This is a genomic window from Nitrospira sp., assembly GCA_030653545.1.
Lineage (GTDB): Bacteria > Nitrospirota > Nitrospiria > Nitrospirales > Nitrospiraceae > Nitrospira_D.
Window position 1 is genome coordinate 1 of sequence record JAURZE010000025.1, and the last position, 113,340, is coordinate 113,340.

General features: G+C 58.7%; 116 protein-coding genes. 75 read left to right on the forward strand and 41 right to left on the reverse strand.

Features of this window, described 5'->3' with window-relative positions; all coding sequences use genetic code 11:
• Positions 1-137: 137 nt before the first annotated feature.
• Positions 138-872 carry a response regulator gene (locus Q7U39_11680; GenBank protein MDO9118610.1) on the reverse strand — a complete coding sequence of 245 codons (735 nt, stop codon included), beginning with the start codon at positions 870-872 and terminating at the stop codon, positions 138-140.
• 742 nt (positions 873-1,614) lie between these two features.
• Between Q7U39_11680 and Q7U39_11685 the strand changes: the two genes are divergently transcribed.
• The 5 genes from Q7U39_11685 (at position 1,615) to Q7U39_11705 (ending at position 4,344) form a co-directional block, all read left to right on the forward strand.
• Complete coding sequence (locus Q7U39_11685; GenBank protein MDO9118611.1) at positions 1,615-1,968, forward strand: hypothetical protein; 354 nt, start codon at positions 1,615-1,617, stop codon at positions 1,966-1,968.
• A gap of 170 nt (positions 1,969-2,138) precedes the next feature.
• On the forward strand, positions 2,139-2,684 hold the full coding sequence (locus Q7U39_11690; protein MDO9118612.1) for a hypothetical protein: 546 nt from the start codon (positions 2,139-2,141) through the stop codon (positions 2,682-2,684).
• Positions 2,685-2,752: 68 nt separating this feature from the next.
• On the forward strand, positions 2,753-3,304 hold the full coding sequence (locus Q7U39_11695; GenBank protein MDO9118613.1) for a lipocalin family protein: 552 nt from the start codon (positions 2,753-2,755) through the stop codon (positions 3,302-3,304).
• Positions 3,305-3,500: 196 nt separating this feature from the next.
• Positions 3,501-3,866, forward strand: coding sequence for a hypothetical protein (locus tag Q7U39_11700; protein ID MDO9118614.1), 366 nt, complete (start codon positions 3,501-3,503; stop codon positions 3,864-3,866).
• A gap of 190 nt (positions 3,867-4,056) precedes the next feature.
• Positions 4,057-4,344 (forward strand): hypothetical protein, encoded by a 288-nt coding sequence (locus tag Q7U39_11705; GenBank protein ID MDO9118615.1) that lies wholly within the window; start codon positions 4,057-4,059, stop codon positions 4,342-4,344.
• Positions 4,345-4,554: 210 nt separating this feature from the next.
• Here the strand turns inward: Q7U39_11705 and Q7U39_11710 are convergent, their stop codons facing one another.
• From Q7U39_11710 to Q7U39_11750, 9 genes are all read right to left on the reverse strand, one after another.
• The gene (locus tag Q7U39_11710) at positions 4,555-6,660 is read right to left on the reverse strand and encodes an amylo-alpha-1,6-glucosidase (protein MDO9118616.1); all 2,106 of its coding nucleotides are present in this window, start codon (positions 6,658-6,660) and stop codon (positions 4,555-4,557) included.
• A 32-nt stretch (positions 6,661-6,692) separates the two neighbouring features.
• Positions 6,693-9,371: a glucosidase gene (locus Q7U39_11715; protein ID MDO9118617.1), complete on the reverse strand. Its 2,679-nt coding sequence runs from the start codon at positions 9,369-9,371 to the stop codon at positions 6,693-6,695.
• A gap of 122 nt (positions 9,372-9,493) precedes the next feature.
• On the reverse strand, positions 9,494-9,841 hold the full coding sequence (locus Q7U39_11720; protein MDO9118618.1) for a PilZ domain-containing protein: 348 nt from the start codon (positions 9,839-9,841) through the stop codon (positions 9,494-9,496).
• Positions 9,842-9,932: 91 nt separating this feature from the next.
• Positions 9,933-11,492 carry a secretin N-terminal domain-containing protein gene (locus tag Q7U39_11725; protein ID MDO9118619.1) on the reverse strand — a complete coding sequence of 520 codons (1,560 nt, stop codon included), beginning with the start codon at positions 11,490-11,492 and terminating at the stop codon, positions 9,933-9,935.
• A gap of 199 nt (positions 11,493-11,691) precedes the next feature.
• Positions 11,692-12,432 (reverse strand): hypothetical protein, encoded by a 741-nt coding sequence (locus Q7U39_11730; protein MDO9118620.1) that lies wholly within the window; start codon positions 12,430-12,432, stop codon positions 11,692-11,694.
• A gap of 588 nt (positions 12,433-13,020) precedes the next feature.
• Positions 13,021-13,281 carry a hypothetical protein gene (locus Q7U39_11735; protein MDO9118621.1) on the reverse strand — a complete coding sequence of 87 codons (261 nt, stop codon included), beginning with the start codon at positions 13,279-13,281 and terminating at the stop codon, positions 13,021-13,023.
• Between the two features lie 257 nt (positions 13,282-13,538).
• Positions 13,539-14,507: a diguanylate cyclase gene (locus tag Q7U39_11740; GenBank protein MDO9118622.1), complete on the reverse strand. Its 969-nt coding sequence runs from the start codon at positions 14,505-14,507 to the stop codon at positions 13,539-13,541.
• Positions 14,504-15,340 (reverse strand): HDOD domain-containing protein, encoded by an 837-nt coding sequence (locus Q7U39_11745; protein MDO9118623.1) that lies wholly within the window; start codon positions 15,338-15,340, stop codon positions 14,504-14,506. The genes Q7U39_11740 and Q7U39_11745 overlap by 4 nt, the downstream gene beginning before the upstream one ends.
• Positions 15,337-15,672 (reverse strand): hypothetical protein, encoded by a 336-nt coding sequence (locus Q7U39_11750; protein MDO9118624.1) that lies wholly within the window; start codon positions 15,670-15,672, stop codon positions 15,337-15,339. The genes Q7U39_11745 and Q7U39_11750 overlap by 4 nt, the downstream gene beginning before the upstream one ends.
• A 487-nt stretch (positions 15,673-16,159) precedes the next feature.
• Between Q7U39_11750 and Q7U39_11755 the strand changes: the two genes are divergently transcribed.
• From Q7U39_11755 to Q7U39_11870, 24 genes are all read left to right on the forward strand, one after another.
• Positions 16,160-21,091 (forward strand): hypothetical protein, encoded by a 4,932-nt coding sequence (locus Q7U39_11755; protein ID MDO9118625.1) that lies wholly within the window; start codon positions 16,160-16,162, stop codon positions 21,089-21,091.
• A gap of 228 nt (positions 21,092-21,319) precedes the next feature.
• Positions 21,320-21,931 carry an RNA polymerase sigma factor gene (locus Q7U39_11760; protein ID MDO9118626.1) on the forward strand — a complete coding sequence of 204 codons (612 nt, stop codon included), beginning with the start codon at positions 21,320-21,322 and terminating at the stop codon, positions 21,929-21,931.
• Positions 21,928-22,281 carry a hypothetical protein gene (locus tag Q7U39_11765; protein ID MDO9118627.1) on the forward strand — a complete coding sequence of 118 codons (354 nt, stop codon included), beginning with the start codon at positions 21,928-21,930 and terminating at the stop codon, positions 22,279-22,281. Before Q7U39_11760 ends, Q7U39_11765 begins: the two co-directional genes overlap by 4 nt.
• Positions 22,265-22,600 carry a hypothetical protein gene (locus tag Q7U39_11770; GenBank protein ID MDO9118628.1) on the forward strand — a complete coding sequence of 112 codons (336 nt, stop codon included), beginning with the start codon at positions 22,265-22,267 and terminating at the stop codon, positions 22,598-22,600. The genes Q7U39_11765 and Q7U39_11770 overlap by 17 nt, the downstream gene beginning before the upstream one ends.
• Positions 22,597-23,127, forward strand: a complete 531-nt coding sequence (locus Q7U39_11775) for a DUF3106 domain-containing protein (protein ID MDO9118629.1) — start codon at positions 22,597-22,599, stop codon at positions 23,125-23,127. Before Q7U39_11770 ends, Q7U39_11775 begins: the two co-directional genes overlap by 4 nt.
• 113 nt (positions 23,128-23,240) lie before the next feature.
• A complete protein-coding gene (locus Q7U39_11780; GenBank protein MDO9118630.1) occupies positions 23,241-23,924 on the forward strand; it encodes a TIGR00266 family protein in 684 nt (227 codons plus the stop codon).
• Between the two features lie 176 nt (positions 23,925-24,100).
• Positions 24,101-25,246, forward strand: coding sequence for a M48 family metallopeptidase (locus Q7U39_11785; GenBank protein MDO9118631.1), 1,146 nt, complete (start codon positions 24,101-24,103; stop codon positions 25,244-25,246).
• The gene (locus Q7U39_11790) at positions 25,243-25,773 is read left to right on the forward strand and encodes a metallophosphoesterase family protein (protein ID MDO9118632.1); all 531 of its coding nucleotides are present in this window, start codon (positions 25,243-25,245) and stop codon (positions 25,771-25,773) included. The genes Q7U39_11785 and Q7U39_11790 overlap by 4 nt, the downstream gene beginning before the upstream one ends.
• Before the next feature lie 188 nt (positions 25,774-25,961).
• Entirely contained in the window at positions 25,962-26,474 is a 513-nt protein-coding gene (locus tag Q7U39_11795; GenBank protein ID MDO9118633.1) for a DUF3015 domain-containing protein, read from the forward strand.
• 248 nt (positions 26,475-26,722) lie between these two features.
• On the forward strand, positions 26,723-28,438 hold the full coding sequence (locus Q7U39_11800; GenBank protein ID MDO9118634.1) for a DUF4105 domain-containing protein: 1,716 nt from the start codon (positions 26,723-26,725) through the stop codon (positions 28,436-28,438).
• A 216-nt stretch (positions 28,439-28,654) separates the two neighbouring features.
• Positions 28,655-28,981 carry a TRL domain-containing protein gene (locus Q7U39_11805; protein MDO9118635.1) on the forward strand — a complete coding sequence of 109 codons (327 nt, stop codon included), beginning with the start codon at positions 28,655-28,657 and terminating at the stop codon, positions 28,979-28,981.
• A 161-nt stretch (positions 28,982-29,142) separates the two neighbouring features.
• The gene (locus tag Q7U39_11810) at positions 29,143-29,739 is read left to right on the forward strand and encodes an outer membrane beta-barrel protein (GenBank protein MDO9118636.1); all 597 of its coding nucleotides are present in this window, start codon (positions 29,143-29,145) and stop codon (positions 29,737-29,739) included.
• A 283-nt stretch (positions 29,740-30,022) separates the two neighbouring features.
• Positions 30,023-30,826, forward strand: a complete 804-nt coding sequence (locus Q7U39_11815; protein ID MDO9118637.1) for a class I SAM-dependent methyltransferase — start codon at positions 30,023-30,025, stop codon at positions 30,824-30,826.
• Positions 30,823-31,095 carry a phosphopantetheine-binding protein gene (locus tag Q7U39_11820; GenBank protein MDO9118638.1) on the forward strand — a complete coding sequence of 91 codons (273 nt, stop codon included), beginning with the start codon at positions 30,823-30,825 and terminating at the stop codon, positions 31,093-31,095. Before Q7U39_11815 ends, Q7U39_11820 begins: the two co-directional genes overlap by 4 nt.
• Positions 31,096-31,108: 13 nt before the next feature.
• Complete coding sequence (locus Q7U39_11825; GenBank protein ID MDO9118639.1) at positions 31,109-32,455, forward strand: AMP-binding protein; 1,347 nt, start codon at positions 31,109-31,111, stop codon at positions 32,453-32,455.
• On the forward strand, positions 32,445-32,771 hold the full coding sequence (locus Q7U39_11830) for a hypothetical protein (protein MDO9118640.1): 327 nt from the start codon (positions 32,445-32,447) through the stop codon (positions 32,769-32,771). The genes Q7U39_11825 and Q7U39_11830 overlap by 11 nt, the downstream gene beginning before the upstream one ends.
• Positions 32,768-33,664, forward strand: coding sequence for a hypothetical protein (locus Q7U39_11835; GenBank protein MDO9118641.1), 897 nt, complete (start codon positions 32,768-32,770; stop codon positions 33,662-33,664). The genes Q7U39_11830 and Q7U39_11835 overlap by 4 nt, the downstream gene beginning before the upstream one ends.
• The gene (locus Q7U39_11840) at positions 33,639-34,253 is read left to right on the forward strand and encodes a LolA-related protein (protein MDO9118642.1); all 615 of its coding nucleotides are present in this window, start codon (positions 33,639-33,641) and stop codon (positions 34,251-34,253) included. The genes Q7U39_11835 and Q7U39_11840 overlap by 26 nt, the downstream gene beginning before the upstream one ends.
• Entirely contained in the window at positions 34,250-36,571 is a 2,322-nt protein-coding gene (locus Q7U39_11845) for an MMPL family transporter (protein ID MDO9118643.1), read from the forward strand. Before Q7U39_11840 ends, Q7U39_11845 begins: the two co-directional genes overlap by 4 nt.
• A gap of 119 nt (positions 36,572-36,690) precedes the next feature.
• Entirely contained in the window at positions 36,691-37,902 is a 1,212-nt protein-coding gene (locus tag Q7U39_11850; GenBank protein MDO9118644.1) for a beta-ketoacyl-[acyl-carrier-protein] synthase family protein, read from the forward strand.
• The gene (locus tag Q7U39_11855) at positions 37,902-38,702 is read left to right on the forward strand and encodes a beta-ketoacyl synthase chain length factor (protein ID MDO9118645.1); all 801 of its coding nucleotides are present in this window, start codon (positions 37,902-37,904) and stop codon (positions 38,700-38,702) included. Before Q7U39_11850 ends, Q7U39_11855 begins: the two co-directional genes overlap by 1 nt.
• Before the next feature lie 41 nt (positions 38,703-38,743).
• Positions 38,744-39,130: a hypothetical protein gene (locus tag Q7U39_11860; GenBank protein ID MDO9118646.1), complete on the forward strand. Its 387-nt coding sequence runs from the start codon at positions 38,744-38,746 to the stop codon at positions 39,128-39,130.
• Positions 39,127-39,855: a 3-oxoacyl-ACP reductase FabG gene (gene fabG, locus Q7U39_11865; GenBank protein ID MDO9118647.1), complete on the forward strand. Its 729-nt coding sequence runs from the start codon at positions 39,127-39,129 to the stop codon at positions 39,853-39,855. The genes Q7U39_11860 and fabG overlap by 4 nt, the downstream gene beginning before the upstream one ends.
• Before the next feature lie 202 nt (positions 39,856-40,057).
• Positions 40,058-40,879, forward strand: a complete 822-nt coding sequence (locus Q7U39_11870; protein ID MDO9118648.1) for a glycosyltransferase family 2 protein — start codon at positions 40,058-40,060, stop codon at positions 40,877-40,879.
• 55 nt (positions 40,880-40,934) lie between these two features.
• Here the strand turns inward: Q7U39_11870 and Q7U39_11875 are convergent, their stop codons facing one another.
• The 4 genes from Q7U39_11875 to Q7U39_11890 form a co-directional block, all read right to left on the reverse strand.
• Positions 40,935-41,345: a hypothetical protein gene (locus tag Q7U39_11875; protein ID MDO9118649.1), complete on the reverse strand. Its 411-nt coding sequence runs from the start codon at positions 41,343-41,345 to the stop codon at positions 40,935-40,937.
• An 18-nt stretch (positions 41,346-41,363) separates the two neighbouring features.
• Positions 41,364-42,314, reverse strand: a complete 951-nt coding sequence (locus Q7U39_11880; GenBank protein ID MDO9118650.1) for a polysaccharide deacetylase family protein — start codon at positions 42,312-42,314, stop codon at positions 41,364-41,366.
• A gap of 73 nt (positions 42,315-42,387) precedes the next feature.
• Positions 42,388-43,434 carry a hypothetical protein gene (locus Q7U39_11885; GenBank protein ID MDO9118651.1) on the reverse strand — a complete coding sequence of 349 codons (1,047 nt, stop codon included), beginning with the start codon at positions 43,432-43,434 and terminating at the stop codon, positions 42,388-42,390.
• A 16-nt stretch (positions 43,435-43,450) separates the two neighbouring features.
• The gene (locus Q7U39_11890; GenBank protein ID MDO9118652.1) at positions 43,451-44,815 is read right to left on the reverse strand and encodes an NAD(P)/FAD-dependent oxidoreductase; all 1,365 of its coding nucleotides are present in this window, start codon (positions 44,813-44,815) and stop codon (positions 43,451-43,453) included.
• Positions 44,816-45,123: 308 nt separating this feature from the next.
• On the opposite strand from Q7U39_11890, the gene Q7U39_11895 reads away from it, so the two are divergent.
• The 5 genes from Q7U39_11895 to Q7U39_11915 all read left to right on the forward strand — a co-directional run bounded on the left by Q7U39_11895 (position 45,124) and on the right by Q7U39_11915 (position 49,886).
• On the forward strand, positions 45,124-45,828 hold the full coding sequence (locus tag Q7U39_11895) for a hypothetical protein (GenBank protein MDO9118653.1): 705 nt from the start codon (positions 45,124-45,126) through the stop codon (positions 45,826-45,828).
• A gap of 123 nt (positions 45,829-45,951) precedes the next feature.
• Entirely contained in the window at positions 45,952-46,623 is a 672-nt protein-coding gene (locus tag Q7U39_11900) for an alpha/beta hydrolase (protein MDO9118654.1), read from the forward strand.
• A gap of 119 nt (positions 46,624-46,742) precedes the next feature.
• The gene (locus tag Q7U39_11905; GenBank protein ID MDO9118655.1) at positions 46,743-47,654 is read left to right on the forward strand and encodes a VacJ family lipoprotein; all 912 of its coding nucleotides are present in this window, start codon (positions 46,743-46,745) and stop codon (positions 47,652-47,654) included.
• A 149-nt stretch (positions 47,655-47,803) separates the two neighbouring features.
• Positions 47,804-48,511, forward strand: coding sequence for a CBS domain-containing protein (locus tag Q7U39_11910; GenBank protein MDO9118656.1), 708 nt, complete (start codon positions 47,804-47,806; stop codon positions 48,509-48,511).
• A gap of 298 nt (positions 48,512-48,809) precedes the next feature.
• Positions 48,810-49,886 (forward strand): FecR domain-containing protein, encoded by a 1,077-nt coding sequence (locus tag Q7U39_11915; GenBank protein ID MDO9118657.1) that lies wholly within the window; start codon positions 48,810-48,812, stop codon positions 49,884-49,886.
• A 25-nt stretch (positions 49,887-49,911) separates the two neighbouring features.
• Here Q7U39_11915 and Q7U39_11920 read toward each other — a convergent pair whose 3' ends face one another.
• The 3 genes from Q7U39_11920 to tdh form a co-directional block, all read right to left on the reverse strand.
• The gene (locus tag Q7U39_11920) at positions 49,912-51,981 is read right to left on the reverse strand and encodes an adenylate/guanylate cyclase domain-containing protein (protein MDO9118658.1); all 2,070 of its coding nucleotides are present in this window, start codon (positions 51,979-51,981) and stop codon (positions 49,912-49,914) included.
• 62 nt (positions 51,982-52,043) lie between these two features.
• Positions 52,044-53,231: a glycine C-acetyltransferase gene (locus Q7U39_11925; GenBank protein ID MDO9118659.1), complete on the reverse strand. Its 1,188-nt coding sequence runs from the start codon at positions 53,229-53,231 to the stop codon at positions 52,044-52,046.
• Between the two features lie 7 nt (positions 53,232-53,238).
• Positions 53,239-54,273: an L-threonine 3-dehydrogenase gene (gene tdh, locus Q7U39_11930; GenBank protein MDO9118660.1), complete on the reverse strand. Its 1,035-nt coding sequence runs from the start codon at positions 54,271-54,273 to the stop codon at positions 53,239-53,241.
• A 90-nt stretch (positions 54,274-54,363) separates the two neighbouring features.
• On the opposite strand from tdh, the gene Q7U39_11935 reads away from it, so the two are divergent.
• From Q7U39_11935 to Q7U39_11965, 7 genes are all read left to right on the forward strand, one after another.
• Positions 54,364-55,359, forward strand: coding sequence for an energy transducer TonB (locus Q7U39_11935; protein ID MDO9118661.1), 996 nt, complete (start codon positions 54,364-54,366; stop codon positions 55,357-55,359).
• A 53-nt stretch (positions 55,360-55,412) separates the two neighbouring features.
• The gene (locus Q7U39_11940; protein ID MDO9118662.1) at positions 55,413-56,024 is read left to right on the forward strand and encodes a YceI family protein; all 612 of its coding nucleotides are present in this window, start codon (positions 55,413-55,415) and stop codon (positions 56,022-56,024) included.
• An 85-nt stretch (positions 56,025-56,109) separates the two neighbouring features.
• A complete protein-coding gene (locus Q7U39_11945) occupies positions 56,110-57,108 on the forward strand; it encodes a zinc-dependent alcohol dehydrogenase family protein (GenBank protein ID MDO9118663.1) in 999 nt (332 codons plus the stop codon).
• A gap of 51 nt (positions 57,109-57,159) precedes the next feature.
• Positions 57,160-57,750, forward strand: a complete 591-nt coding sequence (locus tag Q7U39_11950; protein MDO9118664.1) for a hypothetical protein — start codon at positions 57,160-57,162, stop codon at positions 57,748-57,750.
• A gap of 19 nt (positions 57,751-57,769) precedes the next feature.
• Positions 57,770-58,711 carry an SUMF1/EgtB/PvdO family nonheme iron enzyme gene (locus Q7U39_11955; GenBank protein MDO9118665.1) on the forward strand — a complete coding sequence of 314 codons (942 nt, stop codon included), beginning with the start codon at positions 57,770-57,772 and terminating at the stop codon, positions 58,709-58,711.
• A gap of 104 nt (positions 58,712-58,815) precedes the next feature.
• Positions 58,816-59,037: a type II toxin-antitoxin system HicB family antitoxin gene (locus tag Q7U39_11960; protein ID MDO9118666.1), complete on the forward strand. Its 222-nt coding sequence runs from the start codon at positions 58,816-58,818 to the stop codon at positions 59,035-59,037.
• A 65-nt stretch (positions 59,038-59,102) separates the two neighbouring features.
• Complete coding sequence (locus Q7U39_11965) at positions 59,103-59,318, forward strand: hypothetical protein (protein ID MDO9118667.1); 216 nt, start codon at positions 59,103-59,105, stop codon at positions 59,316-59,318.
• 276 nt (positions 59,319-59,594) lie between these two features.
• Here the strand turns inward: Q7U39_11965 and Q7U39_11970 are convergent, their stop codons facing one another.
• From Q7U39_11970 to Q7U39_11990, 5 genes are all read right to left on the reverse strand, one after another.
• Positions 59,595-60,596: a hypothetical protein gene (locus tag Q7U39_11970; GenBank protein MDO9118668.1), complete on the reverse strand. Its 1,002-nt coding sequence runs from the start codon at positions 60,594-60,596 to the stop codon at positions 59,595-59,597.
• Positions 60,597-60,711: 115 nt separating this feature from the next.
• A complete protein-coding gene (locus tag Q7U39_11975) occupies positions 60,712-60,969 on the reverse strand; it encodes a hypothetical protein (protein ID MDO9118669.1) in 258 nt (85 codons plus the stop codon).
• Between the two features lie 117 nt (positions 60,970-61,086).
• Entirely contained in the window at positions 61,087-61,296 is a 210-nt protein-coding gene (locus Q7U39_11980) for a type II toxin-antitoxin system HicB family antitoxin (protein ID MDO9118670.1), read from the reverse strand.
• Between the two features lie 361 nt (positions 61,297-61,657).
• On the reverse strand, positions 61,658-64,312 hold the full coding sequence (polA, locus tag Q7U39_11985) for a DNA polymerase I (protein ID MDO9118671.1): 2,655 nt from the start codon (positions 64,310-64,312) through the stop codon (positions 61,658-61,660).
• 13 nt (positions 64,313-64,325) lie between these two features.
• A complete protein-coding gene (locus Q7U39_11990; GenBank protein MDO9118672.1) occupies positions 64,326-64,757 on the reverse strand; it encodes a PGPGW domain-containing protein in 432 nt (143 codons plus the stop codon).
• A gap of 118 nt (positions 64,758-64,875) precedes the next feature.
• On the opposite strand from Q7U39_11990, the gene Q7U39_11995 reads away from it, so the two are divergent.
• Both Q7U39_11995 and Q7U39_12000 read left to right on the forward strand, forming a co-directional pair.
• Entirely contained in the window at positions 64,876-65,232 is a 357-nt protein-coding gene (locus Q7U39_11995) for a hypothetical protein (GenBank protein ID MDO9118673.1), read from the forward strand.
• Between the two features lie 7 nt (positions 65,233-65,239).
• Positions 65,240-65,659 carry a hypothetical protein gene (locus tag Q7U39_12000; protein MDO9118674.1) on the forward strand — a complete coding sequence of 140 codons (420 nt, stop codon included), beginning with the start codon at positions 65,240-65,242 and terminating at the stop codon, positions 65,657-65,659.
• Between the two features lie 56 nt (positions 65,660-65,715).
• On the opposite strand, the gene nth is transcribed toward Q7U39_12000, so the two are convergent.
• The 5 genes from nth to Q7U39_12025 all read right to left on the reverse strand — a co-directional run bounded on the left by nth (position 65,716) and on the right by Q7U39_12025 (position 69,069).
• Positions 65,716-66,375 (reverse strand): endonuclease III, encoded by a 660-nt coding sequence (gene nth / locus Q7U39_12005; GenBank protein MDO9118675.1) that lies wholly within the window; start codon positions 66,373-66,375, stop codon positions 65,716-65,718.
• A gap of 63 nt (positions 66,376-66,438) precedes the next feature.
• On the reverse strand, positions 66,439-66,633 hold the full coding sequence (gene rpsU / locus Q7U39_12010; protein MDO9118676.1) for a 30S ribosomal protein S21: 195 nt from the start codon (positions 66,631-66,633) through the stop codon (positions 66,439-66,441).
• 50 nt (positions 66,634-66,683) lie between these two features.
• Positions 66,684-68,177 carry a glutamate formimidoyltransferase gene (gene ftcD, locus Q7U39_12015; GenBank protein ID MDO9118677.1) on the reverse strand — a complete coding sequence of 498 codons (1,494 nt, stop codon included), beginning with the start codon at positions 68,175-68,177 and terminating at the stop codon, positions 66,684-66,686.
• 92 nt (positions 68,178-68,269) lie between these two features.
• Complete coding sequence (locus Q7U39_12020; protein MDO9118678.1) at positions 68,270-68,512, reverse strand: sulfurtransferase TusA family protein; 243 nt, start codon at positions 68,510-68,512, stop codon at positions 68,270-68,272.
• A 26-nt stretch (positions 68,513-68,538) separates the two neighbouring features.
• A complete protein-coding gene (locus Q7U39_12025) occupies positions 68,539-69,069 on the reverse strand; it encodes a DsrE/DsrF/DrsH-like family protein (GenBank protein MDO9118679.1) in 531 nt (176 codons plus the stop codon).
• Between the two features lie 168 nt (positions 69,070-69,237).
• Between Q7U39_12025 and Q7U39_12030 the strand changes: the two genes are divergently transcribed.
• On the forward strand, positions 69,238-70,326 hold the full coding sequence (locus Q7U39_12030) for an aromatic ring-hydroxylating dioxygenase subunit alpha (protein MDO9118680.1): 1,089 nt from the start codon (positions 69,238-69,240) through the stop codon (positions 70,324-70,326).
• Positions 70,314-70,985, forward strand: a complete 672-nt coding sequence (locus Q7U39_12035; protein MDO9118681.1) for a S16 family serine protease — start codon at positions 70,314-70,316, stop codon at positions 70,983-70,985. Before Q7U39_12030 ends, Q7U39_12035 begins: the two co-directional genes overlap by 13 nt.
• Here Q7U39_12035 and Q7U39_12040 read toward each other — a convergent pair.
• Positions 70,982-72,994 carry a cation:proton antiporter gene (locus Q7U39_12040; GenBank protein MDO9118682.1) on the reverse strand — a complete coding sequence of 671 codons (2,013 nt, stop codon included), beginning with the start codon at positions 72,992-72,994 and terminating at the stop codon, positions 70,982-70,984. The two genes, Q7U39_12035 and Q7U39_12040, sit on opposite strands and share 4 nt — an antisense overlap.
• Positions 72,995-73,184: 190 nt before the next feature.
• Here Q7U39_12040 and Q7U39_12045 point away from each other — a divergent pair, with 190 nt between their 5' ends.
• Together Q7U39_12045 and Q7U39_12050 are read left to right on the forward strand one after the other, a co-directional pair.
• A complete protein-coding gene (locus Q7U39_12045) occupies positions 73,185-73,865 on the forward strand; it encodes an HAD family phosphatase (GenBank protein MDO9118683.1) in 681 nt (226 codons plus the stop codon).
• A 187-nt stretch (positions 73,866-74,052) separates the two neighbouring features.
• A complete protein-coding gene (locus tag Q7U39_12050; protein ID MDO9118684.1) occupies positions 74,053-74,604 on the forward strand; it encodes a hypothetical protein in 552 nt (183 codons plus the stop codon).
• A gap of 12 nt (positions 74,605-74,616) precedes the next feature.
• Here Q7U39_12050 and Q7U39_12055 read toward each other — a convergent pair whose 3' ends face one another.
• From Q7U39_12055 to Q7U39_12070, 4 genes are read right to left on the reverse strand one after another with little or no spacing between them, the layout of a single operon-like run.
• Entirely contained in the window at positions 74,617-75,009 is a 393-nt protein-coding gene (locus Q7U39_12055) for a nuclear transport factor 2 family protein (GenBank protein MDO9118685.1), read from the reverse strand.
• A gap of 47 nt (positions 75,010-75,056) precedes the next feature.
• A complete protein-coding gene (locus Q7U39_12060; GenBank protein ID MDO9118686.1) occupies positions 75,057-76,079 on the reverse strand; it encodes an NAD-dependent epimerase in 1,023 nt (340 codons plus the stop codon).
• Positions 76,080-76,118: 39 nt separating this feature from the next.
• Positions 76,119-77,750 carry an MBL fold metallo-hydrolase gene (locus Q7U39_12065; protein ID MDO9118687.1) on the reverse strand — a complete coding sequence of 544 codons (1,632 nt, stop codon included), beginning with the start codon at positions 77,748-77,750 and terminating at the stop codon, positions 76,119-76,121.
• Positions 77,751-77,753: 3 nt separating this feature from the next.
• On the reverse strand, positions 77,754-78,191 hold the full coding sequence (locus Q7U39_12070; GenBank protein MDO9118688.1) for a VOC family protein: 438 nt from the start codon (positions 78,189-78,191) through the stop codon (positions 77,754-77,756).
• A gap of 154 nt (positions 78,192-78,345) precedes the next feature.
• Between Q7U39_12070 and Q7U39_12075 the strand changes: the two genes are divergently transcribed.
• The 3 genes from Q7U39_12075 to Q7U39_12085 all read left to right on the forward strand — a co-directional run bounded on the left by Q7U39_12075 (position 78,346) and on the right by Q7U39_12085 (position 81,075).
• Positions 78,346-79,176 carry an SUMF1/EgtB/PvdO family nonheme iron enzyme gene (locus tag Q7U39_12075; GenBank protein ID MDO9118689.1) on the forward strand — a complete coding sequence of 277 codons (831 nt, stop codon included), beginning with the start codon at positions 78,346-78,348 and terminating at the stop codon, positions 79,174-79,176.
• An 8-nt stretch (positions 79,177-79,184) separates the two neighbouring features.
• The gene (locus Q7U39_12080) at positions 79,185-80,024 is read left to right on the forward strand and encodes a uroporphyrinogen-III synthase (protein ID MDO9118690.1); all 840 of its coding nucleotides are present in this window, start codon (positions 79,185-79,187) and stop codon (positions 80,022-80,024) included.
• A 184-nt stretch (positions 80,025-80,208) separates the two neighbouring features.
• On the forward strand, positions 80,209-81,075 hold the full coding sequence (locus tag Q7U39_12085; GenBank protein MDO9118691.1) for a hypothetical protein: 867 nt from the start codon (positions 80,209-80,211) through the stop codon (positions 81,073-81,075).
• Here Q7U39_12085 and Q7U39_12090 read toward each other — a convergent pair.
• The 3 genes from Q7U39_12090 to Q7U39_12100 are packed head-to-tail and all read right to left on the reverse strand — an operon-like array spanning position 81,072 to position 84,047.
• Positions 81,072-82,349, reverse strand: coding sequence for a hypothetical protein (locus Q7U39_12090; GenBank protein MDO9118692.1), 1,278 nt, complete (start codon positions 82,347-82,349; stop codon positions 81,072-81,074). The genes Q7U39_12085 and Q7U39_12090 overlap by 4 nt on opposite strands.
• A gap of 51 nt (positions 82,350-82,400) precedes the next feature.
• Positions 82,401-82,967 carry a hypothetical protein gene (locus Q7U39_12095; protein MDO9118693.1) on the reverse strand — a complete coding sequence of 189 codons (567 nt, stop codon included), beginning with the start codon at positions 82,965-82,967 and terminating at the stop codon, positions 82,401-82,403.
• Positions 82,968-82,970: 3 nt separating this feature from the next.
• Positions 82,971-84,047 carry a hypothetical protein gene (locus Q7U39_12100; protein ID MDO9118694.1) on the reverse strand — a complete coding sequence of 359 codons (1,077 nt, stop codon included), beginning with the start codon at positions 84,045-84,047 and terminating at the stop codon, positions 82,971-82,973.
• Positions 84,048-84,443: 396 nt separating this feature from the next.
• Here Q7U39_12100 and Q7U39_12105 point away from each other — a divergent pair, with 396 nt between their 5' ends.
• The 7 genes from Q7U39_12105 to Q7U39_12135 all read left to right on the forward strand — a co-directional run bounded on the left by Q7U39_12105 (position 84,444) and on the right by Q7U39_12135 (position 91,288).
• Positions 84,444-85,466, forward strand: coding sequence for an alkaline phosphatase family protein (locus Q7U39_12105; GenBank protein ID MDO9118695.1), 1,023 nt, complete (start codon positions 84,444-84,446; stop codon positions 85,464-85,466).
• 59 nt (positions 85,467-85,525) lie between these two features.
• On the forward strand, positions 85,526-85,930 hold the full coding sequence (locus Q7U39_12110) for a hypothetical protein (protein ID MDO9118696.1): 405 nt from the start codon (positions 85,526-85,528) through the stop codon (positions 85,928-85,930).
• Positions 85,931-85,935: 5 nt separating this feature from the next.
• The gene (locus Q7U39_12115; protein ID MDO9118697.1) at positions 85,936-87,300 is read left to right on the forward strand and encodes a HEAT repeat domain-containing protein; all 1,365 of its coding nucleotides are present in this window, start codon (positions 85,936-85,938) and stop codon (positions 87,298-87,300) included.
• A 126-nt stretch (positions 87,301-87,426) separates the two neighbouring features.
• Positions 87,427-88,497: a HEAT repeat domain-containing protein gene (locus tag Q7U39_12120; GenBank protein ID MDO9118698.1), complete on the forward strand. Its 1,071-nt coding sequence runs from the start codon at positions 87,427-87,429 to the stop codon at positions 88,495-88,497.
• A gap of 187 nt (positions 88,498-88,684) precedes the next feature.
• Positions 88,685-89,785: a HEAT repeat domain-containing protein gene (locus Q7U39_12125; GenBank protein ID MDO9118699.1), complete on the forward strand. Its 1,101-nt coding sequence runs from the start codon at positions 88,685-88,687 to the stop codon at positions 89,783-89,785.
• Positions 89,778-90,542 carry a HEAT repeat domain-containing protein gene (locus tag Q7U39_12130; GenBank protein ID MDO9118700.1) on the forward strand — a complete coding sequence of 255 codons (765 nt, stop codon included), beginning with the start codon at positions 89,778-89,780 and terminating at the stop codon, positions 90,540-90,542. The genes Q7U39_12125 and Q7U39_12130 overlap by 8 nt, the downstream gene beginning before the upstream one ends.
• A gap of 38 nt (positions 90,543-90,580) precedes the next feature.
• Positions 90,581-91,288: a HEAT repeat domain-containing protein gene (locus Q7U39_12135; protein MDO9118701.1), complete on the forward strand. Its 708-nt coding sequence runs from the start codon at positions 90,581-90,583 to the stop codon at positions 91,286-91,288.
• 18 nt (positions 91,289-91,306) lie between these two features.
• Here the strand turns inward: Q7U39_12135 and Q7U39_12140 are convergent, their stop codons facing one another.
• Positions 91,307-92,629, reverse strand: coding sequence for a UDP-glucose/GDP-mannose dehydrogenase family protein (locus Q7U39_12140; GenBank protein ID MDO9118702.1), 1,323 nt, complete (start codon positions 92,627-92,629; stop codon positions 91,307-91,309).
• Positions 92,630-92,810: 181 nt separating this feature from the next.
• Between Q7U39_12140 and Q7U39_12145 the strand changes: the two genes are divergently transcribed.
• From Q7U39_12145 to Q7U39_12155, 3 genes are all read left to right on the forward strand, one after another.
• Complete coding sequence (locus Q7U39_12145; protein ID MDO9118703.1) at positions 92,811-93,215, forward strand: CBS domain-containing protein; 405 nt, start codon at positions 92,811-92,813, stop codon at positions 93,213-93,215.
• Between the two features lie 58 nt (positions 93,216-93,273).
• Positions 93,274-94,821, forward strand: coding sequence for a fused MFS/spermidine synthase (locus Q7U39_12150; GenBank protein ID MDO9118704.1), 1,548 nt, complete (start codon positions 93,274-93,276; stop codon positions 94,819-94,821).
• A gap of 276 nt (positions 94,822-95,097) precedes the next feature.
• Positions 95,098-95,574, forward strand: a complete 477-nt coding sequence (locus tag Q7U39_12155; protein ID MDO9118705.1) for a hypothetical protein — start codon at positions 95,098-95,100, stop codon at positions 95,572-95,574.
• Positions 95,575-95,680: 106 nt separating this feature from the next.
• On the opposite strand, the gene Q7U39_12160 is transcribed toward Q7U39_12155, so the two are convergent.
• Complete coding sequence (locus Q7U39_12160) at positions 95,681-96,013, reverse strand: hypothetical protein (GenBank protein MDO9118706.1); 333 nt, start codon at positions 96,011-96,013, stop codon at positions 95,681-95,683.
• 206 nt (positions 96,014-96,219) lie between these two features.
• Positions 96,220-96,567, reverse strand: coding sequence for a 4Fe-4S dicluster domain-containing protein (locus Q7U39_12165; GenBank protein ID MDO9118707.1), 348 nt, complete (start codon positions 96,565-96,567; stop codon positions 96,220-96,222).
• 219 nt (positions 96,568-96,786) lie between these two features.
• Between Q7U39_12165 and Q7U39_12170 the strand changes: the two genes are divergently transcribed.
• The 15 genes from Q7U39_12170 (at position 96,787) to Q7U39_12240 (ending at position 110,435) form a co-directional block, all read left to right on the forward strand.
• A complete protein-coding gene (locus Q7U39_12170; GenBank protein ID MDO9118708.1) occupies positions 96,787-97,287 on the forward strand; it encodes a DUF192 domain-containing protein in 501 nt (166 codons plus the stop codon).
• 52 nt (positions 97,288-97,339) lie between these two features.
• Entirely contained in the window at positions 97,340-97,657 is a 318-nt protein-coding gene (locus tag Q7U39_12175; protein MDO9118709.1) for a Rieske 2Fe-2S domain-containing protein, read from the forward strand.
• A 47-nt stretch (positions 97,658-97,704) separates the two neighbouring features.
• The gene (locus Q7U39_12180) at positions 97,705-98,049 is read left to right on the forward strand and encodes a protease inhibitor I42 family protein (GenBank protein ID MDO9118710.1); all 345 of its coding nucleotides are present in this window, start codon (positions 97,705-97,707) and stop codon (positions 98,047-98,049) included.
• Positions 98,049-98,909, forward strand: coding sequence for a D-amino-acid transaminase (dat, locus tag Q7U39_12185; GenBank protein ID MDO9118711.1), 861 nt, complete (start codon positions 98,049-98,051; stop codon positions 98,907-98,909). Before Q7U39_12180 ends, dat begins: the two co-directional genes overlap by 1 nt.
• 93 nt (positions 98,910-99,002) lie before the next feature.
• Positions 99,003-99,494 (forward strand): ribosome maturation factor RimP, encoded by a 492-nt coding sequence (gene rimP / locus Q7U39_12190; protein MDO9118712.1) that lies wholly within the window; start codon positions 99,003-99,005, stop codon positions 99,492-99,494.
• Between the two features lie 53 nt (positions 99,495-99,547).
• Positions 99,548-100,699, forward strand: coding sequence for a transcription termination factor NusA (gene nusA / locus Q7U39_12195; protein ID MDO9118713.1), 1,152 nt, complete (start codon positions 99,548-99,550; stop codon positions 100,697-100,699).
• 24 nt (positions 100,700-100,723) lie between these two features.
• Positions 100,724-103,306, forward strand: a complete 2,583-nt coding sequence (infB, locus tag Q7U39_12200) for a translation initiation factor IF-2 (GenBank protein MDO9118714.1) — start codon at positions 100,724-100,726, stop codon at positions 103,304-103,306.
• A 34-nt stretch (positions 103,307-103,340) separates the two neighbouring features.
• Complete coding sequence (locus tag Q7U39_12205; GenBank protein ID MDO9118715.1) at positions 103,341-103,622, forward strand: DUF503 domain-containing protein; 282 nt, start codon at positions 103,341-103,343, stop codon at positions 103,620-103,622.
• A gap of 62 nt (positions 103,623-103,684) precedes the next feature.
• Positions 103,685-104,110, forward strand: a complete 426-nt coding sequence (gene rbfA / locus Q7U39_12210) for a 30S ribosome-binding factor RbfA (protein ID MDO9118716.1) — start codon at positions 103,685-103,687, stop codon at positions 104,108-104,110.
• Positions 104,110-105,054 carry a tRNA pseudouridine(55) synthase TruB gene (gene truB / locus Q7U39_12215; protein MDO9118717.1) on the forward strand — a complete coding sequence of 315 codons (945 nt, stop codon included), beginning with the start codon at positions 104,110-104,112 and terminating at the stop codon, positions 105,052-105,054. The genes rbfA and truB overlap by 1 nt, the downstream gene beginning before the upstream one ends.
• Positions 105,055-105,075: 21 nt before the next feature.
• Positions 105,076-105,345 carry a 30S ribosomal protein S15 gene (gene rpsO, locus Q7U39_12220; protein ID MDO9118718.1) on the forward strand — a complete coding sequence of 90 codons (270 nt, stop codon included), beginning with the start codon at positions 105,076-105,078 and terminating at the stop codon, positions 105,343-105,345.
• 145 nt (positions 105,346-105,490) lie between these two features.
• Complete coding sequence (gene pnp, locus Q7U39_12225) at positions 105,491-107,605, forward strand: polyribonucleotide nucleotidyltransferase (protein ID MDO9118719.1); 2,115 nt, start codon at positions 105,491-105,493, stop codon at positions 107,603-107,605.
• A gap of 5 nt (positions 107,606-107,610) precedes the next feature.
• On the forward strand, positions 107,611-108,861 hold the full coding sequence (locus tag Q7U39_12230) for a pitrilysin family protein (protein ID MDO9118720.1): 1,251 nt from the start codon (positions 107,611-107,613) through the stop codon (positions 108,859-108,861).
• Between the two features lie 339 nt (positions 108,862-109,200).
• Complete coding sequence (locus Q7U39_12235; protein ID MDO9118721.1) at positions 109,201-109,710, forward strand: hypothetical protein; 510 nt, start codon at positions 109,201-109,203, stop codon at positions 109,708-109,710.
• A 50-nt stretch (positions 109,711-109,760) separates the two neighbouring features.
• A complete protein-coding gene (locus Q7U39_12240) occupies positions 109,761-110,435 on the forward strand; it encodes a hypothetical protein (GenBank protein ID MDO9118722.1) in 675 nt (224 codons plus the stop codon).
• Between the two features lie 204 nt (positions 110,436-110,639).
• On the opposite strand, the gene Q7U39_12245 is transcribed toward Q7U39_12240, so the two are convergent.
• Genes Q7U39_12245 through Q7U39_12255 form a run of 3 tightly spaced genes read right to left on the reverse strand, consistent with a single transcriptional unit; the run spans position 110,640 to position 112,588 of the window.
• Positions 110,640-111,344, reverse strand: a complete 705-nt coding sequence (locus Q7U39_12245) for an MCP four helix bundle domain-containing protein (protein ID MDO9118723.1) — start codon at positions 111,342-111,344, stop codon at positions 110,640-110,642.
• Positions 111,345-111,385: 41 nt separating this feature from the next.
• Complete coding sequence (locus tag Q7U39_12250) at positions 111,386-112,006, reverse strand: hypothetical protein (GenBank protein MDO9118724.1); 621 nt, start codon at positions 112,004-112,006, stop codon at positions 111,386-111,388.
• Positions 112,007-112,057: 51 nt separating this feature from the next.
• Positions 112,058-112,588 carry an OmpA family protein gene (locus Q7U39_12255; GenBank protein ID MDO9118725.1) on the reverse strand — a complete coding sequence of 177 codons (531 nt, stop codon included), beginning with the start codon at positions 112,586-112,588 and terminating at the stop codon, positions 112,058-112,060.
• Positions 112,589-113,340 lie beyond the last annotated feature (752 nt).

Below are 113,340 nucleotides of genomic sequence, written 5' to 3' on the forward strand. Positions count from 1 at the left end.
GTGCCGGAGTTGGTTGCGGCGATCGACGAGTTCATTCGGCTCAATAACAAGAACCCCAAGCCGTTCGTGTGGACCAAAACCGTCGACGACATTCTGAAGAAGATCAAGCATTGTAAAGCCATGATTGAGACACCACACTAGAGAGAGTTGTCCTGTTGCAACTTGGCCAGCCTGGAGATGATCTGGGTGAGTCGCTCGGCCACTTTCGGCGGAGGCGCCCCAAAGTCCACCCCAAATTCAGAGCCCTTCACCCATTGCACAGTGGCGCGATCAACGAGCAACGGCTCCGGATCTCCCGGCACAAACATGTGCAGGGTGAGGACCATCCCGACAGAGACCGGTGCATTCCCCGTCATGTGGCTCCCGCTCAGCGATAGGTCATTGATGATTCCTTCACCGGCAATCCCGGTCCCCTGGTACCGGACCGGCACCGATCGCTCGAACCGTTGATGCTTTCGCGTGACCGGCTCGGCCATGCGATCTTTCTTCTCTTTCGCCCCCGCGGGCTGACCGAGCACGCCTCGAATGGTCGCGATTAATGCATCTACCTTCACTGGCTTGTGGAGGAATGCCGCTGCGCCATACTCCCTTGCCTTCTGTTCCGCCACCTCGGGGGCTCGCGCCGTCACTACAATAACCGGAATGGCCGACAGGAGCCGGTTATTCTTCAGACGCTCGAGGACGACAAACCCATCTCCCCCCGGCAGTCCAAGATCCAATAGAATGACGTCAGGCTGGTGTTTTCGGGCCTCGCTCAGGGCCTGAATCCCGTCAGCCGCCCATATCGGTTGATAGCGATGAGTGAGGAGCATCGAGCTGAGTAACGTCCAGCTCTCGAGCGCATCCTCGACGATAAGAATTTTTGCTTCCACGCGAGCTTCCTCCTGTGAGTCGTCTACTCCGTCATAACGGCGCGTGGAGACCACACCTCACGCATTCGTGGCAGTATGATCCGTCGCGGCCTGTTGACTGCTGGATTGAACCGAGACGGACTAGGAAAAGGGAGGCGGTCGAGAAGTCAGCGATACGACGGCAAAGTTATTGGGCGGTGTGAGCGGAACTGAATCGACGGCAGGCCGCTGATGCTTTGCGTGGCCCGAAAGTAGAATGAGATTTGCGACTTGGCCATCATGCAAGAGGAGTGCGGAGGTATCTTCAGAGGAGTTGACCTCCTCCCCATCCAACAAGGTCGGTTGATGCAGCGGCGAGGCGGAGGATTCTTCGCAGATGGCGATATCGAGCAAGTAGGGCACGACACAGAGGACGAGCAGGCACAATCCGAAGGACGTCAGCCTACCGCCTCGAGAAAATGATCGCCATCGCAGCATTGGGGCATTGTAGCAGGCAGTGCCGACATAAGATAAGGTTCATTGGGTCCTAGCCGTAATACTTACTCACGACCGAGTAGGCCGGTCGAAGTTCGACCTTGAGGCGGAGCAGGTAGGGCCGGTCACTCGCCGCCCGCACGATCTGAGAAAATCGAAGAGGGTGTACTGTACAATGATACCTTCTTCGATCAGACCTCGATCAATGACAGGAATCCAGACGAGCTATTACTCCGTAGGGGGTGATAAGATATTTAGATGATTGAATGGTTTAAACAAGGAGGTCGTGATGCAAGTGTTTGAACGTATCGGATTCATGGGACTGAGTATTGCGTTGGTGGGTGCACTCACTGGAATGCCGGTCTTTGCGGCAGATGCCCCAATCGAGGACGGGTCGAAGATCGTGATCTCGTCTCCGAAGGACGGGGACAAGGTCAGCGACAGCTTCGAGCTGAAGTATGAATTGACCAAGGGGTCCGAGGCCGCCCATGCCCACGTGTATTTGGACAATCAATATCAGAAGGGTTTCCCCGGATCGTTCAAGGGGTTGACCAAAGGCAAGCACCAGATCACCGTAACCGGCGCGAACAAGGATCACAAACTTGTCTCGGCTACCCAGACCATCACCGTCGAAGTGCAGTAACACTACAGTCAGCCAACATCACTGCCGCCAGGGCCTCTTTTATAAAAGGCCCTGGTGCGCGCCCATTCCTGATAGCCCTGTTCCTTCTCCCAGTTGACTCTTCTCTCGCCAGAACGTAGCTTTTCCCCGATTCAGCCGCATATAGCTTGTTCATGGGACAGAGAGTGGATATGGATTGGCTTTGGTTGATCGGGTTTCTCGTGCTGTTCGCGGCTTGTGGGGCTGCGTACTATGTGTGGCAGGTGGTCGCGGCGCACACTCGGGACGACTTCCGCGCGCAGCAGCCCATGCTCCGGGTCACCAATATGTCTGCGATGACCGCGGGGAGTATACTCACCCTCATTCCGCAGCTCGAAAATGTCGGGCGCGGGGTCGCGTACGATTGCGTCTTGCATCTCGGCGGGTGGGAGGGCAGCTTTTCGGTGAAGAAAGTCTATCCCCAGGGTCCGCGCTACCAGAAGCACGCGGCTTCGCTCGTGTTGGGGCCGGATACTCCGCTACGGGTGAAACCGCAGAGCCATGGCTATCTTCGATTGAGTTATCGGGATCGGTGGGGACTCAAGTATGATTGTTGGTACCCGGTCACTCAATCTCCCAACACGACACCGCCGCTCTACAATGTGCAGATCGATTTGGAGCATCCGGACGTCAACGAGCCGACTCCCTCGTTCTGGGAGATGCGGACACTCCTGCGAAATAGTACGCCTCCGGAGTGAGACTGTTCTCGGCGATGGTCCAGGAGTTGTGGGGGGCTCTCACTGAGAAGTTTAAACAGGAGCCAGCTGTGAAATCTTTCGCACTCGCGGGCATGACTGCCATCTACATGGTGTTGTCGGCCTGCGCCGGCATGCAGTCTATAGCGCCGCTTCCGACGGCGTCGTCCGTGGATCTCGCCCGCTATGCAGGAACATGGTACGAGATTGCGCGGCTGCCGATGTGGTTTCAACGGCATTGCGTCGATTCCAAAGCGATCTACACGAGTCGCTCTGACGGCGCGGTCGGGGTTCATAACGAATGTGTGACTGAGAGCGGCGGGCTCGACCAGATCGACGGTGTGGCGACGGTGGTCGATCCGAAGACCAACGCGCGGTTGACGGTGGTCTTTGACAACTTCTTTGCGCGATTGTTCGGCTCATCCCGCGAAGGAAACTATTGGATTATCGATCTCGATCCCGACTATCGCACCTCCGTGGTGGGCACGCCGGATCGGCGTTTTCTCTGGATTCTCTCGCGTACGCCTCACATAGATGATGCGACGTACCAACGGTTGGTCGAACGGGCCAGGCAGCTTGGCTTTCCCGTATCGGACCTGATTCTCGCCAAGCGCCCATTGTGAGCCGGTTTGTGCCTGCTTGACTCCGTCTTTTCGGGGAGCGATGCTGAAAGTGTCCCGGAGGTGTCGTATGAGACCGGGGTAGCCTTCTCACCGCTGTTCACGTATCCCTTCTTCTTGTCCGCTTCCATGCGCCCTGCTGGTTCCATACCCGCGAGGGCGTTTTTGTATCTCCCACCACTATCAAGGAGGTTGCACCATGAAGACCTCACGAATTGTTGTGGCCGCATCCGCGGTCCTGCTGTTGGCCATCTCGCCGGCTTTCGCCAATCCCGATATGCTGCCGAAGCATCCCGGCTATCCGATGGGTAACGCGATGGATCCAGTCAAAGGACAGTCTCTCGCGAACGACCCCGGTCAGACCAATGCGACGGGGGCAGCGTCGCTGGCGAACGCTGCGGTGTTCGATGACAGCCACTCCAAGCAGAGCTTATCGATCAATCACGATAATCAGCGGATTTTGGAGAAGCCCGGCGCCGGGGTGCTGCCCAGAGTACAGGGGCCCAACATCACGATTGAACCGCCGGTGAAAGAGGCGACGAAAGTGACCGCCACGCCGCAATAGGTGCGTGACGTCGCGTGGCCGGACTGTGGATGGCGCGCTATCTCGGTCCGGCCACGGCTATGCGGACTCCGTTGATCGAACGGGCCCCGGTGGCGTTCTTCTGAAAAAACCGGCTTGTTCTTCCCTCGTCGTCGCAGTAGGATGGCGCGGCTATTTCGTCGTGTTCTATTTATGTTGAGGAGGTATTGTTATGTCAGATCGTTCACTGGGCCTGCGCGGCGTGATCACATTGGTTGGACTGCTCCTTGGCGGCTGTGCGAGCGACGGCGCAATGGGAACATCGGGAACATCCGGGAGCGGGTCGTCTTCCGGTAGCGGTGCGACGTTCGGCACAACGAAGAACATCGACCGTATCGCCACCGGTTCGGTGGAAGACAACTTGGATGCCTGTATGGCACGCATTCCCAAAGATGCATCCGCCGGTCAGCGGATGTTGGCGGAGGAAAGCTGCCGCCGCGATCAAGCCAATCGCCGCTAGAACTTTGTGTTGTCGTAAGGCGGCGCGGGCAGGCGCGTCGCCTTACGGCAGGTCCCCGCCAGTCGTTCACCCTTCTCTCGCATTCTGAGTATGACCGTAGGGTCGGAAAGCTGCCGCTGTAGGCAGCCGCCCAAAGACGGGCTGTCGCACGTGCCTACACGAAACTGTGGATTCGATGAAAGATACGCACAGCAATAGTTGGCATTGAGCTTATGTAGCCTGACGGGTTGATCGGGCTTTCGTGCGCGGTTTCTTCGGCGCCTTGGTCGAACGGTTTGTCTTCGGGGCGACGGGTGGGGGCGAAACGTGTCGTTGCCGGATGGTGTTCGGTTTCATTGGGGTTTGAAGAATTCTCACAGAGGTTCCAAGATCTTCGATCAGCGCGCGCAAAGGCTCCGCAACCGACCAGGCCTGGGCAAAACATCCGCGTGGCTGATGCGGAGTCTCGGCATCAAAAATCTCGGAGACTTGTCCGAGACAGCCCTCGCCGAGATGAGCTTCGAGGCCATTCAAAAATCCTCTCGCTGCTGATCGTGATTTAGCATTCCGCCCGAAACTCTTGATCCAGGCCGTCACCAGCGGCCCGAGGAGAAACGGCCAGACCGTGCCTTGATGATAGGCGCTGTCTCGTTCCAGCACGCCTCCTTCATAACGGGGACGATAGCGCGGATCGTCCGGTGACAAGGTGCGAAGTCCGACCGGAGTGAGGAGTTGTTTCTTCACGAGCCGGAGAACGTGTTGCGCACGATCGCGCGGGACCAGGTCCTTGCCCAGGGAGATGGCGTAGAGTTGATTGGGCCTGAGGGAGGTGTCGTTGCCTTCCGGTCCGTCGATGACGTCATACAGGTAGCCGCCTTGTTCGTACCAGAAGCGCTGCTGAAATGTGGCTATGGCTCGTTGCCGGTCAGCCCGGCATTGATCGGCGTACGATGCCTCGCCGAACAGGCGGGCGAGGGTTTCTCCGACACGCAAGGCATGCACCCACAAGGCTTGAATCTCTACCGGTTTGCCATGCCGCGGCGTGACGACCCAGTCACCGATCTTGGCATCCATCCAGGTCAACTGGGTACCGGGAGCTCCCCCGGTGATCAAGCCGTCTTCGTCCATTCGAATCCCGTAACGTGTGCCGCGCCGATAGCCATCGAGAATCTGTTTAATGGCAGGCCAGGCCGTGTCGCGAACACGGGCGTCGTCCCGGGACGTAGCGAAGTAGCGATCAATGGCATGGATGAACCACAGTGAGGCGTCGATCGTATTGTACTCCGGCTGTTCGCCGGCGTCGGGAAAGCGATTCGGGATCATGCCTTCTGAGATATGGGCGGCGAACGCGGCGATGATCTGCCAGGCGACCTCCAATCGACCGGTCGCGAGGCAGAGTCCCGGCAACGAGATAAAGGTATCCCGCCCCCAGTCGGTGAACCAGGGATAGCCGGCGATCACCGTCTGCCGATCGCCTCGTTCGGACAGATAGGCGTCCGTGGCACGCCAGAGTGTGCCAGCCAGAAGATCGGCGGTCGGGGCAGCTTGCGTGAGCCGGGTCCGACGCGCCCGCTCACGCTTGGTGAGGGCAGGGACATCGAGCCCGTCGAAGGCTTCGCTGGTGAAGGTCAAGGTCTCGGTAGATCCCGGTGTGAGGTTGAACGTGAACTCTCCCGGCGACCACCAATCTTCTGCATGGTCGAGTCCGCGTTGTTGCTCGACGGAGAACTCAACCTGGCGATACCATTCTGGGGCATGGCGATACTCGCCGGAATGAAGCGCTCGTATAGGAGGGAGATCGGTATAGGGCTGCCAGGTGACGATCCCTGCTTCGAGCGAAGATTCCGTCAAAAGCCTTCCATTCTCGTGATGCGTCGCGTGGTAGTCGCGCCCGCTGAGCTTCGGCCTTACGCGGAGAATCGCTCGCTGCTTTTTCTTGCCAAGCAATCTCCAGCGAACGATGACGAGATCACGTCCATGGACCGTGAAGATCTCACGTTGGACTGTTGTGCTGCGGCACTCGAATGTCCAGGTTGGCCAGGGATCGGCAGTAAACCCTGTACAGAACTGATAGCCGGACGGATGGACAGCATCAGGATAGCAATTGGTGGAGAGCGGGAAGGATTGTCCGTCGAGATCGAGCCATTCTTCTATCTGATTCACCAGCACGAACCGTTCGCTCGGCGGCTTGCGCGCAGTCAATAAGAGCGCATGATATCGGCGAGTGTTGGCTCCCGCGACGGTGCCGGAGGAGAATCCTCCACGCCCATTCGTTTCGAGCCATTCGAGGCTGAGTGCGCGGTCCAGGTTCTGGCAATCTTGGGCGTTGATGTTCACAGCTGGCTCCTTGTTGTCAGCGCTCAGCTTCTTCATTCTCCCGACTGCTGGATCAATTTCGCGACCAATCCCGTCCATCCCGTCTGGTGGCTTGCGCCGATGCCGGCGCCGTTGTCGCCATGAAAATATTCATAGAAGGGCACGTGATTCTTCCAGTGCGGGTCGTCGTTGAATCGCGATGTTCCGCCGAACACCGGCCTTTTCCCGGAGGCATCTTCCAAGAAAATGTGGGTGAGCCGTCGGGACACTTCTGCCGCCACTTGCCAGAGTGTGGCCTGATGGCCGGAACCGGTCGGGTACTCCACCTTGTACTGATCGCCGAGGAAATAATGAAACTTCTGCAGCGATTCAATCAGGAGATAATTGACCGGGAACCAGATCGGTCCGCGCCAGTTGGAGTTACCGCCGAACAGTCCGGTGCTTGACTCAGCCGGCTCGTAGTCCACTCGGTGCTCATGACCCATCACGTGAAGAATATAGGGGTGGGCCTTGTGATAGCGCGAGAGCGCACGGATACCGTAGGGCGAGAGAAACTCCTCTTCGTTGAGCATGTAGCCGAGCACGGAACGTAATCGATCGCGGTTGACGAGCGAGAGAAAACGCCGGACGCCACCGTCATATGATTGAGTTTCGAGATGCTGCGCAAAGTCCGGCCGGTTTTCGATAAACCACTGCATGCGATGCTTGAAGCGCGGGAGGCTGTCGATCAATTCCGAGTCGAGCGTCTCGACTGCGAAGAGCGGAATCAGCCCGACCATGGAACGGACCTTCATGTGTCTCGTCTCACCGTTCGGCAGATGCAGCACGTCGTAAAAGAATCCGTCTTCACGATCCCAGAGTTCGATCTTTTCCCCGCCGATGTTGTTCATGGCCCGGCAGATATAGACAAAGTGTTCGAAGAATTTGCTGGCCACGTCTTCGTAGGCGCGGTTGTCCCGGGCGAGCTCCAAGGCCATGGTCAGCATGTTTAAGCAATACATGCCCATCCAGCTGGTGGCATCCGATTGCTCGATATGGCCGCCGGTCGGCAGCGGGGCGCTGCGATCGAATACGCCGATATTGTCGAGCCCCAGGAACCCGCCTTGGAAGATGTTCTTCCCGTCGGCATCTTTGCGATTGACCCACCAGGTGAAGTTCAGCAGCAGCTTGTGAAAGCAGCGCTCCAAGAAACGCCGGTCGCCGGCGCCGTGGCGTTTCTTGTCGATCTTGTAGACCCGCCAGGCAGCCCAGGCATGAACGGGTGGATTCACGTCGCCCAGGGCCCACTCGTAGGCCGGAATCTGTCCGTTGGGATGCATGTACCATTCACGCAACATCAGCACGAGTTGTTCTTTGGCAAAGGTCGGGTCGACGAGCGCGAGCGGGATGCAATGGAAGGCCAGATCCCACGCGGCATACCAGGGATACTCCCACTTGTCCGGCATCGAGATCACGTCGGCGTTGTAGAGATGTGTCCAGTCGGCGTTGCGGCCCCCGAGACGCGCGCGGGGAGGTTCTGGCATACCGGGGTCGCCTTTGAGCCAGCGATTGACCTCATAATGATAGAACTGTTTACTCCAGAGCAGACCGGCGAACGCCTGGCGCTGCACCTGGCGAGCATCCTCTGAGAGCGTGGCCGGCGCGAGGCTGTCGTAGAACTCATTGGCTTCTCGAAGGCGTGCGGTAAACACCGCATCGAATTCTTGCGCGGAGAATTCCGGAATCCGTTCTTCATTCGTGAATCGCAAGCGGATCGTTTTGGTCGTGCCGGGTTCCAGCCTACACGCATAGCGGGCGGCGGCCTTCGTGCCGACCTGATCCGGATTGACGGCATCTTTCTCTCCCGCCACCACATAGTCATGGAAGCCGTCTTTCACGTACTTGGCGCCATCTTGGTCGCCATAGAGACGCCGGGTATTCGTTTCGTTCTCCGTGAAAAGTAGCGTCGGCTGCCCCTCGCAGAGCAATCGTCGTTGGCCGTAGTGGTCGTGATTCGTCTCGATCACGCTCATGCGGTTGGCTGGCTCCCCCTGTCTCAGTCTCGGGCGCCGGATGTCCGATCCCCAAGACCAGGTGTTGCGAAACCATATTGTCGGCAGCACGGTGAGCTCTGCCGCTTCAGGGCCTCGATTGACGATCTGGATCCTGATGCAGAGATCTTCCGAGGTCGCCTTGGCATATTCCACGAATACGTCGAAGTAGCGATTGTCGTCAAAGACCCCGCTGTCGACCAGCTCAAATTCGGGGTCCTGGCGTTTTCTCAGGCGATTCTCTTCCACGAGCCGGGCATAGGGAAAAGCTGCCTGCGGATACTTGTAGAGGTATTTCATGTAGGAATGCGTCGGCGTGGAATCGAGATAGAAGTAGTACTCTTTGACGTCTTCACCGTGGTTGCCTTCATTGCCGGTGAGGCCGAAGAGGCGCTCCTTCAAAATGGGATCGTGTCCGTTCCAGAGGGCGACGGCGAAACAGATCATCTGGTGGCGATCGCAGATGCCGGCGAGCCCGTCCTCATTCCAGCGGTAGGCCCGTGATCTGGCCTGATCGTGCGGGAAGGCTTCCCACGCAGTGCCGTGCGGACTGTAGTCTTCGCGTACGGTGCCCCAGGCTCGTTCACTCAAATACGGGCCCCAGCGTTTCCAATGGCGTTGACGCTGGGCGTCTTCATCAAGGCGTTGCTGCTCAGCGAGGAGCGGGGGGGGGACGGGAGGAGGCTGACGAGGAGAGGCCATACGACTCCTTCGGTAGAAACGGTATGGAACTAGAGTCAGCCGGATCGGAAAAGTCTTACAGCAGCCTAGTCCTGGATGCCACTGGCCGTCAATCGAAGCCGGTACATGAATGCGATGATGGCTCAGGCGAGCGCGGGACGGCCAAGGGAGCGGAGGAAGCGGGTCCAGATGACCTGGTCGAGTTGCTGATGGGCGCGTATGGGAAGGCGGATAAATTCAACGCCGAACACATAGCCCCTCACCCAGCGAATCTTAGCGAGATCAATCGCCAGAGAGGGTGACTGATCAGGCATCAAGACATTGAGCCGCACATAGCTGCCGGAGAGGACGGTGCGATCGCACGAGATCGCGCAACCGGAGGCGGACAGGTCCGTCAACATGCCTTCGCCTACAAAAGGAGCCCCGCCAAATACGACGGGGTAGGTGACGGGAAAGCGATCGGTGGAGCGGGTCTGGAGAACGTGAGCCATGTGCTGCCCTGTGTGATCCACGACAGGGTAGCTGGTTGATGCATTGGAATACTACCCCTCAGAGGAGGGGCCAGGGAGCGCGCGCTGCCGGTTAGGGGGTCTTGTGAGCAGGCTCGACAGGGTTGGGCGCAGGTTGCTCGAGACGCTCGATGACGTCTTGCTTTAAACGCGTGGGTTCTTCGATCCGGTTATCGCGTTGAATGATCGTGAGTTCTTTCGCTTTCCGTTGGCTCAACTCGGCGATATCGCTTTCGTCGCGGATCAGGTGCGGGGTAAGGAAGACAAGGAGATTGAGTTTCTCGGTTTGCTTACTCTGAAACCGGAAGAGCCAACCTAGCCACGGAATGTCTCCGAAGAACGGCACCTTGCGTTCACTGAGGGTGATGTTGTCTCGAACGAGTCCTCCCACCACGATGGTTTGGTTGTCTCTCGCGATGGTGGTGGTTTCCATCGAGCGCTTGGTGGTGGTAGGGCCGACCGGGATGGATGCCGTGCCTGACCCGATCGTCTGGGCCACGTTCTCGGCGATGGCGGTGATTTCCTGCTTGAGCTCCAGGCGGATCAGATCATCTTCCAGCACTTGCGGGGTCAATTCCAGTGTGACGCCGACGTCTTTCCGCTCGATGGTCACCAACGTACCCCCGGTGATGCCCTGAGCCTGTCCGGTCGGGAAAGGACGATTTTCACCGACGACGATTTTGGCCTTCTGGTTATCGGCGGCTAAGACCTGAGGCGTCGAAAGAATGTTTGTGTCGGTGAGGCTCATCAGGAGATTCAGAAACGCCCGGATGTTGACGGTGTTGAGAACGGTAACGGAGCCACCTGAGGCCACGCCGCTGATGGTTTGGGCGATGGCCGCCAGGTCTTCGGGGGCGCGATTGAGCCCTGCGATCCCTTGCACAGCACCTGATTTGCCGGCGCCGAGGACCTGCAAGGGATCGGTCCCGATCTGCCGGAGACGATCGACCTGCACTTCCAGGATTACGGCCTCAACAAAGACCTGTTTCCTGCGGGTGTCCAAATCGCGAATGACCGATTGGATCCGGCTATAGGCCGATTTTGTGGCACTGACTACGATGGAATTGGTGGCTTTGTCGGCGAATACTTGCACGGGAGCTTCGAATTCTGTCAGGGGACGCAGGGGTGGCCTGGCACCGGGGGCTGTTTGCGCGACCGTTTGGGAGCGAGCGACGAGGTTGGTCAGGACCGCCGCCAGGTCGGTCGCATTCGCATGTTTGAGTTTGTACACATACACACCCCGTTCAGGAGGGAGTTCTCCCATCGGCACAATCTGATAGACGCTGCCTTTGGGAACGACGGCAATCCGGCTGACTTCCAGTGCGGCCACAAACATGCTGTAGGCCTGGTCCGGCGTGACTTTGGTGGGCGAGAACACGGAGATCTTTCCGCCCAGCTTCTTGATCGCCTCATCGAGGACGAAATTCTTGCCGGTCAATTCACTGATGAAGCGAACAAATACAGGAATCTCGACTTCGTTGAAGTCGAGGGTGATTTTATTGGAAGCAGACGCGGCGGTTTCCGCATGGCTTACCGGGGGAAGCGGCCAAGCAGAGAGGACCACTGCCACCACAAGCCAAGCATATTTTGAGGGAATGCGCCGGCGCGCATTCGGCAATCGGTCGGTCAGCACGCAGCCTCAATAAGATAGTGAGTCGATGGAATGGAGGATCCCTTTGACATGCAAGCTATCACACGAAGGCGGGTGAGACAACCGGAGCGGGTGTTTTGAGAGTCGAGCCCCTCGGTAAAATTGAGGGTTGCATGGTGCAATGATCTCCGGCCCTGCGAGGGAATCTCTTGTGCGGCTCGTGATGTGAGGAGCGTAAACCTCAGTGAGGCCCGCTTTCTCCGTCGGTGAAGGTGGCCGGCACCATAGGGGCTTTCATTCCATTGCGAAACTCATCCGGCTGATGTTCAGGGTTCATCCTTGTGGGTGAGGGGCAAAGTTTCCCGCGTGCCGCGCTCATGGCCAACGATTTCCCGAAATTTTCAGCCACGGCATGTTTGAGCAAGAGCCAGAGATCATCATCGAGGTCGTTGTATCCTTCGATGAGTGTAAGGAGTTCAGCTAAGGGATGGCGGCCTTGAGCCAGTGTGGTGACATCGGGGTGGAGTTCAGGGCCGGCGTGGTCGTGAATAGCTTCACGCAAGGCGCGTGATTTTGCTTGGCATTCGCTGAGGGGCGCGAAGTCCGGTTGGTCGCGATGCACGAGTGACAGCAGTCGATCGAGTACGGTCAACGCTCGCATGCGCGCTTTCTCCTGTTGCGCGCGTTTGCGTTGGGCTTCTGCGGCCACTTGCAGCAGGGCCTCAAGTTCCTTCATCGACCCGATTTCTTCTGCGGCGGCGTTCGAGGTTTCCGACATCATTCCGACGAGTTCGATTGCCCGGGCCCTGAGGTCGGTGAAGTTCCGGCGAGAGGCGGTGATCTCTTCGATTAAACTCTCGGACGGGAGCACGCCGGTGGTCCTGACTTGCTCGGCCACTTCCGAGAGCCGTTGCCCCAGTTGCTCAAAGTTTTTTGTGACGAGAGAAAAATCCTGCAGGAGATCGGTGTGTGATGTGTCCATGGACATCCTCCCTCGGGTAAATGGTCAATCAGGTAAGACGCTGCGCTGTTCGGCATTCCTCATGTCGGAGTCCACGCGTACCAGCGCGGACTGACGGGATTACCTGATCATAGTCGTGCCGAAGAGCCAAGAATTGCGAACCAAGTGTCCGAATAAGAACAACGGAGGGATCAAATGGGAGATTGAGCCAATCGGCTGAGTGACTCAATCTGTTGGAGCGATCAGACATGCATGTGTGCCATGTGAAGGTGAAGTGCACACGACTATCCATGATGAAGCCGAGCCATCATTGTCTATATGCGCCGGTCAGTCAATACATCTCTTTGATTATTATGGCTCTATCGTACATTCCCAAACGACCCTAGATATGAAATGCATCGAGTTTGGAGCGGATATGAGTTCGTTCCCGTTTCAGGAGAGAGCGTCTACCGCGATTAGTAGGGGAGGTGAATGAGTGAGAGGGGTCATTCGGGCAATCAGGGTAAACCTCCACGAACGAGTGGCACGAAACCTGCGATCTCGTGCTCGCAAGAAAACTCATGACCAGATGGTGTCCGTCGATGGAATGCGCTCATGGAATGCCTGGAATCACCCGATAGATAGAGGAACGTGGGAAATACGAAGGCATAAATCATGGACTCTCAGCGGCTTCAAACAAAAGTTCAGGCGTTTGCCCATCGGCTTCTTGAGGAAGCCAATGGCGACCCTGTTCGAGCGCTCGGACTTTTGGTCCTGGTGCTGGAAGATTCTGAGCTTGAGTCGGCAGATCATGCCCATCGGCTGGTTGCGGAAGTTCGTAAGGTTCTCCTTCCTCAAGACTTTTCCGAAGTCGGTCAGCCGGTTCAGCACCTTGCCGGACCTCCATCCTGGGAAGGCGTTCAGCACTGTCTGCGTTGCGGAAAAGTATTGTGTAAGAGCACAACGGATCAAGAAGGCGGGACGACCTATCCGTCCGGATACGTTTATGAGGTAGGTCCGAGATTTACCATAGAGGATTGTGACGATTTCGAGCCCTGCCAGTAAGGCGTAGAGTTACCCGCCCCTCACCATTGCCACGACCCTGCCGATATTGTAGGACGGTCGGATGCCGTCCTGCCAGACTTGGGTTAGGCCGCCTCATCCTTCGCGTTGGGTTCGGCTCCACGCTGGTCCTTTACAAACACGCTTCCCTTGTGGGCTTTTGCGAGTTTTTTCAGCTCGGAGGCAATCTTGCTGACATCGCCGGGGTGATCGATCGCGCGGTGGCTGTTTGTCACGACCGCAATCGATAAGCTCATCATGGGAAATTGTTCGTGATTCCCTTTCCGGTCGACGGAATCGATGTAGCCTTGCAGCCGGTCGTCGCGATCGTAAAAATCAGGAATCACCAGGTCAAACCGTTTAATCACGGTTTCACAAATCGCGTCGATATGATCGGGGTGGCTCATAAAGACAAAGTCATCACCGCCCACATGGCCGACGAACCCTTCTACTCCGGCAAGCTCACCGACGACCGTCGTGAGAATGCGACAGGCCACTACCAGCACCTCATCACCACGGCCGTATCCATACCGGTCATTGAACGACTTGAAATTGTCGACATCAAGGTACGCCAATGCGAAGGGATTCCCGCTCTCAATGCGGGCGGTCGTTTCGAACAGGATGCTGGTGTTGCCGGGAAGCCGGGTGAGCGGATTGGCGTCCAGTGACCGGGTCAGCCGGCTCAAGCAGAGGCGCACCCGATGGACGATTTCGTCCGGGCGATAGGGGAGGCAGACATAGTCATCGACGTCGACGCTGCCCCAGTCGACATCATTGAGGCGGATGTCGCGAATCAGCACGATCAACGGCAGTCGTCCGAGAAAGGGATCGTTCTTCAGATGCCTGGTGAGAGATTCTACCGACCGGCCGCTCGTCCCCTCAGCTGCCAGGATGACATGGGGGGGATTGTGTACAAGCTCGTGCAACGCGATGGTAGTCAGATCTCCGCCAACCACCTGAAAGCCGGCTTTCGTGAGGAGGCCGGAAAGGATGGCAATTTCGCCAGGATCGTTGTGAAGAATCAGGACACGCTGGGCGGCAGTAGACTTCGTCATAGATAGTCGTCGATCGCAAGGAATTCTTCTGAGGCTCTGGAGACGCACCCTGCCAGCGATTCCGTATCGAGCCCAACCAAATCCCATGCCTGCCTGGAGAGGGGCGGAACCCATTCGTCGCCGGGGTTTCCGCAGGCCATGCCTTTGACAAGCACATCCGCGACGTGCACGACGGCTGTTTGCAGCTGGGCATCCTGTGCCGCTCCCGGTTGGTGGTGGAAGAGAATCGGTTCTCGGAGCGTGGCCGGCAGGTGCCATGCGTTGGCCAGCCAGCCGCCGACATCGGCGTGAGACACCTCGTACAGATCCTGTTCGACGTGCATCATCGGGCGATCGCCGGATGGATTGGCGGCCCTAATCTTTTTCCCCACATCCGGCCATTTCACATACAGAATGACTTTGCCGATGTCATGAAGCAATCCCGCGACAAAGACTTCTTCGACATTTTTCATCTCCAACCGTTTACCCAGGAGTTGCGCGGTAATCGCGACACCCAATGAATGCCGCCAGAGCTGACCAAGTCCGGCATCTTTCATGATGTCATGCGCAGTCGCACAGAGGGTCAACCCTTTGACAACGTTCAGCCCCAACACGACGACGGCGTGGGGAACCGACGCGATGCGAGAGGGGAATCCGTAAAAGGGTGAATTGGCCAGTCGCAATACCTTTGCCGCGAGGACCTGATCTTTCTCGATCAAGGAGCCGATCTCTTCTGCGGACACGTTCGGCCGTCCGATCATGGAGGCGAGCTTTTGCACCACGTGCGGCAAAGTCGGCAAGTCACCAAGTTGCTCAATGCGGTTTCGAAAGTCGGTCGCCGCTGATGGACTCATGACGCAGAGGCCCCTTTCTCGAGATCGGCGGTTCCATGGGTACTGTGAAGATGTTCTCGCAGAGCTGTGAGAATGGTCTGTTGAAGCGGGTCCTGGCATACGTGTCGAAATCGATGCTCCAACTCGACTTCCAACTCAGCTAGCGTTTTGCCTCCGGCCGATCCAGCCTCGCCCTCAACAAAGACGGACGGAAGGTCCAGCTTCTTAAACCGTGCGATCATCACGTCATCCAGGACCGCCCCTTCAGCAACCACAGGTAATCCGGCTGAGTTGGTGACCGGCTTCGCGAGGACCATTCCCGGCAACAGTTCGGTCAATATCACTCGTTTCATCAGAAGATTCTCCGCGTCCCTGCATCGTCAAAACACTCCTGTCCTTCCAGGGCAAGGAAGCAAGAGAGAGGAGTGAGACACATCCACTCCGTGCCTCTCTTATCGGAGCTTTTGCTCCATTTCTGAAGGTTTGCGCTGCTTCTGTTCTATTGACACTTGGGTGGAGACGACGTGAGGACGACACTCAGCGCATGATTTGATGATGGATCAGGTGTGGGGTAGTCACAGTGACCGGTCTTAGCAGAATTCCGCAGTTCCGTTCAAAAATGGTAAGTCGATCGAGAGCCGTCGATGGAGAGGTTTGGCAAGTTGTCAGTAATTCAACGGGTTGCACATAGGGCCTTAGGGCGTAGAGAGGGCACCTAGCTTGCAGTCTCGTGGGCGGTTTGACCCTTATATGCGGAATGATCACCGAGTATCTACGATTGGTACAAATCAGCCATCGGTGCGGCTTATAACCTTGTTGTGATCTGCTAGAGTTACTATCGTGCGTGCTGATAAGAAAACTCCACTCAAAGCCGACAAGAAGATTGCGTCCCGTAGTCACAAGCGGGGCGTGATCGGGTATAGCAAGAAGTCCGCTCTTCTCGAAGACGCCATTACCCAAATGAACGCGGGGAAGTATGGGCGGTCGTCAGCCGCGCTGAAAGAATTGCTGGCGCTCGATCCGGCGAATATGGAGGCGCGCCGGCTGTTCGCCACGCTTCATCTTCGATTGGGGAGCCTGCTCCCGGCGAGGCAGGCCTTCGAATCACTGGCGAACGAGGCGCTTGAACGGCAAGACTACTGGCTTGCTGAATCGTTACTCCGCGAGTATCTCGCAGCCGGTCCCCGGTGTGTGCCATTCATTGAAAAACTGGGGTCGGTATACCAGGAAAAGGGAGATGCGCTCGCCGCGTCCGAAGAGTTTGCCAAGGCCATCGACATTCTTATCGAAGATCCGGACCCTGACCGTCCTGCCTTACCTACTGAGCTGTATGCCAAGATTCGGGAGCTAGCCCCGGCTAGTTCTCCTGCATTCCGTCTCGCATCACTCTTCGACGCGCAGACAGGAGAGTTAATTGCTCGCGCGGCGGTTGCGCCGAGCTCGAATCCTGAGGAGGTGCTAGCCCCGCCTGTGACGATGGAACCATCGGAGTCCACAACATCGAATCAATCGACCGCGATGTCTGATCCGGTTTCCGGCGTCATGCCGTGGGATGATCTCCCAGCGGGTACTTCGGTATTGCCAGCCCAGAGCTTCCAGCCTGAGAGCCCAGATCAGGTCGCTTCATCGACAGCTGAGTTGCCCGCAGCATCGGAGGCTTCTTCACTTGCGGACGAGTCATTCGCTCTGCGGGACGGTTTCATTGATGAGGTTCCGGCAGAGCTGAGCGTCAGTCCATCTTCCCAAGGTTCGAGCAGTGACAGTTCAGCCCCGATTGCCCATCAAGGCGCAGCGTCCACCGGATTTTCGCGCACGCATGAGGAGATGCCTGCTACGACTACTGCGTCGCCGGGTTCGGAGTGGGGCGCGGCTTCTCTCCCGATATCGCAAGCTTCATGGAACACGGATTCGAATGAGGCAACGAGCGTGGCTGATGCGGTGCAGCCTCCTCAATCGGATGTGTCCATTACGTTGCCGAGTCCTACCTCGGATGCTTTTCTCGCTCCTCTGCCCTGGGAGCAGGTTCAGGAAGCCACGGTTGCGATTTCTCAACCGGACGGGGAATCCCTCTCGGCGGGTTTCCAGGGGGTAGAGTCCGCCTCCTCGGTCTCACCGGAAATCGCACCAATCGAGGTCGGGTCTTCTGATGAGTCAGGGGAGAAGCAAAAAGAAGAGTCTTCACTACTGGCTGGGACGGGGACAACCCTCTCGTTAGCCACAACAGAAGAATGCTCACCGGATGTGGCTTGGTCGGCACCGGATGTGGTGGCTACTGAGCCGTCAAGTTCTTACTCGCCTTCACCAGAGCCATCGCAGACGATTTCTGCCTCGGGGGAACCGCAGTCAGATGTGCTGGCTGAATCTGTGCCGTTGCCCATGCCATGGGAACAGATACAGGAATCGCCGGTCAGTATTGAGGGGTTCACTCAGGAGTCCATCGCTCTGGCCGGAACGACACCGGATCCACTCTCGACTCAACTCCAGGAAGCTGTTCCTCCTGTAGTCGGCGATCAGGTTATATCTGCGGCTATCGCGAGTTCTCCCGAGCCTGGCGGTCTGGAGTCGCGCGACGCGTCCTTCCTGCTGGACGATGTGCGGTCTTCGCCGGAGAGTCTCGCTGCTTACGAGCCGAGCCCGAAGACGAAGATCGGTGAGTTTTCGTGGGCCTCAATTTTCAATAGTGCTTGGAAGTTTGGCTCGTCGTCTCCGGCCCCGCACGATTCCCTCCAGCATTCTTCGCCGGTTGAACCGCCTGAGGTTGCAGAATCGGCCATATCCCAAGAGGCCGTGGGTACTCCTGTCCTGCACGAGGAACAGACGCCAGCTGTCTCCCCGGGTGCGATGTCGGAATCGATGCCGTTGTCTGGGGATCAGATTCAGGATGCGCCGACTACGATCCCGTTCACTGATAGTGCCCTGAGCACATCAGGGGAGTTTCTGGAGGAGTGTACTGTTGCGGCCGTCGAGCTTCCCGAAGAAGTCGTCGCTCTGGAAGTGCCAGCGGTGGTTCCGGTCATTCAGGATGAACAAGCGGATGTGGTCGCCTCCGAGGAGACGTCAGAAGTAATGCCAGCGTCTGCCAGCTTGGCAGAGCCGGCGGTCTCGTCCATGCCTTGGGATCAGGCCGAGGATACACCTGCACCGATTTCATCCGTTGACAGTGCCATGGGTTTAGCCGTGGAGCCGCTGGTGGAGTCACCAGCGATGCCGGTTGAGTCCATTAGCATGCTTGACGACGCAGCCGTTTACGATGCTCCGCAAGTCGTGCCTCCAGTCGAAGCGCCAGCAGTATCGACAGCTGTTGTGATCGAGGAATCTCGGTCTCTCGAGGTTGTTCAAGTTGAGTCGGCAGAGGTTGCGTTTCGCTTCAAGGATTCCAATCGCGCCGGAGCGGAGCCGACGGCAATCAGTGAGAGTCTCCAGGCACAACCTCAGGCGTTACCAGATGAAAAGCTGATCGACTCACAACCAGCTGCGAGTTCGTCACTGGCCGATGACCGTTTACCGGTTCATTCCGAGGAGTTTCGAATCGTTTCACCAGCAGAACCTTCGCCTGTCGTCCAGGAGTTGGTCAAGCCGGACGCGCCGGTTTCGAGTGCAGCGCCGGCTCTTGCACCCGCGCCCTCTCCGGAATCGGTTCCGCCAGTGTTGCCGCATGAGTTGTTACCGGTACTCCAGACGTTGGTTGACCAACTGTCAGTGGTGACTAAAACCATTCCCGCGATCTCTGCAGAGACGAAATCCTCTGAGGTTGTCTCGCGCGACCAGGAGGTTGTTCCAGAGGCCGCATCCTTACGAGAGCCATCAAAGGCGCCAAGTTCAGCGGAGCTTGCGGCGAATCCCTCCTCAGCGCAGATGCCTCCGACTGAAGAGGGCCCCCCGTCGCAGTGGAAGACCGGCGATGTGGCGGTTCACACTCATCGCCCTTCAGCCAAGAAGCGAAAACCTTCGATCGAGCCAGCCTCCGAGGCCCCGGCTGTCATACCTCCAGCTGACGAATCACCGGCAGTCCCCGCTGATTCGATCCCCCATCTGGCGTCGACGGTCGTTGAGACGGCGGTGCCGGCTACTCCAGCCGTTCAGGAAAAAGAGGAGTGGGTCAGAACCGGTGAGGCCATTCGGTTCATCGATCCGGTTGTCGCCGAGCCCGTCCATCTGATGCCGCCCCCTCCTTCTGCGTCGCACGACGAATGGCCGACGGTCTCTGTTCCGTCTACGGCTGCGTCGGCCGTCGATGTGCTCTTCCAGTCATCGGGCCGTCATACGCGAACCGAGGCGACTGAGCGAACAGCTGCTCTTAAGCCACGTCCACGGTTGAGCGCGAAGCTGGCACGCGTTCGTATTGGCCTGTCGGTGTTCATCGGTTCCTGCTTCTCGACGACGCGTGCGCTCGTGACGTCGATAGTAGGTCTGGCGGTATTGTCTGTGGCGATCGTGACAATGGCCATTGGGGTCGTGGGTCTGACCTGGTTGGTGATGGAAGAAAAACCGAGCCCGGCATTTCAAAGTCTGACGACGTCACCTCAACGCGCCATGATGGATTCCGGCAAAAACGGATACCTGCTCTTGCTCGGATTCGAGGCGGATGCCACGGCGGATCCGGTTCAGGTAGGGTACGAGCGAAAACCGGATGTCAAGGATGTAGGGATGGCCGCGGTTTGCCATGGTGAAAATGAGGGCATGGCAGGAGCTAATCAGAAAAACGCGTCTGCGAGTGTGGCGCAGGGTTGGTACAGGTCGGCAGATCCAGCCGGGCAGTTCATGGTCCAATCGGACAGCCTGAAAGGCTGGACGAGTCAGGCGACGGTGTCCCTCGGCCGTTACCGGCAATGGCTCAAGATGCCGTTTGAGGATTGGGGGCATGGTCAGGCGGTGACACCGCCCTGTGCGGCGATCCTCTTTGCGCATCGACTGCATGTGGCGGAAGGTTTTAGCCAAGGGGCTGTTCCCGAGGCTGGAGTTGAGCGGCTGGAAGGTGACATGGAAGCCTGGCGGACCACGCTCAGCCAGGCGAAGACCCTTCCGGTCAAGATGATGGCGCTCCAGGCGATCAACGATGATATTGCGGTTGCCTCAGGGCTGCTGGTCAAGCCGGACTTCGACGGCAAGGCGCTTCCTCGGATCACGAAGATGCTTCGCCCGCTCGATCCGGTCGAGTCGTCGATGCGATGGCCGATGCAGAGTCAGTTGGTTTTGGCGACCAAGTCGTACGGGGCACAACTCGATGCTGACCGGGGTGAGGACGTGCCGTTCCATGTCAGCGTGGCCAGTATGCTTCCGCTGCCGAAGCAAAGACGATTCAACGACTACGCTGAATACTACGAATCGTCATATAAGGCTGCCGGAGAAGGTCGGTATGGCGCGATGCCAAAGCGCTCCACGTATATCAAACATCCGGCGACCAGCGTCATGGACTATGTAACAAATCCGATTGAAAACATCATCGGCATTGATCCGCTTCCGGCATGGGATCACTACAATGGCTTGGTTGTCGACACCGATGCGCGTCTCCGTCTGGCGAGTCTGCAAGCCTGGCTACGACGCGGTCCGCAGGATGCCGATCTGCTTGCGCGGATCGCGAAAGCCGGTCAACGCTTTTATGATCCCTATACGGGCCTTCCGATGTTGGTCAATCTCAAGAGAGGGGTCATGTATAGTGTGGGCCACGATGGTAAGGACCAAGACGCAGACCCACAGCAGGACGTTGTCGTGTCCATCCCAATCAATCAACCTGCGACAGCTACTGCCAAGCCTGTTCCGAAGTCGAAGTAATCTCACCGGTTTCCTGTCTCACCGCACAGTCGTGACGCTGTTGACCGCCGCGTTCTCGTCGCCAGTCGGTGTCAACCTCAGGCTCCTTAAGACGTTTAGATAAATATGCGGCTTTCTCTGACTGTGAGTCGTGTGGAATGCACGTCTTGACCTAGAGAGCAGATCTCATGACAATTAGGCGCACGGCGCAGGATCGTGTTTCGTCAGCATCGAGGTGAGGAGTTGCGAATGGCTCTCTCTCGTAATCTGACACCGGCCCACAGTGGTCAATGCTATCTGGGGGGGAGGATCTCGACTCTGGAGGAGACACGGGCGCTGGATCGATTTTTAGCCGGGGTCGAACGCCGCGCGTTTCGGATGGCACAGATCGCCACGGGACACGATGACGAGGCGTTGGATCTTGTGCAGGAGGCCATGCTCAAGCTGGTCGAACGGTATGGTGCGCGCGATGAAGCGGAATGGGGGCCGCTGTTTCATCGGGTCTTACAATCGAAGATTCACGATTGGTATCGGCGGACAAAAGTCCGGTCTCGCTGGCGTTTCTGGTTGGGCCGCGACGAGGGCGGCGAGGAAGCCGGCGATCCACTGGACACGATCGCTGATACGACGACTCCGACGGCTGACCACCAACTGAAGGTCAAAGAAGCCTCGGCGGCGCTTGATGCGGCATTGCGTACGCTGCCTTTCCGCCAGCAGCAAGCGTTCTTACTGCGGGCTTGGGAAGAGCTGGATGTGGCGCAAACCGCGGCGGCGATGGGCTGCTCTGAGGGGAGCGTGAAGACACACTATTTCCGTGCCATTCATGCGCTTCGAACGCGATTAGGAAATCATTGGCCATGAATCAGGATCTGCATCACAGCGATCATGAGTTTGTCGGCCAGGCCAAGGTGGTGTTGGATCGTGCCGTCGGCGAGGTAGATCATGCGACGGCCCTCCGACTGCAGCAGGGACGGCTGTCCGCGTTGGATGCCTATGCGCGCCGGTCTCCTTGGCGTACCTGGGTTTCCGGCCTGGCAGTAGCCTCGCTTGCGGCGCTGGCCGTGCTGCTCTGGGCACAACTGGCGGCGCCTCCTCAGCATGCGGCCGTGTCGTTGGATGATTTCGAGCTCGTCACGTCAGTCGAGAATGTCGAGCTAGCCGAAGATCTCGAATTTTTTCATTGGCTGGCCGGTGATGACCAGGCAGGGTAGCGGGCAGACGTGCTTGGGCTGGATGTGCTGCGCGTTGCTGTGGACGGCGGGATCGTCGGCTGCCGCGCCGCCTGAGGCCGCGCAGGCTCCGGATGCCGAGTTCCTGGAATTTTTAGGAAATTGGCACACGGGCGATGGCCGATGGGTCGACCCGTTTCATGCGGCTGAATTATCGGGTGCCGAGGCGGTGGCGCCCCAAAAGGACCAGCGATCCGGGCCGACGCAAGAAACCCCGCGAACGAATCGACGGGAAAGTCGTGAAGGGTCTGATCAGCAGGGGACCCGTCCAATCGATCCCATGCGAGAGATGAAGCGATGATGGGATTTATGCTCAACATTATTCTGCTGTTTGGATGGAGCCTCGCGGCATGGGCTCAGGCTGAATCCCAAGGTGTGCCGTGGAGCCAACTGAATCAGCAGGAACAACAGCTGTTGCAGAAGTTCAATCAGGGCTGGGATCAGCTGCCGGCTGATCGTCAGGAACGTTTGCGCAACGGCGCGCAACAGTGGTCGAACATGAATCCTGATGAACGCACCGAGGCGCGGCAGCGGTTTCAGGAGTGGCGACAGATGTCTCCGGACGATCAACAGCGATTGCGCGACCGGTTCCAGCGATTCCGCGAGTTGCCGCCGGACAAACGTGAGGCCATTCGCAACGCGCGGCAGTGGTTTCGGTCGTTGCCGCCTGAAGAGCGTCACGAGATGCGTCAGCGCTGGAAGAATATGACGCCCGACGAACGGCGCACGCTTCGCCGGCAGTTCAAAAAGAACTTCGATGCCGACGGGTCTGCTCCATCGTCGAATCAGTTCCCGCACCGCGACCGGCCGTTCCGTCCCAACCACTAAGCGATTCCTGATGCGTGCTTGACAGTGCCGCACGCATTCCACAGAATCACTGGGGTGTGAGTCTTGTGTCTGGAACACGTCCAGACTGCGCGTCTATTTCAGGAGATCAATCGATGAAAAGCGAAATTCTTTATCCCGGAGCGTTCCCGATGGTGCGTGTTGAGTTGGCGGCCGGGGAGCACATCAAAGCCGAATCGGGTGCCATGGTAGGTTCGTCACCGACGGTGGATGTCGAAAGTAAGATGGAGGGCGGGTTTCTCGGGGCGCTCTCGCGCAAGCTTTTGACAGGGGAAAAGTTCTTCTTCCAGACTTTGAGGGCCAGTCGGGGACCGGGCGAAGTGTTGCTGGCGCCGACAGTGCCGGGCGAAATCGTCATTCTGGAGCTCGACGGCGTGAACGAATACATGGTGCAGAAAGACGGATTTCTGGCCGGGGCCGACTCCATCACGATTGAGAGCAAGATGCAGAGTTTGAGCCGCGGACTCCTGGGTGGCGAAGGATTTTTCATTCTGAAGATCGGCGGCAAGGGGATGCTGGCGGTGAATAGCTTCGGCGCCATTCATAAGATCGAGCTCAGGCCGGATCAGGAATACATCGTGGACAACAGCCACCTTGTGGCCTGGTCTGCGACGACGTCGTACAACATCGAGAAAGCCGCGTCTGGTTGGGTCGCCAGCTTCACGTCCGGCGAAGGGCTGGTGTGCCGGTTCCGCGGGCCGGGGATTGTGTATATCCAGAGCCGCAATCCGGGCAGCTTCGGGGCCTGGATCAGACAATTCATCCCGGTCTCCGAGTAGCGGATGCTGAAAGCGACAGCGAACTTCGTTCTCGGCTCGATCCAATCCTCAACGTACCCCGCGCGAGGAACGAGCTGTCTTGGCAACTCGGGGTGGGTGGAAGCCAGTCACGCCTCCGGTTTCTGCTCGCCTGCGGCCTCGTTCGAGACCATTTTGAGCAGCCGGGTAAGCTCTAAATGACCACTGCTTTTTCTCCCAACGCACTTTGTTTCGGTGAAGAGTTTCCGGCCACCGGCGCGCCTTGTCTTGTCCAGATCGAAGGCGATGGGCTCGCGATCGCTTATGAGCCGGCAGGATCGACGGCTCCATCTGAGCGAGTGCTCTTTACGGGGGTGGCGGTGTCCGCCGGTGGGCTGGATCATGATCATCTGGTTGTGAAATGGGGGGAGGGCCTGCAGGCCCGCACGTTGTATCTCAAACATCCCGACCTTATCCGGGCCTTCCGTGAAGCGGCGCCGGATCACTTGAGTCAGCCGTTTGAGCAGGCCGCGGAGCGAGTGCGGCAGGTACGCCACCGGCATCGTGTCATGTGGGGGACTGTCGCTGGCTCGATCATGGCTGTGGCGCTGGGGCTCTGGTTCGGAGCTGATCTGTTGGTGGAGATGGCGGTGAGCCGGATTCCGGTCGAGTGGGAGCAGAAGATTGGCGAAGCGGCCTACAAGGATTTTCTGAGCCATCAAGACGTGATGAAAGAAGGCCCTGCCGTCAAGGCGGTCGAAGAGATGACGCAGCGTCTAGCCGAGCAGATTCCGAACAATCCTTACAAGTTTCAAGTCACCGTGGTGAAGAGCGACGTCGTCAATGCGTTTGCGCTACCAGGCGGCTACGTCGTCGTGTTTACCGGCTTGATGAAAAAGGCGGACAGTGGAGAAGAAGTCGCGGGTGTCTTGGGCCATGAGCTCAACCACGTGCTGCAACGCCACGGGATGGAGCGCATGGTGAAAAGCCTGGGCATTATGACCGTGGTTGCGATCATCGTCGGCGATCAGCAGGGGCTGATCGGATTGATGCGCCAAGTCGGCGTCGAACTGCTGACACTCAAGTTCGACCGCGCGCAGGAAATGGAAGCCGACCTGACCGGGCTGCAGTTGGTGTATCGCGCCAAGATCGATCCCAAAGGCATGATCACCTTTTTCCAAAAGCTCTCGGAGAATGACGAGGGACGGTTGGAGTGGCTTTCCACCCATCCGATGAGCAGCGCCAGAGCCGATCGTCTAAAGGCTGAATTGGCGGCTCTTCCGAAGCGCTCTCCCGAGCCCTTCACGTTTCAGTGGAGTGAGGTGCAGGGTGCGCTCGGAGTTTCGCCCGTTGCGGCACCGTGATTGCCAAGGGCCAGACGCACATCGGCGTGATCGCCGATACTCATGGCCTGTTTGATCAGGCGATCATTGCGCATTTCGCAGGTGTCGCAGCCATCCTCCATGCCGGTGATATCGGCGATCCTGAGGTCATTCGGCAGCTCCAGCGGATCGCCCCGGTCATCGCCGTGTCGGGCAACGTCGATGAGTTCGAAGATAGCGGATTCCCCAGGTCGCGCGTGATCCGCCGTGCCGGGGTGACGATTGGAATCCGCCACATCCTGTTCGAGCGCGGGAAGCTGACCGTGGAAGCAAGAGAGTGGTTGGACAAAGAACAGCTCGACGTCTGCGTCTTCGGCCACAGTCATCGTCCGACCATTGAGCGCTATGGCCCAACCCTGTTGTTCAATCCCGGGTCAGCCGGACCGAAACGGTTTTCCCTGCCGCGCGGCGTCGGGATGCTGACCTTCGTTGGAGGGCGGATTGAGCCCAGAGTCATCCCGCTGCAGCGGAAGGCTGATGGAAAGCGCGACGATCGTCACTCGCGCTGAAACAGGAATGGTATGCTGACTCTCACCGTCGTGCAGTGGACATTGTAGAATTCATACGTGGCGATCTCTTTGTGGCTGCGTGTCGCAGATATTTGTTTGAGATTTTGCCGCCGAATTGGTCTATACTTGTAGAAATTTCCCGATAGATTTATTCGGGGAGTCGGTAATTTATCCACTAAGGAGGGCTTATGATGAAGAGAGTGCTCTTGGCATCGTTGGCTGTGGCCTTCATGGGTATGCAGGCGGGCTTGGCGATGGCGGCAAATCCTGACACAGGACCGGGTTGCGGCCTGGGTAAGCTGGCTTGGCAGAATTACCCCCACCAGAAGGTCATCGGTGTCCAGACTATGGAAGCAACCACCAATGGACTCATGGGGAATCAGACGTTCGGGATCAGCAGCGGGACCTCCGGCTGTACCAATGATGGGAAGTTCTGGGCGCAGGAGAAGGTCAATGTATTTGCCGCGCTGAACTTTGAAAACCTGGCGCAAGACATGGCTCAGGGGCAGGGTGAACACCTGACTTCCCTGGCGACGTTGATGGGAATTCCGGCGGCGCAACAGCCGGCGTTCTTCGCGATGACTCAGGAGAAGTATGCCTCCCTCATGTCGGCAGGCGAGACTTCTCCGGTTGCACTCGTGAAAGCGTTGAATGACGCGGTGGCTACGCATCCGATGCTGGCCAAGGTTTCCGCCAACTAGTTGGTATCTCCGTGGGGTTCTGGTTGCAACTACTGGGACCCCACGGTTTCTTCAGAGTCTTCCCGATCACCTTCCTGCTCGTCCTTCTCATGGGTCTGGTTCCGCCTCACGGAATCAGCAGCCCGCTCGGTGATCAGTCTTATCTGAACGAATTGCTCAATCGCGCTGCAGCTCTGCGCCTCGCAGAGCAGCGTGAGTGGCAGGTGCTCCTCCATTACCGCCGAACATGGCTCGGTGGAGTGGAGAGCATGCAAGACGATCCGGGGTTTTTTCTTGCCCCCCAAGGGAAAACCGAGCCGCAGGCCGAGCTTGCCGCCACGCTGACCAAGTTTTTTGTCGACGATGTCGTCGGTCGCTCGAAGCAGCCTGCGCAATGTGCTTTCGTCGGCCGGTATCACTGGTTGAAGGAGCGGCTTCAGTTTGACGATGTGCGATTGCCCCCTCTGCCTTGTGAGCGGTTCAGAAAGTGGTTCGATGAGTTCAACGCCGAGGCGATCAGTCTCATCTTCCCGACGGGGTTCATGAACAATCCCTCGTCCATGTTCGGCCATACGTTCCTACGAGTCGACGGCAAGGACCAGACGCCGCAAACGAGAATTCTGGCCTACACCATCAACTACGCGGCACAACTTCCCCCCGATGCTGGCATCGAGTATGCGTTCAAGGGCGTGGTCGGCTCCTATCAAGGCTACTTCTCGACGATCCCGTATTACCTCAAGGTGCAGGAGTATCGGGATATCGACAATCGAGATATCTGGGAATACCGATTGAAGCTGACCGAGCAACAGGTGACTCGCCTCTTGATGCACACCTGGGAGTTAGGGAATGCTTATTTTGACTATTACTTTTTTGGTGAAAACTGCGCCTACCACATTCTCTCCTTGATAGAGGCGGCTGAACCATCCGCCCATCTGCTGGATGCCTTTCCTGCCTATACGATTCCAGTCGACACGGTTCGGCTCCTGCGAGAAGCGGGGCTTGTTGGAGAGGTGATTTCCCGACCATCCCGCAGTACCCTCGTGCGTCGAAAGCGCACGTCGATGACCGATGATGAGCAAGGGTGGCTCGATCGCTTGATCAGGAACCCTGAAGGGTTGAAGGAGGATGGATTTCGAGCGCTTCACATTGAGAGGCAAGCCTTCGTCTTGGAGACGGCCTCGGATTATCTACTCCAGCACAGTGCCGGAGCAGGGGAGGACGGGGCTCCGTATCGAGAGAAAAACAGGACCATTCTGAGAGCCAGAAGTGAACTCAAAGTCACCCCATCGGCGGTACTGATTGAGCCTTATGTGAAACAACCTGACCTTGGTCACAGGACCAGCCGGCTTGGCCTCGGGGCCGGATGGAGAAACCAGCGAGCATTTGAGGAAGTGAGCTTCCGTGGCGCGTACCACGATCTGCTCGATCCGGAAACTGGGTACACTCCGGATGCGCAGATCGAGCTGGTGTCTGTCGGGATTCGCCATTATCACGATCAGTCACAGGCGCGTGTCGAACGGTTTGGTTTGGTCAACATTACGTCTCTTGCGCCGATCCATGCGCTTTCATCTGTTCCCTCTTGGAAGGTCAATGTCGGCATGAACACGATCCGGCACAACGGCTGCCAGCTCTGCAGCAACGGCGTGGCGAGCGGTGGGATTGGGGCTGCCGTGGAATCCAGTCTGTTCAAACGAGAAGTGTATTTTGCGTTTGCCGAGGCCGAAGCCAACTACAGCCGCGCCTATGAAGAGCGTCACCGTATCGGCGGAGGCGGCACGGTGGGGATGTTGACCGATCTGACGGACCGCTGGAAGCTGATGCTCTCCGGGTCATATCTTCGTTATGCACTGGGCGACAAGTCCGAGGATATCCGCTGGTTTGCCGGGTCCCGCTATACCTTGTCGCAGAACTGGGCGTTGCGGGTGGAATATAATCACCGTGACCGTGATAACGACGTCCTGGTGAGCGTTCAGGCATTCTTTTAGCCAGATATGCTAGACGGAGCGGTTCCTTGCGATGGTCCGGTGAGGTGAAATTGATGCCATTTCTTCAGCTCAAGCTCGAAACATGCGCCCCTATCACGAATTGACAGACGGTATGTCCACCACTATACTCCCGCCAAGTGATTCCTACTGAAAGGTCGGGTGGGTCAATCACACAACTTACTCACAACTCACTAATTTATTAAACGAGGAGGAATCATGAAGCATGCGTATCACGTGTTGTCCCTTGGATTGATTGTTGCGGCTGGTCTGAGCTTGACTGGTTGTCAGATCGTTGCGACTCCGGCGGCGGGCTGGATCTTCACCGATGTGAAGTACGGTGATGTGGCGACGACGGCGACTGCGGCAACGAAAGAGGGCAAGGCCTGCGCGACCTCAATCCTCGGATGGGTTGCGACCGGTGATGCGAGCGTCGCGGCGGCGAAAGCAGCCGGCGGCATCTCCACGGTGGCCTCGGTCGATCACACGGCCCACCAGATCCTCGGCATTGTTGGTGACTATTGCACGATCGTCAAGGGTAGCTGATCCTCGACTATCCGCAATCGAAAGGGCCTTTGGGGCGCAAGTCCCAGAGGCCCTTTTATTTTTGCCAGCGCTGCTGGCTCAATGGAGCGAGAGGTATCCTCGACGCCTGGTTTCTCTCCCAGGCGTTTGCAATTATCCTTCCTTTGTCCCTTGCCCTCCTGATGGTATTCACGCGAGTCGGCCTGGTTTCAGCCGCTGAGACCGGGGACGTTGCCCTTAGCCTGTACACTCTGGGTGCATTTCCTTCAAATCAGGGCCTCTTTGCCCAAGGGAGCAACCCATCTGACACCAGAATTACCAACGGGGCTGGAGCCGGCATCAAGGTCGCGGTGTTTCCACGCAATTTGGGCAAGAGCATCGGGATCGAACTGGAGTCCTCCGGTCACGGGAACGAGATCACCTTTTCTTCCCCGATACGCGCGGGATCCTTAGCCAGTACGAACCTCTGGGTCTTTAATTCGATGGTGAATCTGATTCTTCGCTACCCCGGGAAGACGGTAGTGCCCTACATTGGCCTCGGGGGCGGTCTTTCGAACGGAGTACTTACCCATGCCAACATACCGGGTCGGTCGGACCCGGATCTTGAAGGTTCCTGGACATTCGGCTCTCAATTTTTCGGCGGGGTGCAAGGCAATCTGAGTGAGCAGGTGTTTCTGTTCAGCGAGTACAAATACTTCTCGGCCACCTATCATTGGAAGCAACTCGCGCTGGACTTTCGCTCTCAGTATGCCGTGTTTGGCATCGGGCTGCGCTTCTAAGTCGTCGCGCTCCGAAGTCAGGCACGATGCGCATCCTCGAAGAGGATCCGTTTATCAGCTGGGTGATGCCAAGCGCACGACTGGGCTTGACGGCATGGATTGCCGACGGAGGGTGTGGGATGTCAGACTGTCTGATGGCCGAACCTTTGTGCGTGTAAGGAATCCAATATCTGAGCCGCCATTCCTGATCTGTTGGATCAGGAGCCGATAGCGCATCGCCCACTTGCCCGTCCGAAACAGTCCTGCTACAAGAGTGGCCGTCAGGCGTTTCAGGAGGCCTATCGTGAGTTATTCCACAGATCCAGCCGGCGACCGCTCCGAGGCCCAGGTCCCGATGGTGCCGGTGGCACCGCATCCTCCGTTGCGCCGCTATTATGCCGAAGGCGACGAACGGCAAGTGTTCTTGAACGAGCTGTTCGATCGCACGGCCTACCAGTACCGCAATATCGATAAAGCGACCGGATTCGGATCCGGCATGTGGTATCGGGCCAAGGCGTTGCGTGAAGCCGGACTCAAGCCCGGTATGCAGGTGCTGGATGTCGCCTGCGGGCCGGGGTTGGTCTCGCAATGCGCGCGCGAAATCGTCGGCCTGTCCGGTTCGGTCGTCGGGCTCGATCCCAGCATCGGCATGTTGCGGGAAGCGCAGAAGGGGCCTTGTCAGAATTTTGTACGGGGCATCGGCGAGCAGTTGCCGTTTCCCGATCGGACGTTCGACTTTCTGAGCATGGGATACGCCCTCCGCCACGTTTCCGATCTCAAGACCGCGTTTTCAGAATATCGCCGGGTCTTGAAGCCTGGAGGGATCGTGCTGCTCCTGGACATCTGTCGCCCGCGGTCGCCCCTTTTCCTGTCGCTGTCGCGGTTCTATATTAAGACGGTGATGGGGATGGTGTTTGCTGCGTCGACCGGCAATCGTGATATGAAAACACTGATGGAATACTGGTGGGACACCACGGAGTATTGTGTGCCGTCGGAGACGATTCTGGAGGCATTGAAAGAAATCGGGTTTGCCGATTGCTCGTTGCATGAACTCTTCAACGGACTCCTGCGGGACTACCGGGCGGTGAAAGTCGAGAAGCCCACATGACAGATTCATTCGCCTCGCCTTTGGAGCGGGACCTGGCTGGCTTGATCGTTCAGACGCTCAAGTTGAAGGTCGATCCCGCCACGATTGATCCGACGCAGGCGCTGTTCGGGGACGGACTCGGGCTCGACTCCATCGATGCCTTGGAACTCTCGCTCGCCATTTCCCAAACATACGGCTATCAACTCAAATCGAGCGATCCGGAGATCAAAGCGATCTTTTCCTCCCTGCGGGCGCTGGCCGGCGCGATCGAGAAAAACCGTACGAAGTGAATCATGTGGTGCCATGCACGACGCTCCACTGATTGGCCCCTACAATCCGGAAGACGTGTTGGCGTGGGAGGGCGATGGCCCACGCACCGCCCGGCAGTTCTTATCCGATGTCACCCGCCTTGCCGATTCTCTGCCTGATCGTCCGGCGGTCTTGAATCTCTTGTCCAGCCGGTATGAGTTTCTGGTCGGCTTCGCGGCGGCGATGCTGCGGGGGCAGGTGACGTTGCTGCCCCAGAGCCGGGCGTCTCAGACATTGCGCCGGATCGCCGGCGACTATCGTGAGAGTTATTGTCTGACCAATCAGGATGAACCGGTCGAGGGGATTGAGTCCGTGGTCCTGCAGCGGCACGGAAGCCTCGCCGGATGGCCGAAGCGGATCCCGCATATCCCGCTCAATCAAGTCGCGGCCATCGCGTTTACCTCAGGCAGCACCGGCCAACCGATGCCGAACCAAAAAACCTGGGGGGCCTTGACGGCGGTCGCCCAGGCGACGGGAGCCAGGCTTGGCCTAAAGGTCGGCGAGCCAGCATCGGTGGTGGCGACCGTGCCGCATCAGCATATGTTCGGGCTGGAAGCTTCGGTGATGTTGCCAATCATGCAGGGGTTGGTCATGCATGCGGGGCGACCGCTCTTTCCTGCCGACATTCGTGACGCCTTGGCCGGGGTGGCGGGGACGCGCATTCTCGTGACGACGCCGTTGCATCTCCGTGCCTGTGTGACCGAAGGCCTGCGCATGCCGCCTCTTGGATTGATCCTCTCTGCAACCGCGCCGTTGTCCCGAAGTCTGGCGCAAGAAGCCGAACGGCATTTTCACACCCACGTGCATGAAATATTCGGTTTTGCCGAGGCGGGCAGCGTGGCGGAACGGCGAACGATCGAGGGTGATCGCTGGCGACCGTTGGACGGGGTGCGCCTCGCACAGGACCAGGCGGTGTGGACAGTGCAGGCCGACTATCTGCCGGTTCCGGTCCGGGTGCCGGACCGCATCACCGTCGATGCGGAAGGGCAGTTCGTGGTGCATGGCCGGGAAGCCGATCAGATCAATATCGCCGGCCATCGCGTCTCGCTCGGCGATCTGAACCAGAAACTGCTGGAGATCGAGGGAGTGCAAGACGGAGTCTTTTTCCTGCCCGAAGAGGGGGCCGATCTGGTGACCAGACTGATCGCCTGTGTGGTGGCACCGGGGAAAACCGTAGAAGAGATTCAGCAGGCGTTGCGCCGGCAGATCGATCCCGTGTTTCTTCCCCGTCCGCTCCTGCTCGTGCCGCAACTGCCCCGCAACGGGACGGGCAAATTGCCGCGCGAGGCCTTGTTGCTGTTCGCCAAGCAATATGCGAGAGGGTTGCCGCATGAAGCATGAACGTGTCGTCTCGATCAGCCGGGATCATCCGGCTCTGCCCGGCCACTTCCCCGGCCATCCGGTCGTACCCGGCGTGGTGATCTTGGACGAAGTCATCGAGACGCTACGTCTTCAAGCGGGGCAGGCGCTGGTCGTCACCGGCCTGCCTTCGGTGAAGCTCTCCTCTCCGCTCTTGCCGGGCCAGCCACTGACCATCGAGATCGAACAGGACGAGACTGACATGGCGGTCTTTACCTGCCGAGTTGATCAACGGATCGTGGCCGCCGGCTCGATGCGCGTTCAACTCCCGGCCGCCGGGCTGGCGAGAAAGCCATGACGGTCGCCTGGAAACAGCAAGCGGAGCGCGGCAGTCCGGTCGCAATACGTCTCATGGCCTGGGTAGCGCAGTCGTTGGGGAGGCCGCTCGCCCGCGCGCTGCTCTATCCAATTTGTCTCTACTATCTCTGCGGCTCGCAGCAGGCGAACCGGGCCCTTCGCCGGTATTATGAGCATCTCCAGGGCCGTGCCCCAAGCTGGCCGGCGCTTTTTCGTCACTATCACTCGTTTGCCTCGACGCTTCTGGACCGGGTGTATTGTTTGCGGGGCCGGTTTGATCTGTTCGATATCCGCGTTCATGGGCTTGAAGTGTTGGATGGGGTGTTGGCGCAGGGGCGCGGCTGTCTCTTGCTGGGGTCGCATCTTGGCAGTTTCGAGATTGTAAGGGCGGTCGGGCTGTCGCGGGAGCAGATAGCCGTCAAAGTGCTGATGGACGAGCAGAATGCCCCCTTGATCCGAGCCTTGATACAGGAATTGAATCCCGCTGTCGCCGAGACGGTGATTCAAGTCGGCGGGGTGGATACGATGCTGCAAGTTCAAGAATGCCTGGCCCGCGGCGGCGTGGTCGGCATCATGGGCGATCGGCTGATGGCGGAGGATCAATCGGTGCGCTGTGAATTTCTCGGCGAGACCGCGGCGTTTCCGACCGGATCCGTGCGGTTGGCGCATGTCGTCCGCGCGCCGGTCGTGCTGTTTTTCGGACTCTACCGGGGAGGCAACCGGTACGACATTCATTTAGAATTATTGAGTGAGTCCCTTCGGCTGCATGCGGACGATCGGCAAGAGGATGTGCGGCGCTGGACGCAGACATATGCGGAGCGGCTGGCGCATTACAGTCGAGAAGCACCGGACAATTGGTTTAATTTCTATGATTTTTGGCAGGCCTCTTCGTAAAGCCATCACCGGTATCTCTTTCTTGCTCCTGCTCGGCAGCGGGGCTCTGGCGGCGGTCGATGTCCCCACTGCGCCGTGGACGATCGACGGGCTGGTGGCGCTCCTCAAGGAGCAGCGCGAGCCCTCCATGCGGTTTGAAGAAGCGACCTACTCGTCATTGTTGACCGAACCGTTGAAGGTACGGGGCCTGTTGCGGTTCACTCCGCCGGCGACGATGGAGAAAGCCATTACCGAGCCGTTTCGCGAGCGGTACGTGATTGACGGAGACCGGGTGTTGTTTGAGAGCGAACGGAAAGGGATCAAGCGGTCGATCTCGCTCGAAGACTATCCCGCGCTCCGCAGCTTTGTCGACGCCTTCCGCGCGAGTTTTACCGGCGACGCGGCTCGGCTGCAGAAAGTGTATGACGTCACGCTGGAGGGCACCCGCCGCCAATGGACGTTCTTGCTGCGCCCTCGCGAGGCGGGCGGCCAGTCGATGGTGGATTACATCCTCTTCACCGGATCGGAGGGCCGGGTGGCGACGATTGCCATTCGTTTGCCGGACGGAGATCGATCGGTCATGACCGTGCTGCGGGAATCCACACGATGAGCCGGCGGTTCGGTGTGATGGGGCTCTGGACTCTGGCGATGGTCTGCGGACTGTGGCTGGCGGCGACGCAGGTGTCCGTGCATAGCGAGCTGGCCGACCTGTTGCCGGAAGGCACGACGGCGACCCAACGGTTGCTCCTCACGCAAGTGCGAACCGGCGTGGCAGGCCGGCTGATGCTTCTGGCCATCGAAGGTGGAGATCCGGATGATCTGGCTCAGGCCAGTCAAGAGTTCGGTACGCGACTTCGTGCGACCGGGCATTTCAACATCATCGGGAATGGCGCTCAGGCTCTGTCGAAACAGGATCAGGAGCTGCTGTTCCGGTCTCGCTATCTGTTGAGTCGGCAGGTGACTCCGGAGGCATTCTCGGTGGAATCCTTGCGTCAATCGCTGGAACAACGGCTTGACGACCTCCGTTCCCCCCTGGCATCCATGATTAAAGAGACGATTCCAGGAGATCCGACGGGAGCTTTTCTGGGGATCCTCAAAGACTGGGCGGGGCAGGAGGGGCCGGCGAAACATCGCGGTGTCTGGATGTCGGAGGATCATACGAAGGCCTTGCTGGTCGCGGAAACGAGAGCGACAGGGTTTGACGCTGATGCGCAGGCGACGATTCAGCAGGACATCCGCAAGACGTTCGAGGCGTTGCCGGGCCGTTCTGCGTCGCTTCGTGTGGTGATGAGCGGTCCCGGTGTGTTTGCCGTGGAGATCAAGCAGACCATCGAAGCGGAGATCTGGTGGCTCTCAACCGCTGCGTCTACACTCGTCGTGCTCTTTCTCTATGCGAGCTATCGGTCGGTGACGTTGGTCCTGCTGAGCGTGATCCCGCTGTCGACCGGCATTGTCGCGGGCGTGTTGGCCGTCAATAGTTGGTTCGGCTTTATTCACGGTATCACGCTCGGTTTTGGCATCACCCTGCTGGGGATCGTCGACGATTACCCCATCCACTTATTCAGCCATTTAAATGTGCGAGGCTCCGCGCCGGCTGTGATCCGGGCGATCTGGCCGACGATGCGCCTGGGTGTACTTACCACGGTGATCGGGTTTTCCTCCCTGCTCCTGTCCGGATTTCCTGCCTTGGCGCAGTTGGGCCTCTTTGCGGTGGTGGGACTCGTCACGGCGGCGCTGGTGACCCGGTATGTGCTATCGGTCTGTGTCCCGCCGGCGTTTATTCCACGGGATGTGCCGCAAAAGATCGTTCCGGCGGTGGCACAGCTCACCCGGGCCAAGTGGCTGGTGCCGGGGGCGGTCGTTCTTGCGACATTCATGCTGTTATGGTCTGATACACCTCTGTGGCAAACGGATCTTGCGAGTCTGAGTCCGGTGTCGGACGCCAGGAAGCGGCTGGATGAGCAGCTCCGTCAGGACCTGGGCGCGCCGGATGTCCGGGATTTGCTCGTCATCGAAGGACCGACGGCTGAAGATGTGCTCCAACGCGGGGAAGCCGTGATATCTCAATTGGAACAACTGCGAACCGGCGAGATGGTGGCGGGCTACGACCTGGTTTCCTCATATCTGCCGAGCCGCCGCAGTCAGCAGGCCAGGCAGCAGGTTCTTCCTGAGCGGAGCGTGCTGGAACATAACCTCCAGACCGCGCTATCGGGGCTGCCGTTCGCACCCGGACTCTTTACTCCGTTTCTTGACGCGATCGATGCTGCGCGGACACAACCGATGATCGACCGCGACACATTCAAAAGTACCGCCGTGGGAATGAAGCTGGGGTCATTGTTGATTGAGCAACAGGGCCAATGGTCTGCCGTGGTGCCGCTACGGGGAGTGGCAGACAGGGCGCGCCTCGCCGAAATCGTGGCAGGCTGGCACGCTCCTGGAGTGGCCTACGTGGATCTCAAGGAGGAGTCCAACCTGTTGATGACGGCCTATCGCGATCGAACCCTTGCGATCGTGGCCTGGGGGCTGCTGGTGATTGCCGTCGTGCTGGCGGTCGGGCTGAAGTCGATCAGCGTGCTGCGGCCGGTCCTGTTACCCATGATGAGCGCACTGGTTGTGGTCGTCGCCCTCGTGAACGCGGCGGGCGAATCGCTCTCGCTTTTTCACGTCGCGACGTTTCTGCTCGTCATCGGGCTCGGCCTCGACTACGCGCTGTTTCTCAACCGGCCGGAGGGCACGGGCGAGGAGCGCGCACGCACCCTGTATGGTTTACTGGTTTGCAGCGCCACGACGATTCTCGTGTTCGGTGTGCTGGCCTGTTCGGCGATTCCGGTGCTGCACGCGATCGGCCTGACCGCTGCGATCGGATCGTTCTGCTGCCTGCTGTTTGCCGGGATGATGGCGGATGAGGGGGCTCATGCCGAGGCCTAAACGACCGATGACACCGTTGACGCTCTCGGCCTACACGCTGGTCACGGCGAATGCTTGTTGCAGGATCGACGTGGTCGCTACCGCCGGCCTGGATTGTTGTGGCGAACGAGGGCAACCCAATGCCTAAACGACCGATGACACCGTTGACGCTCTCGGCCTACACGCTCGTGACGGCGAATGGGCGCGGAGTGGGCGCCGTGTCTCAGGCCTTGCGCGGGCGCCGTTCGGGGCTGACGCCGTGCGATTTCGAAGATGTGCTGCTCAAGACCTACATCGGGCGAGTCGCGGGGCTTGAAGAGTTTTCGCTCGGCCATGACTTAGAGCCCTTCGATTGCCGGAACAATCGACTAGCCTGGTTGGGGCTCCAGCAGGACGGATTTATGGTCGCGGTGGCAGAAGCGAAACAGCGGTATGGTGCCGATCGGATCGCCGTGGTGATGGGCACCAGCACCTCGGGTATTCTGGAAACCGAGCATGCGTACCGGAATCGCGATCCACTGACCGGTTCGTTGCCGCCCTGGTACACCTCACGCTATCGCTATACGCACAACATGTTTTCGTTGGGTCATTTCGTGCGGGCCTGCGTGGGTCTGCAGGGGCCGGCCATGGTCATCTCGACGGCCTGTTCGTCGAGCGCCAAAGTGTTTGCGACGGCTGCGCGCTTTTTGCAGGCCGGTCTCTGCGATGCGGCCATTGTCGGAGGCGTGGATAGTCTGTGCCACACGACATTGTACGGTTTTTCCGCTCTGCAACTGCTCTCGACGAGCCCCTGCCGGCCCTGCGACGAAGATCGCGACGGGCTCTCGCTGGGCGAAGCGGCGGGGTATGTGCTCCTCGAATCGAGCGAGCGGGTGGGCCGGAAGGGAGCCATCGCATTGCTGGGGTACGGCGAAAGCTCCGACGGGTATCACATGTCGCATCCTCATCCGGAAGGCGCCGGTGCGATTCGCGCCATTCGCCAGTCGCTGGATCGGGCCGGCCTGCAGCCGCCAAACATCGACTATATCAACCTGCATGGAACGGCGACTCGAGCCAACGATTCGGTCGAGGACAAAGCGGTGTACTCCATTTTTGGTGATGGGCCGGCCTGCAGTTCGACGAAAGGCTGGACCGGACACACGTTAGGGGCGGCAGGAGTCACGGAGGCCGTCATCGCGACTCTGTGTCTGAAGCAGGGATTCATCCCCGGCACGCTCAATTGCGAACGGGTCGATCCGACGTTGCGCAGCCGCATTCTCCGTGAGAACGAGGACCGGCCGATCAGGCGTGTGGTGAGCAATATTTTCGGATTCGGCGGCAATAACTGCAGTCTCGTGTTGGGAGCGCTGTGATGCAGGTTGGAATTCTCGGCGTAGGACTGCTTGCGGCAGGCCTCGATGGCTGGGTGACCGGGCGCGAGGTGTTGGCCGGTAAGCGGCCGTTTGATCCGCGTACGTTGCCGGACCCGGATGCCTCGCTGCTGCCTGCGAACGAGCGGCGGCGGAGCAGCGATTGTGTTCGGTGGGCCGTGCAGGTGGCGCAGGAAGCTATGGCTCAATCCGGGCTCGATCCTCAGGAGGTTGCGACCGTCTTTGCGTCTTCCGGCGGAGAGATGGAGGTGCTGGATAAGCTATGCCGGGCGCTGGCAACCACCGAGCGGGTGGTCTCGCCGACGCTGTTTCATCAGTCCGTGCACAATACGGCGGCGGGCTATTGGGGCATTGCGACGAGTTGCCAGCAGTCCTCGACGGCCTTGTCCTGTTATGACGACTCCTGCGCGGCCGGGCTGTTGGAGGCCGTTACTTATGCCTGCGTCGAAGAGTGCCCCGTTCTCTTTGTCGTCTACGATCTGCCGGCTCCGGCACCGCTCAGCGGCGCCCGGCCGATCGCCTCAGCCTTTGCTGCGGCCCTGGTGCTCACGCCTTCAGTGAGTCAGGCACTCGCGATCGCCGATGTGACGTTGACGGCCGCCGCCGGTCGTGACGTGAGCCACGCGTTCAGTCAGGAATTCGAACGGCTCAGGCTCGATAATCCGGCTGCCCGGTTGTTGCCGGTGCTGCAGGCGCTCGCCATGGAGCGCCGCGCCACGATCAATCTGAACCTGTTGGACGATCAACGGCTGATCGTAGAGGTTAAGTCCTGCCGCCACTGACGAAAGACGAGATCGGTCGGCTGCTCCCGCATGGCGGGTCCATGTGCCTGCTCGATACGGTGGAGGCCTGGGACGAGACGACGATCCGCTGCCGGACGGCCACGCACCGGGACCCGAACCATCCGCTCCGCCACCATGGTCGCCTCTCGGTGTCGGTCGGACTGGAGTATGCCGCCCAAGCCATGGGTGTGCATGTGGGGCTGCTCGATCGTGGTCGTCAGACGGAAGGGCGGATCGGCTATGTCGGAAGCGTCCGGGACGTCACCTTCGACGTCGATCGGCTCGATGATACGGTGGTCGATCTCATTATAGAAGCGGCGCGGCTGGCTGAGGGGGATCAGAGCTATATGTATCGGTTCACCGTCGCGCTCGGAGATCGAACCGTCATCGAGGGGCGCGCGTCGATCTTTATCAAGGCGGTGGCATGATGGCACAGAAGCGCGCATTGGTCACGGGAGGCAGCGGCGACATCGGTGCCGCGATCTGCGAGAGGCTCGCCGCGGACGGTTATGCGGTCATCGTGCATGCGTATCGGCACAGCGGATCGGCGAAGCAGGTGGCAGAGAAGATCACGGCCGGAGGAGGGGCGGCGACGGTGGCGACCTTCGACATTGTCGATGGTGCCGCCACAGGACAGGCGCTGCAGGTCCTGCTTGCCGACGGGCCGATCCAGGTGATCGTCAATAACGCAGGCATTCATGACGATGCTCCGATGGCCGGGATGACGGAAGCGCAGTGGAGGAAGGTTGTCGATCTGTCGTTGAACGGATTCTTCCACGTCACTCAACCGTTGTTGCTGCCGATGGTCGGCACCCGTTGGGGTCGGATCGTCTCGATCTCGTCACTGGCCGGAGTAACCGGGAATCGCGGACAGACGAATTATGCGGCGGCCAAGGCCGGTCTCCACGGAGCCAGCAAGTCGCTGGCGATCGAACTCGCGTCGCGCGGCATCACGGTCAATGTTGTCGCGCCCGGCTTGATCGAGTCGTCGGCGACGCGACAGTCATTCAAGCCAGAGCAGGTCGATGCGATGGTGCCGATGAAGCGAGTGGGGACGCCGGAAGAAGTCGCGGCGCTCGTCTCGTTCCTGGCGTCCGAACAGGCGGGGTATATCACCGGCCAGATCATTGGCATCAACGGAGGCATGGCGTGAAAAGCAGGATGTTGAAAAAGGCCTCCGGCTTCGTTCTCGCGTCGTTCAGACCCTCAACGTACTGCGGCCTTGCCTGCGGAACGGCGCGTCTCGGCGCGCCGGGGTTGGGCGGGTGAGACAGTGACCTTTTTGACCATCCTGCAACAAGACCAGTTAGGCAACTACGCTTGTGATAGGCACAATGATGGTAGGACATCTCTTGGTGACTGAGCAGCATTCTGAGCTACACGATAGTGCCCAATCCTACTGGGTCGTGATTCCGGCCTACAACGAAGCGGCGACGGTTCGTGATGTGGCCCTGCGTGCCAGACAGCAGTGCGCCAATGTGATTGTGGTGGATGACGGTTCGACCGATGGGACTGATAAGGCTCTTATGGGGCTGGACGTTACGGTTCTACGCAACGAAGAGAATCTCGGGAAAGCCGGCAGTCTCTGGAAGGGATTTCAGCACGCTCTCGCGCAGGGAGCGGCCGGCGTCATCACGCTGGATGCCGACGGGCAGCATGCCCCCGAAGAAATTCCGTTGTTTCTAGCGGCCGCGGCTCAGGACTCGAGCCTGTTCTTGCTCGGTGCCAGGCGGCGGGATCAGCGAAGGGCATGGTTCTGGCGGTATTTTGCCAATCGAGTGGCTGATTTCTGGATCGGATGGGCGGCTGGATTCCCGGTCGAGGATAGTCAGTCAGGGTTTCGGCTCTATCCCACGGTGGTGCTTCAAGGGGTTGCGGTTCCCTACGATCGTGCGCGGAGTTTCGTGTTTGAGAGTGAGATTTTGATCGAGGCCGTCCAAAGAGGATTCTCTTGCCGGTCGGTGCCAGTGACGGTCTTGTCCCGCTCGGGACCTCGTCCCAGCCATTTCCGTCCGCTGGATGACATCGCCGGTATTACTCGGATGGTGGCCTGGAAAATATTGTCACGCGGTTTCAATCCGAGTGGCTTGTGGCGCGTGTTGAGGCGGGCCGAGCCGCTTTCGGATCCGGATCGAGTCTTGCGGGCGCCTCATGACCAGAAGACGGAACGTAGGTGAGGACTTCGGTCGAGGCGTCCTCTGCCGTATTTCCTCGGCAGAGGACGGAACGATCTTACATACCGACTGCGGTCAAGCGTACCCGGATTTCATTATCCAACCGCTGAATCCAACCCGTGTAGTTTTCATGGATGGTGTGCTTGTCGGCGTTGTACTTCAGATTGGTGCTGTCTTTATACAGAATGCTGTAGTTCTTCGATGAGAAGGGAATCGTCACGATTGCTGTATGGCTTCTCACGTTGAGCGTCCCGACGATCTCTCCCGGCTTGGCTACGGCCATCACCCACCCAAGCTTCACGCCCGCTTCGATGATCGCTTTCTGGACCTGGTCTTGCGATGCGTCTTTCCCCGTGGCTGTTTGTACGGCAGCTTCTTTGACCTCATAGACCTGACCGCCGCCTCGGCAACCCACTGCAACGACCATGGCTAAGCAAACCACCACAACTCCGGATCGCAGTCTTTTCATCGCTCCCCCTCCTATTGATTAGAACTGCTCTGGTTGAAATCTTCCTGCTCTTCTTACCCCACTGGTCCTCACGTCAAGGTGTCGCGTTGCGGTATCGGTCATGCGGGCCGGCGTATATCCGATCTCAAGGATATGATCGAATAACTGGTTCACCAGAACCAAGTTCTCCGGCCGCATCCGGTTCTGATTCCATTTGGACATGGAGCGGGGAAAAGCTTGTTCGGTGGCCAGCACGAATTCGCCGGGGTGGCAGTAAAAGACGAGGTGGCGTGAGCGTGCTCCGATCCATCGGATCATGCGCTGGAACTTGCTGAGGCCGACCGTGCGCAGGGTGGCCAGATTGACCGGAAACAGACAAGACGATGGCGGCATTTCCACGATGCTGCTGTCGCCGTGATGATTCAGATTGCTGCGTGACGGGCGGTAAGGGTCCCTGGGCGCGCTGAAATATTTGAGATAGTGGACACGGCCGAGTCCCATGTCGAATCGCCTGGCGGGAACGGAGGAGTCGTAGTGATAGCCTTCTTCCTCGAGGACCCGGAGCGTGGTTTCGCCGATCCACAGATTCGGCGCCCGGAACACGACCGGCCTGACGCCGGCCGCTTTCTCCACGGCATCCGTTGCCCGCCGGATCCATTGCCGCTGTTGCTCGTAGGACGCGATACGGAAGTCCTCATCCTCTTCCAGCCCCCCGTGCGCCCAGCCGTGGGTGCCGAGCTGGTGCCCGCGGTGGAGGCATTCGCGGACGAGCTCCGGATAGGCTTCGGCAAATCGGCCGGCAAAGAAGATCGTCGCTTTGATGCGGAAGCGGTCGCAACAGTCCAGGAGTGCCGCCAGCCCGACATGCGAACCGGGGACCCAGTCGCAATCGATGGTGAAGTAGAACTGCTTGCCCGGCTTTGCGGTCCGTCCGGCCTCCTGTCCGTTGATCGGCAGGGCGGCTCGCCGGGATGGTTCCGTACAGCCCATTACAGACCTGTCCGGGGTGTGGTGAGTGCGCGGATGTCAGGCTGTGAGGATTGGCATGGAGACATGGCGTGACTCAGTCTGTGGTGACGACCCCTTCGATCTCAACCAGCAGTTCCCTGCGGCAGAGATCCCCCTGGAGATAGACGATCTGGCTCGACGCGAACAGCGGAATGCTGAGGGCTTGTTGGATGGCTTCGAGATGATCGGGCTGACGGACGTAGACCTTATATCGACCGCGTGATGGCTGATGGCGGCGCGTTGTTCCCGATAGTTCCTCGGCATGGGCAACCAGGGCGCGCAGGTTGTCGACGGTCTCACGCGTCTGGCTTTCAGGGAGGCCCATGTGGCGGCTCTCGTGTCCCACCACGCTGGCCGTGCCGGAGATGAATAGTTGGGTATGAAGATCCGATTGGAGGAGCGTGGCGCGCGCAAACGACGGGCTGCAGGGACCGTAATGTTCCGGGTATTCATAGGCATGGACTTGGCGGGGATTGCCCAGATGGGTGGCCGGATGAGTGCCCGCAAGCACATAGAGCTGGAGAGGACCTGACCTGGTGCCGACGGCTGTTCCGGCCGGAAGTGACCCGGGGAAGCCTTGAAGCGTCCCGGCGAGCGCCTGATAGCGTCCGACGCAAAACTGGCGATAGCGCTCAAGGCCTTGTTCGTTTTCGTTGATCCTCGGGAAATAATTCCAGATGCGCCAGAGATACGGATAGCCTAACTCCTGGACGTGATGGAGGAGTTGCCGGTACGCCCGTTCCGTCGTGCCCTGCAGCCCCGCATCCGGTTCTTCTTCAAGTTGAAGGGTACCTGCGAGCATATCACCGCTCGCGGCGGCGGAGAACTCGTCGGTCCGGTGAATGGTGACGGGTTGGTCGCTGGTCCACACTTCCAGCTGTGAGCGGCCGTCCAATTGGGGAAGGTCCAGCGTGATGACGGGGCAGGAGACTGCGGGATACACCGATGCGCCAAACGATACGATGGCCAGCGGTGTGTCGACGGAAGTGGCCAGCCAGTGAGAGAGCGCGGTGGCCTCGACATAGTCCACCCGCAGGTGGCCGTCGGGGTCGAGTACCCGCTGGGGCGCTCGCTGTGTTCGCAGGGCGTGGCGCTGTCTCATATCGGCGTCCCGATCGCTAATTCGGCGCGTTGGCCTGGTTCACGGCGTAATCTTGGACTTCGGTCACGGTCGTTCTCGTGCCCTGCTTGCGGCGGCGGGCCACGGCCCAATTTTCTTTCCAATTCAATACGAAAACGATGTAGTACACAACTTTAAAGCAGAAAAGAGGGATGCGCGCTTGCGATTGAACGAACACATCCCCGGCCAGCAAGGACAGCACCGCCCGCTCGATCTTTGGAGGCCGCCTGGTTGAAACAAACATGGACTGAAAGGCCGGCTGGTTGAATCGATGGATAAACCAGGAAAAGGTCTTGATGCCCCGGCGGACCAGGCGCTCGAATTCCTGAAGGTGCGCGGCATATTCAGGCGACTTCCGAAGATAGGCGTCGACGACTTTGGCTCCTCGTGTGCCGCTATTGAGCGCCAGGTGGACTCCGCTGGAGAAGATCGGGTCGATGAAGGCGAACGCGTCGCCGATCATTAGATAGCCGTCGCCTGACATCGTGTCCCGCCGATAGGAAAAATTCGCAGCGGCATAGGTTTGGGTCAGGGGCTTGGCCCTTTCCATGCGTTGAGCAATCGGAGGGGATTGGCGAAGGGTATCCAGGAGAAATTGATCCAGAGGAACCGTTCTCGATTTAATATAGTCCGGATGGCAGACGACTCCGACGCTGGTGGTGCCATCCTTGAAGGGGATCAACCAGCACCAGCCGTCGTTCAACCAGCCGGCGGTGATATTGCCTTCGTCCTTATCGGGAAGCCGCCCGACCCCCTCGAAGTGACCGAAGATCGCCGCGCTGCTGTGCTGCTGGCTTCGGCGCTTGCCGCCGAGCTGGTTCGAGAGAAAGGTGTCGCGGCCGCTGGCGTCAACGACAAACTTCGCGTCCCAGGTTTGTGGACGCCCTTCACGATCCTCTGTGTGGACGAGCGAACTCTGCCCGGAGCGGAATTCGACGCGCTGGGCTTTGACTCCTTCGTGGACCGTCACGCCTTTGCTGATCGCGTTCTTCAGGAGAATGGCATCGAACTCGGAGCGCTTGACTTCGAACGCGTAGGGCTGGGATTCATCGAATGCTTTGGAAAAATAATACATATGGGATCGTCCATAGCGGTGCGAAATCATCTCGGCGCCGTATTTGATAATGCCGATCTGTTCGACTTCCGCGAGGACCCCCAATTGTTTCAAGATGGGGAGTGATTGAGGCAGGAGCGATTCCCCGATGTGGAATCGCGGGTGGGGATCCTTCTCTAGAATGTGCACATTCCAGCCCTGTTCGGCCAACAGAGCGGAGATTGTGGATCCCGCCGGCCCGCCGCCGACGACAAGCACATCACAGGTCACGAGTGTTTGAGCTGATTCACCGGCAATTGAGTGACCCAAGGGAGAACTCCTTCAGTGAAAGAGATGTCGCGCGGAGTATACCCAAGCGGTTCAGCCATGGCTAGTTGTGAGGTGCATGAATGTTCCAACCTCGTCGACAAAGGCGTAGGCTCTTCACAACTTGACCGGGCTTCAGACGCATGGTACTTGTTGCCGCCCGGAGGAACAGCATTCCTAATATAGGGAGTAACGTTCAGACGAGAGCGTTGCGTCCATTTGCCGGGCACACATCGTCCGAACCGGGCAGTCGCTTTATGCTTGGAGTCGCTCTGTCTCCCCTCCTAAGACACAATGAACGATCCGCAATCATGATGATTCTGCTGGTCCGTATCCTCCTCATTGCTTGGACTCTCACTGCCGGATTCGGGGTAGGGTTTGCCCAGGAGACCGGAGATCCTGTGCCGCCCCCAAAGATTGAAAGTAAGGTCGATCTCTATCTGAGCGGCCATGCGATGGGATTTTTCCCGCAGGACAACAATCTCACGGTTGGCGGGGCAAGTGTCCCGCGGACCGATATCCGCGGCACTTTCGGCGCCGGCATAAAGTTCGAAGCCTATCCGTGGTTTACTAACAAGATTCTTGGCGGAGAAATTGAAGCGTTCGGTCTTGGGGGCAGCGTGCGGGCTCCACGCACCACGTCCGGATCAGGGACTACTCAGGCGCAAGGGAACCTGATCGCCGTGAATACGATGTACAACGTCATGCTGCGGTATCCGGGCGAGATGGTGCAGCCGTATATCGGGGTCGGCGGAGGCACCTCGATGGGAGTGCTCTACGATGCGTCGATCCAACACGGCAATCTGGCGCTCACGGGAACTTCCGGCGATATGGCCTTCGCCTATCAGTTCTTGGGCGGCATCAAAGCATTCGTGACAAAGCGGCTGTTTGTATTCGGCGAGTACAAATATTTTGGAACGAAGTATAGTTTTGACAGTGAAGGGGCCGGCAACTCCAAAGTGAAGCTCGACTTTCAGACTCAGATCGTGTCGGGTGGTGTCGGCTGGTCGTTTTAGTTACAGAACGAATATCGTTCGATCGAGGCTCCTATCAGCATCCTCGACCAATTCTTTGTCTACCGTCCTGAACCATGGGAAGACCGCGACTGGAGAGGCGCGAGCGGCCTTCCGCTGGAAGATGTGTGGTTTCAGTCGGCGGACGGCACCAAGCTTTTCGGCTGGTATGTCGAAGCACGCGCGGATGCCGGCGTGCTGCTCTGGTGTCATGGCAACGCCGGGAGCGTCATTCACCGGCTTGAAAACCTGCGCGAGCTCTATCGGCTTGGATTGTCGATTTTCGTCTTCGACTATCGAGGATATGGTCGAAGCCAGGGCAAGCCGTCGGAAGACGGGCTCTACCAAGACGCGATCGGCGCCTACGACTATCTTACCCGGGTGCGGCAGATTCGCTCGGAGCGGATTATCGTGTTCGGCCGGTCGCTGGGCGCTGCCGTCGCGACCGATCTTGTCTCCCAGAAGCCGGCAGCAGGATTGATTTTGGAGTCGCCGTTCCCGTCGATTGCCGCGATCGCAAAACATCACTACGGCGGCATGCCGGTGCATTGGCTGCTCGGGGCGGAATTCAATCTCATCGATCGCCTTCCGCAGCTGTCCCTTCCCACGCTCGTGATCCACGGCGATCGGGACGAGATCATTCCTATCGAGTTCGGCCGCCAGGTCTTCGAGGCCGCCAAGCCGCCGAAATGGTGGTATGCGATAGCCGGCGCGGATCACAACAATACTTATCAAGTCGGCGGGAGCGTGTACTTTCGCCGGTTTGCTGATTTCGTTCGAACTGCGATTGCAGCTTAGCCGACCAGTGCGCGCGTCCATGAATTATGCATTTGGTGATTGGTCGCCACATTTGGTACAGTGCGCCGGGCATCGCGCGCGCATCCCGGTCCGGGGCAGTTGAAACGAGGCATGACGGAATGACGATCAAGATAGAAGACGTAACGACCGATCAGAGAGCTATGCGATTTGGCGTTCTCATTTTGCTGGCGTTGCTATGGCTGCCGGGCTGTGCCGGCCGGCCCGGCGCGCCGACCGCGCTGCTCGAACCGGCTACGCCGCCTGTGCTGCTCGCGGCTGCATCGGGGGCCTCGAAGCCCGCCTCAGATGCTACGGAGAAGCCGTCCGATGATTTGTTCGATCCCTTCGCGAAATCCGGCGAAGACGGCATCGAGGAATATGATCCGTGGGAGCCCCTCAATACAAAAGTCTTCGAATTCAATCGACAGGTCGATCGCTGGGTCTTAAAGCCGGTGGCGCAGGGCTACAACTTTGTCATGCCGAATCCGGTCCAGATCGGGATCAGCAACTTTTTTTATAACCTCCGGTTTCCGCCCCGTTTCTTCAATAATATTTTTCAGGGGAAAGCGAAGGGTGCGGGCATTGAGGTTGGCCGGTTTCTCGTCAACTCCACGGCGGGAGTCGGTGGGTTGTTTGACGTGGCCCAGCATCTTGATCTGAAGACACCTGAAGAAGACACCGGCCAGACCCTCGGGTTCTATGGAGTGAAGCCAGGGCCGTATGTGATTCTCCCGCTGCTGCCACCGTTCAACCTCCGCGATCTGGTTGGCTATGTGGGAGACATCGCGCTCAATCCGATCAACTGGCTGGTGGCGCCTATCATTGAAGTGCGTGGCGTGCCCTCGGTGATTGCCCATAAGAATCGGACTACGAGTACGGTCGTGCAGCTTGGCGGCCGGGTATTTGAAATAGTGAATGACCGTTCGTTGAACCTCGAAAAGTTCCAGGGGGTTGAGGAAGCCACGCTGGATCTGTACGCCGCCGTCCGCAACGCCTATCTCCAAAAGCGTGCCCGGGCGATCCGCGAGTAACCGCAAAGAACGACGTCGAACCGCTTCATGTCCGGCCGCTGGCGGCCGGCCCGTCGGCGTTACGCGCCGGTATGCTTCAGTTCTCCCTGTAGGTCTCCGACAAGGAGATGCGGGCCTTGTGAATCAACCTGCAAGGCGGCATCTCTCTTATGAATACTCCTGCATTCAGTCAGAGCCCGGGCTTTTCCGCCGCCGTCCATACGGCGCCGCCGGAGGTGTCGGTCTACGATGCTGCGCGCATCATGCATTGGCGGAAGGTCGGGGTCGTGCTCGTGGTGCGGCATCATCGACCGGTGGGAATCGTCACCGATCGGGATCTGACGACCCGGGTCGTGGCCAATGGCCTTGACCCCCGGGCGACGACGCTCGGTCGGATCATGACCGCGCCGTTGGTGACAGCGGCGGCTGAGGCGTCCGATGAACAGGTATTGCACGTGCTGGCGCAGAGCCTGGTACGACAGGTTCCGCTGGTCGACGGCGAAGGGAATGTGGCCGGGTTGGCTTCCTGGAACCTCACCGAAGCCGCTAACGGCTCGGGTCCCTTCGGTGCCAGGCTGGTTCGATCGACGGCGATGGTCCCGATGGTAAAGCGCCGGAAGTTCAGGCGGGTACTCTTCGGTTTGCAGCAGGAGGTCCGTCAGCACGCCCGTTGGATCGGAGCCACCATCGCGTTGGCGGCGATCGGTGCGGTCATCTCTCTGGTCGCGGTGGGCTACTGGAGCCCGTGGAGTTCGGCTTCTGTCGCGTCACTGCACGTGACGGAATCCGCCCGATCAAGCAAGCCCTCTACGGAGGCAACGCAGTCCCCTCATGCCGACCCGAAACCTGGGCCTCCTTCGTCGACCCCGACTAGATAATACCCATCAACCAGTCTTCGTGAACGGCGCAGGCATTCGCACGCGAATGCGCGCCTGCCCTTTCGGGACCATCGGGTTGACCGTACTTCTTGCTCATTCATCGGGGGCAGCGCCCGTGGCCAGCCGGGGCAATCGGGACGGATGCGGTGGATCTCACTGTTATGATCGCGCCCGGTTGATCCAGCCGCCATTCGAACGATCTGCCGTTGGCGTCCTCAGTTCTATTCCTACTATAATGACGGATGCTTGGCGACCGGAGGAGTTGACGTCCGCCTGATCGATCGACGAGGAGGTCTCTATGCGTCCTGATCTGAGCCTGCGAAGAGCGCTCATCCTGTTGTGGACCGGGGCGGTGATCGTGATCGCGTTATTCGGTGGGGCGACCTCTTCCGGGGCCGCCGGGCCGCCGGTTGCCTCTGCCACTGCGACCCTGAATATCATCGCGGGCGACGTGAAAGTGGTTCCTTCTGAGGGCGGCCCGGCTCGGGCCGCGAAAGACGGCATGAACCTGGCCGTCGGAACGCATGTGGTGACCGGTCCTAAATCCACGGCGCTGGTGACCTTCCTCGACGGCAGTACGTTGACCGTACAACCTGACTCGGATGCGACGGTCAAGCAGGCCGATCTCAGCAAGAAGCAATCGACTGTCAGGATCAAGGTCAATCTGGGTACCGTGTGGGCTCGTGTCGCCAAGCTGGTGGATTCAGGATCGAGCTTCTCGCTCGAATCCAACAGCGCGACAGCCACGGTCCATGACGGCCTCATCGGCGCCAGGCAGGAGGCCGATGGCACCTTTACCTGCTGGACCCGCGCCGGCAATCTTTTTCTTGTCGACCCGAGCGGCCGCATCATCTCGGAACTGCAGCCCGGCCAAATGGACGTCGTGAAAACCGGCCAGCCGTCTAACCCGCATCCGTTTTTCTCCAATGACAGCGCGCTGCGTGTGGCGACGTCGTCGGGCGTCTTGCCTTTAACCCTGATGGCAGACAAAGTCCGGTTGGCGGGATTTGTCTCTCCCCGGATTGAGGTGAATCAGGTATTCGGCGCGTTTACCGGGCTGACGGAACAGGGCGGGCGCGTGGTCGAAGTCCCGGCCGGTGTCGCGGCGCCCTTCACCCTGATCGTGGAAGGGGAAATCAGCGGCTCGTTCGAGGTGACGATTGCAGGGCTGCACAAGGGCGTGCAGGTCTCCCAACAGCGGCTTTCCGGGACGATCAAAAAAGGAGAGCGGCTGGTGAGCACGATTCTGCCGCAACTTGATGACGCGACGGCGGGCGATCCGAAGACGGCGAAAGTGGTCGGTCTCACGGCGACACCCTTTCAGCCGATGGATGCCCCCCTGCCGGGCGTGCTCTTGCTGTCTCCCTGGGAGTGAGCGGGCTGAAGACGGCAGCCCACGGCTATTTGGTTGTCAGGATCGTGACCCCGTTCCAATCAGGCGGGGGAGGAGTTGCGGCAAACTCCCGGCTGCGGCGCAGGTAGAGAGCGCTCGGGCCGTCTCCCGGATATTCGGCCAGGAGCCTGTCGAAGAGTTCGACCGCCGCCGCCCATTGCCCGGCGTGATACCGTTCGATGCCGCTCGCATACTGCTCCAGCAGCGTCCCCGTTTTCGGATCGAGCTGATGCCGGTAGGACACCACCTCATACACCGCCAGCGGTTCGGTTCGTCCTTTCACTTGTACTCGGTCGAGATACCGATACGTGAACGACTCCCCGGCGGCGTTCATTGTCGCCTCGCTGACCAGCACTCTGGTTCCATAGTCTTTGTTGACGCCTTGCAGGCGGGACGCAATGTTGACGGCGTCTCCGAGGACGGTATATGCGAGCCGGTCACGCGATCCCATATTCCCCACCACCATCGGGCCGGTGTTGATCCCGATACCCAGGTCAAGTTGCGGATTGCCCCGTTCTTTCCACTGCGTGCGCAGTTCGTGCAGCCGCTGGACCATATCAAGAGCCGTGGCGCAGGCCCTGGCGGCATGGTCTGGCTGATCCATCGGCGCATTCCAAAACGCCATGATCTCGTCGCCGATGTATTTGTCCAGCACGCCGTCGTGCCGGAACACGATCTCCGTCATGGCGCTCATATAGTCGTTCAGAAGCGCCACGAGGGCTTGTGGATCCATGGCTTGTGAGAGGGTCGTGAATCCGCGAAGGTCGCAGAAGAAGGCGGTCATCGTGCGGGTTTCACCTCCCAGCGTGAGACGCTCGGGCTGGTTCAGCACCCACTGACTGACGGAAGGCGAGAGGTAGCGCGCCATGACGTCCCGCATCGTCCGTTGCTGCGCTTGTTCGAAGAGCAGGCGATAGACTTGGCTGACTGCAAAGCCGAGTGCCAGCGCGGCGGGCGGATAAATCAGATTCAAGAGCGTCCCCTGATCGAAGAGGATCCCGCCGGTCAGGAGATACAGGAACAGCAATCCCAACAATCCCATCGCCGCGCGAATGGGGCGGAGCAGCGCCGCGAGCCAGGTTCCGATCAACGCAGCCGCGCACACGAGCAGGCTCGTCGCCGGTGCAGAGCTCGGCGCGAGATAGCGTTGGCCGAGAATCGTTTCGACGATGTTGGCCTGGACTTCCACGCCCCACATTCTGGTTTCCGCCGTTGTGGGCGTGGCAAACTCGTCCACGCCGCGAATGGTCAACCCCAGCAGCACGATTTTGTCTCGTACGAGGTCGGGCTCGAACGACTTGTTGAGCAGGTCCACGAAAGGAAGAATGGTAAACGCACCGCCTCGCTCCGGACTCGATGGAGGCCCGAGGAAGTTGATGAGCATGCGGCCGTTGTCGATCAATGGAATGGCTCGCCCCGCTCCATAGGCGGTCTCGTCCGTGGCGTCGGTGTCGAGCACGGCCGGCCGCCGGACATAGCGCGCGACGGCTGAAAGCGCCAATGCCGGATGCACCTGCCCATTCGCTTCCAATAAGAGGGGTAGACTGCGGACCACGGTATCGCGATCCGTGGTGACGTTGACCGTCCCCTCTGCCACTGCCGCGGACCGGATGGCGGCGGCTGGAGACACGAACACCTCGAACTCCTGCGCGACCCCGGGTCGTGGATGAAGCGCTTTGGGTCCTTGCGCTTCAAGCGGCGCAATCACGTTGCCCATCTGTTGCATGGCGGCGATGAGATGCGGGTCGTCCGGTTTGGCCGCGTCGAAGAAGATATCGAGCACGACCGTGCGCGCGCCGGCTGCGCGCAGGGCCTCCAGGGCCTGCGCATAGAGCGTGCGAGGCCAGTTCACCAGCGGGCCATATGTCGGGAGGAGTTCGCGGTAGCTGCGTTGATCGATGCCGACGATGACGGTGGTCCGGGATTGTTCGCCGGCCCGGGCGGCAAAGAGAAAGTCCGTGCTTTGTACCTGCGCCGTTGCGAAGACCTGTCGATGGTACGCCGTGATCAGCAGTGCGCCGACGGCCAGCGCGAGCGCCGTGCTGACGAGGAGTCGCTTCATCAACGTGCCGTTCATGCGGGGAGGATTCTAACAGGACGGGGAGCGACTGTCTTGAACGATCTCAGCAGCACGCGCGCTTAGATCACTCCGAGTTCTCGACCAACCTTTTCAAAGGCGCCGATAGCCTGTTGCAATTGCGCTCTCGTATGCGCGGCAGACATCTGGACGCGGATGCGCGCCTGGCCCTTCGGCACCACTGGAAAACTGAATCCGACGACGTAGACGCCTTCCTGCAGGAGACGATCAGCCATGGTGGTGGCGAGCGTGGCGTCACCCAGCATCACCGGAATGATGGGGTGATGGCCCGGGACGAGCCGGAATCCAAGCGCGGTCAATCGCTCGCGGAAAAAAGCGGCATTGTCACGCAGTTGTGCGCGCAACGCATCGCCCTGTGCGACCAGCTTCACCGCTTGCAGCGCGGCTGAGGCAATCACCGGCGGCAGGGCGTTGGAAAAGAGGTATGGCCGCGAGCGCTGACGCAGCAGCTCGACGATTTCCGCCCGTCCCGAGGTGAATCCTCCGGCTGCGCCGCCGAGGCTCTTCCCGAGCGTGCTCGTCACGATATCAACTCGATCGACCACTCCGAAATGCGCCGGCGTCCCGCGTCCGTTCGGACCCAGCACCCCGGTCGCGTGGCTGTCATCCACCATGACGATGGCGTCGTAGCGATTGGCCAGCTCGACAATCTCATCGAGCTTGGCGAGATCCCCATCCATCGAAAAAACACCGTCGGTCGCGATCAGGCGCAGCCGGCAGGAACGGGTTTCTTGTAGTTGCGTTTCAAGCTCGGCCATGTCGGCATGGGCGTATCGAAGGCGCTTCGCCTTACAGAGCCGAATCCCGTCGATCACGCTGGCATGATTCAGCGCGTCGCTGATCACGGCGTCCTTTTCACTCAGCAGCACCTCAAACAGGCCCCCGTTGGCGTCGAAGCAGGAGCTATAGAGGATCGTGTTTTCAGTGCCGAGGAAGGTGCTGATCGCCTGTTCCAACTGCACGTGCAGATCCTGGGTGCCGCAGATGAAGCGCACCGAGGCCATGCCGTAGCCGTGTTCGGTGAGTCCAGTGGCGGCCGCCTTTAGGATATCGGGATGGTTGGCGAGACCCAGGTAGTTGTTCGCGCAGAGGTTGAGCGCCGGGCCCTGCGCGACCCGGATATCGGTTCCTTGCGGGCTGAGGAGTTGTCGCTCCTGCTTATAGAGACCGGCCGCACGGATGTCGGCGAGTTGTTGCGTGAGCACTTTCTTGAGTGACTGGTACGCCATGGCTGGATCAGGGAAACAAAACTACCTTGCCGCACTGTCCGGAATTGATCAACTCAAACCCCCGGGCGTAGTCGCTCATCGGGAAGGTATGCGTGACGATCGGCTTGATGTTGAGCCCCGCTTTGAAGAGCCCGGCCAGGCGATACCACGTGCTGAAGAGGCGCCGGCCTGTAATGCCGTGCACGCGAATCCCTTTGAAAATAACTTCGTTGGCCAAGTCGAACGAGATCGGACCGGTCGGAATGCCGAACAGTGTCACCCGTCCGCCGTTTTTGACGGCGCCGAACGCCTGGTGCAAGGCGCTGGGATGACCGGACATTTCCAACGACGCGTCAACGCCTTCGCCGGCGGTGATCTCGCGAATCGCCGCCGCGATCTGCTCGGGCGTCTGGGTCTTGGCGTTCAACACGTAGTCTGCGCCGACCTGTTTGGCCAGGCCGAGGCGATAGTCACTCACATCCGTGGCAATGATCGTCGCCGCGCCGGCGGTGCGGGCGACGGCGGTCGAGAATAATCCGGTCGGTCCGCAGCCGGTGATCAGGACGGTATGGCCGGTCAGGTCTTCCGCGAGGGCGGCATCGACCGCATTGCCGAGCGGTTCCTGGACCGAGGCGTATTCCGGTGGTATGGACGGGGATGTGTTCCAGAGCACATTGTCGGGCAGCACGACATATTCGGCAAATGAGCCATCGCGATCGACTCCGAGGATGCGATAGTTTCGACAGACATGGGCCTGACCGGTGCGGCACTGGAAACAGTGGCCGCAGGTAATGTGTGATTCGGCTGCGACATAGTCGCCGAGCTTCACCCGCGTGACATCTTTCCCGACTTCGACAACCTCGCCGCACATCTCATGGCCGATGATGCGGGGCGGATGAATGCGGCTGTGCGCCCAGGGGTCCCAGTTGTAGATATGGGCATCGGTGCCGCAGAGCGAGGTGGCTTTGATCTTCACGATGACATCGTTCGGTCCTGGAGTCGGGTCCGGACAAGTCATTGCTGTCAGCCCGGGGCCAGCGGATGTTTTCACGAGTGCGCGCATGGCTGTATTCTAACGTAACCCTGTGAAGGAGGCACGTGCTTGCCGAAAAAACGGGTTGCACTCGATCACGGGGCTGAGTAGGATGCCTCTATGTACCACCCCGCGCCCAGTCCTCTTGCCTTGCTGGCCGGCGCCCTCGGTCTCTGTCTCCTTCCGCTCAGTCTCATGCCAGTCAGCCAGGCGGCAGGATCCCCGTCAGAAGCCTCTCCTGCGCCAATCGGCACGCGTTGGGTCAAAATTGACCTGGCGACGGCCGATGCGTCCGGCGATATTCAAGTGGGGAAACCGTTTGACTTGTCGATCGCTGTTGGCGGGGTGACCCAAGGCGGCGCGCCACTGGTGGCGATTTGCGAATCGGTTCTGTTTCAGAAGCACGTGGTCGCGTTGGAGCCTGACACCGTCGAGATGGTGATGAAGGGGTCGGCCACGATGGAGCCGATTCCAGCAGGAAAACTCTCGGTCCCTCCCAAAGCCGCCAGAGTGCAAGTGACCATTGCCCGTGTGAAGAAAGACAAGTTCGAGCGAGTGCTCACGCGCGTGGTCTATGTCACCATGGGGAAACAGGAGGCGGCCAACGAAGGTAGCGATACGCCGCTGCCGAGTTCGGAGGAGCCGTCGGGCGGGGAGTCGGCGCAGGACGAAGTGCAGCCGGACGCCTTGCCGGTCTCGGGTGGGCTGGTGGTCGAGGAAGATCTGCTTCCTATGCCGACACCAGGGCAGGGCAAGGCCTATTGGCAGCAGATCAGTCATCTGGTAAGCCGCAGCTGGAGCCGTACGGTCCGCCATGTGCGGCACGCACCGACGAGCGAGACGGTGCGGGTGAAGTTCCGGCTCTACCCCAGCGGACGCGTGCAGTTGATTCAGATTGAAAAAGGATCCGGTGCGCGGGAAGTCGATGAGGCGGGGATTTATGCGGTGGTCCATGCCCAGCCGTTCCCCCCGTTTCCGGATAATATCGAGTCGGAAGCGGTCGATGTCCATGTGCGGATGCGGACGGGGGCGAAGACCGGAGCACGAGAGGTGCAATCGATTACGAACAAACAAGCCGCCTCGCCTGAGGCCGGTGCCGGGTCGTCTAAAAAGTGACGGGACTGAAGTGCGGGGCAGTGTTCTCGGGCAGTTCATCTCATGGAGGGTGCATGTATCAACGGACAATCGTGAAAGCTGGCGTCTTGTGTGCGGTGTTACTGGCCGGATGGCCGGCGGGGGCAGGGGCCGAGATGGCCCGATGGGACCTGGATCCTGATCATTCCATCATTGAATTCCGTGTCGCCCACATGGTGGTCTCAAAGACCGCGGGCAAGTTTATGGACTATACGGGTCTGGTGGAGATGGATGCGGAAGCGCACCAGTTCAAGACGATCGAAGCGACGATCAACACGGGGTCGGTCAATACCAACCAGGAGAAGCGCGATGCGCATCTCCGGAACGCGGATTTCTTCGATGTCGAAAAGTTTCCGACCATGACCTACAAGATGAAGAGCTACAAAAAGACCGGCGAGGGCTATACGGCGCTCGGTGACCTGACGCTCCATGGAGTGACGAAAGAGATCACGTTAGTCGGCACCTTTAACGGTGTGAGCAAAGATCCCTGGGGCAACACCCGCGGGGGATTTACCGCCGAGGGAAAAGTGAATCGTAAAGACTTCGGCATGGTCTGGAATAAAACGCTCGACACCGGCGGATTCGTCGTCGGCGACGAGGTGAATATCCGGCTCGATATCGAGTGCATCAAGGCCAAAAAGCCGTAGCCATTTCCCGCTCCTCCTCGATCCCGGCCGGCTCACCATGTGAGCCGGCCGGGGCACTTACCTATCGCGATTCATCGGAGAGTCTATGAAGGCCATGGTCCTCGACCATGTTGGAGATGTGGCGGGCAGCCCGTTGCAGCTTCGCGACATCCCCATGCCGCTGCCGGGTCCTGGCGAAGTGCTGGTGAAGGTGCATGTCTGCGCAGTCTGCCGCACCGATCTGCATGTCATCGAGGGAGAGCTAGCCGATGTGAAGCAGCCGCTGGTGCCGGGGCATCAGGTCGTCGGCACGGTTGCGCGATTGGGGGCCGGGGTGATGGGGGTGCAGGAGGGCGATCGCGTCGGGATCGCCTGGCTCCAGGGCACGTGCGGGGTCTGTGATTTTTGCAAGAGCGAGCGGGAGAATTTGTGTCTGAAAGCGCGATTTACCGGCTATCAAGTCGATGGCGGCTATGCGGAATATGCAGTCGTGCCGGCGCGGTTTGCCTATCCCATCCCACCGGGTTTTACCGATGACGAGGCGGCTCCGCTGCTCTGTGCCGGCATCATCGGCTATCGCGCATTGCGATTGAGCGGCATCAAGCCGGGCCAGCGGCTCGGGCTCTACGGGTTCGGCGCCTCCGCGCATATCGCGATCCAGATCGCGCGTCATTGGGGTTGCCAGGTGTACGTCAGTTCGCTCAAGACCGAGCATCAAGCCCTTGCGCGCGAGCTGGGTGCTGTGTGGGTCGGGGGTGCGCACGATGAGCCGCCTGACAAGCTCCATGGGTCCATCATCTTTGCGCCGGCCGGTGAGCTGGTGCCTCCGGCATTGCGTGCATTGGAGCGGGGCGGCACCCTCGCGCTGGCCGGTATCCACATGTCGCCGATTCCGTCACTGAACTACGATCGCGACATTTTTGGGGAGCGTATCTTGCGCAGCGTTACGGCCAATACGCGCCAGGACGGCATCGAGCTGTTGCGCGAAGCAGCCGCCATTCCGATCAAACCCCATACCGTCCGCTTTCCCTTGCTGCAAGCCAATCAGGCGCTGCAAGCGCTCAAGGCTGGGGCGTTTCAAGGCGCCGCCGTCCTCACGATCTGATCCCGCACCCATCTAGCATTCGATCATGCAGATTAGGTAGATTGAGCGGCTATGCGTCACATCATGTCAGCACTGATCGTCACCCTGGGGATCGGCTTCGGCGGAGCCGCCTGGGCTCTGGAGTTTACCGCCGATCGCATCACTAAGATCGACGGCCGCACGGGCAAAGCCAACATCTATTACCGCGACAACATGTGGCGCATCGAGCATCACACGATGGGGCCGGTGAACGTCAGCATTGTGCGCAAAGACAAGCAAGTCGTGTGGATGCTGCTGTCACGGATGAAACATTTCAAGACCATACCCTACAGCGCGGATCAGGATTTGTGGGTGACGGAGAAGTTGGACGGGGAAGTGTCCCGCGAGGAAATCGGGCAGGAAGTCCGCGAGGGCCATCCGACGATCCTCTATGAAGTCGTGACGAAGCATGGGGAGCGTACCGAGGTCTATTATCAGTGGCTGGCGACGGACATTCATTTCCCTATGAAGCTGGCAAAGAAGGACGGGAGTTGGATCGTGGAATACCAACATGTGAAGCTACGGGCGGTGACAGATTACCTCTTCCAGCTCCCGCTGAACTTTCAGCCATTGGAAGATTTCAATAAAGGTGCGGAGCCGGAGAAGATTGAACCGGGGATGTAGCAGGCAAGGAGGCCGGATCGTGAGAAAGACGGGGTTCATCAGTGCAGTCTGGATCGCAGGTTTGGTGGGAGCTGCTGGATCGGCATGGGCGATGGATGTGGGCGATGTGAAACAGGAGTGGACGGCAGAGGGGCGCAAGTTGGCCGCCGAACGCATCAAGCTGCCGGCGTACGACGACATGGTCCATATTCCGGCGGGGCCGTTCACGATGGGCAGTGATAAGAAAACGGATAAGAATGCCTATCTGGTGGAGATGCCGCAGCGCTCGGTCTACCTCGATGCCTATGACATCGATAAATACGAAGTGACGACCGTCCAATATTTGAAATTCGCCTTGGCGACCAATCGTCCACCTCAAGTGGATTGGAAGTTTGACGGTGGCAACTTTCAAGACACCATGGTGTCGCATCCCATCATGCACGTAACGTGGTATGAAGCCGATGAGTACTGCAAGTGGGCCGGGAAGCGGTTGCCGACTGAAGCCGAGTGGGAGAAGGCGGCCCGCGGCAATGCCGATACTCGCATTTATCCTTGGGGCAACGAAATGGCCGGCCTATCACGGGCGAACTTCGGCCGGACTGGCCTGTCAGGTCCGGTGCGCGATCGCCCGGAGCGGCTCTTGCTCTATCCTCCGATCATCTCGGTGTTCAAGTACGACAACGCCGCGAGCCCGTATGGCGTGTTTCAGATGGCCGGCAACGTCGCCGAGTGGGTGGCCGACTGGTACGACAAGGACTATTACAAAACCGCACCGGACAAGAATCCCAAGGGGCCCGACAAGGGCTCGCAGAAGGCGTTCCGTGGCGGAGGCTGGATCGACAGCACGCCGAGCGTGCGGGTCTCACAACGCAACGGCACGGACCCCAAGACCTCGATGAATTGGATGGGTGTTCGCTGTGCCCGCGATGCGAAAGACGGCGCCGCGCCGGAGACCACGCCGGCGCAGCCGATCGTGCCATAGGCGAGTGCAAAGGATTGTTCTTGCAAGATAAACAAGCGCAAGCTGCTCGCCAAAGCGATTGGTGGGTCCAAGAATCTTCGCTTTGGCGCTGAAGCTGAGGACTTATGACGCATTACCACATCAACATTTTTTACAGCAAGGCGGATGGCGGGTACATTGCCGACATTCCTGACCTTGAAGCCTGTTCGGCGTTCGGCAAGACGCCGGCTGAAGCGCTGAAGCAAGCCGAAATAGCAAAGTGTGCCTGGTTGGCTGCTGCCCGCGCCGAGCGGAAGCCTGTTCCTAAACCCCGCTATCGTCCCGCTATCTATCAGACTGGTGCTTAGGTCTGCCTGGCGAACGCCTTCAGCTGCTGCATCTCGGCGCGCATACCATCCTGGCCGCGGCAGACATGCCTTACCTTGCGCTCTCCCTCGAAGGCCCCCGCTGGGTGCTCTATGCCGTCAAAGGCAAGCTGGGTAAAGGAGAAGATCTCGTACCGGGCACGATGCTCGATCTGAAGTCGATGCAAGAAGCCGGCGAAGAAATCTACAACATTCCGGTGTCCGATGAGAAAATGAAGAGCGTGGTGGAGTCAGTATACGGAGAGTTACCGGAGGTGGAGTGAGCATCGTCTAAATCGCACAACGTCATTAGCAGGATCAACAAAACTTGCGCATAGCCGAATTCTTTGGTTTCTAGACTCCACTCATGGCTCCAAAAAGTTGAAGGCCATCCTCTGATTGAGAGCCCCGTCGAAGTCCTACCTCAGGACATTCAGCACGAGGAACCATCTGTAAAAATGGAGGATCTGTGATGGTGGAGGTCATGATGAATCATAGTGGGTCAAGGGGGCGCCAGGTTGGCACCAGCACCTGTGAAGGTAGCGTTAGCATCTTCTGACTTACGGGAAAAATTGAAATGCTCCGACTTTCGTTTCCCTGCGTAATGAATCCACAGCGTCCTGAAATGGCTCACAATCGTGCAAAGTCTTATACGAATCAGTGAGCACGTTGAAACCACTGTCGATTACTTGCTTGACCGCAAGGATCAGCTTTTCTGAGTATTCAAGGATGTCTTGTTGGATTACAGATTTTTCCGCAAACTCTCGAATGGTATTCGGTTCACTGGGCGAACTTGCAGAATGACGAGTGATATGTTCTTCCACGATAAGAGGCCATTGGTTCGGTAAAAAGGTATAGAACTCTGTTTCGGTTTTATGTGGAAACCCGAACCACCAGAAGGAAAAATTCCCAAGGTGCGCCAATTTGTTTCGATATAGGAACAACAGAGTTGCCCATTCTTTGTCAGGGCCATCCCGTAGAAGTTCAGAAACTAATGAGACGTGCAGTTTTTCCAGAAGGGCCTTTCTGGGCGGGGCGATGGTTGCCACCGGGGGGAAAGGAGTTGTTGCAAAATCCATCAAGTCGGTGAAGGAGGCACGACCCACTTTGATTTTAGGCATTTCACCGGAAAAGAAGATCGCCGCAACCTCTGCGAACTGGTCGAGAGTACCTGTGAGTAGCACAACTAGATTTCTGAATGAGCGCCGAACTTTGTGGGAAGCCTTGGGGTCCCAAGCTTCCTCCCTTACTTTCTTCGCGGGGGAATAGGAACTGGCGTGATCTTTCTTAATGGCGCCAAACAGTTCATCTATTTCTTCAAGCGAATCCCTAATCCCGCGAGCAAGATTTCCAAGGTAAGGAAAGAGAATGCCACTTGTATCAGAAAGGAATCGGGGGGATTGGCCATAAGAAAAGTAATTCGCGGCACAATAAAAGTGATAGAGGGTTGCTGGAATGATTTTGTTTTGGTGTGCAGCTTCCCATATAGATTCGGGACGATTTATGACAAGTGAACTGGTTTGAACGGCAACGCTGTTTAGGTCACATTCTTGCAGTCTCATTCTTCGGCTCCATTGCACGGGGGATACTCCAATGTGATGGAGGCATCATGCACTTGACGGACAAGGGATTGCTTATCGGAGAACAGTGGTGATCCGCTGATTAAGAGTTACGGCCTCACTTCTTAAAAATCAGCCTCGGCTCGGTCATGTTCCCCATCGAGACTGCTACCAACTCCCACCCGCTTGATCCAAACTCGTTCAGCTTGGATTGCATATTCTGCGTGTCGGGAAGCACCTCGACGATTTGGTACTGAAACCGCTTCGGCTCCTGCGCCTTCGCGGTGAACGGCTGCCCCATGAGCAGCAGGAGGCCCAATGCGCCAAGGCTTACGCCCGTGATCAGCCACGCTATTGATAGACGTGCGTTCTGCATAGGTCACCTCACTCAGCTTATTGTTATGGATGCGCGATGCGCCAGTTGTGGCCGGTACCGAGATCGACTTTGAGCGGGACGGAGAGTGTGGTAAACGAACGGCCACCCTTGGGTGGGTCACGCAAAGGCAAGACGGCCTTTAGGTTCAGGAATCGGGCGGCCAAGATCCTTTGCCGTTTCAATCCATTCCTGGATCACAGTTTCAACGTGCGCCAGGGCTTCCTGGTAGGTCGCGCCATCGGCCGCACATCCGGGCAATTCCGGCACTTCGGCAATGAAGGCCTGATCGTCCTTGCTCCAATAGATGATCACTTCGTATTTACTCATCTACCTCGCCTCCCAGCTGATATCGAAGAATTACTTGGCGAACCTGTTTCACTTGATATGGCTTCGCATGAGCGCCTTTGGACTGGAGATTTAAAATCTCCTCAACCCCGGGCTTTGAGTAAATATGATGGCTCCCACGAATCCGCTCTTCAAAGCCCAACTCCAATAATAAATGTCGAAGTCCCTCGAACGGAATATTAGCGTCCGATGTCCCGCGCAAAATTCGTTCGAGTAGTTTATCTGACCGAGTCACTCGATTGTCTGATGGCTTGAAGAATAATTAGGCACTCGTCCTGGACGAATTCTATAGGTGTCTTCTCACCCTGTCAAAATCCGGTTCTCAGAGTCTTCCGGTCACGGACTACGGATGCGCGACGCGCCAGTTGTGGCCGGTGCCGAGATCGACTTTGAGCGGGACGGAGAGGTGCAGTTGCTTGCCGACGCCTTCCATCTCGTGCTTCACCAGCCGTTTGGCTTCGTCCAGTTCCTTCTCCGGCACTTCGAAAATCAATTCGTCGTGGACCTGGAGGATCATCTTCGTGTGCGGCATCTCGTGATGGAGGGCCTTGCTCACATTGATCATGGCGACTTTGATCAAGTCGGCGGCTGAACCCTGGATGGGACTGTTCACCGCCATGCGTTCGCCGAATCCGCGCTGTACCGGATCGCCGCTCTGTAATTCTGGAATCGGCCGCCGCCGCCCCAGGATCGTGGTGGTGAAACCTTTCTCTTTGCCTTCGGCGATATTCCGATCCATCAAGGCGCGCACGCCGGCATATTTTTCAAAATAGGTCTCAATGTACTTCTTGGCCTCTGCCTGCGGCACGCCGATGTTCTGCGAGAGGCCAAAGGGGCTGATGCCGTAGACGATGCCGAAGACCACACTCTTGGCCGCCCGCCGCATTTCGCGCGTGATCTGGGAAGCGGGGAGGTGGAAAATGTCCATGGCCGTGGCCATGTGAATGTCTTCGCCCTTCTCAAACACTTCGAGCAAGCGCGGATCCTGCGACAAATGCGCGAGGATGCGCGGCTCGATCTGACTATAGTCGGCGCAGAGTAGGGTGTGGCCTTTCGGCGCGATGAAGGCTTCGCGAATGCGCAGGCCGTAGTCGCCCTTGACCGGAATATTCTGCAGATTGGGATCGGTCGATGACAACCGGCCGGTCGCGGCGACGGTTTGATTCAGCGACGTGTGGAGCCGCTTGGTTTCGGGATTCACGAGTTCCGGCAAGGCATCCACGTAGGTCGATTTGAGTTTGCTGATGCTGCGATAGGTCAGGATCTGCGCAGGTAAATCATGCTGGGTTGCGAGCTGCGTGAGCGTGTCTTCGTCGGTCGAATAGCCGGTCTTGGTCTTGCGGCCCGGCTTAAGGCCGAGTTTCTCGAAAAGTATGACTGCCAGCTGTTTCGGCGAATTGATGTTGAACTCGCCGCCCGCCAGGCCGGCGATGGTCTCCATCATCTTGTCGAGTTCGTGCTCCAGTTCCTTGCTCAAGACCTTCAGACCCTCGACGTCGAGCAGGAAACCGTTTCGTTCGATCTCGGCCAGCACCGGCACGAGCGGCATTTCAATCTCATGGAAGAGTGTCAGGCTGCCCTGGGCGGTCAGTCGCTCGATCATCACCGGGGCCAGCTGGGCCAGCACGGTGGCCTGCTCGGCGGCTTCGTCTCGTGAGCCGGTCTCTTCATCGAAGAGCGATTGCGGGGCCTTGGCCTCGGTGTGTGAGTCGCCCAGGCGATGGCCCACCGCTTCCATGGCGATGGTCGCGAGGCTGTGGTCGCGGCGATTGGGGTTGAGCAGATAGTCCGCGACCATCGTATCGAGATAGGGGCCGGCGACGGTGACGCCGATGCGATGGAACGCGAGCAGCGTGGCTTTCAGGTCATGGACGACCTTGGTGCGCGTCTGGTCATGCAACAGGGTCGTGATCGGGCGCATGTAGGTATGCACGTCGAGCGGGAAAAAGGCGGTGTGGCCTCCCGATGAGAGCGCGAACCCGAGCACGTCGGCACGGACGCTGGCCCCGCCTGAGAGCAGGCATTGCACGGCGAGCGGACTTCCTGCCGGGAGGCTTTTGACGAACCGTTCTGCGGAGGGCTCGTCTTGGACGATCGTGAGTGCTGCCGCCGGGGTCTCCGGTGGCTTGGTTGCCGGTTGAAGCGTCTTCAGCAGGGCGGTGAATTCCAGTTCGCGGAGCAGGTCGGTGAGTTGATCCTGGTGCGGCGGCTTGACCCGGAAGGCCTCCGCGTCGAATTCGACCGGGCTGTTCACGTCGATGGTCGCGAGCTTGCGGCTGAGCCGGGCGTTGTCGGCCTGTTCAATCAGCATCGCTTTGATGCGGGGCGGCGTGACTTCCTCGACGCGGCGGAGCAATTCGTCGATCGTGCCAAACTGCACGATGAGCTTGATCGCGGTTTTTTCACCGATACCTTTGACGCCGGGGATGTTGTCCGAGGCATCGCCCATGAGCCCCATGATCTCGATCACCCGCGCCGGTTCAACGCCGAATTTCTCGACACATTCGGGTTCGCCGGACCATTTATCTTTCACCGGGTCGTAGATGCGAATGTGCGGCGTGACGAGCTGCAGCATGTCCTTGTCGCCGGTGACAATGACGACGTCATCGCCGGCGCGTTCGGCTTTTTGAGCGAGGGTGCCGATCAGATCGTCCGCTTCGTAGCCGGCCTGCTTCACGGCGGGAATGTTCAAGGCTTCCACGGCCCTATGGATATAGGGGATTTGGGCGCTCATGCCCTCGGGCATCGGGGGGCGCTGGGCTTTGTACTCTTTAAACTCCTGGTGGCGCAGTGTCGGTCCCCGTTCGTCGAACGCGACGACGATCCCGTCCGGTTTCCGCTCGCGCAGGATCTTCAGCAGCGTGGTCATGAAGCCATAGACGGCGTTTGTCTGGAGACCTTTGGAATTATTCAGCGCGGGCAGGGCGAAGAACGCACGATAGATATAGGCGCTTCCGTCGATGAGATAGAGCGTCTTGCGGTTCGAATCGGTCGTCATGATAGATAGCGGCTTACGAGTCCGGCGCGAGGGTCAGCGGCGGCTTGTCGAACTTGGCGCGCATCGCATTGAGGGCCTGTAACACGGTGTGCTGGCCGACGATTTTCGCCTCCAGCTTCCGCTTGCCAGGAAAATCCAGGAGCGAGATGCCGATGAGCATGGTCAGGATCCCCTGGCCGGGAAGAAACAGCATGGCGAGACCGGCCAGCAGAAACACGGCGCCGACTACATTCTTGACGATCAGCCCGGCCAATCGAAGAACCGGGTGGTGATCCTTCATCCAATGCCGGGGCGTGCGCGTGTCGAAATAATCGGCTGGCAGGCGCACCATGATGAAGGGGATGGCAATCAGGGTACCGATAAATCCGACCAGTGAACCGACGGTTAGCCAGATGAGCACGTGGACCGGGACATATTGTGTGACTGTCGCGAGAATGGCATCCATGGGGGACGGATCCTAGCACGGAGATCCTCTCAACCGGAAGAGCTAGGCGCGCATGGTTTACCTCGCAAAGGATGGCGTCATATAATGGCGCAGCATGTCCGGAGCGAGTGAAACTTGTATGGCCCTCCGCACTCTTCTACCCTGGCGACCACTTACCCTTCTGCTGCTGTGTCTGTTCTTCTGCGGCGGAACGGTTCCGGGTGTGTCTCTGGCCGCCGAGAGCGACGAGCTTCAGATCGAAGTCAGCAAGAAGGGGCTCGGCAAAGAGGTGGTGATCACGCAGGGGGCCAAAGAGTGGTTCATGATGATTGAAGTGACGCCGGAGAATACGGTGGTAGTCCGGCAGGAGAAGGATCACGAGAAGTATCTGGTCGACGAGAGCGAAACGCACGACCGTCCGCTCGTGTCTGCCGAAGTCGATGCGGCCATTGCCGATTATATTAACAGCGTAAAAGCCCGCGCCAAGAAGAAGTAACGGTCCTATGTCGAAGAAGCCCAAGTTCGTCATCTTCGCCCACAACGCCACCTACGATAAGCTGCATCAAGTTGCGACGCTCGGTATGACGGCTGCCGCGATGGGGAAAGATGTGATTGTCGTGCTGTTGTTCTGGACGATCAAGAAGCTGGCCGAAGGGAAGATCGACCAGATCGATTTTCCCCCGGAGTATGCGGACTCTGCCGTGGAAGTCGCACGCTTGTTGAAAGAGAAGAAGGTTCCGAAGATCTCCGAAATGTTTCAGGATGCGAAACAGGTCGGTCATTTTCGCCTGATCGCCTGCAGCGCCGGCCTGGAATATATGGGCGTGGACGGCCAGGCGGTTGAGGCCAAGGTCGATGAAGTTCTCGGGCTCCCCGCCATTTTAAGTTTGACCGCCGAGGCGGAGACGAAACTCTTCATCTAGTGCGAGAGTCGCGGGAATCGCGAGGCTTGCGGGACGTGTTTCTCGCCGGCGCTCGCTCAGCGCGAGTGCGTCACTCCCACCCGATCGCAATACTCAGTCAGTTTGCACTTACTGCACCAGGGAGAGACCGGCTGGCAGAGGTTTTGGCCGAAGGGCACCAGGAGATCGTTGAAGGTGATCCAATGTTGCGGAGGGAGTTTCCGGCGCAAGGCTTCTTCGCTCTCGTCAGGAGTCTTGGTCTTGATGTAGCCCCAGCGGTTGCTGATCCGGTGTACGTGAATATCGACGCAGATGCCCGGTTTGCCGTAGCCCACCGTGACGACCAGGTTGGCGGTCTTTCGTCCTACCCCTGAGAGCGTGACCAATTCGTCGATGGAATCGGGCACGACTCCGCCGTACGTTTCCAAGAGCCGCTGACAGATCTGATGAATGGATTTGGCTTTCGTCCGGTAGAAGCAGACCGGATAGATGGCCTGTTCTATCGTTTCGAGCGAAAGCGTCAGCATCGGGGCGGGTTTGTGCGCTAAGGCAAACAGCCGCTCGCTGGCTTCACCGGTGGTTTTGTCTTTGGTGCGGAGGCTGAGGAGGCAGGAAATCAGGATACGGAACGGATCGCGGTTCGACTCTCGCGCCACGACCCCCACCACCGGTTCCTGCCATTGACGAATCTCTCGCCTGACGATCCTGATGGCGGCATGGATCTGATCCTGACGCATCTGGTTCGACTAGCGTGGAGTGGGGGAATGCTGACCGAGGAGAGCGCTCGAGTGAACGATCAGCTACTCAGGCTTCCGCTTGGACAACCACTTCTGACGGCGGCGTTGAGCTTCGCGCAGTTTCGCTTTCTTCCTGACGCTCGGCTTTTCATAGAAACGGCGACGCTTCAGTTCGCGGAACAAACCTTCGCCTGCCAGCTTCTTCTTGGCAACCTTCAGAGCTTTTTCAACGTTGTTATTGAAAACTTTAATTTCCATCCGGTCCGACTTTCCACTTTCTCAGGCCGTGCCTGTCTGCACCCATGACACTACGTACTAGGCGGCGGAGTGTAGCATAGCCCCCTGAGTTCCTCAAGACTGTTGGCGATCTTAGTCATTCGGCGCGCATGATTTGCAGCAACAGACTGATTTCGTTGCAGTTTTACGTTGGTTTGTGCGGTATGCAGTCCGGCTTCGGTCGCGGCGATCGCGCAGATCATTCCAACCGTGAGATCCGATTGCACTGCCGGTGACAGAGACTGTCGAATGGCGGCGATCGTCAGTCCTGCTTCGCAGGCGAGTTCCGCGATTGTGAGCGGAACCTCGGTCGCTTGCTCAAGGGCCGTTGAGAGACGCTGTGGACGGTCAGCGTGATCCGCGGGGAGGCGTCGGGCTTGTGAGACTGCGGCATAGGCCGCGCAGTCGTTCTGCATCAAAGCCGCCAGTTTTTGACTAAGGCTGTTGAGGGATTGCTCGGCCGTCGACAGCTTCCCGATTCGTGCTCCCATGGTGCCCAAAGATGCCGCGAGGGCTCCCGCCAGTGCTGCGACCGCGCCGCCGGCCGGTGCCGGCGTGGGGGCTGACAGGGCATAGAGAAACTCACTGATGGTTGATTCCGACCCGGGGTCGGGCCGGGCGTCCCGGACGCCCGCCAGTCTTGTTTCCAGAATTTGAGTGGAGTCGAAGTTCACGATCTGTAAGAGCGACGCAGCGGCCTGATCCAGCGCGGCTTGGGGAACGAGACCGATCAGTTCGCTCTCGACGATCTCCACACCGGCCTTGGCTGACTCGGCTTGCACTTCACGGAAGGCTGCGGCCATCGATGTGACATGGTAGTCGGTCAGATTCATCGAGACTTGCACAAGCCCGCGGCTGGCCAGCGCTACTCCAATCGCTTTGACGCAGGGCAGGCCGCCGTTGGAGCGCCGGATCGTGCGCGCGATGGCCTTCGCGATCGTGAGATCGGGGGTCTTCAGATTCACATTGAAGGCAATGAGGGGGGGCCTGGCGCCGATCACAATAGCTCCTGCCGTGTCATGGAGACGGGCGGGTCCGAAGTCCGGGCGCCAGTTTCGGTCGGTCGCCATTCTCGCTCCCAGCCCGGACAGTCCTCCCCGTCGGATCGTTTCCAGCCTGGTCCGGTCCGGATGACCAGCCGCCTGCTCATACAGAAACACTGGGATCAGCAGTTCTGCTCCCACGCGTTTACCCAGCCGACGAGCGAGTTGTGCGCAGTCTTCCATTGTCGTGCCCTGGATTGGGACAAAGGGAACGACATCCGTCCCCCCGATGCGTGGATGGACTCCCGTGTGGCTGCGCAGATCGATCAGCTTCGTCGCGATTTGTATTGCTTGAAACGCCGCTTCCAGGACCGCATCGGGATCGCCGGCAAAGGTCAACACAGACCGATGGTGATCGGGATCGCTCGTCCGATCCAACAGCCAGACGCCCGGGACCGATTCCACCGCTGCGATCAGCGCCTGGACGGTGGCGGGATTCCGGCCTTCGCTGAAATTGGGGATGCACTCGATGATCTTTGGCATTGATGATCTTATCGTCCGGAAACGAAAAAGCCGGAAGGGGTCTTCGATCTCCCTCCGGCTTTCTGAGGCTTCGGTTCGAAGCCGTCGCGGCGTTACTTGGTCTTCTTGACGAAGGTTTTGTAGATCCGGCCTGAGGCGGCCTGTTCTTCTTCCATGCCGACCAGTTGATGTCCCGTCGTGTCGCACCAGGCGGGCATGTCTTTCTTGATGCCTTCGTCGTCAGATACCACCTCGAGCACCTGCCCGAGGGTGAGTTCCTTGATCTTCTTCGAAGTCAGAATAATCGGCATGGGGCAAAAGTATCCGAGCGTATCGAGCTTCACATCAGCCTGCATCGTCGGTATCTCCGTCTGTGATCGATTTATATAAAGAGGTTGACGCTACCCTGCTTGGCCTCCGCCAAGTAAGTCGTGACCCCGGCGAATTGATCGATTCCGTCGATCAACGTGTCTTTCGTAATGCCCATGAGGCCCATCGTCGTCGTGCAGGCGATGAACCGCACGCCCAAATCCAGTGCCGTCTCCATCAGCTCGGGAACTCCCGGCATCCGGTTCTGTTTCATGACGAGTTTCATCATGCTGGTGCCGAGACCGCCGAAGTGGAATCGGGAGAGCGGGAGATTGTCGGCGCCTCCCTTGTTCAGCAGGCCGAACATGCGGCGCAGCCAGTCTTTGGCCGAGCTGGTGGCCCCTTGCTTGCGAATCGTATTCAATCCCCAGAAGGTGAAGAACACGGTGACCTGCATGCCCATTGCGGCGGCGCCCGTGGCGATGATGAAGGCGGCCATCGCGCGATCCAGATCGCCGCTGAGCAGGACAATCGTCACCCGGTCCGGCTTGGATTCCTGTAACTGCGCTAATGTGGCGGAGGGCTCTATTTGCGTCATCTGCATGGGTGCCTCAATTCGATGGTGCGGTGCGAACGACCGCTATTTTTAAGGTGTTTTGACTATAGTCTCCGTATCTTTTTCTTGTCAAGGCAACGCGCTTGACCGCACTCGTGCGGCTGGCTATAGTCCCAGCCGATCGGGTTTTGACCAGACGTTGGATACTGCCATCCCATGAGCACCGTTCTCGAACAGGATACGACGCCGTTACGCAGTCCACCGCTGCTGGGCTTCTGGTATGCGGCCGCGCCCAGTTCAGATGTGGCCCCTGGCGCCATGAAGGGCGTGGTACTGCTGAGCACGCCGATTCTTCTCTGTCGTACCAAAGACGGCGGCGTTTCGGCGATGCTCGACCTCTGTCCCCATCGGGGGATGCCCCTGTCCTTCGGGCGGATGGATGGGGATCGGGTGGAGTGTTACTACCACGGCTGGCAATTCGGGACGGATGGACGGTGCACGGCGATTCCGTCCCTGGTGAGCGATTCCCCGATCGATCCGAAGAAGATCTGCGTCACGTCCTATCCCTGTCAGGACCAGGACGGGTACATCTGGGTTTATATGGCGGACAGCCGCTATCCCGATCGGCCGATTCCTCCGTTGATGCGACATCCCCTTCCGTCGAGCCCCTATCTGATGTTCCAGCATTCACAGATGTTGTCCAGCACGCTCGACGACGGCGTGGTGGGGTTGATGGATCCGGCGCATGGCCCCTATGTGCATCAGAGCGGTTTGTGGCGGAAGCCCGCCAGCCAGCACGACAAAGCGAAGACCTTTGAGCCGATCCCGAACGGGTTCCGGATGATCGGCCATGCGCCGTCGAAAAACAGTCCGCCGTATCAACTGTTGAAGTGGGTTTCCGGGGGAGAATTACGCACCACCATCGATTTCGTGTTGCCGAATCAGCGGTATGAGTTCATCCAATGCGGTTCGCTGTGGGTCTCGATCCGGGTCTTGATGACGCCGATTACCGAACACGAAACCCGCATGGATTTCTGTGCGGCCTGGAATGCCTTCCGTTGGCTGCCGTTCGGCAAGTCGATTTTCAGATATTTCGCCAAGGGCTTTCTGGCGCAGGACAAGGTGGCGATGGACCGCCAGTCGATCGGGCTCAAGCACAAGCCGCCGTTCCGTCTGGTCGGCGATGCCGACCAGCAGGCCAAGTGGTATCACAAATTGAAAGCGGCCCATGTCGCGTCGCTCCAGACCGGACAACCGTTCGAGCATCCACTCAAAGGACCTGTTACGCTGCGATGGCGAAGCTAGGGTTCGTCCTCGTCCATCTCGGGTTGCTTGTCGGTCTTGCCTCAATAGGGTGTCCCACTCCGGTCGCCGCTCAAGCCGCACGGATTGTGTCAGTGCCCACGCTGGGCGTGCGGACCGACGGCTTGCCTGGCGTGATCAATCAGGTCTTGATTCAATTTGAGCGAATTCCTGTTCAGCACGGTCCCGTCCTTGATTTCAATGAAATCAATCTGGGCGGAGGTTCTCTGGTGGGTGAGGAGTGGAAAGACGGAGTACGCCATGCCGTGCAGGCCGTCGCCAGGCTCGTGGGAGAGGACGGACATGATTGGCGGATCACATTGAAGAACCGGGCTGTGACGGCTGTGACGGACGGCCGAAGTTCGAGCGGTGCCATTGCGGTCGGCATTCTGGCTGCCTATAGAGGCGATGCCCTGAGGTCGGATATCGCGGTATCCGGGGTGATTACGCCGGATGGGCGGCTCGACGTGGTGGGCGGCTTGCCAAGTAAGCTGGAGGCGGCTGCCGGGGGGCAATATCGATCGTTGGTGATCTCACGCCATCAACCCTATACCTCGGATTGGCCTCAAGGTGAAGAAGCGGCGGCTCGATTGCGCATCGCGCTGATTCAGGTTCGTACGTTGACTGAGGCGTACGAGGCGATGACCGGAGGCGGGCGCTAACGTTCTTTCGATTCAGTCGGGAGGATGAGTTCCATAGCCCGGCGGATCTGAGCACGGGAACCGAGCAGGACCACAATATCGCCGGGGAGCAGTTTGGTTTTTTCCGACGGGTTTGATTCGGTGACCCCCGCTCTGGTCCAGGCAATGACCGAGGCTCCGGTCCGTGGTCGCAACGAAAGCTGGGAAAGCAGTTTCCCGGCCGCCGGCGAGCCGTCTTCAATCCGGCAGGTCTCTACTTCCACATCGCTGAGTGTTCCGCCGCGGAGATGATGCGCCAGTTCCGGCAAGTCGCTCCGGCGCAGCAGGGCGTAGCCTTCCCGGCGCACCTGCTCGGCTTTCCGCATGACGAATTCCTGCGGCATGTTGTAGGTGCGGAGGACCAGGGCAAAGATTTCAATCGAGGTTTCAAACTCCTCCGGCACCACGTCATCGGCGCCGAGTTGATGGAGTTCTTCCAGCTCCCGCAGGTAGCGGGTCCGTACTACGATGTGGAGTTTCGGATTCAAGCCTCTGGCGACTTGGACGGTGCGTCTGGCCATGAAGGGATCGGAGATCGCGACGACCAGCACACGCGCATCTTCGATCTTCACATGGCGGAGCACGTTCGGATTGGTCGCATCGCCGTAGTACAGCGGGAGCCCATGCTTGGTTTCCCGTTGGACCGTATCGCCATCGAGATCCAGCGCGATATAGGGCACTTCTGTTTCGCCCAGCACTCGCGCGAGGTTGCGCCCGTTCAAACCATATCCCACGATGATCACGTGGTCCTTGATCCGGAGATGCCGGCCTTCCGCTTCGAGCACGTGGGCCGTCGTCCTGCCGGGGAACCAGTGGCGGAGCCGCTGCATCGCTTCGGCCCGGCGGGCGAGATGCGGGGACCATTGCATGAGGAAGGGGGTAATAATCATCGAACAGACGGAGACGGCGAGGAATATCTGATAGGGCGCGCCGGTCAGCAGCTTATTTTCTTGTCCGACTTGCGCGAGGATGAAGCTGAACTCGCCGACCTGTGCCAAGGCTACGCCGGCCATGACGGCCGAGCGCGGGGGAATGGCGACGGCGAGGACGGCTCCGGCCCCGGTCACAAACTTGATCACGAGGATGGCCGCGAGGAGGCCGGTGACCACGGCGGGATATTCGAGCAGGATCCGCCAGTCCATTAAGATGCCGATGGACACGAAGAACAGACTGTTGAAGCTGTCCCGAAACGGCAGCACTTCCGCCATGGCCTGGTGGCTGAATTCCGATTCAGAAATGATGAGCCCGGCGATGAAGGCGCCGAGGGCCAGCGAGAGCCCGCCGAGCGACGTCAACCAGGCGATGCCGAGGCAGAGCACGATGATCGTGAGCAGAAACAGTTCACGGCTGCGGCTCCGGACAATGTGCTCGAGGAGTTTCGGTACGAGATACCAGGCGGCAACCACGATGAGCCCGACGACGACCACAGATTTTCCGAGGGTAAGGAGGATGGAGAGCGCGGCTCCTTCACTGGGGCTGGACAGGATCGGCGCGAGGAGGATCATCGGCACCACGGCCAGATCCTGGAAGACGAGAATGCCGATCGCCGCGCGTCCGTGCAGGGATTCACTTTCACCGTTTGCAGCCAGAGCTTTCAAAACGATCGCGGTGCTGCTGAGGGAGAGGAGGAATCCCCAGAAGATACCTTGTTGCCACGGCACTCCGGCGAGTGTCGCTCCGGCCCAGACGATGGCGATGACGCCTCCGACCTGAATCGGTGCGGCAATGAAGAGCAGGCGCCGCAACGAAGCCAGCTGCACAAGCGAAAATTCGATGCCAATCGTGAAGAGCAGTAGGACCACGCCGATCTCGGCCAGTACTTGAACCGTACTGGAGTCGGAGATCAGATTGAATCCGTGGGGGCCGATCAGTGCCCCGGCCACCAGAAATCCCGCGATCGACGGGAGCCGGAATTGATGAAAGACAAACACGACGGCAATGGACACTGTGAAGATGACGAGCAGATTGCTGAGAACGCTGTAGTCGGTCATGCGATAGGTTGCCAGGATTGGGTGTGAAAAGTCAGGCGGGGAGCTCGATCATCCCGTGCGGAGCGCCCCTCACGATTCACATGATTCAGAGCGGAGAATACCTCAGCGGAGGGTCCCGAACAAGGTAAAGCTTCTTGTCCAACTTATCGGAGATGCGTAGAGTGGCCCCGGGAGTGAGGAAAGGAGTCGAATGATTCGCGCGATCTTGTTCGATTTTAATGGCGTCATCGCGGACGATGAGACGACCCATGTGGCGTGTTTCTGTCAGGCGCTCCAAGAATTCGGCCTGACGCTTTCCAAAACCGAGTATTACGGGACGTATCTGGGAATGGATGAACGGACCTGCACCGCGCTTCTCCTCACGGCGCGCGATGGAAAGAGTGACGCCGGGTTGGTCCAGCGGATTCAGGAGCGGAAGGCCGAGTTGTTCCGGCTCCATCCCCGCGCACAGCAACCGGAACTGTTTCCCGGTGTGATTGAGTTTGTGCAAGCCGCCCGGCGGCTGTGTCATCTGGCGATCGCCTCCGGTGGCCGGCGCGAGCAGATTGATCGGGCCCTTCGCGGGACGGTGATCGAACGGGCCATTGAACTTATCGTATCGGCAGAGGATTGTTCGGTCGGGAAACCTAATCCGGGTATCTATCTGTTGACGTTGAAGCGGTTGAACGACGTCGTTCGGCCTCCGTTGGGGGCCGACGAGTGCCTGGTCATTGAAGACTCGAAGGCCGGCATTCGCGCGGCCCGCGCGGCCGGGATGCCTGTGCTCGCGCTGGCGACGACCTACCACCTCGACGAATTGGGCGAGGCGGATCGCGTCATGCCCTCATTGGCCGGCGTCGATCCCGGGCCGTTTCTGCGGCAATTTCCCTGAGGCCGACGAGTGTTCAATCTCGCGCACTCAATCGCGGGAAATCCGCTCCAGATCTGCGATTCCCCCTCCAAAGTGGCATAGACTCCCGCGGCCCTCCTTGCGTAGGCTGTATGTATTACGGCGCGACTCGCATCTTGGTGCTCAGGGGTGTCCGGTGCGCGGTCACAATCTTTCCCGGAGGTGTTCTATGGGCCTGTACCAGATGCTGTCAGTCATTACGCTTGTCACGTTTGCTGTGGTAAGCCCTGCGCAGAGTGATACTCCGCCTCCGTCGGAGCCGTCCCAGACGTGGGAATGTCCGCAAGCCGACGGGACGTCGGTGTACACGAATAAAGAAAAACCCGGTTGCCGGCCGATGACGCTGAAGCCGTTGTCGGTGGTTCCTTCATTGGACAACATGCCGCTGATTCCCCGCTCGATCGGCAATCCGCCCATCTTGGCTCCTGTGTCGCAGGGATATGGGCCTGTTAGCGGAGCGCAGAATGTGCCGGATTGGGCCAAAGACTGGCATGCCTCAGCGACGGGAAATCGAGGTGACATCTGCGGGATGTTTTGGGAATGGGTCCGGCTGAATGAAAGAACCAGAGGCGGATTTTTCTTTGGTTCTGATTCGTCCTATGGCGGTGATCCGAGTGGACAAAACCAGCGGGGCGCCAGTTACTCGTTCTACGATCAAGCGCGGTATGCCGCGTTGGCAAGAATTTTTGGGTCAGGGTTTATCCCGGTCGGTTGTCAGTAGCAGCCGACCGGTTTATCCGCGCAGTTTCGCCAGGACCGTGGCGGGGTCCCAGTAGGCCCAGAGCGTCTGAATGTCTCCGGCCTCGTTGAACTCGAACACGTCGATTCCGTGAACCTCGACCGGCTTTCCGTTCTTCCCGATCCCTTGGCCATGAAAGACAACCGCCGCTCGGTTGTGGGCGATGTGCATCTCTTGTGCGTGGATGGTGACTTCCTGCAGGGCGCTGGCAATGGTGTGAAAGACCGTCCTCAATGCGGTATGCCCCTGCACGGGTGTGGCCCCATAGGGTTCGTGACTGATCGCATCGACGGCGAAGCAGGCCGTCCAGGCCGTGGGATCCAGGGCACGCCAAGCGGCGAAATACCGGTCGACGCGGTCGCGAATGTCGTCGGGTGAGAGCGGCATCGTCAGTCCTTTCGTGACCATCCTGGCAACACGGGAAATCACCCGGCTCAGGCTTTATAGAACTCCCGATACCACTTCACGAAGCGGGGAATGCCTTCTTCGATCGGCGTCGCGGGTTTGAATCCCACATCATTGGCCAGGTCGTCGATGTCCGCATAGGTCGCCGGCACATCACCAGGCTGCAAAGGCATGAGCTTTTTTTCCGCCTTCTTGCCCAGGGCGTCTTCCAACACTTCGATAAAATGGAGCAGCTCGACCGGCTGATGGTTGCCGATGTTATAGACCCGCGCCGGAGCCGAACTGGTGCCGGGATCCGGTTGCTCGCCGGTCCAAGCCGGATTCGGTGTCGCCGGATGATCGAGGGTACGGATGATGCCCTCAACAATGTCGTCTATGTAGGTGAAATCGCGTTTCATTTTTCCGTGATTGAAGACCTCGATCGGTTTTCCTTCCAGAATCGCCTTGGTGAAAATAAAGAGCGCCATATCCGGGCGTCCCCAGGGGCCATAGACGGTAAAGAAGCGCAGGCCGGTGCAGGGGATGCGATACAGATGCGCGTAGCAATGGGCCATGAGCTCGTTAGCCTTCTTGCTCGCGGCATAGAGCGAGACCGGATGGTCGACGTTATCGTGGATCGAGAACGGCATATGGGTATTGCCGCCGTAGACGGAACTGGAGGAGGCGTAGACCAGATGGTCGACCTTGGCGTGCCGGCATCCTTCCAGAATGTTCATGAAGCCTTCGATGTTGCTCTCGGTATAGGCGTGGGGATTGATCAGCGAGTAGCGGACGCCGGCTTGGGCGGCCAGATGCACCACGCGCTTGATTCCGTGATCGGCAAAGAGCGCCTTCATGCCTGCGCGATCGGCCAAATTCAGTTTGAGAAAGCGATGGCCGCTGGCGTTGGCCAGTTGGGCCAGGCGCGCCTCCTTCAGGCGGACATCATAGTAGTCATTGACGATATCCAGGCCGATGACCTGTTCGCCGCGCGCCAGTAAGCGCTGGGCCACGTGGAAACCGATGAATCCGGCCACGCCGGTGACAAGAATCGGGGATGGTGCTCCAGCCATTCGCATGCACTCCTTCACATGTAGATAAAACGATGGTGCTTATGCCCGCCCGGCTGACTTCATGAACGGGGGATCGCCGTGGTCCAGGCGGTGTAAGGCCAGTGGGGTCAAGGATTCGCCTGACGAGACCACTTCCACACGACCGTCCTGGTCGGCCCGATAGATATCGAGCGCTCGAGCGCAATGATACCCGCAACCCTGAGGGTCGAGAAGATCTTTCAGCTTTTCCGGACGTTCCCAATGGGCTGTGAGCAGCGCAGTTCTTGCGGGATTCCGCTGACTGAACATGAATGAGAGATGGTCCGGATACCAGTCCGCCCCTCCGGTGGCGTAGGAGACAAACAAGTTGGCCTGCGCGGAGGCGCAGAGATCTGACAGGTAGGCATTGGTAAGGTAGCCGTTTTCACCCACGTCCAGCCACTTTCCGGGGTGGGACAGCGAGGCATGGGCCGCATAACTCCGCACCTCCAGCAGTTGTTGCTGTGACGCGAGCACGAGCGAGATGGGGCCGTATTTCACGACCAGTTGCTGAATGATCTGTTCCTTAAGCGCCGACCGTCCGCTATTCGTCGGGCCGCTGTCGGCATGCACAAGGATATTCTGCCCGCGGTCGTGGATCAGATAACAGTTTCTCGGCATTTCGAGATCGCAGGGGTCTTCTCCGTAAAACGGGACCGAGACGACGGCTCCCCCGTCGAAGTCCCAGCGCTCGCCGTGCGCCAGTTCAACCACTCGTCCGAAGCCCATCTCGCGTAACAGCCCGAGGTAGTCGTAGTGCAGCTTCTTGCGATTGCGCCGGCTGGGCACAATGATGGGCGTTTCCTTGGGAAGATGCAGGAGGGTTCGTGGGTCGACGTGATCGTCGTGGTCGTGCGTGAGAAACACGGCGGCCGGTTTCGGCAGCAATGCGCCCCACAACGACGGGACCGACGATTCCGCAAACCAGGGAAGCAGCCAGGGATCGAAGAGCAGCATCTGCGATTGCTGGCGGTAGAGCAGCGCCGCATGTCCCAAATGCACGAGATCACGATCCTGCACCGCGTCGAGCCAGCGCTGCCGGACCGTCGGCTGGGCGGCGCTGAGCAGACACTCGTATTGGTGCAGCGACTCAATCAGTTTGAGGAGGAGCGGCTGGGCTTCGCGAGGTGCGGCCATGACCACCGTTTTGATTTCCTCGGCTTGATGGGTGCCGTCCAGCATGCCGAGGACTTTCCCCACTGCCGGGCCGAGGAGGCGCTGATCGAATCCGATCGGAATGGCCTGCCGTTTGACGGAATGGAAAATGCGCAGGCCGCCGTTGGTGACCGTCCCAGATTTCGTCGGATCGGTCGGAAATTCCCATTGAAACGTGCCGTCTGGTTTCCTGCCGCAGCGAATATGTTGCTTCAGGTAAGGGCGGGAGTTCACCAGTTCCGCATAGGCATCTTCCAGCCGCCGTTGCCGGTCGGGGTCCTCCAGCGATGCCCGCTTCGAAAAGACGTCGCTGATGGCCGTATCGATGGAGCTGGACAATAAGCTGTGGGCTTCGTGCAGGCTGGCCACGACCTCCGGGGCGATGCCGGCCACGAATGGGAACGGCCCGGGCGCTTCTCCGCTTTCCAATTGCACCCAACACCAGGGAGCGAGGCTGACATATTGTTGCCGTGGAAGCCGGTCCCACACGCTACTCATCGTCTATGACCCGGTTTCCCAGCGGAGCGTGCTGATCGTGGGTTCATAGAGGGCCTGAATCACATTGCCGTCTGGATCAGAAAAATAAAATGAGTAACTGCCGTCCCGGTGTTGCTTCGGTTGTTTGACGATCGTTCCACCGAGCTGAGCAATCTTCGGGGAGATCTCCGCGAACATCCGGTCGACTGCTTGGGGATTGTCGAGGATCACACCGACGTGATCTAGCAATTGGCCCTGGGGCTGGCGATAGGCGCTGAGTTCATTCTGAGAAATTTGATGGAGCGCGAGATTGTCGCTTCCCGAACTGAAATAAACATTGTCGGGATCCGGCTCCCAGACGACCTTCATGCCCAGCAACTCTTCGTAGAACCGGCGTGACGTAGGAAGATCGGTCACACGGAGCGCCAGATGACGGAGTCCTCGATGAAGCGGAATAGACATGGAACCGATCCTGCCCCTACAAATCAGCCGGTTGGAAACAACCGTATAGTAGGGAGGCATTGCCTCACCCGTCAACGGAAATTCTGCTCCTGCGGAAGCCAGGGCGGCTGTGATACGATGGCCCATTGATCGTTGTACAAAGGAGTGTCGTGGCATGAATGCTCTACGTTCTATGATGCTTGTGGGGATCGTTCTGGTTGCAGCGCCGGCCGTCACAGCGGCCCAAGGGCTTGAGAAGGAAGTAAAGGGAAAAGACGGAGCCCCGATGGTGTTGATTCCCGAAGGTGCCTTCCCGATGGGTGTTCCGCATGGCGACCGCGACGGAGGACGGGACGAATATCCCCGCCACGACGTATTTGTGAATAATTTCTATATCGACAAATATGAGCTGACGAACGGTCGTTATCTTGAGTTCGTCAAGGCGACGAACCACCGTATTCCGCAGAATCCCAAGAATGCCACGAGAAACCTCTGGCAGGGCGATACCATTACCGAGTCACTCGCCGATCGACCGGTCATCAATGTGGATTGGGCCGATGCGAATGCCTATTGCCAGTGGGCCGGCAAGCGGTTACCGACGGAAGCAGAATGGGAGAAAGCGGCCAAGGGGACAGCCGATCGTCGATTCCCTTGGGGGAACGTCGAGCCGACGAACAAGCATCTGAATTTCAACCAGCAGTGGATCGGGGAAAAGACCCTTATGCCGGTGGGAAGCTATGAGCTCGGGAAGAGCCCCTTCGGCGTCTACGACATGGCCGGCAACGTCTGGGAATGGGTCAACGATTGGTATGACGCCAAGTATTACGAGAAGAGCCCGGCGAAAAATCCTACGGGTCCGGAAACCGGCACCAAGCGCGTGCTCCGTGGATCGGGCTGGCAGAACGAAACGCCGACCGTCCGCATCTTCACTCGCGTGGACAGCGATCCGACTATCCGCAACGAATCGACCGGATTCCGTTGCGCGATGGATGCGCGGGCAAAGTAGCATTCGCTATGAGTGAGAAGGGGTTGTCAGGAATCGCTGTCGCCGCATTTGAAAGCCGAATGGCAGTCGAGATGACCCGGCTCATTGAACGATACGGGGGCCGCCCATCGGTGGCCCCCGCCCTCCGCGAACTCCCTATCCAAGATAATCCCACTGCCCTGCGATTTGGAATCCGGCTCATCGAGGGCCAGGTCGATGTATTGGTGCTGATGACCGGCGTCGGGACGACCGCGTTGTTTGACATACTCAAATCCCGCCATCCTATGTCCTCCATCATGGTCGGGGTAAAGCAGTGCGCTCTCGTCGCACGCGGGCCGAAGCCGGTGGCGGCGTTGAAAGCGCTGGGGATTTCGCCGACGCTCATTGTCCCGGAGCCCAATACGTGGGTCGATGTGGTGTCGACGCTCGATGAGTATCGGCCGGTCAAAGGGCTGCGTGTGGCGGTGCAGGAATATGGGAATGCCAATCCTGAATTCTTAGAGGCGTTAACGGCTCGTGGCGCCGATGTGTTTCCCGTTCCGGTCTATAAGTGGGGACTTCCGGAAGACCTGGCTCCGCTCAGACAGGTCTTGGCAGACGTGGTTGCGGGCGATATCTCCGTGATGCTGATCACGAATGCGGCGCAGATCGATCACGTGATGCAGGTGCTTGAACAGGAGGGGAAAGTTCCTCTGTTTAGAGAGGCCTGTAAGAGGATCGTCATCGCGTCCATCGGCCCGACCGCCAGCGAGCGGCTCCGGCACTACGACCTTCCCGTCGACTTTGAGCCGTCGCATGGGAAGATGGGCGTGCTGGTGAAGGAATTGTCCGAACAGGTTGCCTCGCTGCTCGCCTCAAAGCGCCGCTAATCGCCTCGCAGATCCTCGTCCATTTGATCCTCCCTCGTTCAAACCTGTGCAACGGGTGGATAGATCCCTTCGTCAGGATTTCGGCTATCGTCATCTTTCGCGGGGTTCGGCGCGGCACTTCTCTTGCGGACCTTCGCTGAGTTCTCGCTTCACACAGAGGGTTTCCTATGAAAAGGGGGATGCGATGGCAACAACGCTTGACCTGGACAAACAGACGGCTTCGTTCGTGTGGCAGCTGGAAGAGCAACGCAAACTCGAAAAGACGCTGCTGGTTGAACGGGTCCGTGGAACGAAAGAAGGCACCGAATCGGTCTTCAACGATATCAAGACTCGCGTGGCGGTGCTCGAGAAGTTGAACGGGTCCGCCAGTGCCACCTGCATCGCGCCGATCGGCTGGAGCAAGCTGATTTTTACCGGTGCGGACAGTGTGTCGGCGCCGAATACGATCGGGTTCGGCGATCGTGATGAAACGCTCTGCAAGCTGGACCAGATTCGTTATTTTGAAGACACCACCTATCTGCGCCTCAGCGCGAATCCCCATTATGTCGAGCATGTGATGCCGAACAAATCCGCCCATGCGCGGGTCGGGGCCAACGCCTCGCTCTGGGACACGCTGGGGTATATTCACGTCGGCTATGTGACGCAACTGGGGATTCCGGCCTCGTTGGAACCGACCACCGTGTCGATCATGTCGCGTCTGAATACGCTCTTTAATTGGGTTGAAGCCAATGCTGTGGGCGACGAATGGTATGCCCATGTCTCGGCCACGGCCCGACTCTGGGTCACCTACGATGGAGAGTTTCGTCAAGCCCCACCGGCGGTATTCGTGAACGTCCTGGCGACGCCCTCGCAGATGCGGACCCATCACGATATTCCATCACCGGCGCCGAGCGCGGCGTTGACGATGCAGGTCTCGGCATCGGCAGGCAGCGGCACGACGATCAGTGTGTATGAGAGCATCGAGCTGGTCGCAACCACCCCGAACGGGCATGCCTATCTGGACGGGATCTTTTCGTGGGAACCGTTGGCGGTGCAGCTGAGAGAGGGTTAGCGCCCGGCGTCCTTGTACAGGGATCGAATGATCTCAGCCGTATTGAAGAGCATGGCGTTTGGTCTGGTGTAGGCGGCGTGACCGTAGTAGTGCTCCTGGACATTGGTGGAGTTCGTACAGTCTTTGTAGTCGACCAGCAGGCAACTGCCTTCGCTGGGAAACCGCACGGCGCGGCGGGCGCATTCCAGCCAGCGTTCGAACCCATCGTAGGGCTCGACCATTTCCCATACGGTCTTGTTGACCGCTTTCGCGGCCTCAGTCGCCGGGACGGCATCGCTTCCCGCGACGGCCAACTGCTGGACATAGTCTCCGCCCCATGCGATGGGCATTTCCATCGTGACTTGCGGCAGCTCCATCTTGGATAGCCAGGTTTTGCCATCCGTCCGGAGATTCCGGTGATTGACGATGTGCAACAGGCGTCCCATTCCCGAGAGGTCCCATCCATATCGAATGGGAGTGCCCATGGTAACGACATCGAGGGTAGCGCCGTTCATCAAGGAATGGTCGGCGAGCAGCGGCTCGATGTGCCGGGCCATGGTGGCCAGGTCTGCTTGGTTGTGTTGTTCAGCGAAGGCGGCCAGCAGGCCCAGGAGTTTCGGCCGTTTCGTAATGGGGCTGGGACAGAGCAGATTGGAGGCCAAGGCAAGGACTAACCCCGCCTGTCCGTGAGCCTGGACGAGGATCCGGTCTCCCTTGCCGAGTTGTTGAGTCTCGCAGAGGGCGTGCAGTTCATGGAGCAGGCGGACAGCGGCTGCAGCACGACCCAGGTGATGATGTTCCGAGGCCCAGAGTACGCGCCGACAGGCGATCGGTTGAGGCAGGCGCTTGTTGATGGCTTGTTGAAAGAGCGCCGTGTACGCGTTGGTGAAGTTGCCGGCCTCGCCGACTTGGTCATCGACGATCTTCCGGGTGGCCTCATCGTTCGGGAGCGGGGGCTTGAGTCCCCCGGAGAGGGCCGGGATTCCGTTTCCTCCTTCACGCATGGCCGCGAGCAGGGCATCGACACCCGAAACGCCGCGCGAATAGCCGCGCTTGAGTCCGCCGACATCATCCAGCCGCTGCATCCCGAACACATCGCTGCCGTGGATCGATCCATGGAGGAACATGATGGCGCGGACGCCCGCGCTGGCCAGCCGCGGGCCGTAGTCGGCCATACCCTCGAACCAGGCCGGAGATTCTGGAAGCGCGCCGCCGGTCAGCTCGGCGGTCGTCAATCGTTCGCCGGGGCTCTTTCGTGAGAGCTCGTCGTGCTGGAAGTTGTTCTCGTTCGGCATGGGATGAGGTATCTACCGCAAGTGGACGCGGAAGTGCAACGGAGTTCTCATTTATCGGGATGCGGGAGGGAGTGGATCGAGGTCCGGCGTCTGCTTCGGCTGGAGGGGACTCTTGAGCATCACCGCTGTGGCGGTACAGATTTTATGCTCCTCATCGATCCGGCGATCAACAATCTTGACCCCCAATAGATATTCCTGAACAATTTCTTCGCGGGTGAGTTCAATATCTTGTTCGCTCTCACGTCCGGTCCGTTCACGGACGCGGTCGACCATATGCTCCTTCACCATCACACGAATCTGCTTGGCCAGGTCGGTCCGCGCCGAGAGTTCCGAGACGCGCTGACAGACGATCGTGCCTTTCGCCAAATCACCTTGGCCTCTTCCGACCCAATAGCGCTCTGACGAATAGGAGCCCTGACCCTCTTCGGTTGGCAGTTGGCTTCCGCTCACTGGTTTGACCGATCCCTCTGGTGCTGGTTGCTGTTTGAGCCGCTCGAATGACCGTTCTGCTCGAGTTCTGACCTCGCCTGGCTCGGCCGCATCGCTCTGATAAGGCAGGAGAAGCAGGGTGCTCCCGAGCGCGAATTCCATAATTGTCAGTCTGACCGAGTTCTTCATGGCCTACTTTGCTCGTTTTCCCCCACCGCCCCCTCCTGTTCCTCGATTTCCACCACCACCTTGTCCGCTGCCGCCAGGCATGTGGGGAGTTAATCGATAGGGAACCCGTGGGACTTGATGGGGCATGGGGGGGTGGATCTGGTTAATCGTCGGGGGTAGGCGTCGAGCGGCGGGAGGCTGATTGCCGGAACCGGCACCCGGCGTCTGTGTGAAGCTACCGTTCTGTTGCAGAAATTGTTGCATTCGGGTGGAGGCGCGCGGCGGCAGCTGTTGGCCCGCCGATGGCGGCAGAAACGGATTCAGTTGATGGACATCGGTCAAGTTGCGCGATCCCGGCTGATGGCTGATTTGTGGCGGCCCGGTTGGGGTGGTATGGGTGATTTCGTTCAGTGTGCGCGGTATGCCCGGAGATCCGGGGCCGGGAACAATCTGATGAGTCGGCATGTGGGAAGGAATACTGCCGGGTGTCGGCGGAGTTGGCGGTTGAGGCGGCGCCGGGGGCTGTCTGGTGGTGATCACTTGCTGGGCCACAACCACGTGAGGGCTGTTCGGGTAGAGGCCCCGGGCGACGTTTAACAGCGCATGCGTCTGGGCCAGGCCGACCCAGGGATAAGGATAGACGACCGGCGAGACGATCACCCAGTCAGTCCAGGCCTGCGAGACCATCGCATTCGACTGAACGCGATTGAGAATCTCTTCCCGTTGCTGAAATGCCTGTTGCGTCTGGTCTGGGGTTGACGCGCTCGCCAGGGCCTGGTTTGCCGCCTCGAGTTCCTGCTGGAGCTGTTCGTTTTCCTGTTTCAATGCCACCAGCTGGACTCGCGCATCTTCGTTCTCCCGGAGCGCGGCAATGGCGTGACCGACTTCTTCCGTATCGACTTGGGCAACGAGATCGACTTTGACGACGATGGTATCACCGTCAATCGTCGTGTTGGTTTGTTGGTCCAGCACGAGGACGAGACCGGCGGTATAGGTCCGGATCTCATCTTTCGTGACATCCATGCCGTCTACAACTGTGATACTTTCGAGATAGGTCGCCACCTGCTCGAGCGCAGTCCGTTTGGCCGATTCCGTAGCCATTCGAATCGCCTCCTCGCGGGTGTCACGATCTCCCATCCGATATTCAGCTTGAGCGGTAACCACTCGAACTTCAGCATTCGCAGGAGATGCCATCTGGAGTGGGATTGCGATCAGAAGGAGCGAGGACAACAAGATCTGCCGGAGTTGCTGAGAGGCCAGGGAGGCTGCCTGTTGTCCTGACTGAGCCAGCATTGCCTTCACCCTCTCCATAAGAGGACTGACGCACCAGGACCCCGTTGGTTGACGCAACTCTGACGGTCCAGACGAATTCAGCATAACACCGGGAAACCCGTTTCGCCAGGCGATCCGCGCCTTCTGCAGCCACCTTGCCTTCCAGAAAATTCGCGTGCTAAGGTACGCATCCCCTTATTGGGTGAAAGGAAACGACACACGTCCATGAACAGCTTATCCCGCTTTTTGCTTACCGTTGTTGTCAGTCTCTCTGTGCTGGGGCTTGAGATCCTGGGAGGGCCGGCCGGCGCTCTTGCTTCATCAACGTCCAAAGCGAGTGAGCTGGCCCAGGGGGCTCCCGAGCACGTCATACTGTTTGTTCTTGAGGGATTTGGCCAGGATTCGCTCAAGGGCGGTGCTATGCCGGTTATCAGTAAACTGGTGAAAGATGGCGCAGCAACCTGGTCCGCCACAGGGGTCAATCCGGCCTTACGGTTGCCGACGATGGCATCGATCGTGACCGGGATGCCGGTCGAAAAGCACGGCATCACATGGAACGTATTCGAATTCAGCCGGGGCTATCCGCGCTCGCCCAGCATGTTCGATTATCTGGACTTAAGCGGCGGCCGCGACAGCGCCATTTTCTATATGGACGAGTCGCTCTACCAGCTGGCCAGGCCGGAGGTGTATACCGACTATCAATTATGCGGCGCGTTGCGCCCCGAGTGCCGTTCCGAGAAGATTGTGTCCTATATCCGGCAGTACTTCCAGAAAGCCACGAGCGGCTCTGGCTATGGTCATGCGATTCTCTCGGTGCCCCATCTACTGGTCGTGCATCTGCCGGAAGCCGGCCGGGCAGGGGTGGCGCATGGATGGAATTCCAAGGAGTATCGTCAGGGGTTGCAGGCGGTGGACAGCGCGATGAAGTCTGTGTTGGACGTGTTCAAAGAGCACGGGCTCTTAAACCGGACCACCGTGCTGGTGACGGCACTCAGTGGTCCCGGTACGGATCTGAGCGGTGAAGCGGCCACCACGGCAGGCACCCCAATGGTCCCGTGGATCGCGTCAGGAGTGGGGATCAAGCATGGGCAGGTCATCCACCAGCCGGTGTCGATCATCGATACCGGAGCGACGGTCATGCGCATTCTCGGGCTCGAGACCCATACGGAATGGGAAAGCAAAGCGGTCGAAGAGATTTTTCAAGCGGCAGCGGTCGCGCCGGCAGCGGCCTCGTCCAAGAAACAATAGGGCGATATATGAGGAAGCGATTTTCTCGTCAATGGTGCCTAGCACTCGCAGGAACAGCGATGTTCGGAGCTCTGATGTGCGCCCAGCCGCTGATCGGGCAAGCCGGCCCGCCGCCGGCGCATCTCAAGGAGCATCGCATTACAATCGATGCAACGCAGTTGGTGCCGGCCTCGTGGTGGCAAGTTCCGGGCGTGACGCCATCAATCTACCACTCTGATCCGGATTCGCTGGATGCGCCGAAGACTTCCGAACAACGGGAGCTGCAGCTCAAGCCGGGCAAATACAAGTTCATTTCGTTCACGTTCGATTTTCCCTTCGCCGTAAATCTTTCCGGGATGTTGGAGTTTTCGAAGGCGTTGGATCAATGTGTCGAGGGCCGCGGCACCCAGACGCTGGTGATCAAGTGCAAGCGGACCTATCCCCACGGGGGGCAACGGGATCAGTATTACGAACAGAAGCCTTAACTACTATGACGCAATCTCTAGAAGATTTGTTGGAAGCGCTTGAGGATGTCGATGATGCGACGCGCGAGGAGGCGGCGAAGGCCCTGGCCGAACTCGGCGATCCCAAGACCATCGACCCCCTGGTGAGCGCTTGCAGTGACGATTTCTGGTCCGTGCGGGCCTACGCGGGTTGTGCCGTCGCGAAGATCGGCGGGCCGAAGGCGCTGGAAGCGCTGGTTGGACTGTTCAACGATACCATCATGGAAGTGCGCAATCAGGCTGTCGAGGCGACGGCGAAGATGGGCCCGGCGGTCGTCGATCGCATGATCGCGGCGTTGAAAGATGAACGGTGGCGGGTCCGGGAGCATGCGGCAAAGACCTGCGGAGAAATTCGTGACAAGGCGGCGGTCGATCCGCTCATCGCCGTCTGTCGCGATCGCGATGGTGCGGTGAAGAGCGCTGCGGCCGAGGCCCTGGGGAAGATCGGCGATGCGAAGGCCGTCCCGGCATTGATCAAGTTATTCCGGGATTCATCGAAGATTGTGCGTGAAACCGCCGGGACCGCCCTCATCTGTATCGGGCAGCCGTCGGTCAATCCGCTGGTCGAGGCGTTGAAGGACAAAGATTTCGTGGTGCGGTGCCATGCGGCCCGCGCCTTGGGCGGAATGACCACCGACTATCAAATCGGTCGGACCTGGGTTCGCGATGCCAACGTCGTCGATGCGTTGATTGCCACGTTAAAAGATCCGGATCGGGCCGTTCGTGAGGATGCTACGATTGCCTTAGGCATGATCGGTGACTCACGAGCCATCGACGCTTTGTTGGAAGCCATGAAAGACGGTGTCGTGAAGCGGCATGCGATCGCGTCTCTCGGCATGATCGGCGATCCGCGGGCATTGCCGGCCGTCCTGGATGCCTTGAAGGGAAAGGGCATCAAGCAGGAGGGCACGCCGACGCCGGGTTGTATTGTGAGCGAAGATGCCTTCATTAAGGAGGCGGCGGCTACGGCCCTCGGCCAGTTCCGCGACCCCTCGGTCATTCCCGATCTCATTATGTTGTTGAAGGACGGGGTGTTGCGGGAAAAAGCCGCTCAAGCCCTCACGGTGATCGGGGACACGGCCATTGAACCATTAATCGCGTTTCTCTATGACCCGAAAGCATCAGAAGTGGAAGCCGAGGGTGAACGGGTGTTGTCGTACGCGTCCGTTCGGTTGACGGCCAAAGATGCACTCCGGTTGATCGTCCTTGAGACATTGGAAACGCTGGGATGGTCGCCCCCCGCCGAAGAAGTGCAGATCAGCTCCAGCAAGGCGGACAATCTCCGGGTCGATCGGCCCTTGGGCGATACCGGCCGGTTTGGGCCGTCAGGCGATGTGGCCAAGTCCAGTTAGGCATCCTGGAGCTGCTGTTGTCCTTCCTCATCTCCTCGCCAGTTGCGTTCCGGTTCCGTTGACCCTGTAAAAAACCGTGTGCTAGGGTTATCGGCTCGATTCAGGAGGTCCAGAGTGGAGGATCCCGTGGCAGAGCAGATTGCAGCCCTCAAAGACGAGGACTGGGCTATTCGAGAGGAAGCCGCCGGCTTACTCGGGACCTTCAAGGATCCGCGCGCGGTTCAGCCGTTAGTCTCGATCCTTCGCGATGCTGATCGCGCGGTTCGGGAAGCGGCGATCGGGGCGCTGACGTCGATCGGTGCGCCTTCGGTCGAAGCCCTTGGCGCGTGCCTCGTCGACCGCGAATTGTCGGTGCAGGAAGCGGCCTCCGGCATCCTGGCCTCCATTGCCGATGAGCGTGTCTATGGGCCCTTGGTCGTCGCGTTGCGGAGTGCCGACTGGATCGTGCGCATGCATGCGGCGAAGGCATTAGGGCGGGTGAAAAATATGGCGGCGGTCGAGCCGCTGATTCCGCTGTTGCAAGATAAAGTCAAAGCCGTGCGGGAAGAAGTCGCGACCGCCCTGGCCTCGATCGGGGAAGCGGCGATCCCTTCGTTGCTCGAGGCGTTGCAGCATACGGAATGGCTGGTTCGACTCCATGCGGTGGAGTCGCTCGGTAAAACGAAATCGCCACGTGCCGTTGAGCCGCTCCTCGCGCTGCTATTCAACGACCAGGATTCCGCTGTTCGCGAAGATACGGTGCGGGCCCTGGGCGAGATCGGCGATCCGCTCGCAGTCGAGTTCTTATTCACGGCGATGCGGGAACCGGGCTTGCGCACTCTTGCGGTAGAAGCGCTCGGACGCATCGGTGACCGGCGGGCGGTGCCGGTATTGATGGAAGTGGTGTTAGGGACTTGTCCGCCTGACGTGACGCGGGCTGTCGCCGGCTGTGGCGATCAATGGAGCGAAGAAGTCATCACTCAGGCTGCGGCCGCCAGGGCTTTGGGTATCATCGGCGATGACGCCGCGGTCCCTGCGCTGGTCACCGCATTGGAGTCAACGTTTACCAGAGCTGAGGCGGCGGCGGCGTTAGCCAAGTTTGGATCGAAAGTGGTTCCGCTCCTCATCCCGCTGTTGACCGGCCACCCCGATGAAAATATGCGGTATCACGTGAAGGAAACCCTGGCGCTGGCGGGATGGCGAGCCGGGCGAGTGTAGTCGGATGCTGAAAACGTCCGCCAGCGGGGTTCTCGCGTCGCGCCGAGACTCTCAACGTGCGAAGCCGTACTCCTTTGGTCCCGGTGCTTGCTGCGGTCTTACTGGATAGCCTTTTTGAGCATCCTAGTAGGGTAAATGGAGCGTATCAGTATTCATTGTGTGTCCAGTGTTTCTATTGAAAGTATAAATGTCCAAGGAAACGATTGAAACGCTGGTTTCGGAGCTGGTCCATGAAGAAGACTGGCGGCGCATGCGGGCGACGGCGGCCTGTGTCGCCGGCGGACCTCGCGCCGTCCAAGCGCTCGTCGAGGCGCTTCGGACCGGGACACCCGAGCTGAAGAAAGAAGTGGCGGCGATGTTGTCGCGCATCAAAGATCCGCAGGCCGGCGTGGCGCTGGTCGGTCTTCTGGAAGACGAAGATGAAGTGGTGCGGAAGGCGGGCGCCAATGCGTTAGAGCAGATGGCCGGGGTGCTCGATACGGACACCGCTGCAGCGCTGGTGGCGTTGCTTCCCAAGTATCAGGAGGGCGAGGCGCGGCAGCTGATGACCCATCTGGTCGGAGCTATTCCAACGGCGGTGATCCCGCTGTGCGACATGTTGAAGCACCCGGATCCGTCCGCGCAGGTGACGGCGGCGTTGATGCTCGACCAGCTTCTGGATCCCCGTTCTATCGATGCATTCATTGATGCGATGGGTCAACCGGCGGTGCAGGATATTGCGGTCAGCACGTTGAAGAAGCTGAGCGCGATCCGCGAGCGGATCGATGAGACGTTCAACGCGCTTCGGGATGTGGAAGGGGCGAGCGAACGCGAAGAAGCGCGGATGTCGACGGTGATCTATCTCCTGGGCATCGGGCGGCCGAGCGTGGAGATTTTAATCGAATATCTCGAAGACGATGATTGGCTGGTGCGTGAAGCGGCGGCCGATTTGTTGGGAAAGATTGCGGACGTGCGGGCAGTCGAGCCATTGATGCGGCGACTGGAGCGCGACAAGGATACCGGCGTGAAGGAGCTGGCGATCAAGGCGCTGGGATTGATCGGCGATGCCCGTCCGACGCAGCTCTATCTGGAAGCGATTCCGATCCGGCCGCTCCGGGTGTATGCGATGGAGGCGCTGGCCAAGATCAAGGATGTGGAAGTGTTGCGCCCTCATAAAGAACTCTTTGATCGGCTGCGGACGGATCGAGACGGGCTGGTGGCTTATAATGCGGGATTGATCGCTGATAAACTTGAAGCCTTAGGCGGAACCGATACCACAGGTCAGGAAGGGAATCACGAGGATGAGTAATGAGACAGAATCTGATCGGATTGATCTCCTCATTTCGGCATTGCGCGACGAAAATGAAGCGTTGCGCGATCACGCGATCGCGAGCCTCGGACAGATGGGGGCCGATGCCGTGCCGCGTCTGATCGGGCTGATGGCCGATGAAGATGTCGTGATTCGAGAGGCGGCGACGACGGCGGTCGTGCGGATCGGGCCCTCCGTGGTGGAGGCGCTTTTGGATGCGTTGCAGGATGATGAGTGGGCGATTCGCGAACAGGCGGCATCCGGACTCGGCAAGCTCAAGGACCCCCGCGCGGTCGAGCCGTTGGTGAAGGCGCTCAAAGATAAGGATGGCGCGGTGCGGACGGCGGCGGTCTGGGCGCTGGAACGGATCGGCGATGCGCGTGCAGTGCCCGGGCTGGTCGATGTGCTCAGCGACAACACGCTTCGGGAGGATGTTGCCCGTGTCTTGAAGAAAATCGGCGATGCGCGCGCGGTGGATGCGTTGATCGACGGCCTCTTGGGCAATAATTGGATGGTGCGGCGCCATGCCGCAGAGGCCTTGGGGAAGATCGGGGATCACCGCGGGGTCGGCCCGTTGATTGAATCATTGCAAGACGAAGATTGGCTGGTCAGGCGGAACGCGGCGGAATCGCTGGCCCGCCTTGGGGCGAAGGAGGCGATTCAGCCGCTCTTGCCTCTGCTCGAAGATGAAAATACGATGGTACAAGAAACCGTTGAAGGCGTGCTCGCGAGCTTGGGTTGGACCGCGAAACAGTAATCGCTCCTCTTACCTTATAGACAAGAAGGATACACGTTATGGCTGATGAAGCACCGGTGAAATTGATTCAGATCGGTCCGAAGGGCGGGGAAAAGAAAGACGGGTTCAACCTGGTGACTGAGCGGGTAGTGGCCATCAACCCCGAGGCCAAGCAACTCGAAGTCGAGTTGCTCGCATACGACGGCAAGACGGTGGTCCTCGAGGTCGCCGAAGAGGCGCTTGAAGACCTCAAGAAGCTCAAAGTCGGCGACGGGGCGACCATTCGGGTTGTTGAAGAGAATGGGAAGCGGGTCGCGAAGAGTTTCCGGATTCGTTCAAAAGATCCGAACGCGGCCAAAGCCGATGCCATGTTGCTGGATCTTAAGGATCCGCACTGGCTCAATCGGAAGTATGCGGCGGAAGTCTTGGGCGAGCTCAAGGACAGCCGCGCGGTGACGCCGCTCGTGGAGGCCTTGGTGGATGAGGTCGGCGATGTGCGGCAGCGTGCGTATGATTCGCTGATCAAGCTCGGCGGGATCTCTGTGTCCTCCTTGGTGCCGTTGCTCGTGTCCGAGGAGGATGAAATCCGGCAATCGGCGACGGAGATTATCCGAAAAATCGGCAAGCCTGCCGTGGAGCCGCTGGCGACGGCGTTGACGGATGCCGATGACCGGTTGAAGACCCGGATCATGAAAGTGCTGGATCGGATGGGCTATAAGCCGAAGGCCAAGCAGGAGACCGGTGCTGAATTGCCCCGCCTGACCTAAGCCGCCACCGGCCGCGGCCTAGGCAGGCCGCGGTTCTCTGGTGGGTCGCCCGACTGATACGTGGCGGAACCCGTGTCCCGTCACCCGGTCGGAGTCATAGACATTGCGCAGATCAAGCAGCAGCCGATGACGCATGGATTGCTTGAGCCGGTCGAAATCGAGATTCCGGAACTGGTTCCACTCGGTCATGATGATGAGCCCGTCGGCGTTTTCAGCCACATCGTAGGCTTCTTTGCATGGAATCATTCCCGGGATGAGCTTCGTGGCTTCTTCCATCGACACCGGGTCGTAGGCTCGCACGGTGGCGCCTTCCTTCATAAGCTCTTTCAAGATCGTCAAGGACGGAGCCTCGCGCATATCGTTCGTATTCGGCTTGAACGAAAGCCCCAGTACCCCGAGAGTTTTTCCAGCGAGCCCGCCGCAGGCCTCGCGGATCTTCGCGACCATTCTGAGGTGCTGTTCGTAGTTCACTTTGGCGGCTGCTCCGGCGATTTGGAATGGATAGCCCACGCGTTCACCTGTCTGGACCAGCGCCGCGAGGTCCTTGGGGAAGCAGGACCCACCGAATCCCGGCCCCGCGTGGAGAAACTTACCGCCGATTCGATGATCCAGCCCCATGCCCTTGGAAACCAATTGCACATCCGCGCCGACGCGCTCGCAGACCGTGGCCATCTCGTTGATGAACGAAATCTTGACGGCGAGAAAAGCGTTTGACGCGTACTTGATCATTTCCGCCGTGGGGACGTCGGTGACGACAAAGGGCGTTTCAAGCAGGTAGAGCGGCCGATAGAGGTCTTTCATGATGGCCGCGGCTTGATCGCTATCGGCGCCGAGCACTACGCGGTTCGGGCGCATGAAGTCTTCAATTGCGGATCCTTCACGCAAGAATTCAGGGTTGGAGACAATGTCAAAATTAATCGGTTTCGTCTGGTGTTTTCGGATGACCTCCCGGAGTCGCTCGCCGGTTCCGACGGGGACAGTCGACTTGGTGACGATCACTTTATAGCCGGTCATGTGCTTGGCGATGCCACGGCCGACTTCCTCCACAAACGACAGATCCGCAGATCCATCGCTCTTTGGGGGAGTGCCCACAGCAATGAAAATGACGAGAGCTTTATCAACGGCTTTGACGACATCTGTCGTGAAGCTCAGCCGGCCTTCTTTGATTCCTTTGGCGACCAATTCGGTGATGCCCGGTTCGAAAAATGGCACCTCTCCCTTTTCCAGCTTCTCAACCCGACGGGCGTCGTTATCCATGCAAGTGACGTTGACGCCGAACTCCGCAAAGCAGGCTCCTGTGACAAGGCCGACGTAACCGGTTCCAATGACGCTGATATGCATGGGATTGTTTCTCCTTGGTAGCTAGGGTATTGGTGGAGCAAAGTATAGCAATGGATCAAACAGTGGGCAATGAAATGGCTAAAATCGGCTACTTAGTGTTCAGGGTAGATTCCACGGCGTTGACTCTTTGAAAATTGGTTGAGTAGAATCCGACTCTTCTACAAGAGGGAGCACTGTTGCCGTGAACTCCGTAGGAATGCAGCGTCCGCTTGCAGTCATGATGCGGTCGGCAGCGCAGACGATTTCCCCGGATGCGACAGCTTGCGATGCCGCGCGGCAAATGCGTGCGGCAAAAGTCGGAGCGCTCTTGGTTCGTGAGGGCGCGTGCTACCTCGGGATTATCAGTGAAGCCGATCTGGTTCGAAAGGTATTGGCGGAATCCCTGGTTCCTGCTCATACGCTTGTGCGGTCAGTCATGAGCGCCCCGCTGATCACGATTGACGTGACGGCCTCGGCGCATGATGCCAGCGACGTCATGGCGCAGGCTGGTATTCGCCATCTGGCGGTCGTTGAAGGCGGAGAAGTGGCTGGAATACTTTCCGTAAGAGATTTGCTGCGGTATTTCAAGAATTGGGGACCTCAATGATCCGTGTGGCCTCTTGCCTTCTTGGTCCTGGTCAATACCTGTCTGCGCTGCCTCTCGCATGACCGTTGAAGGGACCCCTCCAATCTCGCGTGCGTTCCTGCTTTCCACTGCGCTGATCACCGGGGCGGTCGTGATGGCGCTCGAAATTCTCGGCAGCAGGCTGCTCGCCCCCGTGTTCGGAAACTCTTTGTTTGTGTGGGGGGCGCTGATCGGAGTCATCCTTGCCGCGATGAGCAGCGGCTATGCCTTCGGCGGATGGGCGTCAGATCGGTATGCAGGGGGGAGCGTGCTCGCGGGGCTGCTGCTCTTTTCAGGCTCCTGGACATTTCTCGTTGCCTGGGCCAGCCAGCCGATCCTGTTTCAAGTGGACGCCTGGATTCAGGACCCACGGTGGGGGCCTTGCCTTGCGGCCACGATTCTCCTGGCGCCTCCTGCATTCGGTTTGAGCGGGGTCTTGCCCGCGATGTTGCGGTTGGCCGTCTCTGATATGGGGCACTTGGGGCGCCACACGGGCCGCATGATCGCCCTGTCAACCGTAGGAAGTCTGATCGGGACCTGGGGAACCGCGTTCTTTCTGCTCTCGTGGATCGGCAGCCAGGCCTTGGTGGCCTGGTTGGGGACAATCCAAGTGGTACTGGGGCTGTTGTGGCTCTGGCGGGGGACGAAAGTCAGACCTGTTGGGCTATTCCTCGGACTGGCCTGCAGCGGCCTGTTCGTTGCCTTGGCGCTCCATCCCATCCAGAAATTGAACCCGCCGGTTCATCAGGAAGATAGTCCCTATCAGCAAGTACGGGTGCGGGATGACCAGTTGTTTCGGTACCTTGTGCTGGATCGTACGTTTCATGCAGTGATGTGGAAAGCCGATCCGCTTCCGCTGTTTCTGCCCTACAGCCAGCTCATGGTGGCGTCGTTAGCGTTGGTCGATCAGCCTCAACGCGGTCTGATTTTGGGACATGGCGGCGGCTCGCTGGCCAAGTGGCTGGCGCACTATTGGCCCGATCTCGAAATGGACATCATCGAGTTCGATCCGGTGGTGGTGCGGATGGCAGAAGACTATTTTGAGTATCATCCTCCAGCCAATCACCATGTGCGGGTCAAGGACGGGCGGGCGTTCCTGAATACCACCGACCACCTTTATGATGTGATTTGGATCGATGCGTTTGCCCGCCACATGATTCCGTTTCATCTGACCACAAAAGAATTCTATGCGGCGGTGCGAATGCATCTGAAACCGGATGGAGTTGTGGCGTTGAATTTGGCGTCATCCGGAGAAGACCTCGATAATGCACGGGCAGCGGCTGTCGTACAGACCATGCGTGGTGAGTTCCCCGTAATTGAAACCTTTGCGGTCAAAGGGCCATGGAAGAGCGGCCAGACCAAAGCGGAGAATTTGATTTTTTTTGCAGGGGGCCCGGTCACGGAACACGGACATGAAGCCTTCATCGCAAAAGTGACCGCGATGGCTATGAATCGACAACTCCCAAGCGAGGCGGTCGCGCTGCTCGGATCTCACCGGACTGATCCATGGCCGATGGGATTTGAACTGACAGACGATTTCGCTCCCTATGATGTTCTGATAGGGAGAGATGCGTCTGATGTACGTTAGATAGAATAAGGTTATGCAAGGCATTGAATGTATTGCTACATTGTTCAATTTTCAAGCGGATCATGAATCAAGCCATCATCGATTTCTATCTGGAGAAGCTGCTTGCTTCCATTTTGAGCCCTATGCTATAAGTTGCGCCTCGTGATGTAGCAATTGTTGGCACAGGGTGTATGTGTGAGTGTCGGACGGCATCGGATCAGTCAAGGCTATCAGAGCTTGGCGGAAGTTATTTACCAACCTAATCACATCTCTTCTTCTTTATTAAGGAGGTAGGTCATGGGCAAGACGATGTTATCGGTCCTCTTTGGCCTCGGGTTGAGCGTCGCTGGAGCCTCGGCTGCATTTGCACTCCAAGCCGGTGGTGTTGAGGTCGGCGACCTTGAAACCGGATCAGTCGTGGGCCAGTCGTTCAAGGAACTGGATGTGGATGCGTCATTTTACGCCATCGAAATCGGCAACATGAAGACCTGGTATCCGCCGACGACCGTGATTGATTTTAAGACGCGGCCCGGCGCCCCGGTGCTGCTGAAGGTGACTAATCTGTCCACTGCAGAGCATGGATTCCAGCTCACAGCAGCGGTGAATCAATCGGCCCCGACGGTGTTGAACACCAAGCTGGTGCTCAAGCCAGGCGAGACCAAGTACATCGGTGTTCCAACGAGCGACTTGTTCTATGCCGCGGGGAACGTGTTGGAGTATCGTTGCCATCTGCATCCGGCGCACGTCGGTGGTAAGTTGGTAATGTTGAAATAGTTCGGTCATTTTTTCTGACCGCAAGTTGAGATAACCAAGGCCTCGGAGAAGCAATTCTCCGAGGCCTTGGTGTTTTATCTCAAGCCCGTTTATTGAGAGTGATTCGCTACGTCTCTTCCGGTTGGCAATCTGCTCCGCTCTCTACGGGAATCCGTTGTATGGCGGTCAGCTTTCCTGCGACGATCAAGAGTAGGTACCTACTTTCTTGTGCGGCCGGCTGTTGCTTCTCAATAACATAGGTGTAGAGATCGACGACCATCTCGTCCCCGTCCCATTGGGTGTCGTTTACGACCCACATATGGCTGGTGGCGTCGGGGAAATGGCGAGTGACGAACCCCTCTATGATCGCCCCCAGTTCGCTTGTGCTGGCGTGGACCCATCCGGGGGCAGTAAGGGTAAAAAAGAGGAGCGTGCTAAGGAGCCAGAAGCGTGGACGCATGACTGCACCTCCAGGGTAAGAGGGAGAGGCTCAATCGAAGCGTGGCAGTCGATAAGGAGTAGACTGCGACAACAAAATCCTACAGCTGATTCAATCGTAATGCTAGTGGAATGTTGTGGTCGGCGAGGTCAGGAAGAGAAAATGAGAGGGCCTTGTGTTGATCAACACAAGGCCCTCTCTTACATCACGAAGCCCTGAGGAGTGTGCTAGTTCCGGACGCCGCTCCAGATCTTGCTCTCATCAATGGCCTTGTCAGGGTTCAACGTTTTGGCCTTTGTCATTAACACATCCGTTGTTTCCGGATAGGCCGGATCGGAGATGCAGCAATTGTCCACAGGGCAGACGGCCGCGCACTGCGGTTCATCAAAGTGCCCGACGCATTCCGTGCAGCGATCATGGGTGATGATGTAAATGTTGTCGCCTACGCCCTGACCGTCGCCCACGTGATGGCCCTTGCCCTCAGCATCGCTCCGGGTTTCGAAAATCGCCTCGTTGGGACATTCAGGCAGGCAAGCCCCACAGGAAATGCATTCGTCGGTAATCAGCAGTGCCATGACCCACGCCTCCTTCTCACTTCTGAGACAACAAACAATATTGACAAGATCGCGCCGCCCCGACCATAGTGCGTGCGCTGTGTGGGGGCCATTCTATTCTGTGATTCTTTTCTAAGTCAACAGAACGGCTTCCGGTCAGAAGGCCTAGAATTCAAGGGAATATGGCCCATGAGGCCCAGGCCGGTAAGTTAATTTTTCTCGACACCGAAGGCGAAGACTATGGCTTTAACGCAGTCTCAGGGGAGTGATCGAGAGCAGAAAAAAAAGCGGATCATCATGATGATCCTGTTGGCGATCCTCCTCATGAGCGTGTCCATGTTTCTGGTGCCGCAGAAGGACACGGACATCATTGTGGTGACCTTTCCTCACGGTGAAACGATCGAAGCGGAAGTTGCAGAGACGCCGGAAAAGCTGCTGTTCGGGCTCGCGTTTCGTGATCAGTTGCCGCCCAATACGGGGATGCTTTATATCTTTGAGTCTAATGGGCTCCATCGGGTCCGGACCAAGGAATTTCGATTTCCTGTGGACATGATCTGGGTCGATGAGAGCCATCATGTGGTGCACATGGTCGAGCGTGCGAGCCCCTGCGAGAAGGACCCCTGTCCGTTCTTCGGTCCTCCGCCGGAGGCGGCGCGGTATGTACTGGAAACCGAGGCGGGATTTATCCAGCGGGTTGGTGTTGCAAATGGGGACGAGCTAAAGTATTTCCTGCGCATGTAACGGATTCGCCTGCAGAGTGCCGTGCCGTTTCTGGCCGATTGAGGAGACTGGTATGGAGGGGTTCCAACGGGTCGCTGGACTGAACGAAGTGGCGCCCGGGCAATCGAAAGTCGTGAAGGTTAATGACAAGGCCATTGCCCTGTTCAATATCGACGGAAAGTTCTATGCGATTCACAATTTGTGTCCGCATGAAGGCGGGCCGCTGAACGAAGGTCGATTGAAAGGGTATGTGGTGGCCTGTCCCTGGCACGACCTGGCCTTCGACATTCGAAGCGGGCAGGGAACCGACGGCGGCGGCTATTGCATCGGGAGTTATGAAGTGCGTGTCGAGGATGCCGATATTTTTGTGGGGCCCCGTCGAAAGGCGTAATGCTGGGTTGAGGGGGAGATGGTGGTCTATGGAGCTCGTGGGCAGTTATGAATAGTGCCGGACAGAATATCTCGGGCTCCTCGGAAGGACAAGGGAGTCGGGCGATCGAGGCCGTCCTTGGGCGAGCGTTTACCATTCATCTGTGGGAAGACCGTACCCGTGGCGAGCAATGGGTTCCGAGCTACAACACCAAGGCGCTGACCCTTGTGGATGATCAATTTCTCCGAGTCGCCAGTAATAACGCAGTCGAGAATGGTCAACGCACGTTCGAGTTTCAGGGGATGCTGCCCGGGACCCATGAATTAGTATTCGAAAAGCGCATGGGGTGGAAATTCACCGCGGAAGATCGTCGGATATTCCTGATTCAGGTTGCGCCAACCGGGAAAGGTTGATGGCCGTGCCGAATATTGCATTTATCAATGGGCGATTCCTTCCCTGGCATGAGGCTACCGTACCGATCGAAGATCGTGGATTTCAGTTCGGCGATGGTGTGTACGAAGTCATCAGGACCTATCGCGGCCGTCCCTTTGAGCTGGATGCGCATCTCAATCGGCTTGACCGCAGTGCGCGTGAACTGAGCCTGATTCAGCCCTATACGAGAGCCCAGTGGACCGAGTGGATTCAGCAGGGCATTCGGGCGGCTGGATATGCAGAGGCGAAGGTTTATCTCCAGATCACCCGCGGGGTGGCTGCGAGAGACCACGCGTTTCCGTCCAACGTGGCTCCGACGGTGGTGATGACGATTCGAGAGTTGGCGCCATTTCCGGCGAAGACCAGGGAGACCGGCGTCATTGCTAAGACCTGTGAGGACTTGCGCTGGGGGCGTTGCGACATCAAGAGCGTGAATTTGTTGGCGAATGTGTTGGCTCGAGAAGAGGCGAAGCGGGCCGGTGTGTTTGAGGCGATCCTGGTGAAAGATGGCCTGGTCACGGAAGGGTCGGTGAGCAATGTGATGGCGGTACAATCGGGAACCGTGGTGACCGCTCCGGAAGGCCCGCGAATTCTATCGGGAGTAACCCGCACGGTGGTCTTGAGCCTGGCGAGGGCGGCGGGGTTCCCGGTGCGTGAAGAGTTTCTGCCGGTCGAGTCGCTCTATACCGCGGATGAAGTGTTTCTGACCGGGACGACCGTGGAAGTCCTTGCGGTGGTTCAGGTGGATGGGCGGGTGATCGGGGCCGGTCGACCCGGTCCGGTTGTCGAGGCTCTGGCCTCCCGCTGGGCGGCATTGACGGGGTCGTCCCCCTTGCTTTGAGGGGGGGGCCATGTTAAGGTGCCGTCGCTGGAAGTGGGCTCAGGCCCACTTTTTTGTTTGGGCAGATGTACGGCAGTGTCAGAGGATACCGCATTGAGCATTCCGGAGCATGGATCCCGGTCTTCCATTGATCGGATTCAGGACATTCTTTCTCCGATTCTCTGGACACTAGGGTTGGAATTAGTGGACGTGGTGTGCGTCGGGCAAGGTTCCCGATCCGTTGTCCGAGTGCTGATCGACAAACCAGGTGGTGTGACCGTTTCAGATTGTGAGCGGGCCCATTTGGCGGTAGGGCCCGCGCTGGATGTTGCCGATCCATTTCCACATACCTACACGCTGGAAGTGTCATCACCCGGGCTTGACCGCCCGTTCAAGCGGCTCCAAGACTATCAGCGTGCGGTCGGGAAGCGGGTGAGCGTCAAGCTGAAGCAGCCGCTTGACGGCCAATGGCGTATTATCGGAGAGTTAGTGGAGGCGGATGAGGACTCGGTCGTTCTGGCGATCGCGTCGAAGGCCGCTACGACGGACACAGTGAAGCTGGATCGCCACTCTGTCGCGGAGGCCCGGTTAGTGATTGAGATTTAGCCGATGGTCAGGAGTGGTCACAGTCCCGCACGATCGAGCAGGAGCCTAAATTTATGAACCGAGAATTAATCGCAGTCATCGATGAGATTGGACGCCAAAAGGGCATCGAAAAGTCCCGTGTCATCGGGGCCATCGAGTCGGCCCTCCAAACCGCTGCCAAAAAGCGCTTCGGGCAGGCGGAGAATATCCAAGTCGAGATCGACTCTAAGACGGGCGAGATCTCCGTGGTCTCGAAGAAGACGATTGTCGATCACGTGAGCAACCCGAAGGCGGAAATCTCCCTTCAGGAAGCGCGCCAACTTGATAGCGAAGCGGAAGTGGGAGACGAAATCGGCTCGCTCATCGAAATGGACGAGCTCGGCCGTATCGCGGCACAGACGGCGAAACAGGTCATCTTTCAAAAGGTGCGCGAAGCCGAGTGGGAAGCGGTTCAGAAAGAATATTCGACCAGGCAGGGCGACCTCGTCAACGGCATTATCTTGGGCATGGAACGCCGGAATTATCTGGTAGACCTCGGCAAGACGGAAGCCGTCCTTCCGATTCAGGAGCAGATTCCGCGCGAGACGTATCGGCGCGGCGACCGGGTCAAGGCGATGTTGTTGGAAGTCCGCCGGACGCCGAAAGACGTGCAGGTCATTCTGACGCGGAGCCATCCCCAATTCGTCTCGAAGCTGTTCGAGCTGGAAGTGCCGGAAGTCATGGAAAAGATCGTGGAGATCAAGTCGATTGTCAGAGAGCCGGGCGATCGCACGAAGATTGCGGTGACCTCGCGTGAGAAAGCGGTCGATCCGGTCGGCGCCTGTGTCGGCATCAAGGGATCGCGCGTGCAGGCGGTGGTCCGCGAGTTACGGGGCGAGAAGATCGATATCATCACCTGGACGCAGGATCCTCGCGTGTTTATTGCGGAGGCGCTGAATCCGGCTTCGATCGAAAAAGTCGGTATCGACGACGAGAAGAAGTCGGCGTTGGTCGTGGTCGCCGATTCGCAGCTGTCGCTGGCGATCGGGAAGAACGGGCAGAATGTGCGGTTGGCGGCTCGTTTGACCGGATGGAAGATCGATATCATCAGCGCGACGGAATACGAAAAAGAAAAAGTGGAGCGCGACAAGGAAATCAAAGCTGCGATGGCCGACGAGGCCGAAGCGCAGCGGTTGCAGGAAGAGGCCCGGCAAGCCGCCAGGGCCGAAGAAAACGAATCGAACTAGAATCGAGTTCAACCAGTGTCTGCAATGCGCGTCTATGAATTAGCGAAGAAGCTGGGGATCGAGAACAAAGATCTCATCCCTGAACTCAAGAAGATGGGTGTGCCTGTCGCCTCTCACAGCAGTGCGCTCGATGACGACACGGTGCAAAAAGCTCTGGACAAACTCAGCCCGAAAGCCAAAGGGGCCGTGAAGGCGAGTGGGAAGGCGTCAGGCGACGATGTGGTCGGAAAAACACGCGACACTGAGGTAAAGCACGAGAGCGGGCATGGCGCCAAGGCGTCTGCCTCCAAGGCGGCGATTGTGGAGGAGCCGGCAAAGACGGACAAGCGGCGCATCCTCATCAAGCGCAAGAAGGAAGATGAGCCGGTTGAAGCCAGCAGTCCGGTGGCTCCCCCGCCGAGCGAGGTCGAGACGTCAGCCGTCGCTGCAACGTCCGCTGCGCATCCGGCGGTGAGTGAACCGCCCCCTCCTCCTCCCCCTGTGGTCCTGCCGGAGTTGCCGGAAATCGGAACGATCCTCGCGCAACCTCCTCCTCCGGTTGAGAAGGTTGTTGTAAAGCCCGCGGCTGTTACGCTGGGAGCGGCGCCTGGAATTATGCTGACGCCGGAAGCGCTCGCAGCGAAGAAGAAGAGCTTGGCGCTCGAAGCGATTGAAGCGGAAGGGCTCAAGGAAAAGCTCAAAAAAGCCAAAAAAACCGGTCGGCCCAAAGAAGAGCCGGATGTGAAGCATCGTGAAGATGCCGCCCGGTGGCAGGATCTTCGTGCCATTCCGACTGTGCAGCGCCGCGATGATCGGTCCCGGCATCTGCATCACAGTGCGCCTTCAGAAATTACCAAGCCGCGTAGAAAGAGCGTCAAGGTGACGGTGGGCACGACGGTGAAAGAGTTTGCCGAGTTGATCGGGCAACGTCCGGCTGACATCGTTCGAAAGTTGATGGAGATGGGGCAGATGCTCACGTTCAATCAGCCGATGAACATGGATGTGGCCTCGATGATTGCCGAAGAAGCCGGCGTCAAGATAGAAATCTCCGTTGAGAAGGCCGGCGATGAACTCCTGGAGGCCGTGGTGCAAGCGGGAGAGGGCGATGAGCGCCTTGAGCCCAGGCCTCCGGTCGTCACCATCATGGGCCACGTCGATCACGGAAAAACATCGCTCCTGGATGCGATCAGACAAACGAAGGTGGCCGAGGGCGAGGCAGGCGGGATTACGCAGCACATCGGCGCCTATACCGTTTCGGTTCATGGGAAGCAGGTCACATTCCTGGATACGCCGGGCCACGAAGCCTTTACCGCCATGCGGTCGCGTGGGGCCAAGGTGACGGACATCGTCATTCTCGTGGTGGCTGCCGACGATGGCGTGATGCCGCAAACCATCGAAGCGATCAACCATGCGAAGGCGGCAGGGGTGCCACTGATTGTGGCGATGAATAAAATCGACAAGCCTGAGGCCAACCCCGATCGGGTGCGTAATGCGCTGTCTGAGCACGGGCTGATTTCCGAAGCCTGGGGCGGCGACACCATTATGGTGGAGGTCTCAGCCAAGCAGAAGACCGGTCTCGACACGTTACTCGAAATGATTTTGCTTCAGTCGGAAGTGTTGGAGTTGAAGGCCGATCCGCACCGTCAGGCCAAGGGGACGGTCGTGGAAGCCAAGTTGGAGCGGGGCCGTGGCCCTGTTGCAACGGTCCTGGTTCAGAGCGGGACGCTCAAAGTAGGCGATGTGTTTGTGGTCGGAACGTTCAGCGGTCGCGTCCGGGCCTTGCTCAATGACCAGGGTGTCAAGACGCAGCAGGCGACGCCGTCGATTCCGGTCGAGGTGATCGGGTTGCCGGGAGTGCCTTCAGCCGGAGATGTCTTCCAAGTGGTCTCCGACGAGCGAGTGGCGCGAGAAATTGCCGATGAGCGGGCGCAGAAGCAGCGCACGGCGGATCTCGCGGGTCAGACGAAGGTCTCGCTCGACGATCTCTTTGCCAGAATTAAGGAAGGGTCAGCCAAGGAGCTCGCCATCGTCATTAAGGCGGACGTGCAGGGCTCATCTGAAGCGCTGGCCGCGGCGGTTGAAAAGCTTCCAACCCCTGCGGTGAGGATCCGGGTCATTCACAACGGCGTCGGGGGAGTCACGGAGTCCGATGTGCTCCTGGCTGCCGCCTCGCGCGCGATTATTATCGGATTCAATGTTCGTCCTGAACCGAAAGCCGCGTCCCTAGCCGAGCAGCAAGGGGTCGACGTTCGGTTGTATACGATTATTTATGAAGCTTTGTCCGACATTAAGGCCGCGATGGAAGGGTTGCTGGACCCCACGCTGAAGGAGCGGTCGTTGGGCCGGGCGGAAGTGCGCCAAGTTTTCACGATTCCCAAGGCCGGTGTCGTGGCCGGTTCCTACGTGGTCGAGGGCACGATCTCCCGAGCGGCGGTGGGAGTCAGGCTCATTCGAGACAACGTGGTGGTGTTCGAGGGCCGCCTCGGCTCGTTGCGCCGGTTCAAGGATGACGTGCGCGAAGTGCAGCAGGGATACGAGTGCGGTATCAGCATCGAGAACTTTAACGACATCAAGGCTGGCGATGTGATCGAGGCCTATACGATCGATAAGATCGCGGGGAAGCTCTAAGTCGTAGCGCCGGTAGGTGTGATGTGTGGCTGGGATGGTCGTGGGAGTCTGCACCGTCGAGCTGTGGATTCCGGAGAGTCAGTCGCTCAAGGATAAGCGGCAGGTCTTGCATAGCGTGAAGGATCGCCTGCGCGGCAAGTTCAACCTCTCTGTTGCCGAAGTAGACGGGCAAGACCTCTGGCAAAAAGCGGTGCTCGGGATGGCCTGTGTGGCGAATGACGGGAGCCACGTCGAACAGGTCCTCGAGCAGGCGCTCAACGTCATCAAGAGTATGCCAACCATTGAAGTTGTTCGTGTGCATCGGGAGCTCTTGTAACACGCATGCGTGTGAGATCTGGAAGAAGTAGGCAGGAAGAGCGAGCGTGCGACAGGTGGGCGATGTCCAAGACGACCTATAAGCGATCAGACCGAGTAGCCGACCAGATTCGCATGGAGGTGGCGGACATCTTGATGCGCAAGATCAAGGATCCGCGCGTGCGGTCGGTCACGGTGACAGACGTCGAACTGACGGCGGATCTACGGATCGCCTACATCTTCGTCACGACGATGGAGAAGGAGCAGGCTGAGCGCGATGTGTTTGCCGGATTATCGAAGGCCAGCGGTTTCGTTCGGGCCGAGCTGGGCCGGCGATTGGCATTGCGGTATTTGCCCGAAATCGTCTTTAAGCGAGATGAGACGGGCCCGCGCGGTGACCGAGTCATGAAATTGCTCGATGAATTGCAGCCGCATGAGACGGCCCAAGACACGTCCGATGGCACGTCCGGTCCGGCGGAGTTGATCATTCCCCCGATGAGAACGAAGTGATGGCGTTGGTGACGGAAGGGCGGCAAAAGACTCGTGTGGGCGATGGCGTGCTCATCGTCAACAAAGAGGCGGGCTGGACCTCCCATGATGTGGTGGCGAAAGTACGGGGCCTGTTGGGTGGGGCTAAGGTCGGGCATGCCGGCACGCTGGATCCTGCGGCGACGGGTGTGCTGCCTCTGCTGATCGGGAAAGCGACGCGGGTGGCGGAATATCTGGTGGGTTGGGACAAGGAGTATCGTGCGGTCCTGCGGTTGGGTGAAACGACGGATACGCAGGATGCGACCGGGACCGTGCTTCAGCGGGTGGAGACGGCGGGTGTGAGTGCCGAAATTCTTGACGGCGTGGTCGCTCGATTTCGCGGGCCACAAAAGCAAATGCCCCCGATGTATTCGGCGGTGAAGGTGGCCGGGCGGCCGTTATATAAGTCGGCCCGCGCCGGAGAAACCGTTGAGCGAGCAGAACGGGACATCGTCATTCACGAGCTCGACGTGACGGCCGTCGACGGCCGCGACATTGCATTGCGAGTCGTCTGCTCGAAGGGAACCTATATCCGGACGTTGTGCGCCGATATGGGGCAGGCATTGGGCGTCGGCGGACATCTGCTGTCGCTTGAGCGCACGCGTGTCGGGTCGCTGACGATCGAGCAGGGGCTGACGGTCGACCAGATTGCCGCTCATGTGACGATCGGCTCGGTTGAATCGATCTTATTGACGCTGGATCAGGTGTTGGCGCAGCTGCCCCTTGTGACGGTGACGATGGAGCAAGCCGTACGCGTGCTGCACGGGGCGCCAATCGGGTTGCCGCACGATCTGTCGCCCACCTCGTTGCCCATCCGCCTGAAGGATGAGCAGGGACGGTTGTTGGCAATCGGTGCGTATGACGGGCAAGGTAAAGGGTCGGTCAGAATTGACAAAGTGTTAGTGGACAGTGAATCACTCAATTAAAAGGCAGGAGGAGTACGAGTCATGGCCTTGTTGAAGGAAGCAAAGACGGAGTTGATCAAGCAGTATCGCCAGCACGATACGGATTCGGGATCCCCCGAAGTTCAGATTGCGGTGCTGACCAATCGGATTACCTATTTGACCGAGCATTTCAAGCTGCACAAGAAGGATCACCATTCACGGCGTGGTCTCTTGCAGCTCGTCGGACGGCGGCGCCGGTTGCTCGACTATCTGCGTGGCGTCGATGAAGCGCGGTATCGTGCAGTCATCGAACGACTCGGTATTCGCAAGTAGTCGGAAGAGAGACGGACGCAAGCCGCTGTCGCACAGGGAGTGCGACAGCGCGGAACGCATGTCGCACAGGTGAACACGGAGATACGCTCGCGTGCGAGCGTATCTCTGTGGGCATCTGTGGGACCCAACCTGGAGGACACCATAGATGGTACACGTTGTTGAATTAGAGATTGCAGGCCGCACCTTGCGGCTTGAAACCGGTCGAGTGGCCAAGCAGGCCGACGGCTCGATTTGGGCCACGTACGGGGACACCGTAATATTGGCGACCGCGGTGGCGTCACAGAACGCCAAGCCCGGTATCGATTTTCTGCCGCTCACGGTCGATTACATTGAAAAAGCCTACGCCGCTGGAAAGATCCCGGGAGGATATTTCAAGCGCGAGGGACGTCCGGCGGAAAAGGAAGTCCTGACCAGCCGCTTGATCGATCGTCCTCTGCGACCGCTCTTCCCCGAAGGCTACTACTTCGAAACCCAGGTCATTGCGTCGGTCTTGTCCGCAGACAAAACAGGCGCGACGGATGTGGTCGGCATTACCGCGGCCTCCGCGGCCTTATCGATTTCGAATATCCCGTTCGCGGGACCCGTGGCCGGTGTGAAGATCGGCCGGGTGAAGGGCCAGTTTGTCGTGAATCCCGACCTGGAGACCTTGGAAATCAGCGATCTCCATTTGGTGGTAGCCGGGACGGCCGATGCCATCATGATGGTCGAAGCGGGCGCCAATGAATTGCCCGAGGCCACCATGCTGGAAGCCCTGGCCTTGGCCCATGCCGAGATCAAGAAGATCGTCGCGAAGATTTCCGAACTGGCCAAGCTGGTCGGGAGCAAGAAGCGCGAAGTGAAAGTCGAAGCGATCGATCCGACGCTGGCTGCCAAAGTGAAGGCGATGGTCGCGCAGCCGATTCGCGAAGCAATCATGATCCCGAACAAGGCCGCGCGTCAGGAGCGATTGGATCAAGTGATGGCCGAGGCCGTCGAGAAGCTCAAGAATCCCGAGGTGCCCACCACCGAGCGCCACGTCAAGATCGTCTTCCACGGGTTGGAATACACCGAAGTCCGGAACATGATTCTCGAAAAGCGCTCACGCGCCGACGGGCGCGGCCCGGCGGATATCCGGCCGATCACCTGCGAAGTCGGGGCCTTGCCCAGGGCGCACGGGTCCGCCATTTTCACGCGCGGCGAGACGCAGAGTCTTGCGGTCGTGACGCTGGGGACAACGGACGACGAGCAGCGCATCGATGCGTTGGAAGGCGAGTACACCCGCACCTTCATGCTGCATTACAATTTCCCGCCCTTCAGTGTCGGCGAGGCACGGCCCCTTCGCACGCCGGGTCGGCGCGAGGTCGGTCACGGCGCGCTGGCAGAGCGGGCGTTGAAGCCGGTCATTCCCGGGAAAGACGTGTTTCCCTACACGCTCCGTATCGTGTCAGAAATTCTGGAGTCCAACGGATCCTCGTCGATGGCAACCGTCTGCGGCGGCACCCTGGCGATGCTGGATGCCGGCATTCCCATCAAGGAGCCGGTGGCTGGGATTGCGATGGGCCTGATTAAGGAAGGGGATGGAGTCATCATCCTTTCGGACATTCTGGGCCTCGAAGATCATTTGGGCGATATGGATTTCAAGGTCTGCGGAACGAAGAATGGCGTGACGGCCTTGCAGATGGACATCAAGATCGGCGGAATCACGATGGCGTTGATGCAGCAGGCGCTGGAGCAGGCCCGTACCGGACGCATCCATATCCTTGAGCGGATGGCCTCGGCGTTGACGACGCATCGTGCGAACCTCTCGCCTTTTGCTCCGCGTATCTATACGGTCAAGGTCAAGCAGGATAAGATTCGGGACATCATCGGCCAGGGCGGGAAAACCATCCGCGCGATCCAGGCCGATTGTGGCGTCAAGATCAATATCGAAGATACCGGTATCGTCACTATCGCGTCCGCCGACGAGGCGTCGTTGCAGAAGGCGAAGGATATGATCAACCGGCTGACCGAAGAAGTCGAGATCGGCAAGATCTATATGGGGACCGTCAGGAAGATTATGGACTTCGGCGCATTTGTCGAGGTGTTGCCGGGCACCGATGGTCTCGTGCACATTTCTCAATTGGCGCACCATCGCGTGAAGGCCGTATCCGACGAAGTTGCAGAGGGCGATCAGATCATGGTGAAAGTCCTGGAGATCGATCGCCAGGGCAAGATCCGCTTGAGCCGGAAAGAGACCATGCCGGCTCCGGCAGGGGGCTCACAGGAACCAGCGGCCGAGTAATCCTCGTGTATCGCAAGCTCATTCTGGAGAACGGGGTCCGCTTGGTCAGCGAGCGGATCCCCACTCTCAAGTCGGTCACCGTCGGCATTTGGGTCAACGCCGGATCGCGTGACGAGCAGCCGGCACAAGCCGGATATTCCCACTTCATCGAACACATGTTTTTCAAGGGGACGACCAGCCGGTCGGCCACCGACATCTCGCGCGAGATCGATGCGCTGGGCGGCGAGATGAATGCCTTTACCACGCGCGAGACCACCACGTTTTATGTGAAAGTGCTCGACCAGCATCTGCCGAAGGCCCTCGACCTGCTCTCCGATCTCTTGCACCGCTCTAAATTCGCTCCGAAGGATATCGGAAAAGAAAAACAGGTAGTGTTGGAAGAGATCCGCATGGTGCAGGATGATCCGGAAGATCTTGTCCAGGAGCTCCACACCGGCCAGGTCATGGGCCGTCATCCGCTGGGTCGTCCGATCCTAGGGCGGGCAGCGACGATCGGGGCGTTGCGGCGGCAGGATCTTCTCGATTACATCGATGCGCGATATCAGCCGCAGGAGATTGTCGTCGCGGTGGCGGGAAGTTTTGATCAGCGAGCGCTTGAGCGGACCATTGCGCGCGAGTTCGGCCGTCGTCGTCCGTCATCGCCGCAGCCGCATGTGCGCCGTGCGCCGGAGATTCTCGGCGGCGTGGTGATGCAGCAAAAGAAATTGGAGCAGGTCCATCTCTGCATCGGCATGAAGGGCATATCTGCCGGCCATCCGGATCGGTATGCCGCGTATGTGTTGAACAGCGTGCTGGGCGGGAGTGTGAGTTCGCGACTGTTTCAGGAAGTCAGAGAAAAGCGGGGACTGGCCTATTCGATCTATTCCTTTCTCTCCGGCTATTCAGACGGCGGGACCATCACCGTGTATGCGGGAACGCGCCAGAAAGAAGTCGAGCGGGTGCTCGACGTCATTCGCCGCGAGATCCGTCGCATGGCTGCCAACGGCATCACGCGGGATGAGTTGAAGCGAACGAAGGATCAAATGAAGGGCAGCCTGATGCTCAGTTTGGAGAGTTCGCATAGCCGGATGAATAAGCTGGCGAAGGACGAGATGATCAAAGGCAAACACACGTCACTCGATGACATGACGCGGGCCATCGATGCCGTCACATTCAAGCAGATGGAGCGAGTCGCACAGGAACTTCTTGACGAAAAATCGATGGCGATCACCGGTCTTGGGCCTCTGTCCGCGCGCCAACTCCAGCTCGCGAGATGAGAATTTTTTAATAGAGCTGTATTTCTGACAGAATAAATGATTAAGATAATGCTGCATAACGTGTTGTTGTGTATGATGTTTACCTGTGGATTAAAAGTTTATTAGAGGGTCAAACATTTTCTTGACACTAATTGACCGTTTCAGTACGATTGCGCCGGTCTAGTGAACTAGAAATTTTAAACGGGGAACAACCGCGAAAGAGAAAGAGGGAAGGGGGTGGCCGAACACTTTCTCCTGAGCTTTGTAGCCTCTGATCATTCGGTAGTAGATGCATTCATCGCTTTCAAGGTGAACGTTCATTAGGTTGTGGGTTTTATTTTTATGAAGGAGGGACTAGGTATGAAGAGGGTCTTAGTACTAGCCGCCGTTGCAGTGTTTTCTGTGGCTGGCTTGCTATCGGCCGGATTTGCCGTGGCCGCCGATGCTCCAGCTGGAGGTGGTCCTGCCACCGACGTGGTCGGTGGAAAGGTCATGAAGGGCGATGCCGCCAAGACGCTTCAGGGTCGTGTCTGGTCGCAGTGGGCCGACAATCCCGATAGCGAATTGCTGTTCGGTATTCAGTATTGGAACACCGGTGATCCTGCTTCAGGCACTCCGGCCGGCCGTTCATCAACCATGATGGACGTCAAGCCTCCGGATCCTTTGGTCACCTGCTGCGGCTGGGGCTTTGTCGGCGGCACCGATAAGAACAACGCCTACGCAGGCTGGTACCATGCCGCCACGACGGTGCGTTTGGCTGTGAAGGACAAGGCGTTGATGGATCAGATCATCAAGGCTGCGCAGGAACTCGTGGCCATGGAAGTCACCTTGGACGGCCGGACCATCACCGGATTCAAGGTTCTCAAGTAATCGATTTCATCACGCTTTATTCTTTCATGTTGTTGAAGGAGGATTCGATTATGAAGCTTCAGAAGCAAGGCGGGGCCGTGATGGCAGCTGTTGCCCTGGTAGTCGGCATGGCTTCCAGCGCGCTGGCCATCGAAGCATTTCAAGAGCGGTTTGAGTGGGGCGATCTCAGCAAGCCCACCACATTGCAGGGTCGAGTGATTATTCTCGATCCCTACGATGAAGCTGTGTGGATCAACGTGTCCGTGTTCGGCGGAGCCGCCGAGAGCGGCTTGTTCTGGCAGAAAGTTCACCCGGGCAAGAACCTCAAGTTCTATGCCGACAAGGGTGCCTGGGAAGAGTTGAAGAAGATGGGCCGTCCGCATTCCGGACCGGCCGCGGCGAAGGAAGTGCCTCCGGGCAGCACGACCGACCTGGTCGAATTTGTCGTTACGGAGACCGAGCAGAATCATCGTGTGATCTCTTCTGTGAAGAAGCTTCCGGAAGTTGCTGGTGCACCAGGGAAGACTCTGAGCATCTCTGCCCTTCGTTTGAAGGAATGTGCGGGGAAGAATCAGAATACCGATGCCGGTTGTTCGGCAGCGGTGCAGCAGCTGAACACTTCGCCGAAGTCTCCGGATGGAGCCAGCATCCCGCAGCTATATGATGTGATGGTGCCAGGAGGACACACTCTCGGTGGGTTGATCCCTTGGGAAGCCAAGTATAACTTGCCAGGCGCTGCTCACTAGTCTCGTTTCTAGTTTCTCTTGAGGGGCGGCCGTTCCTTGCGGAACGGCCGCCTTTTTCTTTTCCTGTGTATGGACTCCTGTCGACGAAGCTTGAAAGAAAGCGCGTGGGAGGGAGACTGAGAACCGCAGTCAATCATCCAGACCAGACGCGGCACTACCCGTTAAATGAATCTCGGCAGGCACCGCCAGCAGATGGCAGAGCTTCTAACAGCTCTTTGGTCGTCGTGAGTTGTTCCCTGCAAAGAGAACAAGCCCAGCGAGCAGCGCGCTGATCCCAATGACAATCGCGCTCATCGTGCGTAGCTGACGATCTGCCTCGTCTCGGACTTCACCCGCGATCTTCGCAACGACTTCCAATAACAGATCCAGCTCTAGCGTGACCGCGATAAGTTTGGACCCCGCCCGTTCCGCGGCGTTTTCCTCCGCGGCATCGCGCAGGCGTTGCGCTTCTTCCGGTGAGGTGGTCTTCCAGCGTTGTTGGATCAGACCGATGGTTTGATCGGAGGTAGCCATATAATCTGCGAGGCGTGCTTTGACCGCCTGGAGTTCCCGCAGCTCATCGGCCATTCCGCTTCTCTTGACGGTCGCGCTATTGGCGGCTTTGATGAATCGTTCGATGGGTTGCTCGATCTGGGCCCGTCGTTCCGTTAAGCCGGAAGTAATACTCTCAAAGTCCTTTTGCGAATCGGATTCGATCGCGCGCAGAATCGACGTGCGGTAGCGAATCAGTTTGGCATTGATGTGGCCGAGATCGGTAGTGGCCAGGGTGTACTCCGCATAGATGACCCGGAGTTCCTGATCCACGCGGCTGAGAGAATAGCCGCCCCAGAGACCGGTCAACAGGATGAGCAAACTGATGACGATAGTTCTCATGTCCAAACAATACCGGATTGAGGCAGAGAACACCATCGTAGGACAACGGATCGGCGGATCCGCAACGGCGGTTCACGCTACTTGAGTCTGATCGTTCGGCCTTCGATCTTGAGATCTCCAAGAAATTTTTTGAAATTGGTTTCAAAAAGATCGGTCGTCAAATGCTGGGCATCCTCTTGATCGAACCAAAACACCCGATCGCTTCCCGTTCCGGAGACCTTTTCTCGCACGATGCTCTCATCGGTGTGGTTTATGATCTGAAATGCCAGCGCGTTCGTTGCCGTGAGATCCGTATGCATGAATCCGCTCTTGGCATCCACGGACAGGCTCTGAATGGTCCCTGCAATTGTGATGTCCGCGCCGTCGCTTCCCCGCGTGCGTGCCATGAACGTTTTCCAGCCCTGCCGGTTCAGGTAGTCGATGAGAGCTTGGGCCGTGGCTTTGGCCGCGCTCCCGCTCGGTAGATCAAAATAGCTGATTCCACCCCAGAGGTGCGATCGTGTTCCGAGATGGGCTTGGTTGAGCCTCTGATCTTCGAAGGGGAGTATCGCAATCCTGGGTCCCGGGGTGGCCGAGGCGGTTCCGCCTCCCGGAGTGATTCCAGGAATAGCAACATCGATACGTTCGCCCTTGCCGGCACAGGCTCCCAGGACAAGCATCCCGATGCACAACAGAATCCGACAGGATAGACGATTCACAATTGCCTCCTTCTCCCGATGGATGGCCCAGGCAAAGTATCCGGGGAAAGTTTATTGCACGACGAAATGCGCGCGACGATTGTATTTCCAGCAGCCTTCGTTGTGTTCGTTGCAAGCAGGTTTCACTTCACCATAACTGGTGGTGTGAAGACGGGAGGCAGGAATCCCGAGATTTTCCAAGTATCGCTTGGCGGATTTGGCGCGCTTTTCTCCCAACACGAGATTGTAGGCCAGAGTCCCGCGCTCGTCGCAATGACCTTCGATCAATAAAGACTTGCCGGAAGCGTTCCGAATCCAATGGCCGTTGCGTTCGAGCACGGGCTGCGCGTCGGTGCGAATGGTGTACTGATCGAAATCAAAATAGATATCTCCGATTCCAGTGGAGTCCGGAGTCATGACGGAACCGTTCTCATGCAATGAAGCCGCGTTGTTTGACGGGATGGTCTTTCCTGGTGCCTGGGCGGGAATCTGGTTGGTTTGCGTTTCTTGGGTGCGGGATACTCCGCTCTCCGCAGGAGGCTCTATCGAGGCGATCCGATCCGGTCGGACAGTCTCGGAAGGAGTCTGGCCTTTTGTCGTCATGGATTGGTCTCCTGCGCTCGAGGACAATTGCTTGTTCGCGCAGCCAGCACCGCCAAGGATGAGACCACTCATGGATAGGGCTGTCCCCAGATACAAGAGAGTTCGGCTCAGGCGTCGGATCATTGGTCACCTCATGGCTGATTGAGAGTGGGTGGCATACCGTTGAGGCTTCCACCGCCGATCATCATGAACGTTGCATAGGCCGAGACGGGAAGGGGTGTCGCTACCGGTGAAGGTGCGACGAGGGCCAGAACCTCACAGATGTTGGGAGAATTCCTGCTGACTCTCGGGCGTGGCGATTCACCGGCGAAGAGCGTCGTCATTTTCCTCGCGGTTGATCTTTGTATACGCGTAGGATAAGCAACACCAGGAGAATCCCGAACACCAGGCTCCCCCCAAGAAAGATCATGCCGTCAGTCGACATAGTGAGAGTTTCTTTTCTATCAGTGCGAGATCACGTTCATGTCTGTTCGTGAATTCGACGGTTGTAGCCTCAGAGGCACATTCCTCTTCTAGCCAGCTCACACGATGCGAGGCCAGACCAGTCGTTCACGCGAGCGAAGTGGGGGGCTGCAAGAGAGGCCGTTTCTTACAGCCCATTATTCGGTCGTTCCCATGGGACTGATCTGGCGTCTCGATCATCGGGCATGCTCATATCGTAGTCGCGCTGCATCGTCGGCAGATGGTGTGACACCACCAGACTTGGGAGGCCTTCAACTTGTGCAGGGTAAAAAAGCGCGATTGGTCTGTCC

Coding starts and splice junctions, on each gene's coding strand:
- Q7U39_11685 (MDO9118611.1), top strand. CDS start 1,615: ATGCAAGTGTTTGAACGTATCGGATTCATGGGACTGAGTATTGCGTTG.
- Q7U39_11690 (MDO9118612.1), top strand. CDS start 2,139: ATGGATTGGCTTTGGTTGATCGGGTTTCTCGTGCTGTTCGCGGCTTGT.
- Q7U39_11700 (MDO9118614.1), top strand. CDS start 3,501: ATGAAGACCTCACGAATTGTTGTGGCCGCATCCGCGGTCCTGCTGTTG.
- Q7U39_11705 (MDO9118615.1), top strand. CDS start 4,057: ATGTCAGATCGTTCACTGGGCCTGCGCGGCGTGATCACATTGGTTGGA.
- Q7U39_11715 (MDO9118617.1), bottom strand. CDS start 9,371: ATGGCCTCTCCTCGTCAGCCTCCTCCCGTCCCCCCCCCGCTCCTCGCT.
- Q7U39_11720 (MDO9118618.1), bottom strand. CDS start 9,841: ATGGCTCACGTTCTCCAGACCCGCTCCACCGATCGCTTTCCCGTCACC.
- Q7U39_11730 (MDO9118620.1), bottom strand. CDS start 12,432: ATGGACACATCACACACCGATCTCCTGCAGGATTTTTCTCTCGTCACA.
- Q7U39_11740 (MDO9118622.1), bottom strand. CDS start 14,507: ATGACGAAGTCTACTGCCGCCCAGCGTGTCCTGATTCTTCACAACGAT.
- Q7U39_11745 (MDO9118623.1), bottom strand. CDS start 15,340: ATGAGTCCATCAGCGGCGACCGACTTTCGAAACCGCATTGAGCAACTT.
- Q7U39_11750 (MDO9118624.1), bottom strand. CDS start 15,672: ATGAAACGAGTGATATTGACCGAACTGTTGCCGGGAATGGTCCTCGCG.
- Q7U39_11760 (MDO9118626.1), top strand. CDS start 21,320: ATGGCTCTCTCTCGTAATCTGACACCGGCCCACAGTGGTCAATGCTAT.
- Q7U39_11765 (MDO9118627.1), top strand. CDS start 21,928: ATGAATCAGGATCTGCATCACAGCGATCATGAGTTTGTCGGCCAGGCC.
- Q7U39_11770 (MDO9118628.1), top strand. CDS start 22,265: ATGACCAGGCAGGGTAGCGGGCAGACGTGCTTGGGCTGGATGTGCTGC.
- Q7U39_11775 (MDO9118629.1), top strand. CDS start 22,597: ATGATGGGATTTATGCTCAACATTATTCTGCTGTTTGGATGGAGCCTC.
- Q7U39_11780 (MDO9118630.1), top strand. CDS start 23,241: ATGAAAAGCGAAATTCTTTATCCCGGAGCGTTCCCGATGGTGCGTGTT.
- Q7U39_11785 (MDO9118631.1), top strand. CDS start 24,101: ATGACCACTGCTTTTTCTCCCAACGCACTTTGTTTCGGTGAAGAGTTT.
- Q7U39_11795 (MDO9118633.1), top strand. CDS start 25,962: ATGATGAAGAGAGTGCTCTTGGCATCGTTGGCTGTGGCCTTCATGGGT.
- Q7U39_11800 (MDO9118634.1), top strand. CDS start 26,723: ATGCAAGACGATCCGGGGTTTTTTCTTGCCCCCCAAGGGAAAACCGAG.
- Q7U39_11805 (MDO9118635.1), top strand. CDS start 28,655: ATGAAGCATGCGTATCACGTGTTGTCCCTTGGATTGATTGTTGCGGCT.
- Q7U39_11810 (MDO9118636.1), top strand. CDS start 29,143: ATGGTATTCACGCGAGTCGGCCTGGTTTCAGCCGCTGAGACCGGGGAC.
- Q7U39_11820 (MDO9118638.1), top strand. CDS start 30,823: ATGACAGATTCATTCGCCTCGCCTTTGGAGCGGGACCTGGCTGGCTTG.
- Q7U39_11825 (MDO9118639.1), top strand. CDS start 31,109: ATGCACGACGCTCCACTGATTGGCCCCTACAATCCGGAAGACGTGTTG.
- Q7U39_11830 (MDO9118640.1), top strand. CDS start 32,445: ATGAAGCATGAACGTGTCGTCTCGATCAGCCGGGATCATCCGGCTCTG.
- Q7U39_11835 (MDO9118641.1), top strand. CDS start 32,768: ATGACGGTCGCCTGGAAACAGCAAGCGGAGCGCGGCAGTCCGGTCGCA.
- Q7U39_11840 (MDO9118642.1), top strand. CDS start 33,639: ATGATTTTTGGCAGGCCTCTTCGTAAAGCCATCACCGGTATCTCTTTC.
- Q7U39_11845 (MDO9118643.1), top strand. CDS start 34,250: ATGAGCCGGCGGTTCGGTGTGATGGGGCTCTGGACTCTGGCGATGGTC.
- Q7U39_11850 (MDO9118644.1), top strand. CDS start 36,691: ATGCCTAAACGACCGATGACACCGTTGACGCTCTCGGCCTACACGCTC.
- Q7U39_11855 (MDO9118645.1), top strand. CDS start 37,902: ATGCAGGTTGGAATTCTCGGCGTAGGACTGCTTGCGGCAGGCCTCGAT.
- Q7U39_11860 (MDO9118646.1), top strand. CDS start 38,744: ATGTGCCTGCTCGATACGGTGGAGGCCTGGGACGAGACGACGATCCGC.
- fabG (MDO9118647.1), top strand. CDS start 39,127: ATGATGGCACAGAAGCGCGCATTGGTCACGGGAGGCAGCGGCGACATC.
- Q7U39_11875 (MDO9118649.1), bottom strand. CDS start 41,345: ATGAAAAGACTGCGATCCGGAGTTGTGGTGGTTTGCTTAGCCATGGTC.
- Q7U39_11880 (MDO9118650.1), bottom strand. CDS start 42,314: ATGGGCTGTACGGAACCATCCCGGCGAGCCGCCCTGCCGATCAACGGA.
- Q7U39_11885 (MDO9118651.1), bottom strand. CDS start 43,434: ATGAGACAGCGCCACGCCCTGCGAACACAGCGAGCGCCCCAGCGGGTA.
- Q7U39_11895 (MDO9118653.1), top strand. CDS start 45,124: ATGATGATTCTGCTGGTCCGTATCCTCCTCATTGCTTGGACTCTCACT.
- Q7U39_11905 (MDO9118655.1), top strand. CDS start 46,743: ATGACGATCAAGATAGAAGACGTAACGACCGATCAGAGAGCTATGCGA.
- Q7U39_11910 (MDO9118656.1), top strand. CDS start 47,804: ATGAATACTCCTGCATTCAGTCAGAGCCCGGGCTTTTCCGCCGCCGTC.
- Q7U39_11915 (MDO9118657.1), top strand. CDS start 48,810: ATGCGTCCTGATCTGAGCCTGCGAAGAGCGCTCATCCTGTTGTGGACC.
- Q7U39_11920 (MDO9118658.1), bottom strand. CDS start 51,981: ATGAACGGCACGTTGATGAAGCGACTCCTCGTCAGCACGGCGCTCGCG.
- Q7U39_11925 (MDO9118659.1), bottom strand. CDS start 53,231: ATGGCGTACCAGTCACTCAAGAAAGTGCTCACGCAACAACTCGCCGAC.
- tdh (MDO9118660.1), bottom strand. CDS start 54,273: ATGCGCGCACTCGTGAAAACATCCGCTGGCCCCGGGCTGACAGCAATG.
- Q7U39_11935 (MDO9118661.1), top strand. CDS start 54,364: ATGTACCACCCCGCGCCCAGTCCTCTTGCCTTGCTGGCCGGCGCCCTC.
- Q7U39_11940 (MDO9118662.1), top strand. CDS start 55,413: ATGTATCAACGGACAATCGTGAAAGCTGGCGTCTTGTGTGCGGTGTTA.
- Q7U39_11945 (MDO9118663.1), top strand. CDS start 56,110: ATGAAGGCCATGGTCCTCGACCATGTTGGAGATGTGGCGGGCAGCCCG.
- Q7U39_11950 (MDO9118664.1), top strand. CDS start 57,160: ATGCGTCACATCATGTCAGCACTGATCGTCACCCTGGGGATCGGCTTC.
- Q7U39_11960 (MDO9118666.1), top strand. CDS start 58,816: ATGACGCATTACCACATCAACATTTTTTACAGCAAGGCGGATGGCGGG.
- Q7U39_11965 (MDO9118667.1), top strand. CDS start 59,103: ATGCCTTACCTTGCGCTCTCCCTCGAAGGCCCCCGCTGGGTGCTCTAT.
- Q7U39_11970 (MDO9118668.1), bottom strand. CDS start 60,596: ATGAGACTGCAAGAATGTGACCTAAACAGCGTTGCCGTTCAAACCAGT.
- Q7U39_11975 (MDO9118669.1), bottom strand. CDS start 60,969: ATGCAGAACGCACGTCTATCAATAGCGTGGCTGATCACGGGCGTAAGC.
- Q7U39_11980 (MDO9118670.1), bottom strand. CDS start 61,296: ATGAGTAAATACGAAGTGATCATCTATTGGAGCAAGGACGATCAGGCC.
- polA (MDO9118671.1), bottom strand. CDS start 64,312: ATGACGACCGATTCGAACCGCAAGACGCTCTATCTCATCGACGGAAGC.
- Q7U39_11990 (MDO9118672.1), bottom strand. CDS start 64,757: ATGGATGCCATTCTCGCGACAGTCACACAATATGTCCCGGTCCACGTG.
- Q7U39_11995 (MDO9118673.1), top strand. CDS start 64,876: ATGGCCCTCCGCACTCTTCTACCCTGGCGACCACTTACCCTTCTGCTG.
- Q7U39_12000 (MDO9118674.1), top strand. CDS start 65,240: ATGTCGAAGAAGCCCAAGTTCGTCATCTTCGCCCACAACGCCACCTAC.
- nth (MDO9118675.1), bottom strand. CDS start 66,375: ATGCGTCAGGATCAGATCCATGCCGCCATCAGGATCGTCAGGCGAGAG.
- rpsU (MDO9118676.1), bottom strand. CDS start 66,633: ATGGAAATTAAAGTTTTCAATAACAACGTTGAAAAAGCTCTGAAGGTT.
- ftcD (MDO9118677.1), bottom strand. CDS start 68,177: ATGCCAAAGATCATCGAGTGCATCCCCAATTTCAGCGAAGGCCGGAAT.
- Q7U39_12020 (MDO9118678.1), bottom strand. CDS start 68,512: ATGCAGGCTGATGTGAAGCTCGATACGCTCGGATACTTTTGCCCCATG.
- Q7U39_12025 (MDO9118679.1), bottom strand. CDS start 69,069: ATGCAGATGACGCAAATAGAGCCCTCCGCCACATTAGCGCAGTTACAG.
- Q7U39_12030 (MDO9118680.1), top strand. CDS start 69,238: ATGAGCACCGTTCTCGAACAGGATACGACGCCGTTACGCAGTCCACCG.
- Q7U39_12035 (MDO9118681.1), top strand. CDS start 70,314: ATGGCGAAGCTAGGGTTCGTCCTCGTCCATCTCGGGTTGCTTGTCGGT.
- Q7U39_12040 (MDO9118682.1), bottom strand. CDS start 72,994: ATGACCGACTACAGCGTTCTCAGCAATCTGCTCGTCATCTTCACAGTG.
- Q7U39_12045 (MDO9118683.1), top strand. CDS start 73,185: ATGATTCGCGCGATCTTGTTCGATTTTAATGGCGTCATCGCGGACGAT.
- Q7U39_12050 (MDO9118684.1), top strand. CDS start 74,053: ATGGGCCTGTACCAGATGCTGTCAGTCATTACGCTTGTCACGTTTGCT.
- Q7U39_12055 (MDO9118685.1), bottom strand. CDS start 75,009: ATGCCGCTCTCACCCGACGACATTCGCGACCGCGTCGACCGGTATTTC.
- Q7U39_12060 (MDO9118686.1), bottom strand. CDS start 76,079: ATGGCTGGAGCACCATCCCCGATTCTTGTCACCGGCGTGGCCGGATTC.
- Q7U39_12065 (MDO9118687.1), bottom strand. CDS start 77,750: ATGAGTAGCGTGTGGGACCGGCTTCCACGGCAACAATATGTCAGCCTC.
- Q7U39_12070 (MDO9118688.1), bottom strand. CDS start 78,191: ATGTCTATTCCGCTTCATCGAGGACTCCGTCATCTGGCGCTCCGTGTG.
- Q7U39_12075 (MDO9118689.1), top strand. CDS start 78,346: ATGAATGCTCTACGTTCTATGATGCTTGTGGGGATCGTTCTGGTTGCA.
- Q7U39_12080 (MDO9118690.1), top strand. CDS start 79,185: ATGAGTGAGAAGGGGTTGTCAGGAATCGCTGTCGCCGCATTTGAAAGC.
- Q7U39_12085 (MDO9118691.1), top strand. CDS start 80,209: ATGGCAACAACGCTTGACCTGGACAAACAGACGGCTTCGTTCGTGTGG.
- Q7U39_12090 (MDO9118692.1), bottom strand. CDS start 82,349: ATGCCGAACGAGAACAACTTCCAGCACGACGAGCTCTCACGAAAGAGC.
- Q7U39_12095 (MDO9118693.1), bottom strand. CDS start 82,967: ATGAAGAACTCGGTCAGACTGACAATTATGGAATTCGCGCTCGGGAGC.
- Q7U39_12100 (MDO9118694.1), bottom strand. CDS start 84,047: ATGGCTACGGAATCGGCCAAACGGACTGCGCTCGAGCAGGTGGCGACC.
- Q7U39_12105 (MDO9118695.1), top strand. CDS start 84,444: ATGAACAGCTTATCCCGCTTTTTGCTTACCGTTGTTGTCAGTCTCTCT.
- Q7U39_12110 (MDO9118696.1), top strand. CDS start 85,526: ATGTTCGGAGCTCTGATGTGCGCCCAGCCGCTGATCGGGCAAGCCGGC.
- Q7U39_12115 (MDO9118697.1), top strand. CDS start 85,936: ATGACGCAATCTCTAGAAGATTTGTTGGAAGCGCTTGAGGATGTCGAT.
- Q7U39_12125 (MDO9118699.1), top strand. CDS start 88,685: ATGTCCAAGGAAACGATTGAAACGCTGGTTTCGGAGCTGGTCCATGAA.
- Q7U39_12130 (MDO9118700.1), top strand. CDS start 89,778: ATGAGTAATGAGACAGAATCTGATCGGATTGATCTCCTCATTTCGGCA.
- Q7U39_12135 (MDO9118701.1), top strand. CDS start 90,581: ATGGCTGATGAAGCACCGGTGAAATTGATTCAGATCGGTCCGAAGGGC.
- Q7U39_12140 (MDO9118702.1), bottom strand. CDS start 92,629: ATGCATATCAGCGTCATTGGAACCGGTTACGTCGGCCTTGTCACAGGA.
- Q7U39_12150 (MDO9118704.1), top strand. CDS start 93,274: ATGACCGTTGAAGGGACCCCTCCAATCTCGCGTGCGTTCCTGCTTTCC.
- Q7U39_12155 (MDO9118705.1), top strand. CDS start 95,098: ATGGGCAAGACGATGTTATCGGTCCTCTTTGGCCTCGGGTTGAGCGTC.
- Q7U39_12160 (MDO9118706.1), bottom strand. CDS start 96,013: ATGCGTCCACGCTTCTGGCTCCTTAGCACGCTCCTCTTTTTTACCCTT.
- Q7U39_12165 (MDO9118707.1), bottom strand. CDS start 96,567: ATGGCACTGCTGATTACCGACGAATGCATTTCCTGTGGGGCTTGCCTG.
- Q7U39_12170 (MDO9118708.1), top strand. CDS start 96,787: ATGGCTTTAACGCAGTCTCAGGGGAGTGATCGAGAGCAGAAAAAAAAG.
- Q7U39_12175 (MDO9118709.1), top strand. CDS start 97,340: ATGGAGGGGTTCCAACGGGTCGCTGGACTGAACGAAGTGGCGCCCGGG.
- Q7U39_12180 (MDO9118710.1), top strand. CDS start 97,705: ATGAATAGTGCCGGACAGAATATCTCGGGCTCCTCGGAAGGACAAGGG.
- dat (MDO9118711.1), top strand. CDS start 98,049: ATGGCCGTGCCGAATATTGCATTTATCAATGGGCGATTCCTTCCCTGG.
- nusA (MDO9118713.1), top strand. CDS start 99,548: ATGAACCGAGAATTAATCGCAGTCATCGATGAGATTGGACGCCAAAAG.
- infB (MDO9118714.1), top strand. CDS start 100,724: ATGCGCGTCTATGAATTAGCGAAGAAGCTGGGGATCGAGAACAAAGAT.
- Q7U39_12205 (MDO9118715.1), top strand. CDS start 103,341: ATGGTCGTGGGAGTCTGCACCGTCGAGCTGTGGATTCCGGAGAGTCAG.
- rbfA (MDO9118716.1), top strand. CDS start 103,685: ATGTCCAAGACGACCTATAAGCGATCAGACCGAGTAGCCGACCAGATT.
- truB (MDO9118717.1), top strand. CDS start 104,110: ATGGCGTTGGTGACGGAAGGGCGGCAAAAGACTCGTGTGGGCGATGGC.
- rpsO (MDO9118718.1), top strand. CDS start 105,076: ATGGCCTTGTTGAAGGAAGCAAAGACGGAGTTGATCAAGCAGTATCGC.
- pnp (MDO9118719.1), top strand. CDS start 105,491: ATGGTACACGTTGTTGAATTAGAGATTGCAGGCCGCACCTTGCGGCTT.
- Q7U39_12235 (MDO9118721.1), top strand. CDS start 109,201: ATGAAGAGGGTCTTAGTACTAGCCGCCGTTGCAGTGTTTTCTGTGGCT.
- Q7U39_12240 (MDO9118722.1), top strand. CDS start 109,761: ATGAAGCTTCAGAAGCAAGGCGGGGCCGTGATGGCAGCTGTTGCCCTG.
- Q7U39_12245 (MDO9118723.1), bottom strand. CDS start 111,344: ATGGTGTTCTCTGCCTCAATCCGGTATTGTTTGGACATGAGAACTATC.
- Q7U39_12255 (MDO9118725.1), bottom strand. CDS start 112,588: ATGACGACAAAAGGCCAGACTCCTTCCGAGACTGTCCGACCGGATCGG.